We start from the raw sequence: 115343 nt of genomic DNA on the forward strand, positions 1-115343 counted from the left end.
AGTGCCCTTGTCCGGTTTGGCTTCATCGCCCGGCATCTAAACCCAGAGATAAAAGGCGCATTGCCGTTGCGGTGGACCCGATGGCGGTTGGTGATGAGCAACAAGCACTTTCGCGTCGATTGCTGGAACTGTCTCGTTCGATTGCGGACACCTGTGATAGCCGGTTACACATTATTTCCTGTTGGGAATATTATTTGGAGAATTACCTCGACAACCATGTTTGGATCCAAGTGGAAGATTCACAGTTGTCGGAAGATATTTCAAAAGCAAAAACAAAGCACGAACAAGCATTAAAAAGGTTAATTGAGGATTCTGGTATTTCTGGTGAGTTGGTGATTCACCACTTGCATGGCAAACCAGATGATAAAATTCCAGAGTGTGTTAATGACACTGAAATAGATGTTTTGGTTATGGGGACTTTAGCCCGAACTGGTATTTCTGGCTTTGTGATCGGTAATACTGCCGAGAACATTCTCCAATCGATCAATTGCTCCCTAGTCGCCATGAAGCCAGAGGGCTTTGTCTCTCCCATTACGTAATCGAGAGTTCACTTTCGCTGAAAGAGCAACACCAAGGTAGACAGTAGCCCACAGGTTAATAATTATTTACTGGAGGATTGTATGAAGAAACTATGCCCTATTTGTCAAACTGAGATGCTTGAGCGATCTAACATTCACGTGTGCCCAAGAAATGACATAGGTGACTGCTCCTATGACGCTCTTAATGCGCTGAATGAAGAGTCGACTTTCTTCTTTGATCAGACTAACACCCATGGCGACCTGCGTTCTTACGTCTCTCCTGACAGTAAGTAGGTCTATCCATTGCGAAATTTATATTGAAATGGATGATGGTGACTTGAGTGTTCAGCGGTCTGCTTCAAAGCCTTCGCATTTTAGATAATCCGTTCACCTGTTTTGCTCGGATTGCCTTTCTAACACCCAAATCGACAATTGTGGTTGAAGCCTGAGGTATCAGGAGAGGGCGGTCTTTCCGTTGATTCTATGAGTCACCATCCAAGTGTGAACCTAACGAAATGGATGGCGATATTGAATAGCGTAATAGGGGACAAAAACACACAAGGCTCAAAAGATCGTTCGCTGGTTCTTATGATCTTTCCTTTGCTGCCAATGGTCATTTTCGTCTCGCTCATTAGCTGGTATGAGCCAGGAGGCGTAAGTTGGCAAGCGGCTTGGGTTCCGGGTTTAGATGTTAACCTGAGCTTCAAGTTGGATGGCTTGTCTTTCCTATTTGCATGTTTGATCAGCGGTATCGGAGCGCTCATCCAGATTTACGCACTGGCTTACCTGAAGGGGCATTCGTCTCGATTCTCTTTCCACCTGTACTTAACGCTGTTCATGTTAGCCATGCTCGGGGTTGTCACGAGCGACAATATCCTGCTTCTTTTTGTGTTTTGGGAACTCACTACCATCACGTCGTATCTTTTGATCGGCTTTAATCACGAGAAAGACAAATCCCGCAAGAACGCATTGCAATCTCTCATTGTCACTGGCGCTGGTGGCTTAGCGTTATTAGCAGGTCTGATACTGCTGGGTGAAATGGCTGGCAGTTATGAGATAAGTACCATCGTCGCGCAAAGTGCGCTGATTGCACAACATGAATGGTTTTTGCCTTCGTTGATTTTGATCTTACTCGGTGCGTTTACTAAATCGGCGCAGTTTCCATTCCACTTCTGGTTACCTAATGCCATGGCAGCGCCAACGCCAGTGAGTGCCTATCTTCATTCTGCGACTATGGTGAAGGCTGGGGTGTACTTGCTTGCCCGTGTATCACCTATCTATTCACACAGCGAGGTTTGGTTTTACACGCTCGGCATTTTTGGTGGCTTTACCGCGATATGGTGCGCGTTGCTGGCCCTAAAGCAAACCGATTTGAAGCTGATGCTGGCGTACAGCACCAACGTCGCATTAGGTAAATTGGTGCTATTGATAGGCATGGGGACCGAGTTAGCAATGATGGCCGCGCTGCTGTTTATCTTGGCGCACTCGTTCTACAAAGCAGCGCTGTTTATGGTGGTAGGTAATATCGATAAAGCGACAGGAACGCGTGATATTCGAATGCTGCATGGTTTGAAAGCAGTCCTTGTACTCAGTGTTATAGCCGCAATTCTTGCCGTCTTGTCTAAATCAGGTGTACCACCGCTACTCGGGTTCTTGAGTAAAGAGTACATGTACAAATCCGGTCTAGAAGTGAGTGTCATCCTAACTACGATATTCCTTTTGGTTAACGTCACCATGGTGGCATTGGCGTTGGCGCTGATTGTTAAACCTTTCTTCGCGACGTATGAAGGTAATCCCACGCCAGCCAAGAAAGTGGAAGCTAGTAAAGGGTTATGGATGCCAGCAATGCTGCTTGCCATAGCCAGTGTGCTTGCGCCGTTATTTGGCTTAGGGTGGATCAACAACAACGTGGTTATTCCGGGTGTTTTGTCGACCTTGCCGGACTCAGCACCACAAGCAGCCAAGCTGTGGCAGGGCGTGAATCTACCGTTGGCGCTCAGCGCATTAACTTTGTTACTCGGCTTTGTTCTGTATCGAATCTACCCAAGGTTGTTGGTTAGGTGGCAGCGTAATGTTCCTGTGTTGCCAACAGCAGAATCCATTTTCGACAAAATCATGTCTGGCATGATGCGTTTTGCGAAATGGCAAACGCGATTATTGCAGCAAAAGCGCTTAAGCCATTATGTGTTGTTGTTCTTTATCGTGCTGGCTGGATTGCTGTTGAGCAGCCCGTTAGTGGTCCCCCAAGCTCGTTTTGCTGCATTAGCAGACATTAGTTTCTACGAGATCAGCGTTGCACTGCTTCTCATTGGGGCTGCCTTAGTCTGCACCTTTACCACGTCTCGTTTGCTGGCGGTCTCCGCCCTTGGCGTGGCGGGGTTTATGACCACCTTAGTCTTTATGCTTTACAGCGCGCCAGATGTGGCGAAAACCTTATTGTTGGTGGAAACCTTGATGGTTGTATTTGTGGTGCTCTTGATACGCCACATCCCATGTTTATTGACGGTGCCGCAACATTCTGTACGTCGAAGATTACTGCATGGGGCGATAGCGGTTGTGATTGGTATGTCGGTAACGGCGTTGTTAATAAACATTACCGCACAACCTTTAGATTCCACTCTGGCTGATTTCTTCGTAGAGAATAGCGTTCCCGGTGGGCATGGACGCAACATCGTCAACGTGATTTTGGTCGATTTCCGAGCCTTCGATACGTTAGGCGAGGTGATTGTGGTCGTAATGGCGGGTATCGCTGCGGTTAGCTTGTTGAAAACGCACTATCACAAACGCAACCGCATCCGTTCCCTTATCTTTGCGACTACCGCACACATCGTTGCAGCACTGATGTTGGTGTTCTCACTTTACCTTTTATTACGAGGTCACAACGAGCCGGGGGGCGGTTTTATTGGTGCGCTGATCGCTGTGATTGGCTTTGCGCTACTGATGTTTGCGGAATCGCCAAAGTATGTTCGTGACCGCTTGTATTACGCGCCATTTAGCATTGCTCTGTTTGGCATCTTCTTAAGCTTTGTGGCTGGCCTAATGAGCTTTGCTTTCAATTTGCCTTTCCTAACGGGGTTGTGGTGGAAAGACATTTTGCCACTAGGCACACCGCTGATATTCGATGTCGGCATCTACCTCGCCATTATAGGTGGCGTGATGGGCATGTTGCTGCGCGTGAATGAGGAGTTGGAGTGATGGAAATACTATGGAGTCTCGTGGTCGGTGTGTTTGTTGCTGCTGGTGTCTATCTCATGCTTGAACGACACATCTTACGCTTACTATTCGGTTTGATCTTGTTGAGCAGTGCGGTGAACATCGCGATTTTCACTGCCGGACGTTTAACCCCCGGACAACCGCCATTGATTGAGGCAAATTCAGTGTTGCCACCAGAAGGTGCTGCAAACCCGCTTCCTCAAGCATTAATTCTGACTGCCATTGTGATTGGCTTTGGCTTGTTGGTGTTCGCATTAATGCTGTTTTACCGCGCATATTCAGAAGCGGGCTCGGCTGATGTGGATGCAATGCGACGTTCTGAGGAGGATGAATGACGACGATTTGGTTGACGTTACCCGTAGTTGTTTCACTTCTTACCGCAGTCGCCATCTTCTGCGCGAAGCGTAACAAAGCGCTGGTGGATGCGATAAGTGGCACAAGTGCATTGGCAACCTTGGTGATTGCAGCATTGTTGACGCACGATGTCATCAACGGTGGTCCACAAGCAGTGGCGTTTGGTCAATGGGCTGCGCCATTTGGCATTGTTTTTGTGGCGGATTATCTTGCCGTTGCCATGGTGATGGTGACGGCCATTATTGGTGTAGTGAGTGTGTTCTACGCCATGGGCGATCTGCAAGAAAAGGCGTCTTACGGCACGTTTCATGCGCTAATGCATGTCTTGTTGGCCGGCGTGTATGGCGCGTTTCTTACTGGCGACATTTTCAACCTCTACGTGTGGTTCGAGGTGATGTTGATAGCATCTTTTGGTTTGATGATCTTGGACGGATCAAAGCAACAAGTGGATGGAGCAGTGAAGTACGTGCTGCTCAATCTAATATCGACCTTGGTCTTCTTGCTCGCGATTGGCTTGCTCTACGGTGCTGCAGGGACTTTGAACCTCGCAGATTTGCACGCCAAAGCCGCACTGGTTCCGTCAGACACCAAAACCTTGCTCGCGGTACTGTTCCTATTCGCGTTTGCCATTAAAGCGGCGTTATTCCCCGTTTTTGCTTGGCTGCCTGCTTCTTACCATACGTTGCCAAGCGCAGTTGTCGCACTGTTTGCAGCGTTGCTCACCAAGGTTGGGGTGTACGCCTTAATCCGTGTGTTCACCTTGATTTTCCCGCTATCAGAAAGCGGTTGGCAGCCAACTTTGATGTGGGTGGCAGGGCTTACGATGTTAACTGGCGTATTGGGGGCAGCGAGCCAGTACGACATTAAAAAGATTCTCTCTTTCCATATCATCAGCCAGATTGGTTACATGATCATGGGATTGGCGATCTACACGCCGCTTGCCATTGCGGGTGCGATTTTCTACATCGTGCACCACATCATAGTGAAAGCAAATTTATTCCTGATTGGTGGCTTTATCGAGTGTAAATATGGCTCGGGCAATCTGGGGCAATTAGGCGGCGTTTACAAAGCCATGCCTTGGCTCGCTTTCTTGTTTCTCATTCCTGCCTTCTCTTTAGCGGGGTTTCCACCTTTGTCGGGTTTCTGGGGCAAGTTCCTTGTCATCAAATCTAGCTTGCAAACTGAGTTGTATTGGCTTGCTGGAGCCGCGCTGTTAGTGGGCCTGTTAACGGTGTTCTCGATGACCAAGATCTGGAACGAAGTATTTTGGAAAAAGCCCCTACAAACACTCAAAGCTCAGCCAATGAACAAGTACACAAAAGGATTGTATTGCGTGCCAATAGCCACATTGACCACCTTAAGTTTGATTATTGGTTTGGCTGCCGAGCCTTTTTACCAATTTGCAGAACTCGCCGCAGAGCAGCTGATAGAGCCACAAGCTTACGTAAAAGCGGTTCTTGGAGAGAGTGCGTTGGCTGACAGTGCAATATTTGACAGCGAAATAGCTGCACGAGTGGCATTGAATGCATCGGGAGGGAGTCAATGATTTATCTTTTTTTGAATTTGTTTCTCGCTCTAGCATGGATGCTACTAAACGGTAACTACACCAGTATCGATTTCATTATCGGTTTCATTGTTGGCTTTTTCGCTCTACGTCTTAGCCAGCCGTTTGGGTTGAAAACCAGTTACTTCCGTCGTTTCCACGCGTTGATAGGTCTTTTTCTATTCTTCTGTTATGAGATGGTGATTTCGGTGGCTAGAGTTGTTTGGGACGTGGTCACGCCAACCCATTTGAGTGACCCAGACATTGTTTATGTACCGTTAGATGTTGAGTCAGATTTAGAGATCTCGTTGCTCGCCAACATGGTTTCACTGACTCCGGGAAGCTTGAGCTTAGATGTCACGCCAGATAAGCAACACATGGTGGTGCATGCGATGTTTGCCCCCGAACACGAAAAGGTAATTCGAGAAATCAAAGACGGCTTAGAAAAACGGATTTTGGAGGTGACGCGTGGCTGATGGATTACAGGTAGCTAGTTGGTTACAGATGAGCATCACATTCGCTTATATTGGTTTGTTGCTCAGCGTCGTGATGGCATTCATTCGTTTGATTCTTGGTCCAACCTTGGCCGATAGAGTGATAGCGCTTGATCTGATTTCATTCGTAACAGTGGGCTTTATCGCCGTTTATACCTTAGATAGTGGACAACAATCCTTGTTGGATATTGCTATTACACTCGGTTTAGTGGCTTTCCTTGGGACGATTGCGTTTGCAAGGTTGATCTTCAAAAGAAAAGGAGAAGTGTAATGGACATTATCGTAGGGGTTTTACTTTGTCTCGGAACCTTGTTTACGCTCATCGCGAGCCTTGGGATCTTGCGAATGCCCGATCTTTACACGCGAATGCACGCTGCAACCAAAGCCGGCACGGTGGGCTTGGCTTCGCTGTTATTGGCGGTGGCGATTGCGATACCGGATATCACGGTGATTTCACGAGTGATTGGCACAATGCTGTTTATCTTTATCACCGCACCAGTAGCGGCACACTTGCTGGGTAAGGCGACGCAAGAAAGTGGTTATCAAATCTGGAGAAACAACAAATAGCTAAGTAATTTGGAGATGAGCCGCTCTTCTACGACTTATTAGACACTAGTGTGCTAGATCACGCATTGTCTCGACCCGTGACATTTAGAGTCATGTTAAGAGAGGCTGATTATTATCGCTAACATCCTTGGGCTAAATAGCATAATATACACGCCCTTTACCTAGCACTGAGCCACTTATCGCAATGACAGATAAAACACAGCAAGCGACCTTTGCCGATCTCGGCCTGATTCCAACCTTAGTCGAACGACTTGAGGAGTTGGAGTATCTTCAGCCAACCCCAATTCAATCTTACGCCATTCCTCACGTACTTGAGGGCAAGGATTTTGTTGGTGGCGCTAATACCGGTTCTGGCAAAACTGCTGCGTTTTCGTTGCCTATCCTACAAAAGATTCTCGAGCAAGGTGATTCAAACCGCTCTCGCGGTAACTTCGTTTCACACCTTATTCTTGTCCCAACTCGTGAGCTAGCATCACAGGTTGCGTACAACGTGAAATCCTACTCGTACCACCTTCGAGATAAGGTAAAAACGGTGGCTGTATTTGGCGGTGTATCGGTGAATCCTCAAATGTTGTCCCTTCGTGGTGGGAGTGACATCATCGTCGCCACACCAGGTCGATTGCTTGATTTGGTTTCGAGTAATGCCATCAAGTTGGACCAAGTGAAAACGCTTGTTCTCGATGAAGCCGATCGTATGTTGAGCCTTGGGTTTACCGATGAGCTTAACAAGATTCTTGCGCTGCTTCCTGAGAAGAAACAAACACTGTTATTTTCCGCGACTTTCCCTGAAAAGGTGACCACCTTGGCTCAACACTTGTTGAGTGATCCCGTTGAAGTTCAGCTGCAAAGTGCCGAAGCAAGTACCTTGGTACAGCGCGTATTCAGTGTGAATAAAGGTGAGAAAACGGCGGTATTGGCGCATCTAATCAAAAAGCATCAATGGCGACAGACTTTGATTTTCGTGAATGCGAAGAACGCCTGTAATCACTTGGCTCAAAAACTGTCAAAACGTGGTATCACCGCGGAAGTGTTCCACGGCGACAAAGGGCAAGGTGCTCGTACTCGTGTTCTTGATGGCTTTAAGTCGGGTGAGATTCAAGTGCTGATTGCGACAGATATTGCAGCGCGCGGTCTCGACATCGAGAAGTTACCCGTGGTGATTAACTTTGATCTTCCGCGCAGTCCAGCTGACTATATGCATCGCATTGGACGAAGTGGTCGTGCAGGTGAAGTTGGTCTTGGTTTGTCTTTGATTGATTATGATGATTATCATCATTTCAAAGTGATCGAAAAGAAGAATAAGTTTCAGCTTGAGCGCGAGCAGGTTGAAGGGTTTGAGGTTGAAGACGATCAAAGTGAAGCTTACTTCCTGCCTATGAAGCCACGTGCCAAGCCTGAAGGTACAGGCAAAAAGAAGAAGAAAAAGCGCACTGAATAGTTTTAATGTTAGGGAGGTGAGCCGAATTGGTGAGCGCTCCCTAAACAGAAAAAGCGCCTTGCTTGATGTACAAGTAAGGCGCTTTTTTGTATCGCATTATCGACGTGGTGGGCGTCCACGAGGTGAGCGTTTTTTGTATGCTGACGCCGCTTTGGCTTGCGACTTCAAAATGGAGTCTACCGTAAGGTGCATTGGCTCCTTAGGTTCAAGGCCATGAGGAAACGTACGCGCTCTCGGCGGCAAGTTATATTCCTCTGCACTTGCGCGTGGCATGCGTTTAAAACGGTAGAGGTAGAAGTTTTCTAACTTTTCTCGCGCCCAATCGGTTTTCTTCAAATACTTTACGCTGCTTGCAATAGAAGGCTTTGTGTTAAAGCAGTTGAAGCGCATTGCTGTATCTAAAATGTCCCAGCCATAAAAATCCACCAACTCTTGCAACATTGTTTCAAGTTTTAACCCATGCAGTGGGTTGTTTCGTTGCAGTTCGATTCGCTCTTCGTCAGTCATCATTTTTGGCGCCATACTCATTAAAGGGCGGAGTTTAGCAGAGTCTATCGTTCAGAGGTATTGATAGTTGCTACTCAGCCCCCGAAGCGAGTGGTATTTACGCTTTTGGAGGCTATCAAAAACTCATAGCATTACCCTATTATGTCGTGCTTCGTTCAATGAGCTTCACAGGCACCATCATTTTTACCAAGCTGCTGTTTTTGTTGTTGATTTGATCAACGATGATTTTTACGCATTCACGGGCTAAACGGCGGAAGTCTTGTCGGAAAGTCGTCAATTGATAGCTCAACCATTCCGTTTGAGGGATATTATCGAAGCCAATGACTTTGAGATCTTGTGGAATGGTTAACCCGAACTCAATCCTTGCGATATCCATAACAGCCATTGCAAGGTTATCGGTTGCGCAAAAAACAGCTTGAGGGCGATTCTTGTCAGCCAGCATAGTTCGCACTTTATCAAGTGAACTCGCGTAATCGTAGCTTGCTTCGATGATGCGCGGTGTTTTACCTGTTAAATCTTCAAATTCTGTGCAGAAGCCACTTTGGCGTTCGTCGTTGGTAAAGGTTGGTACTTCACCAGTTAGGTAAACTGCGTTTTTTACCCCACTTTCGTGCAGCAATTGTGCGGCTTGTTGTCCTGCTTCGTAGTTGTCACTAATAACATAACTGCTCTTGGTGCCCTCTACGACTCGCGCGTACTGAACAATAGGGATATTGAACTCTTCACACTCTTCGTACAAAGATTTATTAAACGTTGCAGAAGCGGCAATGACGCCATCAACACGATACTGGAAGATATTGGGAATCGAATGATTGTCTTCGTCATCCACTTGCCACGGAATCAATACCGCAGAGTAACCCTGCTTTTGCAACTCGGTAGAAATGAGCTGGAGGGTTTTCATATGAATAGGGTAGTCGGCGTCGGGAAAGACCAAGCCGATAAGTTTCGATTCATTGGTTGTTAAGCTACGTGCAAACGCATTTGGGCGATAATTGAGTGCTTTTGCCGCTTCAAATACCTTGGTCTTTGTCTTTTCAGAGACGCTGCTTCCCGGAACAAATACGCGTGAAACAGTAGATTGAGAGACACCAGCCAACTTGGCGACGTCTTTGGAGGTGACGGTTTGTTTTTCAGCAGACATGTGTGCAGATTCATACGATGTTAAACTGCACATAGATTACCATAAATAGGTACGTATTCATCTACATAAAGAGTAATCTTTCAGTTAAATAAAGGCTGGAAAAGGTTTTGGTTTTGTCATTTGGGTTAACCCAAAAAGAGAGTAGTGGTCAAAAGACGTGCTTCAAGCAAAAAGCCTTACCATAAAGTAAGGCTTGAATGGATGGCGTTTGCGATAAACGCATCAAGCGGCGTTCCCAGAAGTAGTAACGAATACTAGCGACGAATTGATCGTCGCTGTTTACAAACTCACTGCCTTCAAACCAATTGGGAGCAAATCGCTTAAACCGAAAGGGCGATCTAAGCGATATTGAGGCGGGTTAACGGCCCGCCTTTCGGACTTACTATAGTGATGGGTTTAGGATGCTTGATGTGCGCTCGAACACATCTAGACCTTGCTGTTTTAACCAGTATGGTAGGTCGATCAGTACCCAGTTCTCAGACAGCTTGTCACCGTCACGGTAGTAAACGTCAACGACTTGCATGTCTGCACGAACTTCGCCGCCCGTCATACCTAGGAAACCACCGATTGGCGTGTTAGATAGGTTTGGCCAGCCAAAGAAACAAGAGAAGTTACCTTCAGCGAAGCGACACACGTGGCCGTTAAACTTCTTGTCTTTTAGGTTGTTGCGGAACGGCAATTGGTGCTGCTGTTGGTAGCGAGGAATGGTGTAAGACGCGCCGATACCACACGGGCCGTACCAGATCATGTCTTTAGACCAGCTCTTCTCTAGTACTTCTGGTGGGCAGCCCATTGCGCCGCTGTCGTTGAGTGCAGATAGGTCATCAACCATCTTGTTCACAAGTGCCAGTGTTGCTACGCCTTCTTCTGGTGCTGCGTCTTCAAACAGTAGGCCATCATGGTTACGAGGCCCAGGGTAGACGAAATGCTTACCTGTTGACGGCGGCAATGGGTAACAACCCGCTTGATCCATCACACCTAGTAAATCCAGGAATAGGCCAGTCTTAGTGATCTTGCCATTTTCAACACAGTTAAATTCTGCGTAGCGGATGTTCATGATCTTGCCTGTTGGGCGCATGCCTAGGTATTCAGCGTCGAACAGACCCATGAAGTGACCCATGCTCATTACCCAGATTTCACCAGAAGTGACTTCGTTTTCGCCACCGATGAAGATGTCTTGGCGACGCTGCATACGTGTCATTGATTTCATTAGAGGAGACCAGAACACGTCAGCTGCTGCTTGAGCGCCTTCTTGCTCACGGAATGGATAAACACCGCGCCATAGGTAATCTTCAGACGTATGCGCTTTAAGAACTTCAGCTACGTTCTCGTGAGTCGCGTTTTCCATAGCGTCGAAGTAGTTGCGAACAATACGCTTAGCTTCTTGATATTTAGACATAATAAACTCTCTTTAAGTTGCCGAGTCAGCAAGGTTGGAACAGGACTCGAAATTGATTTGTTGTGCCGACTGACTCTTCAGTCGGCTAAATTGGACTAATTAAGCAGTCGCTGATTGCACTTTCTTGTTCTTGTCGAACACGCCGCCTTTCAGTGTTTCTGGTAGAGATAGCCATAGTAGACCTGCAACGATCCAAACGATTGGTGAGCCCCACATTGCGGTTTGCAGGTCGGTACGTTCTTGAATGAAGATAAGTACCATTGGCGCGAACATGCCGATAATACGTCCACCGTGGAATAGCGCGGCACCGAAGCTGCGTAGGTGTGGAGGGAATAGCTCTGAGAAGTAACCACCCCACACCGCAGAAGCAGATAGGCCGAAGTTGTAGATAAGGCCAAGTAGAGCCAGCATGTTCAGGCTGCCGATCATCACGTCACTTGGTGCAACAAAGAAGATTGAAACCATGATACCCGCAAGGATAAAGCCGAATGCGTTGACTTTACGGCCGAATTTATCTGCGATTGCGCCCCATACCCAAGCACCAAATAGCGAACCAAATGCCGAGATAGAGAAGATCAAGCCGATAGTTGCGCCATCGAACTGACGTACTTCCTTCAAGTAAGTGGTTACGAAACCAGAGAAGAATTGGTAACCGTAGAAGTTAAGACCAGCAAGCAATAGACACGTAATCGTGATCATACGGTACGGCTTGCTCAGCATTTCGCCCCAAGAACCGGTTTTAACTTCTTCAGTTGATGACTCACTAGCTTGTTGCTGCTCTTCTTCACCGTAAGCGATCACTTTTTTGTCACTTGGAAGAATGAAGATCATAATTACTGCAGCAGCAAGAGGCGGCACACCACCTACCCACATTAGACTTTGCCATGGTGCATCAACACTTGAAATAAAGGCGGCGTAAGCCCCCATAGCCATAAGTGCAACGGAGAACATTGAAGAGGCGAAAGCGGTTAGTTTGCCGCGAACAGTTGGTTTAAATAGGCCGATCATCATACTTACTGCAACGGTGAAGTAACCACCTAATGAGGTACCCACGATGAATCGCATCGCCGCCCATGTTGCATAGTCAGTGAACATCATGTTGATGATGGTCGCACCACCATTTAATGCTGTGATGACGATAAGTGTGTTCTTTTTACCAAACTTAGTGGCAAACCAAGCGCAGGAAAGGGCACCGATAAGAGCACCTAGCGATTGCCAGGTGTAAAACTGGGCAGTGTCCGACAAGCTAATACCATCATACGCTTCAACTATGTATGGGCGTACGTAGTCAATAATTACAAAGTTATAACAATAGAAAAAGTATCCGACTAGTATCGCTAGATACGCAGCTACTCTTTGAATCATAGGAACTTCGCTCATGTGTCTTTTGGCAGTCATGACCGATAAACCTCTATTTATATTGGATTTTAAATGTATAAAGACTAAATAGTTCGGATCTTTTCTTGATCTAATCTCGTCTCTCTTCGGTAGTAATGATAATTTTATTCCTCGCTAATGATCCGTGATCAAAGTCAATTTTAAAATGAATGCGTACCCATTTTGGTGTTTTTGGTGATCAAGATCCCGCTATCGTGGTGTTGGAGCTGTTTTGAGCATAAATTCATCTATATTGGTGATAATAATCACAGTTACTGCGATGTTTTGGAAATGGAAAGCCAGTTTTCAGTAGTATAAAGCCTGATTTAAGGCGTCCAGAAAAGATCGGAAATCCAAAAATGGTTACGTACTCAAGTTTGATTGTCATTGCTGTATATATAGCAATCACCATATTAATTAGCTACTTAGTGAATAAGCGATACCGCGTGGGTGGAGACTTTTCTACGGGTGGCAAGCAGTTTGGGTGGTTTACCGCAGGGGTCTCAATATTAGCAACTTACATTAGTGCGATGACATTTGTGGGCATGCCAGGTTGGGTGTATAGCTCTGGTATGGAAGCGATGAGTGTCCATCTCAACTATCCGATTGTGATCTTTTTTACCGTTGTCTTCTTTGTTCCGGTTTTCTATAAATTAGGGTTAACGTCAATTTATGAATATCTTGAACATCGATTTGGCGTTTATGCCAGAACCATCAACTCCATTGTCTTTATCGTGGTGCAGTGTATTTCGGCGGGGGTGATCCTCTATGCGGTTGCGCTTATTTTGGTTCATGTATTGCCCATTCGCATTTCCGAAGCCATCATCTATATCAGTATTTTTACAGCCTGCTATACCTATGCGGGTGGTATTTCCACAGTAATTTGGACCGACATGCTGCAGTCTGCGGTTTTAGTTGCTGGTAGCATCGCAATCTTTTTCATCCTATTACTCGATATTAATGCCGCTGAGCATTTGTCGCGTGATCACCTTGATATCATCAACCTAAATTTTGATTTAGGCGTGGATACTACACTCTGGGCTGGGGTGGTTGCGGTGAGTTTTTTACATTTAAGTGTGTATGGAACCAATCAGTTGATCATTCAACGCACGCTAGCAACTAAGTGCGAAAAAACTGCGCAAAAGTCGATGTTGCTGTGTGGTTATGGGGCTTTTTTCATCTATTTGTTTTTTGCCTTGATAGGTGTGTTGTTAAGTGTTTTCTATCAAGACCAATCATTTGAAAACAGCAATGAAGTCATCATTGACTTTGTATTCAATCATACCAACTCTATCGTTGTTGGTTTGATCATCTCAGCGTTGGCCGCCGCCGCGATGTCAACACTTGATTCAACCTATAACTCAATGGCAACGGTTGCGACATTCGACTTGTATAAACGTTTTGTTCGCAAGAATGCCGACGCTAAACACTACGAAAATGTGGCGCGTAAAATGAGTTTGCTAGCAGCAGCGCTAGTGGTCGTTCCTGCATTGCTCGCGGTTTCCAATGAATCGGTACTCAAAACCATCGCCAGCTTAACCTCCATTTTTGTCGGTATTCGATTAGGCTCGTTTGTGTTAGGTCTGTTTTGGCCGAAAGCAAATGAGAAAGGAGTGATTGCAGGCAGTATTGCAAGCGTCATAGTAGTCTTTATCGCAAGGTATTTGGATATTGCTTGGCCTTGGTTTGCACCCATTGGAACGATCGCATTTCTAGTGTTTGGCGCGCTTGTTAGTCGTCGATGGGGCTCGGTGAGCGCTGAACAACAACTCTTTATCAACAATCAAAAACATCTCTTTGCAAAGCCAACGGCGAGCCACTATGGGTTGTTGGCGTTCGCAGCCGCGACCATCGCAGCTTGTGCGGTGCTTCCTGATTGGCTTTATGCTGCACTGTCTTAATGGGTAAGTTTATGCTGTCTATCTTTGATATTTACAAGATCGGTGTGGGGCCTTCGAGTTCTCACACCAACGGACCAATGATTGCGGGATACCATTTCACGCGCTTAATTGAATCTAACTTGGAAAAAGTGACTCGTATTCAAGTGGATCTTTATGGTTCGCTTTCACTCACTGGAGTTGGTCACCATACGGATCGTGCGACGATTCTGGGTTTGTTAGGCAATAAGCCCGATACGATTAAAATTGCTTCGGCCAACCGAGCGATGCGCAAAGCTGTCGATGAAAAGATATTGTCGGTCAATGGTCGCCATGACATCGAGTTCAACTACAAATCGGATATGCTCTTCCGCCAAGAGAACTTACCTCTGCATGAAAATGGTATGACGATTACCGCGTTCGATGCACAAGGTGAACAAATTGGATTTGAAACCTATTACTCGATCGGCGGTGGTTTCATCGCAACGGCGGATGAAATGCAAAATGGCAGTTCGACTGCTCCAGTAGAGGTCGAGTTCCCATTCTCTAGTGCAGACGAAATGCTGGTACAAGCAGAGAAGAACGGTATGAGCTTAGGTGGCATGATCCTGCAAAACGAACTAGCGTTTCAGGATATGGATGCCATTAATCAACGTGCAGAACAGATCTGGCGTGTCATGACTCGCTGTATGGAGCGTGGTTTCGAGACAGAAGGGATTTTGGAAGGTGGCTTGAACGTGACCCGCCGCGCGCCAAACTTGCTGAAGAAGCTTGAAGCAAATGCAGCAATCGAAAACGATCCGATGGAAATCATGGATTGGATTAACCTGTTTGCTTTTGCAGTAAGTGAAGAAAACGCAGCGGGCGGACAAGTGGTAACGTCACCAACCAACGGTGCGGCTGGCGTTATTCCTGCGGTATTGATGTACTACCATCGCTTTATCAAACCGCTTGATACCAAACAGCTCAAAGACTTTCTTGCCGTGTCTGGTGCGATAGGCATCTTGTACAAAACCAATGCGTCAATCTCTGGGGCAGAGGTTGGTTGTCAGGGGGAAGTCGGTGTTTCCTCTTCCATGGCAGCAGCAGGGTTGACCGCACTTCGTGGTGGTAGCAACGAGCAAATTTGTATTGCGGCTGAGATATCCATGGAGCATTCACTAGGGATGACGTGCGATCCTATTGGTGGCTTAGTTCAAGTGCCGTGTATTGAGCGCAATGCCATGGGGGCAATGAAAGCGATCAATGCTTCTCGCATGGCATTAAAGCGTAATAGTAAATGTTTGATCTCGTTGGATAAGGTGATTGAAACCATGTACCGAACGGGCAAAGACATGAACAAGAAGTATCGGGAGACCTCATTGGGAGGGTTAGCGCTTATTCATCTTTCTCCGCCGTGTGAGTAGTCTTTCACTACTTTACGGGATTGGCTCGGTGCGTTTGAGTTGTTTTAAACTAATTGGCTTCACATTTTACTTTAAGCTTATTTGGCTAAATATGATCCTACTATCTACACTAAAGTACTAACAATAAAGAGAAAGCAAATGACGCTTTCGTATCGTGCTAGTAGGAGAAAGTGTTGTGACAATGGAATCCAGCACCGTACTCGTCATTGATGATCAACCGGTAGTAAGACATACACTATCACTGTGCTTAAACAACTTGGGTATCGGCCAAGTCGTGCAAGCGCAAGATGGCCAAGAGGCGAAAAGCAAGTATGTAGACTATGAGTTTGACGTTATTTTTTGCGATCTAGACATGCCGGTCGAAGATGGTTTTGAAGTGCTCCGCTTTTTAGGTGATCAAGAGTATCAAGGTTCAGTCATTATCATCAGCAGTCAAGAGCAAGAGGTGTTAGCATCAACCTCGAATCTTGCGAGATTGTACGATCTCAACATCATAGGCTGCGTTGAAAAACCGATCACTTTCCCTACTGTTCAGTGTCTTTTCAATACTATCCAGAAACGCGCCTCAAAAAAAAGTACTACTAAGAATTTGCCTATGTTGAGCGAAAGTGAACTTCAGGCAGCCCTCCAACATGGTCGCCTGGAAGCCTATTATCAGCCCCAACTTTCTCTTAGTAGTAAAAAAGTGAAAGGTCTAGAGATATTAGCTAGGCTGTTTGATCATAATGGAGCCTTAATTTTTCCTGACCGATTTATTCCCACTGCTGAGCAATCACCTTCGTTGATACTTGCAATGACAAAGCAGATCATTGAATTTGCGTTGCTAGACATATCAAACCAGTTTGAACACCTGTCAAAACTCACATTTGCGTTCAATATCTCCGGTAAAGTATTAGAAGACCGTGATTTCCCCAAGTGGTTGAATCGTGTTGCAAGCAAATATGAAATTCCTCATGAACAGATTGTTTGCGAGTTAACAGAGACCGCAATCAGCACCGACCAGACCACCATAGACGCGCAAATGTTGAGATTACGAATTATGCGATTCAAGCTCTCAATCGATGATTTTGGTACGGGTTACTCTTCGATAGCTAAGTTGCACACCATTCCTTTCAACGAGTTGAAAATAGATAAAAGTTTCGTCGTCGACTGTTTGTCTAACACAAAGTCTGCTGCCATTGTCGAACAGAGTATCAAAATGGCAAAGGCGATGGGTATTGAAGTTGTCGCGGAAGGGGTAGAAACCGAAGACGTTGAAGCGTTTCTAATTGGGTCAGGCTGTGGGGTTGGACAGGGTTACTTGTACGCCAAGCCGATGCCACTCGATTCTGTCATAGAGCTGATTAAACAAGGCTGAAACCATAAAGAGAAAAGCGAATGAAGTTTTCCATCAAATTGCCACTGCTGTTTTTGAGTTTAAGTCTCATCATGCTTGCAGTGGTGACGGTCGTTTCTCTTAAAGCGAGAGATATTCAGCAAGAAAAAATGTTGCTCAACATGGAGCGAGAGGCCACCTTGTTGATCCGGCTGATAGAGCGTAATTTGTTTGAGCGTTACCACGATGTTCAAGCTTTTCGCCTTTCATTGGGAAGAGTCGACGAGGGAAAGCTCAAATTCATCACCTCAAGCCCTAAGTTTGCTTCCAGCCTCAACGATTTTGTCAGCAATTACAAAGTGTATCGACGTATTATGGTTTTCGATCTTGATGGAGAACTGTTGGCATTTAGCACCAAGAACTCGTTTGGTAAAACGCTTTCTAGCTCTCAAGCTTCGGCCGAAAAAGTAGCCAATAGTGATTGGTTCCAAGAAGCCATTTCCGGCGAAACTTTAGTACCTGAACAACCCGAAAGTAGCTACGTTATTGGTCCTAAGCGTTTCCTCATCGACGATAAACCTAACTCTTTTGATATGGTGTTTGCATCGCTGATTTTTGACCATGAAGGCCGTAAAGCGGGCTTGTGGGTCAACGTCGTTGATTTTTCAGCGGTCGAATCGATTGTCGCAGAAACGTACGAGTTGTTGTCCAATCGGGGTTTTGTTAGCTCTGAGCTAACGATCTTAGACAAAGAAGGTCACATCATTGTTGATTATGACCCAGTGGGGCAAAGTAAAGCGCGGTACTCGCGTGATTTTAATGTGCTCAATCAGTTGAACTTGGCGACAAACGGTGTGGAAGGGGCGCGACTTGCGGTAGCGGGTCGAAGCGGGTCAAACATATCTATGCATTTTCGAAAGCAGATTGAGCAAGTGACAGGGTATGCTCATACCAAAGGTGCTTACGATTACCCAGGACTTGGTTGGTCTGCATTGATCCGAGTCTCGGTTGATGAAGCGTTCTTTGATTCCAATTTGTTATTTAAAACGACGTTCTTTTTATCAATGATACTGCTTACTATGATTTTGTTAGTGTCATTCTATTTGGGGAAAAAGATTGCGAGCCCGCTCAATGAGCTGTCGTTGGCAATAAAGAGTCTGGCAAATGGAGAGAAAGACGTTGTTTTGCCAGCGGTAAAGGGTCAAGACGAAATCGCTGTTATGGTCTCTGAGCTTGATAACCTAAAAGATATCGTAATAGAGCGAGCGCAACTGAGCGTAGAGACTGGCGAGCAGCGGTCCATGCTTGATATTCAAAACAAAGCCATCGATTCGACCACATCGGGTATTGTGGTGAGTGACGCAACTCAGCCGGACCTTCCCATCATTTTTGCCAACAAAGCGTTTGAAATGCAAACCGGCTACAGCCGACAAGAAGTGTTAGGGAAAAACTGTCGATTTTTGCAAAACGACGACCGAGACCAAAAAGGGATAGATCAGCTGCGTGACGCGATTGCTAATCAAACCTCCTGCTCGGTAGTTATTAGAAACTATCGTAAAGATGGCACCTTGTTCTATAACAACTTGAAGATTGACCCTGTTTTCAATGAACAAGGGGAGATGACCCACTTTATTGGTATCCAAACCGATGTTACTGAAATGAAGCGTCGTGAGGCAGAAAATACGACCAAGTTGGAGCAAGAGATAGCTCGCCGAACCGAAGAGGTGAGAGAGTCTGAGACTCGCCTTCGTACCGTGTTTGATACGGCATTAGACGGTACGGTTGTGATCGATGACAAAGGAATCATCATTGATGTAAACCGTTCGACAGAACTGATTTTTGGCCGTGATAGGGATGAGTTAATCGGTGAGAATGTTGCCATTTTGATGCCAGCGAAATTTGCCAATAAGCATGATGAGTACATTCAGACTTTCATGAGAACGGGTGACAAAAAGCTCATTGGTCAGCCAAGACAAGTTGAAGGGCTGCATAAATCTGGCCGTGTATTTCCTATTGAAGTCTCCGTTGGCGAAGCGAAAGTAGGCGATACTCAGGTGTTCGTCGGCGTCGTGAAAGATATTACGGTACAGGAAGAAACGAAAGCGAGGGAAACCCTACTTCAGAACGAGTTGTTTGAGAGAGAGCTGGTGTACCGAGCAGCGTTTAGCCAAGCAGCAGTCGGCATATGCCGGGTTGCATTGGATGGCCGCTTTATCGAGGTGAATGACAAAATGTGTCAGATCTTTGGCTACAGCGAGGAAGCGCTGTTATCAATGCACTTTGGGGACGTTACACATCCTGAAGATTTGAATGAAAGCCAGCAGATGGTCGATGATTTAATTGAGGGATTACAACGTTCATTTACGATGGACAAGCGATACCTCAATAAATCGGGTGATACTTTTTGGGCAACGCTATCGGTGTCAGCTGTGACCAACGAAGAGGAGCAGCCCAAGTATTTTGTCGCGGTTGTGGAAGACATTACCAAGCGTAAGAATATAGAAAAAGAGTTACGTTCAGCCAAGACTGCCAGAGATGGGTTACTCCGTGGAATGCGTTTAGCTTCAGATGCGGGAGGAATCTGCAATTGGGCATTGAATGTGGATACTGGTGCTCTTAAGTGGGATGACAGCATGTATACCCTTTATGGTGTTGAGCGCAACAAGCCCCTTCATTATGAAGATTGGGAACGATCACTGCACCCCGATGACTTTTCCTACGCGACAAAAGCCTTTAAGGAATCACTGGAAAGCAAAGAGGTGTTCAACGCAGAGTTTAGAATTATCAATCAAAAGACCAATCAAACTCGATGGGTGAAAGCGGCGGGTGATGTGGTCTTCGACAAGGAGTCCGGAGATAAAATGGTGTTCGGGATTAACTTGGACATTACTGATGAAAAAGATGCGCAAGCGGCTCTAGAGCGAGAGACACTCTCAGCAAAACAAGCCAACGAAGCAAAATCTCGATTCCTTGCCACTATGAGTCATGAAATTCGAACGCCAATGAATGGCGTCATTGGGATGGTTGATTTGCTTAGAGAAACCAACCTGAGTCGAGATCAAGTTAATATGGTCAGCACCATTCGAGACTCATCATTCTCTTTACTCGAGATAATCAATGACATTCTCGACTTTTCGAAGATTGAATCTGGGCAAATGGAACTAGATTTAACGGATGTCAATATACTAAATTTGGTCGAAAAGACGCTCGATGCACTTTGGGTCAATGCTCATCAAAAAGATGTCGGTCTTTACCTAGAGGTGGAAGATAACTTACCCGAGTCACTCCTTCTAGACCCAGTGCGTACGCGTCAAGTTCTACTTAATTTACTCGGCAATGCCATTAAATTTACTGCAAGTCACGAGCAGCAAGGTTATGTGAAAGTGTATGTCGGCTATACGGAGGGAGAGCTGCGAATTGCGGTTGAAGATAACGGTGTCGGCATGACTCAAGATCAACTTGAGCGCCTGTTTAAGCCGTTTACTCAGGCCGATACTTCTACCACTCGCAAGTTTGGAGGTACCGGGTTAGGGCTGAGTATCAGCAAATCCTTTGTCGAGCTGATGGGCGGTGAAATTCGCGTCACAAGTAAGCACCATCACGGTAGTCGGTTTACCTTTACCATCCCAGTTGAAGTGTCGAACTCTGATTGTCAATTTGACCGTTTTGATCTGTCGGAATTTGCTATTGTACTCAATATCGGTGATAGGTATTTGCGCGATTCAACCGAAAAGGTGCTTGCGCAGCTGAGTCCGAAGCAAATCATCAATTCGGTCGCAAACGATGATTTGATGACGTCTTCCAAGATGATTGTTGTTGGAGACGATCTTGCTCATGCAGAGGTGAGCGAGAGATATCGATGCTTGGTTCTAGATGTCAATCCTGCTTCCACAAAAGGGTATGCAGAACCGAATAAGGTTGTCGTCGGCGCGCACCCTTTAAAACCAACCGAACTTATGTATGGCTTAGCGATACTTTCTGGCAACGAAAGCCCCGACTTTGATTGGTCTGCCAGTTTGTATGGTGACGTTGGCTCCCATCAACATGAAGTCAACGAACCTACAGAAGGTATAGTGATATTGTGCGCGGAAGACCAGCCAACAAACCGCTTGGTGCTGAGCCAGCAGTTGACCAAATTAGGCTATCAGTTTGAGATGACGGAAAACGGTCAGCAGGCTTTAGAACGTTGGATTGATGGCGATTTCGCTATGGTGCTGACAGACTGCCATATGCCTGAAATGGATGGCTTCGAGCTGACGTCGGAAATACGTCGGATTGAGTCTGAAATGGGTTTAGATCGTACAACGATTGTAGCGATAACGGCAAATGCACTTGTTGGTGAAGCGGAGCACTGCTTGGAAGCCGGAATGGATGACTATATATCAAAGCCAGTAGAGATAGCTAAACTTAACAAGGTACTCTCACTGCGTCTTAGAGGTCGAGCACTGCGGGATAAGCAGCAAAGCGGCGATGACACGTCGAGCAGTCGCTTTACAGAGTCAAATGCCGATACAGCACTGATTAATTATGACCATCTCGCTAATGTTATTGGCAGCGAGGATATGGAGATGAAACGTGCAGTGTTGTCGATGTTTTGGAACAGTGTTAGTCAAGATGTCATAAAGCTGGAAGAGGCCGTTGAAGCTAATGAGCTCGATGATGTGAGAAGCTTAGCGCACGGGGCGAAAGGCGCGTCGACATCGAGTGGAGCTAAAAAGCTCGGTGACCTGTTCCGAGAAATTGAAAAAGGCTACAACAAGCGAGAAGACGCTCGTGAGCTTCTTGTCGAAGTGAAGGCGATGATGGAAGAGATCGAAGCACAGCTCAGAGCAGACAATATTATTTAATCAACGCATCTGGGCTTATTGAAAAGGATTGGTTGGCGGTAACTTGGAGAGGGAACAGGCATGAGCTTTAAACAAACTAGCATCTATGTCTTTTATGAAGACATCGCCGTTTTGGATATCATTCAATCACTGATCACAAGTATGTTTGATGATGTTACACCGATTAACGTCAAATCTGACCAAAGCAAATTTGTTCAAACGTTGTCAGGAGAGCATACGAGTATCATTTTTATTTACGCGTTTGACTCAGCAGCAGATGCAGAGCAGCTCTCTAATCTTCTTCACGGACATGATGCACTCAATAATCAATCACACATTCCTAGGTTCGAGATATTGTTATGTGATAAATCGAGTCGTTTAGATGCGTATGACTTGTGTGAGAAAAATCAGTTTTACACCTACGAAATTATCAAGCCGATTTACGACACCAACCGTGTTAAGTTGACCTTAAAGCGTTTAGCGGAGCACCTGCAATCGGATGTTGAATTGTTAAAGGTCGCAGAGGACAATGCAGAACTCTTCCAGACACTAAGCCAGAGTATTGATTCTATTGCCCAACTGCGAACTAAGGTGGATGTGCAAGCCGATCAACAAGCTGAAGATCTCAATGAAATTACCAAGCCTCTAGACGAATTACTCGATAACGTACCCGCAGTAGAATGGCAAAAAGCATTTTCTAGCATCATCAGCTCTCTACCCGAACCATTGCAAAAAGCCTCAGCAAGGGACTTTTCGATGTCTACGTTCCGTGAGAACCTCGAGACATACAAAGACAACAGTGTCGGCTCACTGCAAGCATTCTCCTCAATGTTAGAAACCGTTAAACCACATATGAAGTCGGAAAGGCCGATTGTTGTGGTTGCAGACGACCAACCCGTGATGCAAAAAATCATTGCCACTATTCTCGAACCCAGAGGCTTTAAAGTGGAACTGGCGAGTAACGGCGTTGAGGCAATTATGAAAGCTAAGGTTATGATTCCCCAATTGATTTTGTTAGATATTGATATGCCTATCATGGATGGCTTGGCGACACTTCAGGCGATGAAACAGGTCGAAATAACAAAAAATATCCCAGTCATTATGCTCACTAGCCACGCCGATAAAAGTATGATTCAAGCCAGCATAGACAATGGTGCGTCTGATTATGTGGTTAAGCCAACGCGAGCAGACCTATTGCTCAAGAAAATTGCCAAAGTGATCAACCAATCATAATGCGGTGATATACCAATATGGTCAGCGTTTTAAGTTGGCTGTTAGGCAAACTTTACTGCATATTGAAAGCTAGCAGAGATTTTATGCACTTATACGGGGTTAATCAGCACGCCTTGATGTCGATTCGTAGATTTCACAGTAAGGATTTGTGAAGGCGCTAACAGAGTTGATCAAAATACGCGAATTTGGTCTTTTTCTAAATTGGGAAATTACTCATTAATTTGCAATAAATCCCTTATTTATATCTTGGTGTGATACGAAAGAGTGGCCGTTTACGGATAATTAGTCTCGAATGATTAATTATCCAACCCTTGTATTACATGCTAGTGGAAATGGTTTTTGATTCTAGTCACATTTAGCATTTTATATTTAACTTAGTATTTTCTCACTTTCTGATTATAACCAATAACACCTACATAAGTGATTTTAATTGCTTAAAATAATATAAGGATAAACCTTAAATGAGTGACGTGATCATCAAATTATCGAGAAATACAGATAATGCACCTATTAGCGAATATTCAACGCAATCTGTCGCTTTTTCACATTACAATAATATTTCTGCCCAGCTTCCGATTGATGCAGCGACGGGGGAAATCGTCGTTGGTGGCGTGAAAGAGCAGGCTCACCAATGTTTAGTTAATATTAAAGCGATTGTTGAGAGCATTAGTCACGTCATGGAAGATGTGGTCAAAATTAACGTCTTTGTGAAAAACATCGCAGACGTTGAAGCGGTCGATGAGGCGTACCGTAGTTTCTTCCACGAATACTTCCCGACTAGAACGGTGGTCGCTGTTGCTGCGCTACCTGATGCGGATGCGCTGGTTCAGATGGATGCACTCATTTCAAATGGCGAAGGGACTTACCCGCAAGATCCATGTGAATTGATCAAATTGGCAAGAAACACCGAACGTGCGCCAGCTCATGAGCTTTCTACACACACCGTTGCTTTCTCGCACTACAACAACATTTCTGCACAGTTGCCTGTTGACCCTGCGACTGGCGCGCTTGTTGAAGGTGGTGTTAAAGAGCAAGCCGCACAATGCTTGGCGAACGTGAAAGCGATTCTAGAAAGCATCGACGTCCCGTTTGACGATATTGTCAAAGCGACCATCTATCTAACTGACCTAAATGATCTTGATGCTGTGAATGAAGTGTACTCTACGTTCTTCCCAGACTCGGCGATTGCTCGCGCTGTGGCGTATGTACCAGCACGCTCAGTCGTCTCTGTAGAAGCGCTACCATTAGATGCTCGCGTCCAAATTGATGTGGTGATTTCTCATGGTGACGGCACGCCTCCTCAAGAAGTTGAAGATCGTCATGGCATTGTGATTCGCGCCCGTAACACAGATGCGGCACCTCTTAACGAGTTGTACACTCAAACTGTTGCGTTTTCTCACTACAACCATATCGCTGCCCAGTTGCCAATTGATTTGAACACTCAGTCTTTGGTATCGGGTGATGCAAAAGAGCAAGCGAAGCAGTGTCTAACACACATCCAATCTATCGTGGAAAGCATTGGTCATGTGATGGATGACGTCGTCAAAGTCAATATTCAACTTCGTGATATGGCTGATATTGATTTAATTAATGAAGTTTATCCTTCATTCTTTGAAAAAGAGCTGCCAGCACGAACCGTTATTGGCGTGAAAGAAATAGCAATGGACGCAAAAGTTCAAATTGATGCTATTATTTCTAATGCGGAAGGTACACCGCCTTCTAAATAATAGTAGGTTTTATTAAAGTGCATTCTATTTATATAGAGTGCACTTTTTGTTTTGTATTTGTAATTCAATGGTTGCAATTGGTTTCCTATCTGTTTATTTTGTAACGTTAATAAATTAGACGGAAATAAGTGCAGTGAAACCTAGCGAAGTTGGATTGGCGTACGATCAAATTACACATCGATGGCAGAGTGATTCCTTTGATCTCTCCAATGGTATCGACGCTCATAAAAAAGCACTCACTTTTCTTTCTCATACTCGCATTGGGCTGGATGTTGGCTGCGGATGCACAGGTCGCATCATAGAGCTTATGCAAGCGTCAGGGCTTACCCCAGAAGGTCTCGATATTTCCAGCGAAATGATCCGACTCTCTCGGAACAAGTATCCTGCTGTTCAATTTCACCACGCCGACATCTGTCAATTCGAGTTTACAAAGACGTATGATTTTATCTCCGCCTGGGACAGTCTTTGGCACATTCCGTTGTCATCGCAACGCTATGTAATGACAAAACTCGTCAATGCCTTAAATCCAGGCGGTGTCCTTTTGTTTTCTTTTGGCGGTACGCAAGAGGCGGGCGAGCATGACAATAACGTCATGGGGCCAAAGATGTACTATTCAACCCTAGGCACGGACGGCTTTTTGCGTCTATTTATGGAGTTAGGATGTGCCATCCGCCATCTGGAGTTTGATCAGTATCCTGAACAACATACTTTCCTAATCATTCAAAAAGCCGACAAACCTGCTCCTTGACAGTCAGCATTTACGAATCCAGCCGTTTTTGACGCTAAGATTTATGAAAATGATTCAATTTCTGTATAATTTCTATCGCACACACTTAGCCTCTTGGAGCCCCGTTTAAACCCATGTTCAAAAAAGCAACCACTGCGTTACTTTTGATGTCACTGTCGTTACTCACTGTAGTGACACTTGAGACGTTTCTGTTTCGCCCTCAGAAACTCTCTACGACTGAAGCAACGGCACCGGTATTGGCTCCAGAAAAGCAACTGTTAGCGATTGATGCCGAGCACCCATTGCTCGCCATTCATCAGTTGGCGGCTCGTTCACCGGAAGAAGCGCTTGTTCGCCTAGAGCAGTGGCGAGCGGGTTTAACGCGCCCACCAGAGGTCATCGAACAAATCTTTTCACTGTGGGTCCGTCGGCTAGCGGCGAAAAACGAGCCGAGTGTTCTCGATTCGATAGATAGTGAACTGAACAAGATCGCCAAAGTACATCGATTAAGTTGGCTGCTGGCAAAGCTCGATATTGAAAGTGCTTACAAGGATTTTCGTCGAGGCTCCTACCCTGAAGGCATCACAAAAATCATGGATGCCATCAAGTTTGTAGAACATATCCGAGCGGATTTTTTATTGCTGGAAGCGTATAACACCGCAGGTGCATTGTATAACTCCGACAATCAACTCAAGTTATCGCAAAAATACTTCATTAAAGGTGTAGAGGTCGGTAGAAAATACCCTGAGAGTGAGTACAACGTTCGCTTTAATAACAACCTAGGGCTGTTGTACGTCCACTCAGAGCAATGGGAGCGTGCAATCGAATACCTAGTTCGAGCAGAGATATTGGGCGAAACACTTGAGTCTATTGAACCTGAAACAAAGTTTATCGTTCTGATGAACCAATCTTTTGTCTACAACAAATTGGGCAAGGTAAATGAGTCACGCGAGGCGTTTGCAAAAGGAATTCGTTATATTGATGAGCACACTCCCGCTTTATACCGAATTATTCGCTTAAAGTCTGAAACGAGATTGCTACTGTTGGAAGGGCAGCCAGACAAAGCCCTTGGAGTGGCGATTGCGTGTATGAATGCTGAAGCGATTGATAAGTACCCAAGGCAGCTTGGTATTTGCCAAATGGAGCACGCAATGGCGCTGAAAGATCTCGGTAGATTGAACGAAGCTCGCGAGGCCATTGAGACAAGCATTGCGTCGTTTACAGAGATTAACCATAAGCGTTGGTTGATTCGTAGTCATTTGTTGAAGGCGAATATCCTTGAGAAACAGGGCGAGCATGAGCAAGCGCTACAAGTCTATCAAACCTATCATGAGAAAGAGCGCAACCAGATTTTAAGTGAGATTCAGAACTTAGGGACCGCTTTTGAAATTCAAGAGTTAGAGCGTGAACGTGATTTGCTGGATTTGCAAAATGAGCTCAAAGAGTTTGAGCAAGGCTTGACGGAGCAACGGGTTCGGCTTCTCTATATTTGGCTGGGTTTTGCTTTGCTGGTCGCGGTTTGGCTTGTGGCTCGTTGGGTCGCTGAACGCAAACGCAACCAGTATTTGCACGATCTCTCATTCAACGATCCTCTGACCGCAGTCGGAAACCGTCGTTTCTATCAACGCGAGTTAGAGACGCCTGTGGTGCTTGATCCTAAAGCCATCTACCGAGTGACATTGGTCGATATCGATAGGTTCAAACTGATCAACGATAACTTTGGTCATGAAGTGGGTGACGGTGTGCTGAAAGAAGTAGCGGCTCGGATAAAAAGTGAGTTGCAAGACCATGAGGTCATCGTCCGCTGGGGCGGTGAAGAGTTTTTACTTGCGGTCAGTGATGGAGCCGATTACTGCGAACGTGCCCAAAGTCTTATTGCCGCAGTAAACAAAAAACCTATTGTGGTTGGCGATCATCAACTCGAGGTCACAATTTCTATTGGTGCTAGCGAACCCTATACGCTAGAGGGATTGAGAGTTTCGAAACGCGCATTTTCAATTGCAGATGAATGTTTGTATCAAGCGAAGGAACGTGGACGAAATCAGCTCGTCATGCCAGAAGAGTTATGATTCGTACGTAACTGAAACTTGTTTTTCGCTATTAGTATCAGTACCTTATGGTGGTTGTTTGTAATGTTTTAAAGGAATAGCTACCATGCACAAGGATCTGCCGCCGTTGTTCGCACCGCGCCTCAATCAAGGAGATACGATAGGCTTTTTCTCTCCATCATCTCCTGCCACCGTGTTTGCTCCAAAAAGATTCGAACGCGCAAAGGCATTTCTTACCAGTAAAGGGTTTCAGCTTAAAGCGGGCTCTCTAACAGGCGCTAGCGACCACTATCGCTCAGGAAGCATCAAAGAACGCGCAGACGAACTAAACCAACTTATTCGAGACCCAAATGTTCGCTGCATTATGTCTGTGATTGGTGGCTATAACAGCAATGCACTGTTGCCCTATATCGACTACCAAGCACTTAAGCGAGACCCTAAAATCATTATTGGCTATTCCGATGTTACGGCGCTGCTAATGGGCATCTACGCACAAACAGGTTTAATTACCTACTATGGTCCGGCGTTGGTGGCCTCCTTTGGTGAATATCCGCCGTTGGTGGATGAAACGTATCAGTCTTTCGCTGATATCTTAGTTTGCCAGCCTCAAGCCGAAGCTTATCCGCCATATCTCTATCGTATGCCTTCGCATTGGACGGATACGATGATTGATTGGGAGAGCCAAACTCACGCGAAACCAGTGCAAAACAATGAGTGGCAGTTCTTGGGTGAGGGGAGAGTTTCTGGTCGGATTATTGGAGGCAACCTAAATACAATGAGTGGTATCTGGGGAAGCCCATACATGCCAGAGATAAAACAAGGCGACATCTTGCTGCTGGAAGATTGTTTGAAAGGCGCACCTGATGTCGAGCGCTCGTTTAGCCATCTTAAAGCGTGCGGCGTTTTTGATAAAGTTTCCGCGATTATTCTCGGTAAGCATGAGTTGTTTGATGACAAAGGGACAGGTAGGCAGCCACTGGATATTTTACTGGAAGTATTGAATGGTCAAGCGATGCCAATCGTAGCGGGTTTTGATAGCTGCCATACGCACCCTATGCTAGTGACGCCGCTAGGGGCTCAGGTCGCTATTGATTTCGAGCAGTCACTCGTCAGCTTGGACGGTGACTGGATTGCAAACCCAACGCGCTAATTTAAATAAAATATAGACAAAAGGCTCGCACTGCGAGCCTTTTGTTATGCGCCAATTAGTGAGACTTTCGCGGCCCGTGGCGAACCATATCTTGGCCCGTTTTAAAAATCTCTTCTGTAACCCAATGACCTAACAGCAGTTGATGGTTGTCATCGAGGACGGCGACAAAGTGGCGACCTGTTGAATTTTGTGTTGCCAACGCCACACCCGCTACGTTTTGCAGTCCTAAAACGCCACTTTCAACGCTTAGCAAAAAGGTTTCTAGATCTTTAAGGTTATCAATTACTTTGTTGTCATCAATCATGGTCTATGCTCTGAATCTGGCTTTGCGAAGCTTGTAATAATGGCCGCTACTTTAACGACCCTTTGTGATTAATTCTACCTGTTTTCCGCTTATCCGCTCAGACAATAACCGTTCACGCCGCATTATTGCCATTCACGCCATCAATATACCGTTTGTCGCATTGGCCAAAATTACACATCACTTGCCACTATTCTAAGATGGTCAAATCAAGGAATAGGGAATAACTCGATGAAAAAATTCACAATGGCTTTGCTCGCAACCGCTCTTATCAGTGTTAATGCTTTTGCAGCACCTAGCGAAGAGGTGATCGCGCAGTACAACCAAGCGGCAGACGGCGATGAAAATGCAGTCGAGGTCGTCTTCGAGACTTTGCAACGTGCGATTGAAAACCAAGGCGCGGATCCGTTGAGCTTAGTCTACCTAGGCAGTACCGAGACGCTAAAAGGAAGAGATGCGTTTATGCCGTGGAATAAGATGAAGTACACCGAGCAAGGGTTAGCGACTATCTCAAAAGGGCTCGACTTACTGCAAAGCGAAACGGTTCCTCTTCATGAGCAAGCGATCCGTCAAGGGTTACCAGAATCTTTACTTGCCCAAGCTATTGCGGCAGCAACATTTACGTCTCTGCCAGATATGTTTAACCACTTTGAGCGTGGGTACGACATTTACCTCGATTTGCTTGCTGATGAGCAGTTCCAACAACAGCATTACGATGCAACGTCTTGGATTTATTTGTACGCGATTCGTGCTGCACTTCGCGCCGAGCAGCCAGAGCAAGCGCAGCTGTGGCTAAAAGTGATGGAACAAAAAAACAGCCAACATCCTCTTACCCTACAAGCTCAAGCCATTATCGAAAAAGCGGCTTAAGGAGGCGTTATGCTTGAATTTACGGACATTTTTAAGCAGTACCAACTGGGCCAACAGCGTGTTGACGCCCTAAAAGGGGTGAGCGGGCGCATCAATCAAGGTGAAATGGTGGCTCTTTGTGGCCCGTCAGGGTCTGGGAAAAGTACCTTGCTCAATGTGCTCGGATTACTCGAAATGGATTATCAGGGCAAGATTGAATTGGCGGGAAAAGCCTACCCAAGAGACCCAATGGCTGCCGCCCAATATCGGCGTACTCGCTTAGGGTTTGTGTTCCAGCGCTTCAATTTGATTCCTGTTATGTCGGCGTGGGAAAACGTCGCTTACCCACTGATGCTCAACGGCTTGTCTCTCGCGGAGCAGAAGCGAAAATCCCTCGATATTCTCGACAGAGTTGGGTTAGCGGAGTTTGTCGACCATAGGCCGGATAATTTATCTGGTGGCCAGCAGCAGCGTGTGGCTATTGCGAGAGCTCTCGTCCATCAACCAGAAATGGTGATTGCCGATGAGCCAACCGCGAGCTTAGATAGCCAAACCGCAGCGTTGGTGGTGGAAATGATGAAGTCACTCGGTCACGAAATGGGCACCACCTTTGTCGTCGCAACGCATGATGCGCGAATGGCGATGCACTGCGACCGAACCATTGACCTAGTGGATGGTGTAATCAGTTCGGAGGCAATGCAATGGGCAAGTTGATTCCTTTATCTATCCGTGTGGCGTTTTTGAATCTACAGCGCAATCGTCGCAGAAGTGTGCTTTCCATATTAATTATCGCCATCGCTGTCTTTGCCTTAACCGCAGCGGGTGGCTTTGGCTTGTACACCTATGAGTCTTTGAAAGAATCGACCGCGAGAGAGACTGGTCACATCACCATCAGCCAGCCCAACTATTTTGAAATGGACGAGGAAATGCCGCTCGAAAATGGTTTGGCTGACAGCGCTACGATTTCAAAAGCGTTAATTGCCAATAAAGCGATTCGAGGGATTCAGCCACGAATCGAGTTTAATGGTTTGATCTCCAATGGCAGTAAGTCGACCATTTTTGTTGGCTCAGGGGTGAATGACCGTGAATTTGATATGAAGGGACCATTTCTGGATATTCGCCAAGGGAAGACATTATCTAATGTGAATTCGCCGCGCTACGATGAAAGCGAACCTGAAGTGATGCTTGGTGTGGATTTGGCTAAGAACCTGAAAGTGTCGGTTGGCGATTGGGTGACACTGCTGGCCACCACCAGTGACGGTGCGCTCAATGCGTTTGATTTTAAGGTTCGAGGTATTTTCTCAACAGGTGTTCCAGAGTTGGATAAGCGCCAGCTTTACTTACATATCCTCTCTGCACAAGATCTCTTGGCTTCAGACAGAGTGAGCACGCTATCGGTGTTTTTGTTTGATACCCAGAAAACCCAAACCGTGCAGAACTGGGTCGATACCACGCTGAGTAACATCGATTTGGCGCAAGAAATTGAGCTGACCCCTTGGCAAGATAGAGCCTTTTTCTACAGCAAAGTAAAAGATTTGTACGATCGCATCTTTGGCATCATGGGCGCGGTTATGGCGCTGGTGGTTTTTGTTGCCTTGTTTAACACCATGACCATGTCGGTCACGGAGCGTACTCGTGAAATCGGGACGCTGTCAGCGCTGGGCACTTACCCGAGTGAAATCGTCTCAGGTTTTGTGAAAGAAGCAGGTCTTTTGGCGTTGATCGGCTCGGTGGTTGGTGGCTTGTTAAGTGCGCTAGCGGCGCTGTTTCTGATGGTGGTTGATGTTCAAATGCCGCCACCCCCAGGCAGAACGGACGGTTACCCACTCACTATTTATTTCTCTCTTGAGCTTGTCCTCGCATGTACCTTGGGTGTGGCTCTAATTTGTACGGTAGCCGCTTGGTTATCGGCGCGTAAAGGCGTGAACAAACCTATCACGGAGGCTCTTACTTATGTTTAAGCTCATCAATCGATTCAGTGCGGTCAGTTTACTGCTGGTTAGTCAGGCGTTAAGTGCTCAATCTGCGCCTATGGATGTTGGTTCCATGGTGCGCAATGCAGATAGCTTCCGCCAAGGGTATGAGTCAGCCAAAGTGGTTTCAGAGGTGGCGCTATACGAAAACGACACGCTTGATAAAACACGCGAGTACCATGTCTACACGCGTGAAAACCGAGAGTCGTTGGTGGTGTTTAAATCTCAGGTTGAGCAAGGGCAAAAGATGCTCATGCTAGGGGATAACTACTGGTTAGTGATGCCAAAGAGCCGTCGACCCATTCGAATCACGCCCATGCAAAAGCTGTTGGGTGAAGCGTCGGTTGGCGACATCTCTACTCTGACTTGGAGTGAGGATTACCACGCGACGTTTGTCTCGCAAGATCAACTCGATGTGGCTGGCAAGACAGTCTCGACCCATCAGCTGCGTTTACGTTCAACCACTAAGGGCGCCAGTTATCATCGTATTGATCTTTGGCTAGATGCAGGCAACGATTTCCCGGTCAAAGCGGATTTATATTTACGTTCAGGCAAACTTGCCAAACAAGCGTACTTTGAAGGTGGTGATCTCGATGGCGAAAATCGAGTGGTCTCTATGACGCTACTCGACAAGATACAGCCAGCGAAGAAAACCGTCATTACGTACCAGCAAATTACGCCATTATCACTTGAAGATAAATACTATAACCCGGCGTACTTAACTCGCAACGCGGTGACGGAGCTCTAGATGAAAACAGTCGTGATAGGGCTTGTCGCCAGTTTGTCAGTCGCGCCGAGCTATGCTGACGAGGTGAATTTAGAGTGGGATTGGACCTTGAGTGGCAGCTCTACCACTCATCAAGACTCCCTACTACTGGGTGACCGTGAACAAACATCGACTCAGGCGCTCGATGCATTGATTGACGTAGAGCTACGTGCCTATCAATGGACGGGCTTGTTTGCAGCCAAAGGCAGTGACGTGCTTTCCAATTCGGACAGCAGTGAATACAAGGGTGAGTTCATCATTCAAGAGCTGTTCTGGCAAGGTGGGCTGTCACTGATGGAGACGTCTATCGATGTAACTTTGGGGAAAATGCGCCTCGATTGGGGAGTGGGGTATGGTTATCGCCCGTTGGATGTGTTTAAACCCTATCGACGAAACCCTGTGGGCATTCAAGTAGAAGAGGGAACGCTCACGGCGATGGCCTCCTATTTTGACGAGCAAGGGGATTGGAGCCTTGTCTATTCAAACTCTAAGCACACTCAGCAAGCGGGCAGTGAGCTGGAAGAAGAATCTCAGCAGCATGGCATTGGCTTGCGTCGTTACGCGTTTGTGGGTGATAGCGAGTATCAATGGTTAGCCTACTACGATGACGTTCGCCACGGTCTTGTGGGAGGATCGTTTGTTACCGTTCTTGATGCCTCATGGGCGATGCACGCGTCTGCCGTTTATCAGCGTAACTACTTGGGCTATCAGCAAGGTCAGCTTTTGGACGCGGTGAGCTTAGATAAACAGCCGAACGGGTATCAGGCTTTAGTTGGGGCGAACTGGGCGAACGAGGTAGGCAACAATATCATCGTCGAATATTGGTATGATAGCCGCGGCTGGGACAAATCCGATTGGCAGCAAGCATTAGATCGTGTCGACCGTTTAAGTGGTTCCAACCTAACCGCGCCATTAGCACCGTCTTACGCTCAGGGGCTCTACCACGCCAACTTAATGGCTCACAACGTGATGGTCCACTGGAGCTTGGATTCGAGCGCGTGGAGTCAATGGCAATGGTCGCAGGATTACTTGTGGCTGAATAACTTCACCCCAACGGCAGACTTTCTGTACTCGCCGCAAGATGGCGGTTTGATCGCAACGCAATGGCTAGATTATCAAGCGTACGATTCTGGTGATATGTCACTAAATATTGAGACCGCGCTCCGCTTTATGACCGGAGACCGTGACTCGGTATATGCAAACTTGTCCGATAAGCGTATGGTTTTTATCAATATTAAGGGAAGGTTCTAATGAACGAAACATTAAAGCATCATGGCAAAGACAGCATTCGCAGCCTGATCTTAACCTCGCTCTTTTGTATGGTCATTGCTTTTGTCACCCAATCGATTTGGCCGAGCAGTTACATGGAGCACTTGTTGATTAGCATTGGCTACGGGTACAGCGCGGTGGGTACATCTCACCTTGTTGCTCTGTTCATTCCTTCATTGTCATCGCGTCAAGTTACCTTGATTGGCTTGGCTGGAGCGATGACAATAGGCACTGCTAATGCTTACTTTGTACTTCAAAAATATGATGAGTTCGCTCAGATTAGCGATTTAAAGCCCGTTGTTATTTTAGGGTTAGTGTTTACTTGTACCTGCTTTGTGTTTTTCTATGCGCACGAACAACGCTTAATCGCGCAAAAAGAAGCTGAGATTGCCAAGCGCAAACAAAGTGAGCTCGAAAAAGCGATGTTGCTTAGCCAGTTAAAACAGCTTCAAAGCCAGATAGAGCCGCACTTCTTGTTTAACACCTTGGCCAACGTGAGCGTATTGATCGGACAAGATCCGAAACAAGCGCAGTTGATGTTGGAACGTCTGACTGATTTGTTACGTGGCACGCTCAAATCGAGCCGCCAAGAATACTCGTCCTTACAGACCGAATTGGAGATGGTGGACGCATACTTGGCGATACAACAGATTCGCTTGGGTAATCGCTTAAGTTACTCGATTGATAACCCGATTCAGCAAGAAGTGAATTTACCCCCTTTAGTTATTCAGCCTTTGGTAGAAAATGCGATTCAACACGGCATTGAGCCAAAAGTCGATGGCGGAAGCGTGCACATTTCGGTACAACAGAGTGATTGTGACTTAATCATTGAAGTTGCCGATTCTGGCGTGGGAATGAACAGTGGACTAGGGCAAGCGGGTCACGGCGTTGGTCTGCAAAACACCAGACAGCGTTTAAAAGCCTTGTTTGGTGAGCATGCCAACTTATCGCTTTTGGAATCCCAATCTGGGGGCGTCAAAGCCAAAGTGTCGATTCCCCTAAACGCACTGCCAAGCTAATGAGGGTCTGTTGATCTTTCGAGCTGATTTTTGCAGCAGTTTGTGGGAAATTTCTACAAGGCAGAGGCTTTGAAGTGTAGCTAGCCTACATGAAAAGCCGATAACGCAGTAGAAATGAACCACAAACGCTGCCCGAAGGGTTCGGCTGCGCGCCCCGGGCTAAAATCGTTTTATGCTTTGTTAAGGGGGATTTACTTAGAATGACTAGGCTACACACCCCTTGCCGCGCCTAAAACGATTTTGACTAGGCGTCCCCATCCGAACAAAATTTAACCGCGAAAGGTCAACAGACCCTAATAAATGGAGTATCTGCTATGAGCCAAACACCGCTCACTGCCATTATTGCTGACGATGAACCTTTGCTTCGTTTTCATTTGGATAAAGCCTTAGCCGATGTTTGGCCTGAACTAGAAATAAAAGGCTTAGCGGAAAATGGCGAGCAGGCACTTGAGTTAATTGAGGCTCACCAACCGACCATCGCATTTTTGGATATCCGTATGCCGAAATGCGATGGGATGCAGGCGGCGAAACGTTTGATGGAAAATAACAGCGCGACAACGGTTGTGTTTGTTACCGCTTACGATGAGTATGCGGTGCAAGCCTTTGAAAACAATGCTGCGGATTATTTGCTCAAGCCTTTGTCGGAAACGAGGCTGGAGCAGTGTGTCACTCGGCTTAAACAAAAATTTAGTGTTGATGCAACGGCTCAAGCGCCCGATATGCAGGCGCTGTTTCAACAGATGCAGCAACTTGCTGAGCAAAAGACACCTAACTACCTGAGTTGGATTCGAGCCAGCAAAGGGGAGGACATTCACCTTATTTCGGTTTCAGAAGTGCTCTATTTTAAAGCCGAAGATAAGTATGTGTCTTTGTTCCAGCAGGAGCAAAACAAAACCGTCGAGTACGTTTTGCGAACCTCCCTCAAAGAGTTACTGACTCAGTTAGATCCAGACCAGTTCTGGCAGATTCATCGTTCAACCATTGTCAATGTGTCAGCCATTGAGCGAGTTAAAAAGGAATTTACCGGCAAGATGGTAGTGATAGTGGGCGGTGAAAAGCTACCTGTCAGTCGGGCGATGCAAGCCAAGTTTAACACTTGTTGGTAGCACAAAAGGGGATGGAAAAGGCAGGATATAAGCACGCGGCTTATATCCTGTTTTTTTATGTCTATAGTTTGACAGCGATTGACTCGTAAGGGGTCAACGAATAGCGTGCTGGCAATCTGTTTAAGTCTTGATGGTTGCTGATTAGCGTTTCACACTCTTGCTCAACCAAATGGGCAGGTAAATTGAGTTCAACCGTTTGGTTGCTGAAATTGTTAATCACCACGATGTGTTGATGACTGTCTTTTCGCTCATACGCAAACACCTGAGGATCGTTTTCAAGCAGAGGAATGAAGTCACCGTAGACAATCACCGGGTGCGATTTGCGCAGCGCAATGAGCTGTTTGTAGTGGTAGAAAATGGACTCTTTATCTTCAAGCGCATCAGCGACATTGATCTCTGGATAGTTCGGGTTGAGTTCGATCCAAGGCGTACCTGTGGTGAAGCCAGCGTGGTTGTCGCTGTTCCAATGCATCGGCGTGCGGGCGTTATCACGGCCATTCTCATGGATTGCCTGCATCATATGTTCGTGGCTCACACCAGATTCGGTTTTGACTTTGTAGAAGTTGAGTGTCTCAATGTCTTTGTATTGCTCAAGTGATTCAAAGGCGACATTGGTCATACCGATCTCTTCACCTTGATAGATGTACGGCGTTCCTTTCATAAAGTGCAACGTTGTGGCGAGCATTTTCGCCGACTTCACGCGGTACTCCTTCTCGCACCCGTATTTAGACACGACACGCGGCAGATCGTGGTTGTTCCAAAACAGCGAGTTCCAGCCTTCGTTTTTCAACTCAACTTGCCACTTGGTGAGCACCTGCTTGAACTCGACCAAATCCAGCGGCTTAGGTTGCCATTTATCCCCATCTTGCCAAGTAAGCGTAATGTGTTCGAATTGGAACACCATCGAGAGTTCATTGCGCTCAGGGTTGCTGTATAGCTTGGCGATTTCGGGTGTGGCTCCCCATGTTTCGCCCACGGTTAAAAGATCTTTATCGCCGAATGTGGCTTGGTTCATCTGCTTCAATAGCGGATGCAATCTTTCACCGTTGCCAGTGATGCCTTTGTCGACTTCTTTGCCAATCAGGTCAATGACATCCAAACGGAATCCACCAATGCCTTGGTCAATCCACCAGTTCATCATGTCAAAGACTTTGTTATGTACGGCAGGGTTTTCCCAGTTAAGGTCTGGCTGGCGCTTGGAAAACAGATGGAAATAGTACTGCTGATTCTCTTCGTCCCATTGCCATGCGCTACCACCAAAAATGGAGCCAATGTCGCTTGGGGCGCTGCCATCAGGGTTTGCATCACGCCAGATGTAGAAATCACGATAGTCGCTGTCTGGGTTCGCCTTGGCTTCCACAAACCAAGGGTGTTCGTCAGAGGTGTGGTTAACCACCAAATCCATCACGATACGAATCCCGCGCTGCTTGGCTTGATCAAGCAGTGCTCGCATGTCGTCCATGGTACCAAATTCGGGTGCAATGGCTTGGTAATCGGAAATGTCGTAACCATTGTCATCCATCGGGGATTGATACACTGGTGAGAGCCAGACAACGTCGACACCCAACTGCTCTAAATAGTCGAGTTTGCTGATGATGCCTTGTAGATCGCCAATGCCATCTCCGTTGGAGTCACAAAAGCTACGTGGATAAATTTGATAGACGACACTGTTATGCCACCAACGTTGTTCCATTGCTCTATACCTTTTCAATCAAATAGAAACTGATGATGACTATAGCCGACATTTTGCGACAAAAATAATTGAATCTTTGAATCTGGTTATAGAAAAAATCAATATCAAGCGCTAACCTTAGCCCGATAATATGTGTGGTGATATAGAAAATGGATAAGCAATACCGCTATTTTTATGAAGTTGCTCGCCAAGGCAGTATTAAAGCTGCTGCGGACAAGCTGTTTATTAGCCAACCTTCGCTAACTACGGCGATTAAAAAGTTGGAGCAGCAGCTCGGTGCCGACTTATTTATTCGGCGCTCCAAGGGGGTAGAGTTGACCGAATACGGCTGGGTTTACTTTCGCTACGTGCAAGAGGTGCAAGAAAAGCATAATCAGATGATTCACCAACTGGCAGACATGCGAATGCGCAGTGGCGGAAAAGTGAAACTGGGCGTTGGTGAGGCTTGGTGGAACTGTTTTGCGGCAGACGCGATGCAGGTATTCTGTCAGCAATACCCAGCGAGCTCGATGCACATTGAATTTGGTAATGGATTGTCGATGCTGCACCACCTCGTTAACGATGATATCGATCTTTTTGTTGGTCATGAGATCAACGGCATCAATAGCCGCTATAGAGTCAGGTTTATCCCGTTATTTCAAGAGCATGAAGCCTGGTATGTGCGACCTGACCACCCATTGCTCGAAGTCAAAGAGGTTGAAGAGCACGCGCACCACTACCCGTTACTTAAAGTGACACCTGATCACGCTCGTCATGGCGATGTGTTAACGGAAGAGGGGGCAGAGCTCTTTACCGTGGCGGCTCAAGAGACACGGGTGATTTATGAGATGGACTCACTTTCAGCCAGCATCGATATGGTGAAAATGAGCGATGCGATCATGCCGTACACCTCTAAGATTGCCGAAGAGTTAGCTGAACAAGGATTGGTGCAGCTTTGGCTCAACAAAGACCAGTTGGGGCAAGTTGGCATCTACACCAAAGTGGGAACACTGACAGAGCCAACCACGGCTTTGATTGAATTGATCACAAAAAAAGCCGGAGCATAAACTCCGGCAAGGTATTGAACAAAAGGACATTCCGCCCTCAGCGCTGTAACGCGCTGAGTTTGGTTTCAATGAAAAACAGTATTGGTGTACGAATTAGTTAACGATCTGCTTAGCGGCGGTATCGAGTGCTTCTTTTACCGTCTGTTTACCTTGCATTGCGTTGTCGATGGCCGCTCCTTCTGCGAACCAGTAAGCCGTCATTTGCGGAATGTTAGGCATGATCTCGCCATTCTCGGCGTTGGTCATGGTCGCTTTAATGCGGTCATCTTTCTCTAAAATGGCTTGGAAAGACTTCAGTGTCACTGCGCCCAGTGGCTTGTCATCATTCATGGTTTTCAATGCTTCATCGACAAACAGGTAGTTCTCTAAAAACTCTACCGCTAGGTCGCCATTCGGGCTCGCTGCGTTGATGCCTGCGCTCAATACACCGACAAATGGGTTCCCTTTACCACCGTTTAATGTCGGTAGAACGGCAACGCCGTAGTTCACGCCCATCTTGTCTAAGTTACCCCAAGACCAAGGGCCGTTAATGGTCATGGCAGCTTCGCCTTTGCTAAATGCCGCTTCAGAAACCGAGTAATCCATGTCTGGATTAACGACGCCTTGGTTGACCATATCAACAAGGAACTGCAAGCCTTTGACACCCGCGTCGTTGTTTACGCCTGTTTTCGCACCGTTGTAGCCGCCATCGACTTTTTCAAATGCGTATGCGCCGCCCGATGAAATCATTGGCCAAGTGAAGTAGGCGTTTTTCACATCCCACATAATGGCGGTTTTGTTTTGTGCTTGCATCTTCTTGTGGATGTCTACCAACTCTTCCCATGTTTTCGGTGGTTCTGGAAGTAGGTCTTTGTTGTAGATAAGCGATGGTGCTTCAATCGCCATCGGGTAGCCCATCAACTTGCCATTCACGGTGACGGCGTCCCAGCTAAAGTCGACCAGCTTATCTTTGAATTCTTTACTCGGATTGATTTCTTTCAAAAGGCCAGCTTCTGCATAACCCCCGAAGCGATCGTGTGCCCAAAAGATGATGTCTGGGCCCATGCCTTTTGCCGCCACTTTTTCAAAGCGAGCTTCCAGTGATTCTGGATGCTGAACGATCACTTTTACGCCAGTATCTTCTTCGAACTGTTTACCGATTTTGGCTAGGCCTTCGTAGCTTTTGTCACCATTGATCCAGATAGTGATTTCACCTTCGGTCATGGCAGCTACAGGGCTCGCCGCCATAACAGCAAGAGCGACGAGAGAAAGAGGTTTCACGAACTTTTTCATTATTATCAATCCTTGTTTAGGTTTGCAGATAATCTAAACCCAATGCATATAAAACAAAAATAGATAATCGATAGTCAGTTATAGGAAAAATCTATATCAACGAGGGCTTGAGCTCATATATACAACAAAAACGGCGCACTGATTAGGTTGCGCCGTTTATATCAATACCGATTTATGTGAACTCTAACTACCTCGTTGCAAAGCCAACAGATCGCCAGACATGGGCGAAAGGGTAAGGGGGAGTTGACCGTTACAAGCCGATGTTTTTTGCCCTGAGAGCGAAGAGATAAACTCACCGTCGGTTACAGCGGTTTTCCATACGTCTATCGAGAGTCTCTTTGGGGTGTCAGAAAGGTTAAAGGCGTTGATTACCGTGTTGTCGCCAAGCTGGCGGGCAAAAACAAAACTCTCGTTGTCTTGATAGAGCGGAATATAGTCACCTTTTTGCAATGCCGGATTTGATAGACGCAGCGCAATCAGTTGCTTGAAGAAAGCAAGGTAAGAGTTGTTTTCAACGGTGTCCCAAGGCATGCAGCGTCGGTTGTCCGGATCATGGCTGCCCAGCATGCCAAGCTCTGTCCCGTAGTAGAGGCAAGGTGTGCCCACGTAACCAAACAGTAGGTTCGCCGCCAATTTGAAGCGGCGTGGATCGTCTTTCACGAGATCAAGGAATCGAGCGGTGTCGTGGCTATCAAGTTGATTGAGCTGCGACAGTTGGTTGTGCCACGGGATCTTGGCGCGAGCTTCGGCTTGCCAATCAAGGAAATCGCCGACCGAGAGTTGAATCGGATCAAACGAGATATCAAGCTGAGCCAACAGCGCTCGGACGGGGTGGGCGAATCCATAGTAGTTCATGGCGCCGTCTTCTTGATCGCCTTGTAGCCATTGCGTCGCTTCAAAAAAGTGCTCGCCCAAGACATAACAATCGGGGTTTACGTCTTTTGCGGATTGTCGGAAGGCTTTGACATAATGCGCGTTGTTTTTTGCGCCTTCACCTTCACCTAGCATGTGTATTACATCAAATCGCCAACCGTCAATGCAGTAAGGTGGTTTGAGCCAATGCTTGATGACAGCGTCTTCCCCTTGGTAGATATAATCGCGCACTTCGGGATGCTCAAAGTTCAACACGGGTAGAGAGCGTATGCCTTTCCAGCCAATGTAGTTTTGGCTCTCTCCTTCAAAGAAGTAGTAGTGACGGTAAGGAGAGTCAACGCTTTGGTATGCGCCTGTCGTCGGGCTAAGCCCTTGCAAGTTAAACCAAGGATGCTCAGTCGATGTGTGGTTGAACACTGCATCCAGCATGATTTTCATATCTCGCTGGTGGAGTTTTTCACACAAGCTGGCGAAATGTTCGTTGGTGCCAAGATGAGGGTCGACTTGCGTGTAATCTGACGTGTCGTACTTGTGATTGCTTGGCGCCGTAAAGATAGGATTAAGGTACAAGGCGCTGACGCCAAGCGCTTGTAGGTAATCGAGTTTTTGCTCAACACCATACAAGTCACCGCCGTAAAACTCGCATCCACCGTAGCCATTTTCTGTGTCGACAGGCGAGCCCCACGCTTTTGAGGTGACCGACTTATGACCGCCAGAGACAAGGTATTCGCCATCTTTCACGCTGATATCAGGATTGCCATTGCAAAAGCGATCGGGAAATATCTGATAGAAAACCTGCTCACTTACCCATTCTGGTGGTTGATGTTCGGCGTTGAATTTAAAGTGAGTTTCCTTACTCGGGACACGTTGACTCACTCCTTTGCCATCCAGCCAGTATTGATGCTTGTCTGCGACCAGCTTAAACACATAGTGAGTTATGGCTCGGTCACTATTGAGCTCAAATGTTGCTGTCCAGTAGTTGAGATGTTCTGTTTCGCCGCTAAGCGTCATCTCGACGAGGTATTCTTCGTTGTCTGGTTCATGGCGGACAACAATTTTGTTGAATGCCGCGGTTTTTTCGACCGCGAGTCTGACGGTCAGTTTCTGGTCATGTCGACTTACCCAGTCCGAAGATTGTCCATGAAAAATAAAAGGTTGCGTCATGCTGAGCACTCCTCGCTAGGTGAAACGTTAATTTCTAGAAACAGGCTCGCCAAAGGGGGCAACTCAGCCTCGATCGCACCCTGACCACCGGTGACTTTTAAGGTGTATTGAGTGTCACTTAGGCGGTCAATACAGCGGTAGTCTCCATCGCAAAGCTGCCAAGAGCTGATAACCTCGGGTGGCAGTATCAGTGAAAGTGAACGCCCATTTTGGTCACAGAAGTTGGCGGCTAGCACCAGTTTTTGTTCAGCTGAGGAGCGCGCAAAGGCGTACAGTTTGTCTTGCATCGGGGCGAAATTGTCATAGTTGGCCGCGTACAAGTCATGGTAATCGCCACACAGTGCTGGGCTTTGATGAGCAAGATTGAGTAGGGCTTGATAGAAGTGTCGCAGCTCTCGTTCACTTGAGTTCAACTGGCCACCATCAAAGGCGCCATCATTCATCCAACGCTGGTGGTGTGGTACGCCGATGTAATCAAAAATTGAAGTACGAGAGGGTTGGCCAAATCCAGCATGCTCAGCACCAGGTTCGCCCACTTCTTGGCCAAAATAGATCATGGTCGGTGAACTCGACAGGCAAGCGGAAACGAGCATTGCAGGCTTGCCTTTGTCTGCATTTCCGGCAAATTCTGGCGAGGCGACTCTCTGCTCATCATGGTTGTCGAGAAAATGCAGCATATGGTGTTCAATATCGCGCAGCTCATGCTGGATGCGGCCAATCTCTCCCGTGGAGCCATGACCTTGCATGACGGCTTTCAACGAGTCATACAGGTCAACTTTGTCATAAAGGTAATCCATTTTACCGAGTTGAATGTAATCTCGATATAGATCGGGCTGATACACTTCTGCCATCAGAAACGCTTCTGGATTGCGATGTTTAATCCAGGCGTTCATGTAGCTCCAAAACTCCACAGGCACCATCTCTGCCATGTCGTAACGGAATCCATCGACGCCTTTCTCGGTCCAAAATAGCGCGATATCGCGGAATTTTTTCCATGAGTCAGGCACGTCCTTATCTTGCCAGAATGCAAAATGGGCAGCGTGGTCTTTGTGGCGGTAGTCGTCCGGTAGAATGTCGAACTCTTTTGTGCCATCTGGTCGAACGCCATAGTTCACTTTGACTGTTTCATACCAGTCATCGAAATTTGGCTGGGCAAGCCGAGAACCGTTGCCTGTCCACTTGGCCGGGTACTCGGTATAGGGCGTTTCATTACTCGGGTGTGACTCGCCGCCAAGAGGAGGCTCTGTCGCGAGTTGTTCTGGCAACTTAAACGCTTGCTCTGGCAGATAGTAGAAGTTGTTGTCGCGTCGGTAGGAGACAGAGGTATCATCACTCGCGCCAAAATCTTCCACTCCTTCAGGGTTGTTAAGGCCTTGATACACGCGTGCGACATGATTTGGCACGATATCGACAATCACCTTCATGCCAGCACGATGGGTGCGCGCTATCAGATCATAAAACTCTTGATTGCGACGGCTTGGGTCATCCGCCAAGTCTGGGTTGACAGAATAATAGTCTTTAACGGCATAGGGAGATCCAGCACGACCTTTGACTATTGAAGGGTGATCATCGGTGATACCAAACTCGCGATAGTCGTTGATTAGTGCATGGTGCATGACACCTGTGTACCAAATATGCGTGATCCCTAGTTTGCGAATTTCACTTAATGCGCGGTCAGAGAAGTGGCTAAACTTGCCGATCCCATTCTCTTCTATGGTTCCCCACGGCTTATTGTTGGTATTGGTGTTGCCAAAGAGGCGGGTAAAGACTTGGTAGATGTTGGCTTTTTTCATTTGAGATGCATCTTCCTCGTTTCAACGTTATTCGCAGGCTAAAACAAGGCTGCTTTTCTCTACTCATCCCTTTGCATCTATTTGGGGGCGTAGAAAACGAAAGTGTGACTTGAGTAGTAATTATAAGCGCTGTGGTCATGTCTACGTTATCCAGACAAAAAGCGGGCATGCAAAGGCGCGTAATCAAAGAAATGAATAGTGGATTCAAGCTCACAATTTGGATAATTGGATAGATGGGACTTAGCTTGATTTCAGAAAGATAAAGTCAATAAATTCATGTAATTAAATCGATCTGGTTTCTCTGGCTACTACTTTCGTTGGTTTTGACATCAAAGCGTTCTTTTCTAACCTTAATTGGGAACAACGTCAGAAGAAAAGGAGAACATGAATGGCGACATTAAAACAGGACATTCCAAATCGCGTCACGGTCTACCACGATGATCTTGAACAAGAAAATACGCTAAAAAACGCGATGCTTCCTGAAAAACCGAGATACTTTAACGGCGCTCCAACCTACCAAGCGGGCAGTATTGATGAGTTCAAATCTAAGCTCAGTCAAATTGGTTTGTCGATAGACACTTAACCAAACATTATTAAAAAGCTCGCCACACACGTGGCGAGTTTTTTATTCTGCGACGATCTGATTTCTGCCACTTTGTTTGGCTTTGTAGAGCAGTTTGTCTGCGTGGTCTAGAACTTGGGTGAATGCTTTTTCGTTAGGCCAACTGACCAACCCCATACTGACGGTTACAGGGAGAGTGTGGCTAGAACAGAGCTTCTCCGCGAGATCGCATTCAACCCGGACGCGTATTCTCTCAGCGATTTGTGCCGCCTCGCGCAGTGTGGTGTTTGGCAACAGCAGGGCAAACTCTTCTCCGCCAAGTCGGCCAAACATATCCGATTCTCGAGTTTCCTTAGCGACCGCGTCACAAAATGCGACCAGTACATCGTCACCCACAGAGTGGCCACACTGGTCATTAATTTGTTTGAAGTGGTCTAAATCCATCATACAGATGTAACAAGAACTGGCGAGGCGGCGTATCTCTTCGGCTCCGTCAACCAGCGCTCGTCGATTGAGTACGCCTGTGAGTGGGTCTTCACGAGCTAACCGAGTAAGCTGCATTTCTTTTTGTTTTATCTTGGACGCCATATCCGAGAATGCTTGAAACAAATCACCGATCTCATCGTCGCGATTGCTGAACTTTGTATCGGCTTTCCCCATGCGTGATAACGTTGAAATTCGTCTTCGAAGATCAGTAATCGGTGAGGCGATATAGTGAGATAGATAGCTGATGAGCCCAACAAATAACAGCGCAGCTAATACTAAATACACTGAGATTTCACGAATCAGAGTTTGGTTTTGCTTATCAATTTCTTGCTTAGAGACAAAGACGACGAGAGTGACGGAGTGTTTGCCGTTTTTGAGATTGATATTGTCATGAAAGACAAGGTGTTGCTTGATATTGATTCCAATCGGCTGGTTGATCATGATGCCCCCCAGATCTTCTCGAAACACGGGCTCTATAACTTCATTCAGCCCGTTTCGCTTGAGTTGATCTAAGCGCATGTAGTTAGAGCGTGACAGAGAGGCCAGGCTATCATTTCGCACTACGAAAACATCGACATACTCTAAACCACTCTCGGTGAGTGAGCGTTTAATATCGAAAAGTTGGTCTTCGATAAGCGTTCGATCCAGAACAGCCGTGTAATAACCGATAAGTTCCTTATTGCAGTCGATTAAAGGTCTTGAGAAAAAGTAGGTTTCATTGTCGAAAATCAGACCAAGGCGAGACACCACTTCGCTTGAGGCGAGGTTGACGACTTGTTTGGGAAGATTTCGTTTCTCTCGCAATCTGCTCAGTTGATTGCTTAGGTCTCGATTCGCTTGAGAGTTAGCTTCACCATGTTCTTGCAGTTCGTTGAGTTTCTTCAAAGTACTTTGTTCTAGCGCGATATTCCTTGGGTAATTAACTTGCCACTCTTCAAAGGCGCCATTGAGCAACTCAATGGTTTCCGCAGGTAATACTCGAGCATTTCTAAGATCTTGCCTCAAGATGTAACGATTACTCTTATTGGAAGAAAGATGAAAGTTTTGCACCCTTCCTGATAGGTCTGAAATCATCAGCGCCGAAAAACCGCGACTAAAGCTAAGCGCATTGGAAGAGACCTCTGCCCAAGATATTGATGGTTCTTGGCAAAGTGACATTGCTGAACTTAGGCGATCAAACTCGGTGAACCTACCCTCAATATAGTGGCTGATCTCATTGGCACCCAACAGCGCGGAAAGCTGACTAGAGCGGAATATATGATCGATGGTTAACGCTTCTCGCGATTGATAATACGCGTAACCAAAACCGAGTATGCTCGCCGCCAGCGGGAGAAGAATGAAAAAGACTTTGGTCCGCAGTTTATTCATTAGCACTGTTACTTCGCTGATCGCCGGGTCGGATGGTGCCAAGGTTTTTAATCACGGATAGAGAGCCATCACGAAACTGCGCCAGATACATAGGGAGATCGACGTGGTGGTCTTCTCTCACTCTAAGCTCCGAATCACCAAGGTACAGGGTGGTATTAGGCAAAGCATCGATCAGCTTTTCTTTGTCGACTTCTCCTACCTCTTCGAGTGAGGCAGCAATCAGATAGATCAGATCGTAATGCGCTTTACTGGAATAGGTCACCACCGACTCTTGGCCAAAGTGTTTTTGATAGTTGGTAACAAAAGATTGAGCGGCGGTTGCCTGTAAGCTACTGAAAAAGTGCAATGCAGTGAGCACGCCGTCGAGCGCAGAGGAGGGAAGGTTAGTTAGGTAGGTTTCGTCTGCAGCAAAGGCAACGACCTCTATCTCGCGTTCAAAATCGAATGATGCCATTTGATTTAGGAAGTTGAAGCCGTCTTGACCGGGCAAAATCAGCATGAGGTTGTTTGCTTGTGATTGCTTAATTCGCTCAAAAACTGGCGTGTAGTCTCCGACACCAAAGGCCGTGAACTCGGTATTTGATACCTTGCCGTTGTGCCTTTCTACCGATTCAACAATGCGTTCTGACATACGGTGCGGCCATATGTAGTCGTAGCCGAAAATGTAAAAGTTGTCGCCGACATTGTTAACTAGGTAAGGAACAATTGGCTCAATGTAGTGTTCAGGAATGGTACTGTAGCAAATGAGGTAACGGCTAAAATGGCGTCCTTCATAATCAATCCCGTAAAAAAGAGGGGTTTGGAACTCTTCTGCGACTTCAGTCATGGCGTAGCGTGAAGCACTACTAACTGGGCCGAGTAGTGAGAATACTTGGTACTGTTGAATCAGCTCTCGGCTGAGCTTAACGCTTTTCGCTGGGTTGGTTTGGTTGTCGCGGACAATCAGCTCAAGTGGACGTCCTAAAACGCCCCCATTGGCATTGATTTCATCAACCGCAAGTTGCGCACCCTTTAAGGCTTGTTCACCATAGATTGCAAAGGTGCCAGTTAGCGGCAATACAGCCCCGAGTTTGATGCTGCTTTTCTCAGGAGAGCAGCTGGTGTTGAGCAGTGCAAGCAGAGATAAAAGAAAGCTTTGAATCTTCATAATATTGGTTATTTCTTATAGTTTTTAACGCCATAGTTATAGTCTAGGCTAAGACATCGAGAAGGTAATAGATGGAGAGAGAAAACGGGTGTAACCCCTTTAGTTTGTTTGAGCCAACACTCTGTCTTCTCTCGCCTCTAACATTGCTGAGACTTAGCCGCGCACATACAAAGTGATCGATCTAGTGGCAAAAGAACGTTGGCTTATTGTTGGTTGCCTGCCTTATGCCAGTCGACTAATTGGCGGGGTCATAAGTGTCGATAAAATCGAGTATTTCAATTTTGGTGAGTGCGTGTAAGCTCGACACTTGAATTACGATCTCTGCCATTAAGTCATCTTCACAATAGAAATAGGCAACAGGTGCATTAAGCACTTCAGAAATACGCTTTATGGTGGCGTAATCTGGAGCATGTTTTCCTGTTTCGTATTGACTGATTCGTGCACTTGCGCCTGCCGGCTCCATCCCTAGTTTATTTCCCAGCTCTTCCTGGGTTATTCCTTGTTGTTTTCTAATAGATCTTAGCCGTCTAGGTAATGGGCTAGTCATTCAGTTGGCACCTCCATATTAGTAGCATGGTTATATTAACCTTATAGCATTAGATAAATTACTAAGGAATTTTTAGATCTGATGTCTTTGGTGGATTATTTTGATTGTAAAGGAGCGGGGCAACTATATGTAATAGATCTAGCTTAGATTTAATTATATAGCCAAACTTTTTACTGTTAGTTTTATCATGTTGAGATCAAAGTATTTGAAAATTAATGCTTTAGTACTAGGTTAATTCTACGAATGACGTCGACAATAGACATTGTCAATATTGGAATGGTTATTTCGTTTAGATATATAAGACTGGTCTTCGCTATTTTTTAAATATAAATTGTTTTTGTTGGCTATTAAGAGTTGGATGGAAATGGTTGGTGGTTAAATATTGATCAAATAGTTTGACTTATTTTATTCTACAAACTTTCTATTTGATCCTCACAAAGCGTGATAATACTTCCAGTAAATTTCCGACGTTCTGGAACTCGTTGGCTGATCGATATATGGCGAATTAAGCTGAGGACGCGGTAGATCTCTATTTCTCTCTCTGCGTCACTGTGTCCGCAAAGTAGAAGATAGCGTGTTACAAACTGGTTGATATTGTGCTGAGCAAAGAGAGGATCGTCATACACGCGCAGGCATTGTTCTTGTATATGGGCGATGAAGTTTCCTAGATCTAGGTATGGAGAGCCCAGACACATTAGGTCGAAATCAAGCAAGTGCAGTTTGTGTCCATCCCACAGCACTTGGTCATGGTAGAAATCTCGATGAATAGGTTTCAACTCGGATGCTGAAAGCTGTTCACTCAGGGTGATGCTTTGCTGGATCAGTGCACGCAGTCGATATTCTAGGCTCGGCTGCTGCTCTGCTACTTTGTGCAAACCGTCATGTAAGATCGTCAGCTCTTTAGCTGTCGTGTGTTCTTTTTTAAGAGTTAACTTGGTATTGTGAAGTTTGTATAGCGCAAGCGCCAATTGGTGAGCAAGTGCTGGTTCGACGTTTTCACAAAATGGTTTAAACACGTTGTCCCCTGAGACTTTCTTTTGAAACCACATGTTCAGTTCTCGCATCACAAATAGTGGCTCGGGGACATTAATATTATCTGAGGCTTTGTTTCCGAACTCTCCTTGGAACAGAGTGGATTGAGTTTTCCAGCTGTGTTTGTCTAATCCTTTGGCTCGAATTTTCCCGATAATCACCTCCGGACTGTCAGCGGAGGTCGAGTATTCGACGATCGCTCGTTTATCGTCTTTGAATCTCACCAAGGTTGCGTGTTCAATTGATAAGGGCGTTGTCGTTTGAGCATTGATTTGATGCTCTACGATGCGTGTGTCCAGACAGCGCGCCACCAAATGGCGGAACGAGTCTTGGGTATCTAGAGATTGCGTTAAGTAAGCAAAGGTCGCTGTGAGTAATCGTTGGCATGCGAACTGCCAATCAGCGAGCCCAAATCTTAGCGGATGATAGATGAGTTGGAATACGCCAATTGCAACAAACAGATCGATTTGGCGTCGATCTGCGTTTCGTTTTTGCAAATACCCATCAAGAAAGATATGTGCGATTTTGGCGTAATTGTTTTTTGAGATTAAACCTATCTCCGACTTATAACGTAAATGAGAGAGAAAGTTACCCAAGTCGAATGCACTAAACCAAGTTGTGAGATTATCAAAGTCGATAAACTCGACTCGTTCTGATGTGACGAGCACCTGATCGGCGTAAAAATCGCCGTGAATAAAACACTTCTCGTCTTCAATTGATGTGACTTGTTGAGCGAGTTGATCGGCAAGCCATAAGGTGAGTGAACTCTGTTGCGGAAGTATTTGGGTGATAGACTGGGCATGGTTTTGAATCAGGCTGGCAAAGTGGCGGGTATCCACAGCCCGTATTTTTTTCGATACCGTTCGATGATGAAATTCCGCTAGACGCGCTCCACACAGATAATAATGTTTAAGCTGGTCCGTGGTCATGGGATCTTCTTGATTGAGCGGCGAGCCTTCAACCCATTCATAAATGAGCATGCAGTGTTTGTCGCTTTTACCTACGATGTTGCCAAACGGACTGTTTTGACGCTTTAAATAACTCACACTTAGCGTTTTGTATCGCTCAGGAGTATAGAGTTTGACCACCAAAGGCGTTCCATCCTGCAAGGTCAATTTGGCGACAAAGCGTCTTTCTGGTTTGTACTGCAATGGCGTGAGCAGCGTATTGCCTGCATCGGTAGCGTTGAAAAAAGCGCGTTGCAGTAAATCACGGCGCCTTGTGACATCGACAAGTCGCTCTAGCGTGGGCAAGCGTGTGTCATAAGGATATCGATTGAAGACAAGGTTACCCGTTTCGATGACATGGCTATGCGTTTCGGCAAAAAGGCTGCCAGATTGGGCTTTTTGCTGCGCTTTATTGACCTTAACTTTGTCCGAATACGCTTTTAGATAAAACAGAAAGTGTCTTTCGTTGTGTTTTATCTGGTAGAGGCATAGGCAACTGCTGCTTGGTTTGTATCTGAGGTATTCGCGTCTGAGCTCGGTCACGTTGGACCAACCTAGTACCTTTTTGACTAGGGCGATCACTTGTTCTTCAACGAAAAGAGTGTCGATGCCCGGAATTTGGTTGTCTTTTGGTGATAGCTGCAAAGGCACCGTTAACTGTCTTCCAATCAGTAGGGTATGGAAAATCGGTGTGTTGGCTTAACCATCTCACATGGTAAATACATACATTTCTCCTTAATCTCGGTTTCTTTACTTAATGCCTCCGTGTTTGAACTCATCGGCGTAGGCTTTGTCTTCTCGCATGATATGTTGAACCAACCAGTTTTTAAGAAACTGCATTAACTCATCGCCGACTTCTTCTCCTTTCTCAACGCGACGTTGGAACTCAAGCACTTCTTTGACCAACTTTTTGTGCTTCTCTTTATGCTGCTGGTTTTGGCTGTATTCAACTTGGTCGAATAGGGTTTCTTCATAGGTGAAATGATTGGCGGTGTAGTCAATAAGCCCTTGAACAACGCGTTTGATCGAGGCCAAACCGTAGTTGTTATGGAGGAGGTGATGGAGTTCATTGACCAAATGTAACAGTGTTTGATGCTGGCGATTGATCTCTTCGATGCCGATATCCAGATTGTCGCTCCAGTCCATCAACCGATCCCGACGTCCATCTTCTTGCTCAACCTGATGAGGATTAATCGCAAAGCGGTGCAACAGCGAATCAATTTCGCCTGACAGGTTGCGCACTGTGATACTGGCGATCAAGGTTTCTTGGGTTGATTTGACGTTGTTTTCCGATTCAGACGCTATCAGATCCAGACACTGACTGAGTTCATTGGTTTGCGCTGTCTGCTGCTCAGAAGAGGCGGCAATTTGTTTTCCTAAGGATTGGATTTCCTCAATTTGCTCATTCAGAGCTTTGAAGGTATTTTCCGCGGTTGAGGCAATTTTGAGTGAATGAAGCATGCTGGACTTGTTCTCTTGCATGGTTTGCATGACATCATCGGTTTTGTTTTGCAGATTGGTGATCTTAGTGCGTATCTCTTCTGTTGCTTCTTGGGTGCGCATTGCGAGATTACGAACCTCGTCGGCCACGACTGCAAATCCTCGTCCTTGTTCTCCCGCCCGAGCACTCTCTATCGCGGCATTAAGGGCGAGAAGGTTGGTTTGTTCGGCGATGCCGCTGATGGTCTCCATGACTTGACTGATTTGCGCTGTTTCTGCCATCAAGGATTCAAAATGTGTGTTCGAGTTGTCGATGTGTTGATTGGCACTGTCCAAGGCGTTTTCGAGATCTATCATGTCGCGCGTGCCTTGATCCGCTTGTCGTTTTGCTTGGTTGGCGACCGTTGCGGTCGTCTCGCAGTGATCGGACACTTGATGGGTGATGTCGGACAGTTCACGAATGATGACTTCCGCTTTATCGACGTCTTGTTTTTGTCCAATCGCGCCTGATTTGGACTCCTGAGAGTCCTTTTGCACAGTGTCCGCCACGTCTAGTAGGTGCTTAGTCGATTTGCCTAGAGCATGAATTGTCCGCGAAATATCAGAACCGATTCGATTGATGGTGTGGTAAATCGGTGGAGTCACGCCCGGCTGGTGGGCAATTCTTTGGGTTAAGTCCCCTTCGGAAAGGTGCGTCGCGGCGGATTTCACCTGAAGCAGAATCTGGGTAATTGAGCTTAAAATAATGGCCAAGCAGAGACAGTAAATAAGAACAAGAAGGAGCGCCAACCACGCGCTGGTGGCCGCGAGATATAGCGTCACAGGTAATGCCAGCACGAGACAGAAAACAACGATTTGCAGCGCCGATAAATGGGTGAGTTTGTCGATCAAGCGGTGGTACATGTTTACCTCTCTATCGGTTAAATGGCGTTCATAGACAAGTCCGTAGACAGTTGATAGCACTGCTCTAGATGAGCCTCTAAGCAATGATAGACATCTTTATCGAGCTCATTGCGCTTAACCATCGGGTACATGATTTCGACGATCTCTTCTTTTGATAGTCGGCTACGGTAGGGGCGGTCTTGTGACAGTGCCTGAAACACATCCACGATCGCGATAATACGTGAGGGGAGGTCGAGCCCGTCTCCTTGCTTATTGTTGGGGTAACCGCTGCCATCAATGCGCTCATGGTGGTTGGTCGCCCACTCACCAATTTTTGAACCGGGGAACACCATTTTTAGAGCGATTTCTGTGTCTATGGTGTGCCTGCGGATACGAGTGTACTCTTCCTTGGTTAAGCTCCCTTGCTTATGAAGGATTTCGTCTGGCGTTCGCAGTTTTCCAATATCGTGGACAAGGCCGGCAACGTACAACTGTTCGGTCGTTTTGGCAGGCAGCTTCAACCTTGTGGCGAGAAACTTACACAGTTCAGCCACTTTGATTGAATGTTGGTAGGTGAAGGGGCTTTTTGCGTCCACAATACCGGCGATAAAGGTGCCGAGCTCGACAAGGTTGTCAATGGTTAAATCTTGCTGGAGCCAATCAAGATGAGTGAAACTCAAAGGAATGGCTTCAATGTTTTCTGGCTCCATTGAGAACCAAAAACCGTCTCTGTTGGTCAGTTCGGACATGGCTTCAATGTAATCCGGACGAAAGAGCGTCCCTTTATATTGGCGCAGTTGTTCGGCGATACTGCGTTTTTTGAGAGTAATGAGATCGCTATGCTCGTTATCGAGGTGTCGGGCACGAAGTACGTCGAGGCGGTCGGCAATAAAGATAAGTGCTGCAATATCTTTTTCGAAAGGCGATAAGTGAATGCCTTCCAAGATATCCCAAGCTGTATGGTGGTGGCGGACAATATTCGAAAACTGAGCAAGGATGTTACATTTTCTCAGTGCATGGTAGCCGTGAATGCAGTGGATGCTGGGATCGTCGGGTTTGAATTTACTCACCAGCTTGGTGTGCTCTTCCGTTTGAGAGACGCCACAGTCGTGAATCAGACCCGCTAGAAAGCAAAATTCTTGCTTCTTAACGTCCCAGTTAAGAAGTTTGGCGCATTCATAGCTGATATACCCAACTCGATGATTGTGGTGAATGTCATCAACGCCCACATAATCGAGCGCCCGCGCCACCCAGATGAGAGCGTGTTTTAAGTCTACTGAAAAGCTCTCATTGTTGATATTTCCAATGGCTTCCATATTCGCCTTCCTGACTATTTTTGTATTCTTACTTTAGTTTAGGAAACTCTCAATGATTCGGCGGTAATTTTTGGCCTAAGGCTAAAGCGCACTGTCGAGTTTTCAACAGCTTGGCGAAAATGTAGGGTACGTCGAAAGTGCGATCCCTGATCTAGGCGTAGTGGTATACCTAAAGTAAACTTGAGGAATAAATGGATTATTAAGGAGTTCGGATATGGATATGAGTGTTGGCGAGGTGGCGAAACGGGCGGGAGTTAAGGTCTCTACGTTGCACTTTTACGAGCAGAAAGGGCTAATCACTAGTTGGCGAAACCAAGGTAACCAACGAAGATATCACCGCAGTGTCCTTCGCCGTGTCGCGGTGATCAAAGCGGCTCAAGAGGTTGGGCTGACTTTAGAGGAAATAGCTCAATCACTTGCCTATTTACCAAAGCATCAAGCCCCAAGCAAAGAGCAATGGGAAGAGATGGCGTCTGAGTGGAAGGCGATGTTAGAACACCGAATTCTCCAGTTGAAAGCCCTGCAGGATGATCTCGGTAGTTGTATTGGTTGCGGCTGCTTATCGATGAAATCTTGTGCGATATACAATCCACAAGACATTCGCGCAGAAGCGTATCAAGGAAAAACCATGCTGACTAACCCAGAAGAGTGGTCATAGCGAGAGTGCAAACGTCAGCAGTATTGGCAAGGTTAAAATACTGAAAAAATTGCCAAACAAGACCATAGAGGCCACATTGACAGGCTCGATACTAAAACGCTCAGCAAACAGATAGTTCATCACTGCGGGTGGGAGCATGGAGAACAGCACCATCATCTGCAACTCCAACTTTGGCAGCGGGACAAACGTATAGATGGTGGCAAACGCGATGCCACCCGTTATCAGCGATTGTAAGGTACAGAGCAAGCCAACCTTTAAGCCACTTAATCTCATATTGCACATTTGCGCGCCGAGTGAAAGTAGCATAACAGGAACCGCTGCCTGTCCGAGCAGAGCCGTTGCCTCATAGAGGGGAGCCCACACACCCATCCCTAGCAAGTTGATCGTGAGCGCCAATGCCGCGGCGAGAAAAATAGGCATTCTTATGATCTGCTTAAATGGATTGCCTTCGCTGAGTAAGGCGAGCCCAAGGCTAATATGGATACATGCTGATACCACAAACAGCAAAACCGCAGGGGCAAGTGCCGTATCACCAAAGGTATAAGTAAATAGAGGGATCGCTAGATTACCGCTGTTTCTGAACATATGCGGCGGTGCCCATGCTTTAAAGTTCAGTCCTGACACTCTGCACCAAAACAGCATGATAACGCCGGGTAACAGTACCGCGATGAGTGATGCCGAAAGTAGAGGAAGCTGCTGGGTATCTAGTGGCATCGACACGAGGGATGAAAACACTAACGCCGGCGTAAAGGTATCCATGTTGATTCGATTAATGGGGCGAAAGTCGGGTTTAAGCCAACGGCCGACGGAAAAGCCCACTGCAATCAAAGCAAACACGGGGAATAGGATACCAATAACTTGTTGCAGCATAGGGGTTAAGCTCCGCTTGTACGCGACATCGGCGTGTCTCTTTTTATCATTGGGTGACTAGTGTTCTCGGTATTTGTGCAGCAAATCGATCGGGATATGGCAGTAGTCATTGGGGAAACGAGACAGCCTATCTTGGTGTTCATCGTCACTTTTGACGTAGTTTGTCAGTGGTTTTATCTCTACCACAATACGATCGCTGTCTTCTCGCTGCTCAATATGGCGCTTCGCCGCCGACAAATGTGCGGGATCGTCACTGTAAATGCCAGTTCGATATTTTTCTCCGACGTCGTTGCCTTGTTGATTGAGACTGTATGGATCGATGATCTCAAATAAATAGTCAACCAGCTCGACAACACTCACTTGGGTGGGATCGAATTCAACCCGAACACATTCAGCGTATCCGTCATAGGGGCCATTAGTTGTTGAGCTTGTCCCGTTCGCTCTTCCTGCTTGGGTCGATATTACGCCCGGTAGATGCCTTAAAAATTCTTGAACACCCCAAAGGCAGCCACCTGCGAGATAGATTGTTTGCATTGTGTTTTTATCGTTATTAAACAGTGAATCAATTAGAGCAAAATCTTGATAATAGGCAAGCCTGTAACTCTTATTTGTTTGTTGATGTCGATAAATTCTTCGGGTGGCGTGTGATCGTTTTAACACTTTTTAAAGATGCAGAAAATAAATGAGTGATATGCGCATATCAAAAAACAAAAAAAGAGGGCTTGGCGTGCGTATTTGGTGCCTTAAATTGGCGATTTGAGCGATTTTTATTGTTATGTTTTTCATGCACTTATGAAGCTGGCTTAAACGGTGAGGAAGATGCTAGGTTGTCGACTCTTAAACGGAGGGAATATGATCCAACACAAACAGACATACATAAACCAAGACTTTTCAAAACAAGAGCTTCACTCAGCCGTATTTGAAGCGTGTAAGTTTTACAACTGCAGTTTTGAGTATGCCGACTTAAGAGAGGCTCAATTTGTTGACTGCCGTTTTATTGAGTCAGGTGCGATTGAAGGGTGCAGCTTTAACCATGCCAATCTAAAGGACGCCAGTTTTAAAGGGTGTCAGTTGGCGATGAGCCAATTTGTCTCAGCGGAATGTTTTGGTATCGAAATGCGAGACTGCGATTTGAAAGGTGCCAACTTTGTTCGGGCGAATTTCACCAACCGAATCAGCCACAAAGCCTATTTTTGCTCGGCTTACATAACACGATGCAATCTTTCATACACAAATTTTGAGCGTGCAGTGCTGGAAAAGTGCGAACTATTTGAGAATCGTTGGAATGGCGCGCACCTATTTGGTGTTAACTTCAAAGGCGCCGATCTATCTAGTGGTGAGTTCAGCTCTGAGCAGTGGGAAAGCGCCAACTTTGAGGAGTGCAACTTAGCCCACGTCGACCTTGAAGGCGTCGATGTCCGGAGAGTGTCGTTGTTCGGCGCGAAGATCTGCGATTGGCAGCAAGAGCAACTTCTGTCCCAACTTGGGATTATTCTTCTTTGATGAGTCAAAATTACTTGTATCAAATTCTATAACCATGTCGTTAATTTCCAACCTTTTGTGACGGAATACACGTTTAAAGCAATTGTGTAGCAAGAATTCTTCATTACGATGTGATTTTTGATGTGCAACTCAAATCATAGGCTAATGTAATAAAAGTTTCGGTTGCATAAAAAATAAGTATGGAGAACATGCTGCTTTTACAACGCAAGAGCTTTTGGCTAGGTTCAGTGTGTCTATTTTTAATAGGAGCGACAGGGTACTTTCTTCTTTCAAAGCAGAAAGGAGAAATGTCGACGGTTCGGGTTGGAGTCTCCTTGACTCCGACAGCGTCTCCTTTTCTTATTGCTGAAAGGCTCAAACTGTTCGAAAAACATTCTCTCGACGTTAGCCTCTTTCCTTGCGTTTCTGGCAGTGCGTGCACACAGCTGATGCTAGACCACAACGTAGATTATGCCACCGCCTCAGAATCGGTAGTGATGTTTCAAAGTCACGAGCACAATGAACTTGCTTTGTTGGTGTCGTTTGTTGAGTCAGACAATGATCTCAAGTTGCTCACTTTGGGGCCAAACAACATCCGTAATGTTGCTCAACTTAAAGGTAAGCGAGTCGGCCTTATAAAGGGAACCGCAAGCGAGTTTTACTTTGATTCCATTCTGCTGGCTAATGATCTAAAAGGGTTGGATGTGGAGAAAGTCTACTTAGACGCCAATGATCTCGTTCCTGCTTTGCTTTCTTACCGAGTTGAAGCGATTTCTGCTTGGGAGCCAATGGGGTATCAAGCCAACCTTCACTCTGCTGCTGAAGTCATTAATCTAGGTACTCGCGGGGTGTATCAACTCTCGTTCAATCTTCTTTCTACTACGCCTTACCTTGAGTTTGTTGGAGACGAACCAACTCGGTTACTTAGCGCACTAAATGAGGCGATTCAATGGATAAATATCAATCCAGAGCAAGCACGTATTTTAGTCGCGGAGCGGCTTAACATTCCGGTTAATCAAGTGGAATGGTCTTGGCAAGATTACGTGTTTCGGCTCTCGTTGGGTAATTCGTTATTGTCTAACTTACAGTTTCAAGCCCGCTGGGCGGACGAAGCGGGACTTGTCGCGGGTCCGAACCCAGATTTTCGTGACGTTTTCTATTCTCGTCCTTACCAACAGGCTACTTTGCAGAGATATTAGCGATGATCAGTTCACTGTTTAAAAAACTGTTTCTGCTGTCGACAACCACCATGTTGTTGACGCTGCTGATTGTGGCGTCGTTTGCCAAGATTAACAGCGAACAAAATCAGACCAAATCTGAGCTTGATACCATCATTGACCTTCAACTAAGAGTTGACCTACTTCGCAGCCAGTTATGGGTATTTCTGCAGTTTGGCGATCAATCCAGTCTTAAGCAGGTAGAGTATGCCCAAGCTGAGCTTGCCACGCAGCTCACAGCTTATGGCGAACAGGGCGCTCGATTCGACAATTTGCAAAGGATGAACCAAAGCTTACAAGCCTTATTGACCCAAGAGAAGCAACTCTATGACCGAGACGTGGCAAGCGAGGAAGGGATCAACGCGTTTGGTTTACTACATTCGCGTTACAACATGATTGTACAGAATATGACCGAAGAGTTGGCGCATGTTCACCAAGTGGTGGTCGACCGAAGCGCGAGCAACCTTTCTAATGTCATGAAATCCGCCGCGGCATGGTTGATCGTCTGTTCACTGCTGGTCAGTTTTATTGCCTGGCTTATTTTGCTGCGTTTCAAATCCGATGCCGAGTCGGTCAAAGAAGCCATTGTTGCGTTGGCCAAAGGCAATCTTGAAGCAAAAGTGGACACCGCTTCCATGGACTCTGAATTTAAAGGCATCGCGTTTTTCTTCAACCAAATGACTATCTCGCTGCGTGAATCAACGGTGACCAAACATGAGTTAGAAGAAGAGGTGAAACGCCAAACCATGCAGTTGGAGAAAAAACACGAGCAATTGATTTTCCTTTCAGAGCATGATCCGCTAACGGGTTTATACAATCGCCGAGCATTCGATAAATCACTCGAAAATGCGATCGTGAAAGCCAATCGAACCAAGTGCAAATTGGCGATTCTATTTATTGATCTTGATGATTTTAAGGTGGTCAACGACACATACGGGCATGATGCGGGAGACGCCATTTTAGTCAACGTGGCAAACCGATTGAGTAACGCGATTCGTCAGTCAGATTTTGTAGGGCGACTAGGGGGCGATGAGTTTGTGATTTGTCTCGATCTGCTGAACAATTTTGACATTCTACCGCAAAAGGTCGAGCAAATTATGCAAGCCATCTGTGAGCCGATTGGTTTCAATGGGCGAGAACTGTCGATCAGCGCCAGTATTGGCGTGAGCCACTTCCCTGACAGTACGAGAAACAAAGAAGTACTGCTTAGCATGGCAGACGAAGCCATGTATCGTTCCAAGCACGTAAAAGGACCTTGCTGTTACGATGGCGAAACCATGCAGTGTCAATCCTCCACAAGTGATGTTGTGGAGCTCGCTCAGGTTAGAAAACACCCCAGTTGATTCAACCGCTAAGTATCCTGACAGCCTATGTGTAAATAAAATTTAACATCTTTTATAAATGCTTTATGGCCTTAGTCACTCGACTTTAGTTCCAATAATAGACATCTTATCCCTGTTTTGGCTTATGTCTGCTTTTTAAGCCAGTTATACAGGGATAGTACATTATGGATAATGAACACAGTTTACGAGAAAATTTACTTGCACTCACTTTAGGCAGTGCATTGGTGTCACTTGGAGTCATCTTTTTTAGCCAAGTAGGACTGCTTACTGGTGGAACCGCAGGTTTAGCAATATTTTTGACGAAAGTGACCGACTTTAGCTTCGGGCAAGTTTTCTTTGCCTTGAACCTACCTTTCTATTTATTGTCCGTGATGCGGATGGGATGGCGTTTTACGATTAACACCTTTATTGCGGTTTCCATCGTTTCTGTAGCCGTGGACCATTTGCACAACGTGATTGAAATTGCGCGAATCGACCCCTTGTACGCAGCCTTGATTGGTGGCGGTCTAATCGGCATTGGTATGTTAGTCATCTTCCGCCACAAAATGAGCTTAGGTGGATTTAACATCCTTGCGCTTTTCCTTCAAGAGCGTTTCGGCATTCGCGCTGGCAAGGTTCAAATGGCGCTAGACTGTTCGATTGTAGTGATGTCGCTGTTCATTGTTGATGTGTCTCTGATTGCTCTGTCTATACTAGGTGCTGTTGCCACCAACCTCATCTTAGCGATGAATCACAAGCCTGGCCGATATCAGCCTCAACCGAGCAACGCCTAAAGAATAACAAAACGGCTTAGCATGATGCTAAGCCGTTTTGTTAATGAGTGCGTCCAAAGAGTGAATCTGTGGAATTGCGTCTGACACCTTCCTGTTTTCTCGGTTTAGATAGATGGCTTGGCACCCCGCGGCTAATGCGGGAACAATATCTTTCTCGAGCGTATCACCGACCATGACAAGCTGATTGCAGCGCACATTAAGTTTTTCAGCAATGCGTGAGTAATAAGCAGAATCATTTTTATCAATACCCAGATTGGCTTTGCAGAAATAACCACTGATGTACTGATCCAGCTCTACGCGTTGAAATGCCTGCTGTATTTCTGATTCGTTTGAGTCTTGAGCATTGGTGGCAACATAGATGGCGTGGGAAGCGCAAAGGTGCTTTAGCGTTTCTTTTGCCCCCGGCATTGCTAAGATGGTTGGCCAATGTAACATCTTGCCGTGTTGGGTTGGGTCATCGAACATCAAGGTGTTGCCCCAATCGAATAGGTAGATTACATCCAAGTTTTTCATTGTGATTCCTTTGCTGTACTTAAGCGTTAAGTATATGAATACAAAATCTTATCCTAACGACAAAATACCCGATTAGTACATGAGGCGCAGTTCATATTAAATACGCACCTAGATTTTCATCGTCTTTCTTTAAGGTGTTTAATATGTTTTCTATTGATGATGTAGTAGTGGCTACACAAGGTATCGATCTAGGCCAAATGGTCGTTGTTGGTATTAGCAGTGGCGGCGCGTACATTCGCGTTAGCGTTGACGGCATGACTCTGACTTACCCAGTGAAAAGCCTAAAAAAAGCTTAATCGATTCCTAATCTCTTTGGAAATCCAAGCATTCTAGAAGGAGCCTCTTGCAGGCTCCTTTTTCATTTCAGCTGTTTGTACTCTTCATCTCTTCTTTCCTGCTGCGCTCTCACCAATATGCCGAACTCGATACTGGTGAAAAATACCTAAACTGCTTTATATTCGCCATGCCTATAGTTTAAATGAGATATTTCATACTATAAGTGGTTGATTATTATCAATTCATCTAGTGGCATGTACTTTGCTGTATAGCTGGAAGTTCTGAGCGGCTAAATCAATATTAATGAGTTCTATAAATACTCTCATTCTTATGGATAGTTTTGATTCTATTGATGTCGAAGCATGAGTCTGAACGTATAAAAATTATAATTCTCATTCTTAGCGCACGCTCAGTGTCAGAGAATGCCAAGCACCATACCTAGATAAGGAATAGTCATGATATCTAAGTCGTTACGTTGGTTACTGCCATGTGTCATTTTAGCCGGGGCATACGGAGGCTACAGTGCGATTGCGTCAACCGAACCAGAGCCTGATTCGGCTAAACCAAACAAGAGCTTGCCAGTTGTTACCGTTTCACCGATTCGTTCAAGCAACTATAACGTTGTTATCTCAAGCCACGGAGAGCTACAACCTGTCGAGGTAACCCAACTTTCTGCACAGGTTTCCGGTGAAGTGATCAGTTGGCACCGTAATTTTGTTGTCGGTGGCGTCGTTAAACGTGGTGAAGTGTTGTTTGAGATCGAAAGCGACAATTACCAAGCGGCGGTTCTTCAAGCCCAAGCGCAATTGGCGAGTGCTCAGGCAATGCTGATCGAAGAAAAAGCAAAGGCTGAAGTCGCTAAGCGCCAAGCCAAAAATCTCCCTCAAAAGCAGGTCACAGATCTCTACCTACGCAAACCTCAGGTGTTGAGTGCGACCGCACAAGTTAAATCAGCACAAGCGGCATTGAAACGCGCCAAGCGAGACCTAGACAACTGTAAAGTGGTCGCCCCTTACGACGCCCTGGTCGTTGCTCGAGATATTGGTGTCGGTCAGTTCATTACCGCAGGGGCGCATGTCGCGACACTTAATAACGTTGAAGCGGGAGAGATCCACATTCCGATTGCTGGGTTTGATAGCGCGTTCTTGCCTGAAAGCTATGCAGGTCTCCCAGCCAAAGTGTTGTTACGAGGATTAAACACGGTTGAACGTGAAGGCGCGATTGAGCGCGATCTTGGCGTGGTAGACACGAGTACCCGAATGATTAATGTCGTCGTAAGAGTGGAAGACCCTTATGGGATCGCCTCAGACAAGACGCCAGTCAAATTCGGTTCTTATGTCGAGGTTCAGTTTGTTGGCAAAGAGCTGGAGCAAATCTATCGCTTGCCACAAGAGTTGGTCAACAATCAGCAGGTTTGGGTAGTCAACGAGAACAACGAGCTAGAGCCAAGAATGGTCAACGTAGTGAGAGCAGAAAAAGAGTTTATGTTGATTGCGGGAGGTCTCTCAGATGATGACCAAATCGTGCTGACCGTTCCGGAGTATCCGCAAAAAGGTCTGCTTGTTGATGTTAACGTGTCAGATGAAGCGATTATTTTCTAGGAGCGCCACATGGAAGAGACTAAGCAAAAGGGCTTAATTGCTTATTTCGCCAACAATTCGGTGGCGGCGAACTTATTGATGGTGTTCATTCTGATTGTAGGAACCGCGAGCTTTTTCTTCATTCAGAGGCAGATGTTCCCCAATATTGAAGTGAACTACATCAATGTGAGCGCGCAGTATCCAGGTGCGTCGCCGCAAGAAATCGAAGAGAGCATCTTAATCAAGGTCGAAGAGTCGCTTAAAGATGTCACAGGCATCAAGAAAGCGATCTCAACCGCGAGTCGTGGTTATGGTTCAATTGAACTTGAAATCGATGTGGATGAGGAGATCGAAGACGTTCTCGATAAAGTGAAGCAAAAAGTCGACTCTATCGCCAACTTTCCTGCAGGAATGGAGCCGGTACAGGTCTACCAATTTGAGTTTCGACAAGACGTGATTGAAATGGCGATTGTTGGTAATCGCTCGCTGCTTGAACTAAAACCGATTGCCAAGCAAATTGAAGATGAATTGCTGCAACTCAATAATGTCGCTTTGGTGGAGTTGGGCGCGCCTGAATATGAGATCGCAATCGAGATCGAACCACGCATCCTGCAAAAATACAGCCTAACGTTGAATGATGTCAGCAAGGCGATTCAACGCTATTCGGCTAACTATTCTGCGGGTGAAGTGCGTACGAACGCCGGGATGATCTCCGTGCGTATTGAAAACCAATACTACAGCGGCGAAGAGTTTCGCCAAATCCCAGTCAAAATAGGCGCCAATGGGGGCAAGGTTTTACTTCAAGATATTGCCACCATCAAAGATGGGTTTACCGAAGACGATCGATACTTTAAGTATTCCGGTGAAAATGCCATTTACCTCTCAGTGAAAGCGACCAAAGATCAAAATATGGTGGCAGTAGCGGAGTCGGTGAAGAGTTACATCGAAGAGAAAAACAAAGCGTTGCCATCGGATTTGACCATCAAAACCTTGGTCGACATGACGTACTACCTGAATGCGCGTCTCGACATGATGCTGAAGAATTTACTTCAAGGCGCGGTGTTGGTCGCGTTGATGTTGAGTATATTCTTACGCTTCAAACTGGCGATGTGGGTGATGGTAGGCTTACCGGTTTGTTTCTTGGGTGCGGTTATGTTGATGCCAGCGATTGGTGTTAGTATCAACATTGTGTCCCTGTTTGCTTTCATCATGGTGCTCGGTATCGTGGTTGATGACGCCATTGTCATCGGTGAGAGTGCATACACCGAAATTGAGAAAAACGGCGGCGGAGTCGACAATGTCGTTCGTGGTGTAAGACGTGTCGCAACCCCTGCGACATTCGGCGTGCTTACCACGATTGCGGTGTTTGCCCCGTTCTTGATGTCTAAAGGGATTGAGCGTGCCTTCTTCTTCGGCATTGCCTCAATTGTGATCTTGTGTCTGTTATTCAGCTTGATCGAATCAAAACTGATTTTGCCGTCTCACTTGGCGCACTCAAAGTTCAAGCCGATTAAGAAGGGGAGTTGGCGCGATCGATTCAATACTCGCTTCTTCAGCTTTGTTAATGGTCCGTACAAGCGATTTGTCACGCTATGCACGCACTGGCGTTGGAGTGTGTTTAGTGGCTTTGTCGCTTTGTTGGTCATCAGTATTGCAATGGTGATGGCGAACTATGTGCGTATCGTGCCTTCGCCTAAAGTGCCTCATGATTTTCCCAGCATTAAGCTGGTAATGAATGACAATGTGTCGAGTGAGCAAACTATCTCAGCGTTAAAACAGATTGAGAGCACGGTGCTTTCAATTGACGACGTGATCGCCGAAGAAACAGGTCAGAAGATGATCAAAGATATCTTGACCTTCAATGAAGGGCGTAAACAAGGGCGCTTGGTGATTCCGTTAGTGGATGAAGAGTTAAGACCGTTTAACACCTTTGAGCTCGCCAGACGTTGGCGTGAGCAAATGCCTGCAATTGCCGGTCTAAAGACTTTGACGATCTCTGACAATGTTAACGATGATGGCAAAGGGGATGAGTTTGGATTCTTGCTGTTTGGCTCTGACATCGACACATTGAACGAAGCAGGGCGAGAGCTGATCGTAACGCTTAAGCAGCAAGAAGGCTTGTTTGATATTTCCTCTTCTATTGATGCCGGAAGCCAAGAGGTATTGCTGTCTCTTGCACCAGTGGCGTACGACTTAGGCTTGGATTTGTTTGACATCGCCAGTCAGGTCGGCGGAAGCTTCTACGGAGGTGAAGCGCAACGAGTTCTTCGTGATGGTGAAGAGATCAAAGTGATGGTTCGTTATCCTAAGCTGACTCGCGAAGCGTTCTCGTCATTGCGTTACGCCATTATTACAACTCCGGAAGGCAAAAAAGTCATGCTTGGGGATGTCGTCGAAATCACTCAGAAACCGGGCGTAAGTACCATTCGCCGTGAAGGAGGCTTCCGAAGCGTCTATGTATACGGCTCAATTGATGAGGAATTGGTCGAACCCGGTGCGGTGATGGAGCAAGTCAACGGAGAAATCATTCCTCAGATCCTTGCTAAATACCCGGGCGTGAAGAGTGAGCTTGGCGGCACCATTGAAGAGCAGCAAGCTCAACAAGATGAGCAGAAAATCTTCTTTGTCGCAGGCATGATTATTGTTTATATGCTGTTGGCCATTCCACTCAAGAGCTACACCCAGCCACTGATCATTATGTCGGTGATCCCATTTAGTCTCACTGGCGCAATATGGGGACACTACTGGTTTGGTCTTGACTTGAGCATGATGTCCACCTTTGGCTTGATTGCGGCGGCGGGGGTAGTGGTTAACGACTCGTTGGTGATGACCGATTATGTCAATAAGGTGAGAAGCGAAGGCGTGGCGATCAAGCAAGCTGTGATTGAAGCTGGATGTGCTCGCTTTAGAGCGATTACACTCACGTCCATTACCACTTTTGTTGGGGTATTGCCGATCATGTTTGAATCCAGCTTGCAGGCCAAGTTCGTGATTCCTATGGCAGTGGCACTGGGCTTTGCCGTTCTGTTTGCTACCTTGCTTACCCTGATACTGGTGCCTTGTCTCTACTTGATGCTGGAAGACATTAAAAATGTTTTTCGTCGCATCAAACGGTTGTTCAGCCGTAAGCAACCAGCACTAACCAACTAATATCAAAGGCGGAGTTTTTCTCCGCCTTTCTTGTTTGAAATCGACTATTTCCCCGCTTCGACCATTTCGATAATCTTATGTGCTTTTTCAAAATGATCGAGTTTGTGGGTTTGAATCCACCAAGTAGCTGCTTCCATTAGTAACTCTGGGTCATCATTCTTGTTAGCAAAAAATGCATAGAATGAGACGCCGACATTATCGCCTTTCTGCGCGATTTTCTTGTTGCAGACTGCAATGACCTTTTCCCTAAGTGATGTTCGCATGAGGTTTCCTAGCTGGTGAGTGTGGTTAGAGATTAACAGATTGACTGTCTAATTTTTTGAAAAACAAGAAAAAAGCGGCAAAATCGCCGCTTTCATCTTTTCGGTAGGGTAGTTAAATCTCCTCATGTTTATGAACGAGGCCGAAGTCAGCCAAAATCGCATAGGCTGCTGGGATCATAAACAGGACGAGGAGTGTCGAGGCGAAGATACCAAAGACAATGGAAATCACCAGAGGCTGAATCACCTGAGCCTGTAAACTTGTCTCTGTTAGCAAAGGTAATAGCCCCGCCGCTGTTGTCATCGAGGTTAAAAATACCGCTCTAAACCGTTCTCTGCTGGCTTTAACCACAGAGTCATGAACGCTGTCCCCTTCATCAACGTGATGCCTTATATATTGCACCAATAATATGGAGTCGTTGACCACGATACCAGCCAGAGACACAAATCCCATCATGCTTGGCATACTCAGCGAGTGGCCAAGAAGGATATGGCCCCAGACCACGCCAATAAAGGCAAGAGGAATGGCCAGCATCACAACAAAAGGTTCAAGATAGCTGCGGAATTGGTAGCTAAGAATGGCAAATACGCCGAACAGTCCCAATGCGAAGCCTTTACCCATGGATGCGCCCGTTTCCGCGGTGTCTTTTGCCTCACCTTCAAAGTCGAAACGTAACCCAGGATACTTCTTAAGTAGCTTAGGGGCTTCTTCTTGCTGGAATTGGCGAATGATAGCGGTCGAGTTGGCTTTTGTATTGTCGGTATCGCCAAACACGCTGATGGTACGTAGGCCATCGATACGTTGAATACGCACATAGTTACGCTGAAAATCGAGCGTTGCAATCGACGCCAGAGGAATTTGGCTACCATCTGGCATTATGATTGGGAAGTTTGCCAACTGTTGTAAGTCACCAGCTTGTACTTTATCCAAACGAACTTCGATGGAAATGTTCTCAACGCCAACTTGGATTTCATCCGCGGTTTGGCCAAAGAAGGCGGCTCTGAGCTGGCTCGCGATGAGCTGACCATTGACACCATAGGTCTCTGCGCCCGGTCTTAATTTGACTAAGACTTCTTCTTTGCCCATGCGCATGTCATCGAGCACGCCATGAACACCATCAAACTCGTTCAAATATTGCTGGATATCAATCGAGGCTGCTTTCAATGCTTCAAGATCGTCATGCTTGGCTCGAATCTCAATGGCGCGACCACCGGGGCCCATTGTGGGTTGCTTAAACACCAAAGAAATCGGCTGCGCTAGCTCTCCGACATCTGCTCGCCATGCGGAGATAAACTCGTCGATAAGGGTGTTTCTACTTTCCGCACCCAGCAGGTCTAGCCTAACCGTTGCGATGTGAGGTCCAGATTCATTGGCATCGGCATTGGCGTTGAACTGGCTTGTGATGTGCTCAACCAAAGGCGTGCCGTTTTCTTTTTCTATACTCCACTGTTTGCCGAGCTTCTCGGCCGATGCAACGATTTTTTCTACCACGTATTCGGTTTGCGAGAGCGAAGAGCCTGGAGGCAAAATGATGCGCGCCTCAGCGATGTCGCCGTCGAGTTCCGGGAACGGCTGAAACTTGAGTATTCCGCCGACTATCGTTGCCACCGAAATCAGTAACAGGGTAATCACGCCACCAATAAAGGCGTAGCGATACTCGACCACTTTATCCACCGCGGACACCAGTTTGGTATTACGAAAATTCTCAAAGCCATCGAGCAGTTTCTTCTTGAATTTAGCGGGTGATTTTTCTCGCTTCTCTTTGTGAAGTGAATGAGAAAGGTGGTTTGGCAGAATCAAAAAGGCTTCCACAAGGCTGAGAGTGAGGACCAAAATGAGAACTTGAGGCACCGCCTTGAGCACCGCGCCCATTTCCCCTTGTAAAAAGAGTAAGCTGCCGAAGATGCATACCGTCGTTAAGAACGATGAAATAACGCCCGGGAGTACTTTTTTAACGCCTTTGATAACCGCATTGTCTATCTCTTCTCCTCTGTCTAGGTGGGCAGCGATCGATTCGGCAATCACAATGGCGTCATCCATCATGATACCAATCGCCATGAGCAACCCGACTAAAGACATGATGTTAATCGACAGTCCTAGTTGCGCCATTAGGAACAAGCCACCTAAAAAGGCAACTGGCAATCCTGCTGCCACCCAAAAAGAGTAGCGTAGGCTAAAGAAAAGCCACATGGTCGCAAACACCAAGACAATACCCTGCCAGCCGTTGCTGACCATCATGGTGAGACGATCCCAAAGGACAGAGGATAGGTCATTGGTCAGTTCTAACGTGACACCATCGGGAGCGATGGCCTGTTGGTCGAGAACAAACTGGGAGACTCGCTCTTTGATTCGCAGCGCGTCATCTTCTTTATTTTTACTGATTTTCAGCAGGGCGGACGGATGACCATCAAACAGCACCTTTTGTTCATCAAGCTCAAAGCGGTCTGTAATGGTGGCAATGTCTTTGAGGCGAATGAGAGAGCCATTTGGGCCCGAACCAACAACAATGGTTTCTAGCGCTTCAGGTGTTATACGACGTTCATCAAATCGAATTAGAAAGTGCTTATCGGGCGTTTCAATATTACCGCTGGGTAATTTGACATTTTGACGCCCAATTTGCTCAGCAATATCACCGACGCTTAACCCGAGCTGACGAATTGCCTGAGTGTCGAGTTCGACTCGATATTGATGGTCAGAAAAGCCTGCTACATCGACCAAGGAGACATCGTAATCGAGCTTTAACGTTCGCTTAAGCTGCTCTGCGTACGCTTTGAGTTCTGGCCAAGTAGTGTCTGCGGTAATCGCCACATCAACAACAGGTTCGTTCCAATCTAACTCTTGAACGACGGGCGACTCAATTTCTTGAGGGAAGTCGTTGATTGCGTTAATTTGCGTTTGGACATCGACGAGCATCCTGCTGATATCGGCTTTTTCATTGAGCTTCAGTATTAATCGAGCTGAGCCCTCGACCGCTTCACATTGGGTCTCTTCAATATTGGCTAGCCCATCAACGGCGTCTTCCATACGCACACAGATGCTCTCTTCCACTTCTAGCGGGGAGGCTCCCGGGTAGACCACTCCCGCCATGATGTACGGAGGATCAAACTCGGGGAAGGTTTCGCGTTTGATATTGGACAATGAGGTAATACCAAGGAGCAGCAAAGTCAGCATCAGCAAGTTGGCTGCCGTTGGGTGTTTGGCAAAGAAGCGAATCATACACTTGGCTCCTCTGCGGTGGCTTCTTTCAGTTGCATTCCTTCAATTGCAGGAAGCAAATCATTCAGAATCAATTTTTCGCCTTGTTCGAAATCGCCATCAATGATCACTTGGTTATCGCGGCGATACAGCACTTCCACCGGGCGGATATCCAGCTGATTAAGATCATTCAATAGATAGACTTTGTTGCCATGCAGTGCGCGTTCAGGGATCACCCAGTTTGGGTTGGCTTGTCCTTCGATATAGGCACGCACAAACATGCCGTTAACCAGTGGTGGAGCAGAGGCTGGGTTGAGAGCGCGGTAGTCTTGAGTGATCTCTAAAATCACGCCCGCAGTCGCCTGATTTGGGTCGACGGTTTCACTGATACGCGAGACTTTCGCAGGCCAAGTGGCGGTAACGTTGCCGCTATTTAGCTCAATACGCGCATTGATGAAGGAGGTATCAGGTTTGGGAATGCCCGACGTGTCACGTTCGAACTCGCCAAGGCTGGACGCGAGCGTATGCATGTCGTGAATGGACAATTGCGCCTCCACCTCCATGGTGTTGATGCCATGGGCGACAATCATCGTTTGCTGTTGATTGACCACTTGGTCTTGCTCGATGTCTACTTCTGCAATACGCAGGTCGTAGGGTAAAGTGATGATGGTTTTTTCTAGCGAGCGCTGCGCCTCTTCGACTTTAGAACCGTTCACTTTCACCAAAGCTTGAGCCACTCTTTTCTCATCGGGCATGAGACCAATTTGATTTTCAATATCCAGCACGATCTTACGTTGCGACAACGCACTTTGGGTTTGCTGGTCAACATCAGATTGAGAAGTCAGCCCTTTTTTGCGCAGGTTTTGCTTACGCTCCAACTCTTTATTAGCAATCGCGAGGCGGTTTTTCTCAATTTTTAGCGTTTGCTTTAGGTTGGCTTCTTCTTGGCTTAGCTTAGCTAAAGAGGTTTGGGCAGATTTGAGATCAGCTTGAGCTTGAACCAGTTTGAGCTCGTAGTCGAGCGGGTCGATACGAATGACTTCAGTACCGGCTTGGAGTACTTGACCTTTTTGTAGCATCGGATTTCTGTATACGACTCTTCCCGACACTTCGGCGATCGCTTTCCATTCCACTTTAGGCTCAACTTTTCCAAAGCCAATCGCGAGTGGGGCGCTAGCACGCAGCTCAAGTGGTATGGTTTCAACGATTCGTGCGCGGTCGCCAGCGGGTTTGACTGGCAATTGAGGTTTCATTTTTATCGCTGTGACCAGTGCGATAACTCCCACAGCAAGGGCGGGAAAGAACAGAAGTTTCTTATTGATTTTCATCGGCGATACCTTGCGTATTGAGAAATCCAAATTTCATCATTTCAATATTGTGTTCGAGTAATTTGTCGAGGAATTCTTGATTGAGTTCGATCCCGTGAATGGCAAGCATCGCGGGAGGAGCGATAAACGGAAAGACCATCAAGCTAATGTAAGAGACTTTGCACAGCTTCGGATCCGCGCCGGGTTTGAGAATCCCACCTCCAGTCATTTTCTCAAACATCAGGTGCTGCATGGGCTGCGTGACATCCATGAACACTTTTTCAAGCAATTTCCTTTGCGTCTCAGATGGTGACATGTTCATGACTTGCATCACCAAGCGAGGAAACTGTGGCACTTTGATCATTTCACGGTAATAGGTACGCATAATATCCAAGAAATTGGCTTGGGAACCGTTGGCGAGTAACTTGGCCATTTGTTCTTGCATCGGCGCCATCGTCTCGCGAAGCATTGCCTCGAACAATCCTTCTTTACTGCCAAAGTAGTAGCGAATCATGGCGACATTGACGCCAGCACGCTGGGCGATCAAGCGCGTTGACACTTTTTCGTAAGGCATCACGGTAAACAGCTCTCGAGATTGAGTGATCAAGCTTTCTCGTGCTTGCGTCTTCTCGCTTGGCCTGCCGACTTTTCGATGAACGGGGGGCATGTGATTCGCTCTCATAATTAAACAGATGATTAATTATAGGGGGTTGCACGCGAGTTAACAGGTGATTAATTCAACACTATTTAATCAATTGATTAATTTATGCCAATAGTTGAAGAGGAAGTCGCGCTCATCAGAAAAAAAGCCCGCATAGCAAAGACTATGCGGGCAAAAGGTAACAATTAGTCAATTGTTTAGTTGGAAATGTTTGGTTTTACATCCATATACTCGCCGTTAAAAAAGATTAAGCGCTTGAGCGTGATTTTAAAACGGTGTAACCAATGAGAGATAAAGTAACACTTTTGTTATTATGCGTTAAACATCAAATGTGCAAAGATAATTTCCAAAAATGAAAAGAATAAAGGCGCATGGGGAGTGATATCGATCGCGACATGTTGCGTGGTATAGTGGCCGGATAACCATAATCGAGGAGTATAAATGCCGATATTTCGATCTTTTTTTAAACGCAGAATCTTACGTAAGATGATTGCAAAGATGTCACCTGAATTGATCAAAGGCTATGGTTCAAGAGAATTTTACTCTTGCGGACAGGTTATTCAGACTTCGAAACGAGTGAATGCCTCTAAACGTTACCTGCACTACAATGTTGCGCTTTTCTGCAATGAGCTTGACGAGCAAGCAAGTGAGAAACTCGACTTGAGTCAGGCTGAGCTTGACAAGCTACGTGTTGAACTGGCGAACAAGATTTTCTCAGGAGAAGAGTATACGGCAATGGACATACTCAAACTTGTTGCCCCATCCCAATGGAAAGGTGGGGCAATGGAAGACGACTTCTCCAATCGTTATGGAATGAACAGTCGATACTGACTTTGGCTAAGTATGGGCTACTATCGCAGTAGCCCTTGTGATTTAGCCATTTTATTTGCGAGTGTTGGAGCAGCCCAAAGACTCGGTAACAGAATAAATGATACGGGAACTGCGGTAATCACGATAAACGATTGCAAAGCTGAGATTCCGCCAGAACCGACCGAAATCAACGCGATCGCGACGATCCCCATCATCACACCCCAAAAGCAGCGCATCAAGCCGTTTGGTTCCGTTGAGCCAGAAATCACAACAGAGATGGTGTAAGTCATCGAATCACCTGTTGTCACAATAAAGGTGGTGGTGAGTACCAAAAATAGCAGGGAAATCCCTGTAGCAAATGGCAGTTGCTCGGTAATCGCTAACAAGGCTGCAGGCAAGTTAAACCCTTCAAATGCTTGTGAAATTAGCCCAGGCGATTCGAGCTCAAACGCTAAGCCACTTCCCCCAACAACACTGAACCAAAAACATGTGATCAGTGGGGCGGCGATGCTAATGGACAAAATCATTTGGCGCAGAGTGCGGCCTCGTGAAATCCGAGCAATGAAAATGGCCATCATTGGGCCGTAACCGATGAACCATCCCCAGAAGAAGACCGTCCACCAACTCAGCCATTCGCTGTCATTTCGATACAGTGCCATTGGGAAAAAGTTGTCCACCATGCGTCCAATACCCTGTACATAGCCATCGATGATGAAACCAGTAGGGCCAAAGACCAAGAGGTATCCAACCAGAAGCACTGCCAAAATGACGTTGTAACGGCTGACAATTTGAATACCTTTGCTAAGTCCGCTCAGTGCCGATAGCGTATACGCTAGAATGGCAAAGAGTATCACGATGCTTTGAGTGGCAAAGGTATCGGGAACGTCGAAAAGCGAATTGAGCGCGTAGCTAATTTGCAGACCAAGAAACCCGATAGGTCCGATGGTTCCCGCTGCCACAGCGACAATACAACAGGCATCCGCAATATGGCCAAGGACACCATGAATGCGATCACCGAAAACGGGATAGAGTAAAGTTCTTGGCTTTAGTGGCAAACCTTTCTCGTAGTGCAGGTGCATTAGCACAATGGACGACAAGCCGCCAAGTATTGCCCAAGCCAAAAAGCCCCAATGCATAAACGACTGAGCCAGAGCGTTGATAGCCATATTCTGTGGCGAGGTGCCATGTGAAAACAGAGGTGGCTGAGAAACGTAGTGGGCGATAGGCTCTGCAGCCGCCCAAAATACGCCGCCCCCTGCGAGCAGTGTGCACAGCACAATCGCAAGCCACTTGCTGTTGGCGATTTCAGGGGCAGATAGAGCGCCTAGTCGAACGTCCCCTAAACGGCTCAATGCCATGAATAAGCCAATCAGAAAGTTCGCAAGCAGCAGTACTTGCCAGAACGCACCAAAGTATCGAGTTGACAGAGAGAAACCTTGGTTTACGAGCCCTGTCAGACTTTCTGCATCAAACAGTGCTAACAAGACAAAGGCAGTGAGGAACGTACCACTTAACCAAAATACTGGGTTATGCAGTTCGAGTTTGTAGAAGAACGCGTTGTGTTGAGTGTGCGAGCGGTTAGCAGCGGCACTGGTGGCGTTGATACTGTCACCATCCATTGGCTGCGTTAAATTAGACATCAATAAGTTCGCTATTTGTTGGTCAGTCGTTATGATTGACCTATGCATGTATCCCCATATGAAATAAACAATAACTGTGAGGTGCGTCAAAAAGCGTGTGATACTAACATGTTTATTAATAGATTCGCAGCGAATTACCAACAAGTGGTGAATGATTCATCTATTGAGCGCCGCTTGCGTAATTCTTCGCCAGCAAATCGGCAGATAGTGGTCTCTCAATAAAGTAGCCTTGCAATAAATCGCAGCCATATTCTATTAGCCTGACTTTTTGCGCTTGTGTTTCGACGCCCTCGGCGACGACTCGCATGTCCGAAGAGCGAGCAATCGCCAAGATCGCTTTGACTAATGAGTTACTTTGTTCAGAGTTGAGCATCTTGTCTATAAACACTCGGTCGATCTTCAATTCATCAAGTGGCAAGTTGCTCAAATAACTGAGAGAAGAATAACCGGTACCAAAATCATCGAGTGAAATGGTAAAGCCCAGCTCTTTAAGTTGATTGATGATTGGTGTCACCTTGGGCAGATCGTTAATGAGTACGTTTTCGGTAATCTCTAAAGTGATGCGATTAGGTGGCATCGCGTGTTTTGCACTCGCCGAGAGCAGTTGAGTGACGAAGGATTCATTGACTAGCTGCATGGGTGAAATATTGACAGAGAGTGCCAAGTCACTGTCGGGGAATATTTTATTGATCTCTTCGCATGAACGTTCAAGGACAAATTCGCCAAGCTCGCTGATCAGGCCGATTTCCTCCGCCAGAGTGATAAATTCGAGAGGGGAAACATGGCCAAGCTGAGGGTTGTGCCAACGCAAAAGGCTCTCGACACCGTAAATCTTGCCCGTCTTGGCGTTGATTTGCGGTTGGTAAACAACAGAAAGCTCACCGCGTTCAATGGCACCGCGAAGTTCACGCTCTAACAGGAAGTCATACTGAACTTGCTGATTGATGGTGCTGTCGAAAAACAACACATCGCCTTTTTGTCTCGCTTTAGATTTGTACAAAACAATGTCTGCTTTTGAGATCAAATCTTCTGGTTCATCACCATCGGTTGGGAACATGGAGACACCGATCGAGCAACTTGCGTATAAGACTTTGTTATCGATAACAAACTGTTGCTTGAACACGTCTTTGATTAACTCGACTTTCTTCTCTGTTTCTGCCAAGTTATTGAGCTCAGGAAAACAGAAAATAAACTCATCTCCGCCGAATCGAGCGACAAACTCATCGGGTTGTAAAAAGGCTTCAAACTTCTTACCAATTTCACTCAATAAACGGTCGCCTGCCGAGTGGCCATATAGGTCGTTTACTTTTTTGAAATCGTCCAAGTCGACGAACATCACTGCAAGCTGTTGACATTGGCTTCTCGATCGCTCGATGCCAGCATTAATGTGTTCGTGCAGCAGAGAGCGATTAGGCAAACCGGTCAACTCATCGTGCAGTGCCATGTGTTCCAGTTTGTCTTTGGTTTGCTGAAGTTGGCTAAAGTCACTGTTGATCTTGCTTTGAAATCGTTCGAACCGAGAAGCGATCAGTTTACTCATCATAAGCGAGAACAGGGCCACAATAAGCGTCGTAATCACGCCGATAGTGATCATCTGAGCGACGGCTTTTTGCTGTTCTTCTTCCGTTTGTTGCTGTCTTTCTAGGATAAAACGTTGACTATTTTCATCGTAAATCCCAGAGCCGATGCGCCACTCCCATTTAGGCTCTTTCAGGATGTAACTGCTTTTGGCGAAGTCAGAGACACCGGGTGGGGCGTAAATGGCTTGGTGATGGACAAACTGCTGGTCTGATTGAAGAATGTCTCGCACCCCTTCGATGTTAACTTCATTGCCAAGCGTGAGCGCGTTTTTGCCAATCAATTCGGGATCAATGTGCGATAAAATGGTGCCGTCCGCGTCTAGCACGAAAACATAGCCAAACTCACCAAATCTTAGGTTTTTAATCCATGCTAAGACGGTTTGTTTAATGTCGTCTTCTACGTCAACAACATAGTCTCCAGTACCAATGAACCAATCGTAGGGCTCGAAATACTTACCGAAGCCGATTTTCTCAAACTCTTTGTTTTTGTTGTCAGGTTTGACGAACCACCAACGATAGAAGGCTTCGCCATTTGCTTTCACTTGTTCACCCATTTCTCGAACAATATAGCTGCCACGAACGTCCTTAAAGTCCCAAAGAGAGGTGCCTTCCACGCGCGGAAGCAACGGGTGCATCACGTTGAGCCCTTCGGTTTTGTAGATAAAAAAGTAGCCGCGCCCATTGTTGAAGCGGATGTCGCGAAGGGCATCGGTAATGATTTTGGTTACTTCGGCTTCTGGCAGGTGCTTGTTGCTTTCGTAGAGTCGCGTTGCGATGTTGTGCGCTTCATAGATACGCGACTGAATGGTGTCTTCAAGTTGTTGCTCTGTTTGCTCACGGGCAAACTTTACTTGTTGAGCAACGTATTCGACTTGTTTGGTTAAAAGTTGGTTTTCGCGTTGCTGGTACTCTTCTTTGAGTGCAAGAAGTTTTTCTTGGGAGCCCATCAGCACGTCAGTTACAGCAAGCACAACCCAAAGCAACGTGAATGCACCGACGATGCTAGCAGGAGCATAAGTGATTAACTTAAGTAGTTTTTTATCGGTAATCTCAGCCATGAAGTAGAGGCGGTCCTTGCTGCGTAATTGTTATAAAGAATAACAAATATATTTCAAATTATTTCAATCATATCGGGCTCGCCAAATTCTGCAATGTTAAAAATCACAATTAAGTGGTTATACAGAGTGCATAACCCGAAAGTTTGTTCATACTTGAGTGAGTTCTTAGCAACTTAGGAGTGATTCAACTGAGGTGGATGATATGGATAGGCGTGTTTGCTCCCTCTTTAGTTTGGGTCACGCTGACGTTTTATGAGGTGACTTGGTGGGCGGAAAATGTTGTCACGTTTCCTAGCCTGTTTTTTATCACCTATCTTTTTGTTGCCTGTGTGCTTTTATTTTGCCAACGATGGGTGTGGTCGCTCATTAGTTGCTGTTTCGCTACCATTTTTTGGCTGCTTAGCCCGGTGAGTGTGCAGAAAGTATCCCATGAATGCGCTAATTCGATTGCAGTGGCGCAGTACAACTTGCTCTATGACAACGAAAATCTGAATGAAGTGCTCAGTTATCTTCACAATCACGCATTTGATTTGGTTGTTTTGCAAGAAGTCTCGCCGCCTGTTGGGGAAAAAATCCAATTGCTGGACGATATTTATCCTTATATGTATGGGGGACAAGAGGGCGTTGGTTATCCTTCTGGGCAGATGATACTCAGCCAAACGGAACTCAGTGGTTTGTCTGTGTATTGGACGTCCGATCGACAGGCCATTATTCAAGGAATATGGCGACCAAACAAACAGCAAGCCTTTCAGTTGATGACGGCTCATCCACCTTCACCGAGGTCGTTAGAGCTGTGGCAACGGCGCAATGGGTTAATGAGTGAAGTGGGTTCTTTGTTGTCCAGTCATTCCAATGATGAGGTTTTGATTGTCGGTGATTTTAATCTGTCGGCGATTAGTTTGCGATTCGCGCGTCTTTTTCCCAGTTTTCAGACCGCACCAGTGGCAAGTTGGCCTAATCGAGTAAAACAGTGGTATGTGCCAGCAAGCTTTATGATAGCGATTGATCACTTATGGCTAAAATCGACGGGTGAAGGGCGGAGAATTTGCCAGCGAGAGAGCAAGCAAAGTCCAAGCGGATCGGATCATCGCTTGATTGTCACTGAAATCGGGTATTAGAGACGCAAACCGCCACTCAAGGAGTGGCGGTTTGGTTAAGCAGCGCAGATTAGCTGTGATTGCTTTCTCTGTGTTTGTACTGGTAGTCGACATCGACAACGGCTTTATACTCAATCTTGCCGTCAATCGTTCCAAACTCTTTCACCGCGACGTTCATATCGTTGACGATGATACTCTGGTAAATCGCGTCATTTGGCCCAGTCACGAGTTTATTTTCTAGTTCATTTTGTGACATCTGTTTGAACTCCTCCACGAGGCCAAAACCCGCTTGATACGCTTGCTCTTTTGATGCGTAACTATCTGTTGTAAACGTGCGCTCTGACTGTACCGTTGACGTTGCTGCAAATACCGATGTGCTCAAAACCAGTGATGCTAATAGAATGATTTTTTTCATACGGGTTTCTCCTCTTGGCTAACCGTTGAGAACCATACTATCTTCAGTTACGTAAGAGGTCAGTCAAGGTATGTAAAGATAATCCTAGGTTTCGTAAAGGATTTGTTGATTATGATTACATGCCGATTGCTCGATCCTGACATTGGTGTTTTTCTTTCGTTTCTTGTCAGAGAGACGACATAGTGACATCAGAGTATGGGATATTTGATACTGATATTGGGCGTTAACGATGCTCTGCAACCATAAAAAACAAGGATGAATGATGAGAGCTGGGTTGGTAACACTGATGTGTTGTTTGCTGTTGGTAGGGTGTGGAACCAAGTTTGTCTACAACAACATGGACTGGCTGTTGATCGAGTACTTGGAAGACTATGTCGACCTAAACAGTGACCAAGAGTCGCTGATTGAGCAGAGGGTAGCGCTACTGAGTGAGTGGCACCGGAGCGAAGAAATACCTAACTATGTTGAGCATCTGGACGAGCTGATGACGCTTGACCTTAAAAATCTGACCGCCGCTCAGTTAAACGCGCAGGAGGAGAAGCTGCGTGCGCATACCGATCGCATCGTCAAACGGGTTGCGCCTGATCTTGCCCAGTTGATACATAAACTGTCTGACGAGCAAGTGGATGAGTTAATGGACAACATTCGGGTCAGGCACAGCAAATACAAAGCGAAATACAGCCAACTTAACGAGGAAGAAGTTCGCCAAGTGTACGCTGAGAGAATCGCAGAAAGTATGGAAAACTGGCTAGGCAGATTAACAAAGGATCAAGAGCGCTTGGTTGAGCAGTGGTCAAACGATTTGCAGATTACGACTTCGGATTGGAGCGACCACCAAACCAACTTACGAATCAGAATCAGCCAACTGCTGAACCAGCGGTCAGATTTGAACGCGACAGAGCGAGAAATGAACACCTTACTTGTTGACTCTGAGAGTCTGTATTCCCCTATGCTACGGAGCAAAATTGAACACAATCGTGATGTTGCGACTCGCTATATTGTCGAAATCGCCACTCAAGCCTCGGATAAACAAATCGAACACTACCGAAAAGAATTGCGCGACTGGAAGGAGATAGCTTTGGCGATACAGTGAGTTTGAGCTCAGTGTGGTCGATAGGTTGTTTACCGCCAAGGGTGGGTGCAGTACATTAAATCATCAACAACCAGTTTCGCAACAATACTATGGAATGGATTCTGTTATTTATCGCGGGCGTGTTGGGGGGCGTTCTAAATAGCGTGGCAGGCGGAGGCAGTTTTATTACCTTTCCGACGCTGCTTTTCGTTGGCGTCCCTCCCATTTCCGCAAACGCAACCAATACCTTTGCTGTGTGTGCCGGCTACATCAGCGGCGCTTATGGCTTTAAACAAGAAATCTCACAGACTAAGCAGATTGGTTCGATCATACTTTGGAGTCTGGTCGGCGGAGGGCTAGGCGCTTATTTTCTGCTGACGATTGATGAGAGCGCATTCCTCGAGTCGATTCCTTGGCTACTGCTGTTCGCCACGGCTCTTTTTCTTTGTGGGCAACATATCAATCAGTTTTTCGTCCGTTTCGCCAGTCGTTCGACGATTTCGCCGATTTGGGCCAAATTGTCGCTGGCCATTTGTCTTGTGCTTGTTTGCGCTTACGGTGGCTTTTTCAATGCAGGGCTGGGTGTTGTTATTCTCAGCTACCTAGTACTCGCCGGATACAGCAACATCAATCAGATGAATGGCATCAAATTGCTTGTTTCATCGTGTGTCTCGATTATCGCAATTGTGCTTTTTGTTGCGAATGGAGCGGTCGATTGGCAGCGAGGGTTTGTCGTGATGCTTGGCACACTAGCAGGGGGATATGCGGCGGCTCGGGTATCAAGAAACATCGCGCAGCACCACATCAAAAATTTTGTCGCACTGTCTAGCATTGGCATGACGTGTTACTTTTTCTGGGCGACGTACGCATAGGCGATCATGTGTTAGTCATCACATTGCGATAGTTTTTGAGGTTCTTTTAGAGTTATTTTTGTTCAATTGTCAGATACTTAATGCGAGAAAAAGCGGTTTAATCATCTCGCAAGATGGGAGGATGTATGAACAGAAAGCTCGGTCGTGTTATGTCCAACAGCCGAATGGTTAGCTTCGTTGCATTTTTGGCTGCTGTGTTTGCATGGGTGCTCAAAATGCCTGCACTGTTGACGGTCTCTATTGTTGCTTTGTTCTTTAGCGCTGCGCTCTATCTCTACGATAAGTACAAAAGCAACGAGTCTTCTTCAGGTTCTTCCAAGCAAAAAAAGAGCGCTTGATGCGCTCTTATCACTCGTTTCGCTCGACGTTAGAAGAACCCTAAAGGATTGACATCGTAACTGATCAGCAAGTTTTTGGTGTTTTGGTAGTGATCCAGCATCATCTTGTGGGTTTCACGCCCGATGCCTGATTTTTTGTATCCGCCGAACGCCGCGTGAGCTGGGTAGGCGTGGTAACAGTTGATCCAGATTCGGCCAGCTTCAATGTTGCGCCCCATTCGGTAGGCGAGGTTTTGGTCACGTGTCCACACACCAGCGCCCAAGCCATATTCAGTGTCGTTAGCTATCGCCAGTGCTTCTGCTTCGTCTTTAAAAGTCGTCACAGCAATGACCGGACCAAAGATCTCTTCTTGGAACACGCGCATTTTGTTGTGACCTTGAAGCAGCGTTGGTTGAATGTAGTAGCCTGACGCTAAATCATCCTGTTGCTTGGCAATATCGCCACCAAACACCACTTTCGCCCCTTCTTGTCGTCCAATTTCCAAGTAGCTCAGAATCTTGTCAAACTGCTCTTGAGAGGCTTGTGCCCCCACTTGTGTATCGGTATCTAGTGGATTGCCTTGTTGGATCGACTTCGCTCGTTCGGCAACTTTAGCGACAAACTTGTCGTAGATAGATTCATGAACCAGAACGCGCGACGGACAGGTACACACCTCGCCTTGGTTAAAGAAGGCGAGCAGAGTTCCCTCAATACACTTGTCTAGGTACTCGTCTTCGTGATCAAACACATCAGGGAAGTAGATGTTCGGTGATTTACCCCCTAGCTCCACAGTTGATGGGATCAAGTTTTCAGCGGCACATTTTAGGATATGGTTACCGACCTCCGTTGAGCCAGTAAATGCGAGCTTGGCAATGCGGTTGCTGGTGGCCAATGCTTGTCCTGCTTCGCTACCAAAGCCGTTAACTACGTTGACAACGCCCGCAGGGATGAGGTCGCCGATTTTTTCCATTAACAACAAGATTGATGTCGGGGTTTGCTCCGCTGGTTTAAGGACGACACAACAGCCTGCAGCCAATGCAGGCGCCAGTTTCCAAGCCGCCATGAGCATTGGAAAGTTCCATGGAATGATCTGACCAACTACGCCGATCGGCTCTGGGAAGTGGTAACTTGCGGTGTTTACGTCCAGTTCTGCTGCGCTACCTTCTTGGGCGCGAATACAGCCTGCAAAATAACGAAAATGGTCAACAACGAGTGGCAGATCTGCCGCAAGCGTTTCGCGAACAGGTTTTCCGTTTTCCCAAGTTTCAGCCACTGCGAGCTCCTCGAGGTTTGCTTCAATTCGGTCGGCTATTTTGAGGAGGATATTGGCTCTTTCAGTGACACTGGTTTGCGCCCAAGTCGCGCGGACATTGTGAGCGGCATCCAGTGCCAATTCGATGTCCTCTTCAGTTGAGCGTGCTACTTTACAGTAAGGCTGACCGTTGATCGGAGAGGTGTTGTCAAAGTATTCACCACGGGTTGGCTTAACCCATTCTCCACCGATGAAGTTGTCATAGTGAGTTTTGAAGGTAACAACAGAGTCCGGACTGCCAGGTTGTGCGTAAATCATAAAATATCCTTATACATTTCTCGTTTGGATTAATGAGCACTCGTTGTTGCTCATTTATTGTTTCTCATCAGATAACGCAAATCACAGACCAGATGTTAAAAACTTGTTGTAAAAAGTTTGTCGCGCTAGAGTTGTCAGGGCGTAGAGAGTGTTGTTTTAAACGCAGATGTGGCGAACAGGTGTTAACAAAATGTTCACCTGTTCCAAAATGGAACACTTTAATTGTTCACAAATGGAACAGCTATGGATATACAAACGCGTCAGTTAGAGTCTTGGCTTGCTTCTTCTTGGGAGCGAAGCTCAAATGCAGGATTGAAACAGGTTAAAAAGCCGGACGACATCAATGTAACGGGTGCACTCTTAAAAGAGCGTATGCACAAGTCAAGTTCGGTAATAGAAGCGGTGGAGCAGTGCGCTTTGCCACTTTTTAATCAGGTTCTTGCGAGAACAGACAGTCGTTTGATTTTGACCGACGCAGAAGGGGTGATCTTAGCGAGTTGGGGACAAGAGCGGTTTCGAGAGCGTTTGATGTCGATTGCGCTAGAGTCAGGTACTTGCTGGCAAGAGAGACTTAAAGGCACGAATGCGATAGGGACGGCGCTTTACGAGAAAAAAGCCGTCTCCATTATTGGCGAGCAACACTTTATTAAACAGCATCGCTTTATTAGCTGCTCGGCCAGTCCGTTGTTTGATTATCAAGGAGAGTTGGTCGGGATACTCGATATCACAAGTGAGCAAAGCAAGCACGATGTGACGACCCAACTGTTGGTACAAAACATGGTCCAACTGGTCGAGAACCAATTACTCACAAGTGCGCCCGGCGGGGTAACGCAGATCAATTTGGCGCAAAATGAATCGGTTCTAAACAGTGGTTGGCAAGGCATCGTAATTGCCGATGAATATGGCCAGATCGTGGCGCACAATCAAGTGGCTAGCCAGCTTATGCCTGATTTTCCGTTACTTGGTGAGTCGTTTGAAACTGTTGTAAAACAGCCCGACCACAACGCCGATCTTGTGTTTGAAAAGCGTTCATTGAACAAACAGCGCAGCCGAAAATCTCCCTTGTCCGCTTCTTGCGAGCTTCATTATGGGGATCACTACGTGGAGCAAGCGTGGCAGCAGGCACTTAAAGTGATAGGCAAAGACATTAGCCTTTTGATTCTTGGAGAAACTGGGGTCGGTAAAGGGGAGTTCGTTAAAGTGCTGCATAAACAGAGCACCAGACGCAGCCAGCCTTTGGTTACCGTCAACTGTGGTGCGCTGCCCAAGGAGTTAGTAGAGTCTGAGTTGTTTGGTCATGCTGCGGGGGCTTTTACGGGGGCGAGTAAGCAAGGTTATTTAGGTCGTATTAGACAAGCGGATAAAGGCATTCTTTTTCTCGATGAGATTGGAGAAATGCCGCTAGATGCACAATGTCGATTGTTGTCGGTACTCCAAGATAAAGTTGTTATGCCTGTTGGTTCACCGCAGTCTCATCAAGTTGATATTCAGGTGATTGCTGCAACGCATCAAGATCTCCCCAAACTGGTTGCAGAAGGGCGATTTCGTGAGGATTTGTACTATCGACTTAATGGTTTGATGGTGAAGTTGCCAGCTTTAAATGATCGCCAAGACAAAGCGGCGGTGATTGAGGCGATTCATGCGAAACATCGCGAAAATCGGCAAACCATCTCAAGCAGCCTTATGCAGTTGCTGACCAACTACCATTGGCCGGGCAATTTTAGAGAGTTAGATAACTTAATCAAAGTCTCGTCGGTGATCGCTAGCGATGAGCCAGAACTGCGTTTGGAGCATATTCCATCCCACTTGTCGCAGTTGCTACAGCGCCAACCAATCAAAGAAGCGAGCAGAGAGGGTGGCGATTTGCAGTCTACGCTCAATACAACGCTAATCGAAACCTATCAAGCGCACAACGGGAATGTCAGTAAAGTGTCGCGGATACTTGGTGTGAGCCGAAACACGGTGTATCGCAAGTTAAAGGCGCTGGGTTTAATTTCCGGTTGAGCCTAGTTTGTTGAACAAATAAAAAGAGGAGCATTTCTGCTCCTCTTTGTTTTGAAACCTAGCCGATTACAAGCCGCCTTGCTGCTGCGCTTGTTTTACTAAAGCCTGACGTTGAGCTTCCTTATCTGTTACCACTTTGTTGTCCTTTGAAGTGTTGTGTTCCTCAGCCTGTGGAACGAATACAAAGTACTTATTAATAGTCATCTTAAGAACCTCAATTAAATGTTTTTAACCATCCAGGTTAGAGTAGCCACCGATAGCCGGCACAAACGTGCGCGGTTCCTTGTATAGGTTTCAAAAAATAGAGGATGCTAACTCAGTTAACATCCTCCATGAATCGTTAATTATAGTATGAGTCTTAGGGTTGAATAAACACTAAACTCATCCTTTTGCTTAAACGTCGTAAGTTGTCGACGCTGTATCGCCGCCTGTACCAGTCCAGTTAGTGTGGAAGAATTCACCACGTGGACGGTCAGTACGCTCGTAAGTGTGAGCACCGAAGTAGTCACGTTGAGCTTGAAGCAGGTTAGCTGGTAGACGAGCCGTTGTGTAACCGTCTAGGAAAGATAGCGCAGAAATCGTACACGGCATTGGGATGCCAGACTCTAGAGATTTCGCTGCGACTTTACGCCATGCTGCTAGGCTGCCTTGTAGGATGTTTTTGAAGTACTCATCAGAACCTAGGAATGCGATGTCTGGGTTCGCTTCGTACGCATCACGGATGTTGCCTAGGAACGCAGAACGGATGATACAACCACCACGCCACATAAGTGCAACGTTACCGTAGTTTAGATCCCAACCATTCTCGTTTGATGCTTCGCGCATTAACATGAAGCCTTGAGCGTAAGAGATGATCTTAGACGCTAGTAGAGCCTGACGAAGTGCATCAACCCACTCTTGCTTGTCGCCTTCAACTGGCGTGATTGTCTTACCGAATAGAGATTCAGCTTCAACACGTTGGTCTTTAAGAGCAGATAGGCAGCGAGAGAATACTGACTCAGAGATAAGCGTTAGTGGAATACCTAGATCTAGTGCGTTGATACCTGTCCATTTACCAGTACCTTTTTGGCCTGCAGTGTCTAGGATCTTTTCTACTAGCGGCTCGCCGTCTTCATCTTTGTAGCCAAGGATGTCAGCTGTGATTTCAACAAGGTAGCTGTCTAGCTCAGTCTTGTTCCAGTCAGCGAATACTGCTTGCATCTCGTCTGCAGACATACCAAGACCGTCTTTCATGAACTGGTATGCTTCAGTGATAAGCTGCATGTCGCCGTATTCAATGCCGTTGTGTACCATCTTAACGAAGTGACCCGCACCGTCGTTACCAACCCAATCACAGCAAGGCTCACCAGCGTCAGTTTTTGCTGAGATACTTTGGAAGATAGGCTTAACCGCTTCCCAAGCTTCTGGAGCGCCACCAGGCATGATTGAAGGACCGAAACGTGCGCCTTCTTCACCACCAGATACACCAGTACCGATGAAGTGAATGCCTTTCTCACGGCAGTGCGCTACGCGGCGGTTTGTGTCTGGGTAGTTAGTGTTACCACCGTCGATGATGATGTCGCCTTCGTCTAGAAGCGGAATTAGGTTGTCAATGAACGCGTCGACAACGTCGCCTGCGCGAACCATGAGCATCACTTTACGAGGCGTTTCTAGCTTCTCAACGAGTTCTTCTAGTGAGTATGCGCCAACGATGTTGGTGCCTTTTGCTGGACCTTCTAGGAACTCATCTACTTTCGCAGCAGTACGGTTGTGAGCCACGACTTTAAAGCCATGGTCGTTCATGTTTAGGATAAGGTTTTGACCCATAACTGCTAGGCCAATTACACCGATATCACCTTTCATTGTTTCTCTCCAATTTTCCTATTTGGACGCTCGCATTACGCGATTTTTGCTGCTGCGTCAGAATCTAAGTACCACTCCGTTTCTCCAGTCTTAGACTGAATCTTCGCTGCTGGGTATGGCAGTTCGTTTGCTGGAGTAGTATGAATTTCGTTTACGATGTCAACTTTACCTGCACCAAGTACTAGGTAGCTGATTCGTTTAGCGGCTTCCAAAACTCTTGCTGTTTTAGAAACACGGATTTGGCCCGACTCAGGGTGAGAAGCCAGTACCGATAAGTTCTCATCTTGGTAGTCTGTTTGACCTGGGAATAGCGACGCGGTATGTCCGTCTGCACCAACGCCAAGCAAGATCCAATCGAAAACAGGCGTGCCATTTTCAGTTGGAATCACTTCCGCCATTTCTTTTGCAAAACGCTCTGCTTCCGCTTTTGGCTCATCTTCACCACGGATGCGGTGGATGTTCTCAGCAGGTAGATTTACTTGAGAGAAGAGAAGCGCATTTGCTTCACCGTAGTTACTTTCCGCGTCATCAGGCGCTACGCATCGCTCATCACCCCACCAGAAGTGTAGGTTTTGCCACTGAATTGAAGTTGCGTACGCCTCGGTTGCCAATAGCTTAAACAGCATTTTTGGTGTACTACCGCCAGAGAGCGAGATATGAACTGGGCGATCGAGTTCGCTGTACGCTTTCATATCGTTCGCTAGGCTTTCAACAACCTGCTCGGCTGTTTGGAAGATCTTATGGTTGATCATAATTCACAGTAATCCGTATCGGTTAGGTTTTTACACGGGAAGCGCCAAGCGCGGCCATCTCGTTGAAGCAGGTCATCCGCTTCTTTTGGTCCCCATGTACCACAAGCGTAGCCAAAGAGCGCTTGAGGATCTTGTTTGAAATCTAGAATAGGTTGCACGTATTTCCAACATGCTTCAACCGCATCACTACGTGCAAATAAGGTTGCATCGCCGTTTAACGCATCAAGAAGTAGGCGCTCATAAGCTGTCAGCATTTGGGTTTCTTGCAGGTCAGCATAGTGGAAGTTCATTTTCACTTCCTTCGCTTTAAAGCCTGCGCCCGGCTCTTTCAGGCCAAAGCTCATTTGGATGCCTTCGTCTGGCTGAATACGAATAATCAGCTTGTTCTCAGGAGCATTTTGACCAAACACTGGATGTGGCGTTTGTTTGAAGTGAATAACGACTTCAGTCACACGAGTTGGGAGACGTTTGCCTGTACGCACGTAAAATGGCACGCCGTTCCAACGCCAGTTGTTGATGTGCGCTTTCAAACCAATGTAGGTCTCAGTTCGAGAGTCGTCAGCCACACCGTTTTCTTCACGGTAACCCAGTAAATGCTGGCCACGCACATCAGAAGCAGTGTATTGACCTAATACTAGGTCGTTGCGTAGGTCTTCTTCTTCAAGCGGTTTTAGGCATTGAAGAACTTTGACCACTTCGTCGCGCATAGAGTCTGCGTTGATCTGCGCAGGGGGTTCCATACCAACCATAGCCAAAACCTGTAGTAGGTGGTTTTGGAACATGTCGCGCACCGCACCAGAGCCATCGTAGTAGCCGCCTCGCTCTTCTACGCCTAAGAATTCTGCACCTGTGATTTCCACGTAATCAATGAAGTTTCGGTTCCAAAGCGGCTCAAACATCGCATTTGAGAAGCGGAAAACCAACAGGTTTTGTACCGTTTCTTTACCTAGGTAATGGTCGATACGGTAGATTTGATGCTCTTGGAAATGCTCGTGAATTTCCTTATCGAGCTTTTGCGCCGATTCCAAATCGTAGCCGAATGGCTTTTCAATGATCAAACGCTTCCAACCATCTTGCTCGCCGTTTAAGCCATGCGCTGCGAGGCTTGCAGGAATAACACTGTAAAGGCTAGGAGGTGTAGCAAGGTAGAAAAGGGTATTGCGCTGCTCAAAACCATATTGGTCAGACAGTTGATCAAGACGGGTAACCAGTTTGCTGTAGTCTGCGGTATCGGAGGTATTGATCGCTTGGTAGTGCAAATGATTGATGAATGCGTCAAGCGTAACAGGCTCAGTTTTTTCCATTTCCTGAAGTGATTTCTTCAGCTTGTCGCGGTAAGAGTCATCACTGTACTCTGTGCGGCTGACACCAAGAATAGCGAAGTTTTCTGGAAGCTGCTTACTCGCGTAAAGGTGGTATAACGCGGGGATCAACTTACGATACGTCAAATCACCCGAAGCACCAAAAATAACGATGCTGCTGTTTTCTGGTATTACCATCATCTTTCCCTTAAAAACGAGGTAGTTATTCTGTGACCATTGAGGGCCGCTTACATGCAGCCAAACCTAACAGTGGTAATAAGTTTTTGATAATTGGTCTTACCTATTGCTCTGATAGGTAAAACCGACAGTGCATCTTGGCACGACCTGTTGAGCAAGGTAATGCCTATGCAAAGCGAGTTCACTCTCGATTCGGCAGCGTATTGTCTACGACTATTTGATATACATCAACCTTTGAGAAGGCAATCGATTAAATTATGACTGGTTTTTTTGTAATGCATTGATTTTAAGGGTGAAGTTATTTGTTGGTTACTTATTCCTATTTAGAGTTAAAACTCTATCAAAGGGCAAGTAGCATGGTGTCAAAATCTATCTTTTAGATGCGCTTTGACTCTGTATATATGGGCGCTCCTGTCAAAGTCCGTGATTTGATCCTCGTGAAGGAAGAGTGATGCGTACTCTTGGTCGAGCGATTGCTCCAAGAACAGCAAGTAGAGTTTCGGGTCGATATGTCCAGACGTTGCCATATCGGTCATGATGTTGATTGACTCAGTGAGTGTTTTTGCCTTCTTGTAAGGTCTGTCACTTGAGGTCAAGGCTTCAAAAACATCAGCGATCGCCATGACTCGTGCAGGAATAGAAAGCTGGTGCTCCGCTAGTCCTTTCGGGTAGCCTTTACCGTCGATCCTTTCATGGTGGCCACAAGCGATTTCGGATACTTGTTTCAGATGTTCAGGATAGGGCAAGCGATTGAGCATCGTGATGGTTTGGATTATATGGTCATTGATAATGAATCGCTCTTCGTCATTCAATGTGCCACGTTTGATGGATAGATTGTACAGCTCGCCCCGGTTGTATTTGAGCTCTCCAGGTTGCAAAACAAAAGCTTCTTGCCAAACATCTTTAGGGTTCACGTTATCTGGCCACGGGACATGATGAACAGGTTTGTCGAACAGCAACGGCTCCATTACCGGTAAAGTTTGCGGTTTCCCGGCGCGTTGTTTTTCAATCCAAGAGACGCCGAGCCGATCATCCAATGTGCGCTTCCATTGATACTGGCTAATCTGCTCTAGCCTTTGAATCGAGTCATCGTCCATACTTTCGCCGCCGATATTACACTGAGCGACAAACGCGAAGTCTTCATCTAATTGTTGGTGGGTGGCGTTGAGATCCGCGATCCGTTGTTCCTCATTGCCTTGGTCATTTGCTCTTGCTTGCCAATAGTCGATTTCTGCTTGCGCTTTTAGCAATTCAAAACGCATTCGGACTTCATGAATGCGATCGTAGATGGTTTCTAGTTTGGTCGCTTTGTCGATTACGTATTCAGGTGTGGTTACTTTGCCACAGTCATGAAGCCAAGCAGCCAAATGTAGCGCTTCCCATTCGCTGTCATTCATCGAGAAGTTTGAAAAGTACTGTTTGTCGGCACATGCCGCTTGAGTGAGCATTTTGGACAGCTTAGGCACACGTTGACAGTGGCTGCCAGTGTAGGGGGATTTGGTGTCTATGGCCGAGGCAATAAGCTCAACAAAGGCATTGAGCATCTCTTTTTGTTCGCGGATTTTATCGATGTTTTCTTTTGCGAGTTGAGCAAAGCTGAGGAGCTCACGTAAAAAAGCGTGCTTATCGCTTTGCTCTTGAGTGATGGCTCGTTCATATCCAAGTAACAGGATACCGACCAGCTCATTGTTTCGGTTGATCAACGGGAACAAATAAAAGTCGGAGTTGTAGAGGTTGTTTTTGTACTTGGCGACCGTGTTGTCTGCACGGTTAAAGTGAAGCACGTCGCCTTTTGATAAATCCTTGAGTATCCAAGCGGTCGATTTTAGAAATGCGTTGATGTCGATTTTAAACGGGATAATCGCGTGGTTGGCTGCGACATCAAATGGGCTATCTGAAGACTCTTTGGTATAGAGCACAATGGTTTCGGCTCGGGTAACCAAGTAGCTTTGATGGGTAATGGTTTTTGCCAATACAGAGAAATCTTGGTTGCTTGCGGTTTCACGCAGTAGGCGGAGAAGATCGTGCAACGTGTGTTCCATCAGTTCGATAGATGTGGTCAAGTTGGCTACTTCTTTGATCACACTCTTTGAGTATCGTGTTTTCTTGAAATCAAAACGGGCAATGCTGTCAGTCTGATACATCAAATTTTGTAACGGGGTTGCAAGCCTTTGTGCCACAAACCAAACAACGACGAAACTCATCGCCATCAGTGAGAACGCAACGGTAATCTGTTTGTCTCGTAGCGACAATAAGTTAGAGAGCAAATCATCTTGAGGCGTCGCTTCAGCTAAAAGGATGCGAGTGTGTCGATTCAAATTGACGGGCGTGAGAGTGATGGACCAATCGATACCCTCCGCGGTGGCTTTTTCATACAGTATTTGACTAGAGACACGATCGAGTATGCCAGCGAAAAGGCTCTTCTCTAACATTTCCCTTGCGACTTGGTCATCGCCGCCGAGCTCAACGCCACTTTTGTGCTGAGCCAGAACACGAAACTGGTTATCAAAAAGAATCAGCTTGCTTGACTTCGAATAACCGAGTTGGGCGATTTGTTCAGAGAGAGAGTCCAGTGTGAAATCTGCACCGACGACAGAGTTGCCATCGGGACTGCGCCTGGAAAACGTCATCCCATTGGTTTTTAAAAAGTAGAAAAAGTAGGGCTCGGTCAGGCGAATATTGCCATCTTGCTTAGCGTTTTGAAACCACGGTCTACTGCGAGGATCGAACTGGTTGTCGTTGGTTTTCCTTGTCTCAATCGTGGCGTAATTCTCATCGAGAAAGAAGAACACATTGGTTCCGTCAACGGCGGTTTGGTTGATCATAAATGTCGCGTCATCCGGAGCTTTAAATCGGTCGCGGTCTTGATTTGAGCGTAAAGATCGAAAGAGTGTTAGGTGGCCTTGTTCATTGGCGGAATATAAGGCGACCAAGCCAGGGCTGCGTTGAAAAATGAGGTTAATGGAGGTTAGGAGTCGGCGCTCTTTTTCTGGTTTGACGTTTTCTTCAACAATAGTACTGAATGCCATGAAATCGAGTGTCGTCAGAATGGGACCCGTTTTTAGCTGAAACGTGGATTCAAGCTGTCGACTGTTTTCCTCACTCAGAGCTTTGGCGCTGCCAGCTAACAGTTCTTGGGCATGGCGGTAGCTAATCGCAATCAGTACCGATCCTACTAATGTGGTGAGGATCAAAAATAAGCTCGTTATGTGAATGCTGAGTGAGTATTTGCGTTTTCTCATGGTTCACCTTTAGTGATTAACTTACTAAGTATTAGCCGAAAGTGATGGGAGTGCATAAAATCACTACGATATTCGTCCATAAAGGAGGAATGGGAGAAACTGAAGTAAAACCTTGTTACCATGAAGCTTCTTTGATTCAAGGGCGTGAATACAGGATGAAACTACAAATCGATACTCATACTCATACCTATGCAAGTGGTCATGCATACAGCACACTCGTAGAGAATGCGAAGGCGGCGAAAGCAAAAGGCTTAACCCTGTTTTGTACCACGGACCACGCGGAGTCCATGCCGGGTGCACCACACTATTGGTTTTTTACCAATCAACGTGTTCTGCCCAGATTTATAGAGGGTGTTGGTGTTATCCGAGGTGTAGAATCGAATATTCTAAATTCAAATGGTGATGTGGATATCCATCCCACGACTGATCGTCATCTTGATTGGGCGATCGCCAGTTTCCATGAAGCAGTGTTTAAACCGGATAGCAAGTCAGCGCATACTGAAGCTTTGATCAATGTGATTCAAGGTGGCCGTGTTGACGCTCTTGGCCATTTAGGCAATCCCAATTACGACTTTGATTTTGAGGCGGTGTTAACCTGTGCCAAAGCCCACAATGTGGCTATCGAAATCAACAACACGACTTTGCGCGGAAACAGCCGTGTGGGCAGCGTCGAGCGGTGCTATGACATCGCCACATTAGGCAAAGAGATCGGCGTCTTTTTTACCACAGGCAGTGATGCCCATTTCTGCCAAGACATTGGCAACCTTGATCTGGTTTCAGACTTGCTTGAAAAAGTCGCGGTGCCGAAGGAGCAAGTGATTACCCATAGCGCGCGTCAGTTTTTAGACTTTTTAGCACGTCGCGGTCGAGCTCCAATTGAGGAGTTTGAGCATTTATAAGTCGAAACAAAATTCGTTACACAGAGACTTTGCTTTTCAGTACACTGCAACTCCCTAAATAGCTAATAAGAAAAACGAGATGAGAAAGTTATTACCAGCCCTAGCTCTGATGTTGTCTGCGAATGTTTATGCGTCAGACTTTGATCTGAAAGCAACAATGAAGCAGATGAAAGTGGAATTTAAACAGGCTGCAGAAGCAACCGAGATCGTGCGTATGCAAGCCGCCGTCGACAATCTCTCTGATTTGGTCGAGCAATCAAAACGTGGTGATTACCCACCAGAAAAATTTGATCTCTACTTTGAGGGCTTCACAAAGTTATCTCAAGCGCTTGACGCAGTTGACGCGAAACTAGAACAGGGTGATCTGGACGCGGCGAAGCAAGAACTCCGACAGGTTGATGCTTTGCGTGAGGAATACCACGACAAACGTAACCCAAGTATTTGGAGCAAGCTGTTCGGTTAAACCGTCATCTACAGTTGACTGCTTTGAGTGGGCACGTCTCTTTATTGAAAATCTTATGACAGTGAACGAGTTTTAATCGCTCAATTCGGGCTTTTATTGCTCGTTCGTTATATAGTGACCCTCTAATTGCTGAGGGCCGTCATGAGACACATCGCCAAGTTCCAGAAAATCATGTTAGCGGCAAGTGCTCTAAGTTGGGTACTGGTCACTCTGATGCCTGTGATCAACGCGCACGGCTCTTCGGCGGGCGTATGGGCGACCCTCTGTACCATTAACGGTTTCGTTCTTGTTCAAGTTGAAGAGGGCAGTTCGACCACTCAGCACAGCAAACCTTGTCCATTTAGTCACTTTTCGACCTTCCATCAGGATTCGCTTCCAACACCACTCTACTTAACCAACCATCGCTTGGCTAAGGTTCATGCGTATGCTTATTTGGCTCTAAGCTTGCGTTATGAGTTAGCCGTCCCGAGAGCGCCTCCGCACACCGCTAATTCTTAACGTTACTCTGTTCCACTGTTATTCCCGTTATCAAACAGGCGGCCTCTCAACTCTTCTGTCACGTAGTCGATGAAGGCTCGCAATCTAGCAGGCATATATTTGGTTTGCGCATATTGCATCGCAACTCCGCCGTGATAGTTGCTTTTTATCGTCCAATCTTCCAATACTTGTATCACTTCGCCTCGTTTGAGCGCATCTGCAATCACGAAGTCGTGAAAAATCCCGATTCCTAGATCGTTCTTAACACCAGTTAAACGCATTTGCGAGTGGTTGACGGCGTATCGCCCTTTCACTGCGATGGAATGGTATTCGTCGTCTTTGAAAAAGTCCCAGATATGATCGCGATCGTTTTCCGCTAGATACAAACAATCATGATGGGAGAGTTCGGTTGGGTGCATGGGGGTAGTGCGCTGAGTAAGGTATTCTGGGCTCGCGCAAAGAACCAGATTGGTACTGCCAATTTCTTTGAGTACCAGATTTTCATCCGGTTTGTCGGTGAGTTTAAATGCGACGTCGATGTTGTGGCGAATAATGTCGATTTCACCATCGGCAGCGCGCAGTTTGAGTTGGATGTCAGGGTACTTTTTGAGGAAGGGCACAACAAAAGGCTGTAGGACAGAGTTGAGGAAGGCTTCCGGAGCGGCAACGGTCAGCGCGCCACGCATTTCAGTGTGATCGGAGGTCGACAGTTCCACGGCTTGCTTTGCTGCATTCACCATGATGATCGCTTGGTCATACACTTGTTGCCCAGATTGCGTGATGATCAATTTACGCGTTGTTCTCTCAAAAAGTTTCACCGACAGTGAGTGTTCTAGCCTTGTGACCATTTTACTCAACGCGGATGGCGTGACATCGAGCTTCTTTGCAGCTGCGGTAAAACTGCCTTCTTCAACGATTAAAATGAAGCTTGCTAAATCAGGGAGAAGGGCAATGAGCTTGGTGTTATTCATATATCTTCACATATTAAAATGTTTATAAATAAGGATTTTTTGAGAGAATGATCGGGTTTTACTCTGCCTGCGTAAGGTATTTTACTTGCCATTGACCTATGGAGGTAATCCAATGCAGCAGGCATATTATTTACTCGATCTTTGGGCAATGCTTGAAAACATTCTACTGGCTGCCCTGGTTGTCTTTTTCCTTTTCGGCGTCACAATTGCTTTAGACCGCCGCTAGTACACCTCATTTGTGCCTCAAATTCAACAATCACACTTGACCGAGAGGTGAAGTGTGATGATTGTTATTGATCACTTGGAAGAATACCAGTTTGGATGATTCTGTATCCAAACGACATCATGTCAGTACGTTCTCAGTTTTGTTTTTACTGCCTAAATGTGCAGTATCAATTAAATGTTTGGTGTATGCATTTAATTTAGACGCAATTTACTATAGCCAATGACAATGCATAAATTTCAGAAGTTACTATCAAGAAATACGAGTAGTTAAATATAAATTTAAGTGCAGGTTAGGGGGTGTTTATAAAATTAACACGACTGACGTGTTGGTTAATTATATAACGATGGCTTTGCGTTTATCGGTGTTATTTATTTAATTTGCATAAAGCTGCTTATTATATCAGCGCCATTGATGATTGTTGGAACTAACCTCACTTAATAGCCGTTGTAAATATAAACTATAGAACTATTCAGTGATAATCTGCGCTTAGCAAGTGAGTGATAATTAATAATAAAATGATATGGCTAAACTTCCGACAAGGATTAAAACATGAGCGACAAGGAATCTAATCAAACCAATCGTAGCCGCCGTAGTTTTTTGAAAGGTGCAACGGGTGCCGTTGTGGCTGGCGTCAGTGCTTCGGCTTTTTCTGGTGTAGTTCAAGCGCAGCAACCCCGAATTGATTGGAATCAACAGCGTCAACGAAACAGTCGACGTTTTTGGCGAAAAGTGAAAAAGCAGTTCGTTTTGGATAGACGAACAACCTACATGAACATTGGCACCACAGGCTCCATGCCGAAACATGTGCTTGAAGGTTATGAAGATAACAATAAGCTGGTGGCGAAATATCCTTGGGATATGAAGAACAAATTTGGCTCTTGGCCTTATGTCGCTGAGATGGTCGCTGATGTCGCCCCAGGGTTTGGCGCCAACCCAGATGAAATTATTCTCAGCAGAAACACCACTGATGGTCTCTGCTCTATTATTAATGGTCTCCATTTTCAACCGGGTGACGTCATCCTCACCACCCACCATGAACACATTGCGGCAATGTCGCCATTAAACGTTGTTAAGCACCGATTTGGTGTGGAAGTGGTCGAGATCCAGCTTCCAGTTTTTACTGGTACAGAAGAGGTGACACAACAAGATTATATTGAAGCGTTTCGAGAAGCGATTGAAGCGCACCAGAACGTTCGCTTAATCGTGTTTTCACATATCACATACAAAACCGGAACGGCTCTACCAGCAAAAGAGATCTGCTCCCTAGCTAAACAACATCAAATTCCTACGCTGGTTGACGGCGCTCATACCGTGGGTATGTTTGACTTAGACTTTCATGATATGGATTGTGATTTCTATGCTGGCTCTGGACACAAATGGCAATGTGGCCCAGGTGCAACGGGAATCTTGTATGTACGTGACAACGGCAACCGCCTCAATGAGTATTGGAGTGATCGAGACAATCCATTGTGGTTGATTAACTCTTCACTATCCCATGCTGACCACTTAGGTAAGCAGTTGCAAATGCAATACATTGGCAATGACAACTACCCAGCAAAGCAAGCGCTTGTTGAGAGTTGCAAGATGTGGGATGAGATCGGCCGTGATCGAATCGAAGCGCGCATTCTTGAGCTTAGCCAGCAATGTAAAACCCAACTGAGTTATGCGCTGCCTGATGCCAAAATGTACTCACCCAACGTAGAAGGGCTAATGAGTGGTCTAACCACCTTTAACCCACTCAGTGATGTGACAGACAAAGAGCGCTTAACCCTGTTCCGTGACCGATTACGTGAAGAGTATGGCTACATTATTCGCACAACGAGCTTCAAGGTGCATAAAGACGATGCGCACCAGACCCACGCTTTGCGAATTTCGACTCATCTATTCCACGATGAAAGAGACGTTGATGGATTGGTTGAAGCGATCGTCGACCTATATTACTCATTCTAATAAAGATAAATGAAAGCGCCCGATGTAGGGCGCTTTGTCAAAGAGAGGAAATCTCACCATGTCAGTGAAACGCTGGACACGAAAGATAACGGCGCTTGTTGTGGGCTTAACTTCTCTGCTACCACAATCTGCATTAGCCAGTGATCTGGAGAGAATTAAGGAGAGCGGAGTTCTGCGCCATATTGGTGTTCCGTACGCAAACTTTGTTTCTTATATTGACCAAGGAGAGGTTCAAACGCTAACGGGGCTGGATGTTGAGATCATTAAAGGGTTCGCACGCTCTTTAAACGTTCGCTATGAATACGTTCCAGGCAAGTGGAACAACGTTGTGGGTAAGTTGACTGGCCAGCAAGTGGAGTATAAAAACGCTAGATTGGTCGTTGGTGATGACATGCCCATCGAAGGTGACTTAATCGCTAATGGTGTGACCATTCTTGATTGGCGAAAAGAAGTTCTAGATTTCTCGGATGACTACTTTCCTTCCGCAGTCTGGTTGGTTGCTCGCAGCGATTCCACATTGAAACCTATTAAGCCCACGGGCTCAATCCAACAAGATATCGCGATGGTCAAATCGCTTATCTCTGGTAGAGACGTGATGGCGATGGAGCACTCATGCTTAGATCCAAATCTCTATAACTTATACGACATTGGTGCCAATGTGATTTTGCCTAGCGTTCAGCGACGTTTGAATGAAATGGTTCCAGCTATCATGAAAAACGACGCGGAGAGCACCTTGCTTGATGTTGCCGATACATTGATTGCACTGGAGAAATGGCCTGGAGAAATCAAAGTGATCGGTCCTATCTCTGAGCATCAGCGCATGGCGGTGGCATTTCGTAAAAACTCTCCAGAATTAAAAGCGGCTTTCAATCAATATTTACAATCAATTAAACAAGATGGTACGTACCAAGCATTGGTCGAAAAATACTACCCGTCGATTTACTACTTTTACAATGATTACTTCTTAGAAGACAGTAAGAAAAGTATATGAAGCAGTCTGCAAGAAAAATATCAAGCCAGAAGATCATTTCCGTTTGCGCAATATTAGTGTCGCTTTATTTGGCGATGATTATTACGGTCACCAGTTTGGGTCAAGATAAACTTAAAGCGGCCCAATATAGAGAACTTGACCTTAAAGTTAAAAGTTATGCGAGTACATTGGACAATTTGTTTACGCTAGCGAGTGAAGATATTGACCATTTATCGACCGATAGAACGGTACAAACGTTTTTCGCCAATCTCGCATCGGGTATGTCCATGGAGTATGGCCTCGGCGCCAGCTTGATTAATCTGAAACGCAAGCTCGTGGAGAAGTCGAGCAGTAAAGCGGTCAACAATCAAATAATTTACCGACAGATAACCTTGACCGCACTCGATGGCTCTACCATCGCCAGTACTGAAAAAAGCGCGCGCACCTTGATCGATACTTCCCGTTTTATAGACGTAGAGTCAAGGTCTGATGGGGTGACTGCGTTTCAAAGTGCGTCCGGCGTTGTCATTCAAGTTGTCAAACCCGTTATGTTTTCTGGTAAAGCGGTCGGTTATCTGATCGCGGATATCAACAAAGCGGTGGTCATTGCACAGTTAACCAATCAAGAACATGAAGACAGCTATAGCCGACTGGTTCTGCAAATAAACGACGCAGAGATGAAAGTCTGGGATTCTATCAGCCGGACTCTAGATATTGACGCCACATCCACCAAGGAACTGAATGTAGCACTCGCGGAGAAGATCTACTTTGAAGTGCCCGTCGACCACCACCATTTTAAGTTAATGGCATGGTTTGAATCCTTGAGCGAGCGCGACCTATATACCTCACAAGCCTTTATTACCGGGCTAAGTGTGCTAGCCATAATGATCGTGGTCGGCCTACTTTACGCGTTTAATCTCAATAACACGCGTGTAGGGCTTAAAATAAAGCTAGAAGAAGAGAAAAAGCGCAAAGAGTTTTTGTCTGAGCAAAATCAGCGTTTGGCGAGTGAAGTCGAACGCCGAAAAGCGTCGGAAGAAGAACTCGCATTTCAAGCGAAACATGACTCGCTAACAGGTCTGCCAAATCGCGTTTATGGCTCAGAGCGCTTGGCTTTGGAACTGTCACGCGCCGAGCGAGTGGGTTCAAACGTATTGGTCATGTTCATCGACCTCGACCACTTCAAACAAATCAATGACTCCATGGGGCACTTTGTTGGAGACGAAGTGTTGAAACTGGCGGCAGAACGCTTACAAAATGCAGTACGTAAGACCGATTTGCTCGCGCGTATTGGCGGCGATGAGTTCCTCTTGGTTATCCCTGATTTACAAGATGCTGACAGCGCAAAACGTTTTGCAACAACTGTCCTGTCTGTGTTCAATGAACCGTTCGTTTGGCAAAACCATGAGTTCTTCCTTTCGGCAAGTGTCGGAATGTCGATGTATCCTCAGGATGGAGGCAATGTGGAACAGCTTCTTGCCTGCGCCGACATGGCAATGTACCGCGTGAAGCAAGATGGTCGCAATGCATTCTGCTTCTATGATCACAACATGAATCAAGACTTACAGCGCTTCTTAGAATTAGAAAGCCGCCTTCGTCATGCAATATCTCATAATCTTCTTGAGCTTTACTATCAGCCAATCATTGAACTTGATAGCGGTAAGATTGTTGGTGCCGAAGCCTTGATGCGTTGGAACGACGATAAGTTCGGTTTTGTTAACCCTGAAGAATTTATCGCGATAGCTGAGAAGAACGGTTTGATTCATCAGCTAGGGGATTTTGCGATTCGCCAAGCGTGCCAACAGGCGGCTCACTGGCAATCTGTTGCACCTCTGTTTGTGTCGGTAAACTTTTCAAGTGTGCAGTTTAGATACTGTGAGCGCCTCTTTGACCAGATCAAACAGCACCTCGAAGAGTCGACACTGCCTGCTGAAATGTTCGATGTGGAAGTTACGGAAAGCTTGCTCTTCAATCACAGTGGCGACCTGATGGAAATGTTACACAACCTACGATCACTTGGCGCGAAACTCACCATTGATGATTTTGGTACCGGTTATTCCGCATTAAGTTACTTGCAGAAGTTCCCGTTTGATCGCCTTAAGATCGACCGCAGCTTCTTGCAGAACATGTTTGAAAATGAGTCCGACCGTGAACTTGTGAACGTGATTATTGCGATGGCGAAAGCGCTCAATCTTAAGATCGTCGCAGAGGGCATAGAAGAACAACGTCATGTGGATTACCTGAAAAACCTAAATTGTGAGTTCGGACAAGGTTTCCACTATAGCCGACCATTGCCTGCTAAGGACTTTGAAGCACTTTTAGCGAAGCCGACTTGGCTATAACTCCTTTCATTACAACCTCATAGAAAAGCATTAACTGGATTCGTGCCTCGGATTCATTAATGCTTTTCCACCTTGAGGGATAATCGTTTTTCCTTCCTTGAATTACACTACACTTAATTGATAAGTAAGTGCCTGTGATGCCCGTCACGTAAAGGCTCAACCTAATTCTAATCGAGTGAATACTCGACACTATAAACAGGAAGGAATTGCGAATGTCTTCTGCATTTTACCAACAGATTCAGCAGCAAATTGAAGAAGTGAAGGCGGAAGGCCTTTACAAAGCAGAGCGTATCATCACGTCTCAACAGCAAGCGGCTGTTAAAATCTCTACTGGTGAAGAAGTACTCAACTTCTGTGCGAATAACTACCTTGGTCTTGCTAACCACCCTGCACTTATCGAAGCGGGTAAAGCAGGCATGGACGAGCACGGTTTTGGTATGGCTTCAGTACGTTTCATCTGTGGTACTCAAGACATCCACAAAGAGCTTGAGCAGAAGCTTTCTAAGTTCCTAGGTAAAGAAGACACGATTCTTTACACATCATGTTTCGACGCAAACGCGGGCCTATTTGAAACGATTCTAGGCAAAGAAGACGCAATCATCTCTGACGCACTAAACCACGCGTCAATCATCGATGGTGTTCGTCTATGTAAAGCGATGCGTTTCCGCTACTCAAACAACAACATGGAAGAGCTAGAGCAACAACTGATCGCTGCGAAAGAAGCAGGCGCTCGCCACATTCTTATCGTAACGGACGGCGTGTTCTCAATGGACGGCGTAGTAGCAAACCTTCCAGCTATCTGCGACCTAGCAGAGAAGTACGGCGCATTGACGATGGTTGATGACTCTCACGCTGTTGGCTTTATGGGTAAAACAGGTGCAGGTACGCACGAGCACCACAACGTGGTTGACCGTATCGACATCATCACTGGTACGCTAGGTAAAGCAATGGGCGGCGCTTCAGGCGGTTACACGTCTGGTAAAGCGGAAGTGATTGACTGGCTACGTCAGCGTTCTCGTCCATACCTATTCTCTAACTCTGTTGCACCAGCAATCGTAAGCGCTTCTATCCGCGTTCTAGACCTACTAGAAGAGAGCGGCGACCTACGTGACCGCCTATGGGAAAACGCAGCACACTTCCGTACTCGCATGGAAGACGCTGGTTTCACAATGGGTGGTGCTGATCACGCAATCATTCCAATCATGCTTGGCGACGCAAAAGTAGCGGCTGAATTCGCAGAGCGCGCTCTAGAGAAAGGCATTTACGTAATCGGCTTCTCATTCCCCGTTGTACCAAAAGGTCAAGCGCGTATCCGTACTCAAATGTCTGCAGCGCATTCTCGTGAGCAACTAGACCGAGCAATCGATGCCTTCATCGCAGTTGGTAAAGACATGGGCATCATCTAAGTCTGACTCAAGTCGAATCTAGATAACCACTATTTTTGATTCTCGCCCAATTGCTGGGCGAGATGAATTAGGTAACAATATGAAAATCAAAGCTCTTTCTAAGCTAAAGCCTGAAGAAGGCATCTGGATGACTGAGGTTGAAAAACCGCAAGTTGGCCACAACGACATTCTGATTAAAATTAAGAAAACCGCGATCTGTGGTACAGACGTACACATCTACAACTGGGATGAATGGTCACAAAAGACCATCCCAGTGCCTATGGTTGTCGGTCACGAGTACGTGGGCGAAGTGGTTGAAATTGGTCAGGAAGTGCGTGGCTTTGAAATCGGTGACCGCGTATCTGGCGAAGGTCACATCACCTGTGGTCACTGTCGTAACTGTCGTGGCGGCCGTACTCACTTATGTCGTAACACGATTGGTGTGGGGGTTAACCGCGAAGGTGCATTCGCAGAATACCTAGTGATCCCAGCATTCAACGCGTTCAAAATTCCTGAAGGCATCTCTGACGATCTTGCGTCTATCTTTGACCCGTTTGGTAACGCAGTACACACAGCGCTTTCTTTCGATCTAGTAGGCGAAGACGTGCTGATCACGGGTGCTGGTCCAATCGGCATCATGGCAGCGGCAGTCGCGAAACACGTTGGTGCTCGCCACGTTGTTATTACAGATGTAAACGAATATCGCTTAGACCTTGCTCGTAAGATGGGCGTAACGCGCGCAGTAAACGTTGCTGAAGAGAAGTTAGAAGATGTTATGGCTGAGCTGGGCATGACAGAAGGCTTTGATGTGGGTCTTGAAATGTCAGGTGTTCAAGCGGCGTTTAGCTCTATGCTTGCAACAATGAACCACGGTGGTCGCATTGCGCTGTTAGGTATTCCACCATCAGATATGGGTATCGACTGGAACCAAGTTATCTTCAAAGGCCTGGTGATCAAAGGTATCTACGGCCGCGAAATGTTCGAGACGTGGTACAAGATGGCTTCATTGATTCAATCAGGTCTAGATCTAACGCCAATCATCACTCACCACTACAAGATTGATGACTTCCAAAAAGGCTTCGACGCTATGCGTAGCGGGCTTTCTGGCAAAGTTATCCTTGATTGGGAGTAGGGTGCGACTAGGGCAATAAAGGCTCATCCACTTAATGGCTATTAGAAAAGTGGATGCCCAAAACAGTATTATTTGTACATGGATCATCCGAAGAAAACGAATGACGCCTCGATTGAATTCGAGGCGTCACTTTTTACAATAAGAGCAATTGGAACCCTAAGCATGACCAAGGTTACGGGGCCCTGATTATCCCAATTTTTGGCCTTCAGCTGCCACATAACTGACCCAAAACAAATCGGTGATTGGCTCTGTGCTGGCAACGTCATACACTAGGCAAATATTTTGACCATCATTGAGGTACTTATGCGCATATACTCTTTGGCCGCTCTATTGATAGGGGCCTTTCCTATGCTAGCCAACGCGGAGCCGAGTTATAATTGTGACAACGTCAGCCATGTAGCAGAGCACGCCATTTGCGGTAGTCAAGAACTCTCTAGCCTGGATCGATTGATCGCCAAACAGTATCGTCAATCGCTTAGCGACGCCGCTTTAGAGAAAGACAAACAGACTCTACGCCAAGTTCAGAGAGCGTGGGTAACGCAGAGAAACGAGTGTGAGTACAGTTTTGACTGCCTTAAGGAACGAAGCCTAGAGCGACTAGCAACCTTAAAAGCGATAGAGTCGTTTGCCTTTTCTTGGGGTGGCGTCCTTCGTGAATCACCGACATTAGAGTCAGAGCAAGTGGGCTCAACCTATGAGAGGCAGGCGATCGTTATCTTGCAAGAAGAAGCCGCTTATTGGAACGGCTACCCTTGGTTTAAGGTGCTGGTATCTGGAAAAACGGCCTATCAGTGGGGAGGCATTATCTGCGATGCCTCTCGACCAAACACAACTTACTGCGAAGAGTAACCAGAAATGAGTGGTGCTGGGTAGCGCAATCTGTGTAATTCGAGGTTTAAGCCTTGAAGACAATGTGGATAAGAAAGAGTTCGTGATACTACTTTTGAGCCTCTACTCGTATATAGCCCTCAACCCCATTCTCGGTCGATGGGTGACACGATATTAAAACTGCATACCATGGAGATGAGTACCGTCAAGACATCCGTAAGGCTACTTACACAACGAATGTTATCGAATCTATGAACACTATCTTGTCGATAGGTGGCAAAGAAGCGTAAGTTGCCTCTTAAAGGTGTACCGGTGAGAAAGGTTGCCTATTCGGCGATTTAGGGTGTCTTTTAAATCCACCAAAACGCAGCAATATGCAGTTAGCATCTGACACCCAAAGGCTAAGGCTTAGATGTAAAATTTTCCGCGGGAGTAGAGTACGGCGTCGCCACCTATGGTCGCTTTTTCAGGTGAAACATGGCAGTAAAGTGTGCCGCCTCGCTTTGATGCCTGGTAGGCGATCATGTGATCCTTACCAAGCTTTTCGGACCAATACGGTGCCAATCCGGAGTGAATTGAGCCAGTCACAGGGTCTTCATCGCCGCCATTGGCAGGCCAAAAGTATCGAGAGACAAAGTCATAATCTTTGGAGGGCGCCGTAGCAACAACGTCGTAAGGGGCTAGCTGCGTCAGGAAGTCGCTTTTGGTCTTTAAATCCAACACATCTTGTTCGTTGTCGTAAAACACAAAGTAGGCTTGTGGGTTTTTCATAACGTGTAGAGGCGGGATAGAGAGCCCTTCTAGAAGTGCTACAGGAGCCTCAGTGGTGCTCGGCATTTGATGTGGGAAGTCCATCAGAATACGGCCAGATCGATCCTTTTCGACTTCGATTGGTCCAACAAAGCGTGTTTCAAAGACAATTCGCTCGCCAGCATTGAAGAAATGAAACAAGGTAAACGCGGAGGCGAGCGTCGCATGACCGCAAAACTCGATCTCGCAAATAGGAGAAAACCAACGGATCTCATGGTGGTCGATGGCGATTTGTTTAATAAAGGCGGTTTCAGACAGATTGTTCTCTTGGGCGATTTTGAGCATCATATCGTCACTCAGCCAATCGGTGAGTGGGACAACAGCCGCGGGATTACCTTTAAATCTTTCTTGAGTGAAGGTATCACACACAAATAGTTCGAATTCCATAGATCTTCCTTACTGGCGTATCAAAACTTTCTATTTGATTAATAATAACTTTTGTTACATAGCAAGGGTGAAATAACTGGAGAGTTGCGAGATAGATCTTCTCAAATCATACTCTGCGTACAAACTCTCCAGTTAGGTTTGGGAGTGATATAGAACTATTGTGGCACGCTGGCCTCATCCACTAGGTAAAGAATTGACTGGTAAGGGATGCCACTATGATGCGATAGACCAATTTCACAGGTTCGGCTGTTACTAAAACCACGATGACAGTTCTCAGGCACTTGTTCTTTGAGTGGATGAACCGCCGCCGCATTGAGCTCTGGCGTAGTGAAACCCTTGTCTCCAGCCCATCCACAACAAGCAATGTGCTCAGGTACCACGACGTGGCTGGCGCAGCGCTGAGCTAGGGTCAACATGCTGTTTTCCAATCCCATTTTCCTAGAGCTACAGGTGACATGCAGCATCACGGTCTCATTAATCGGCTTGATCTCCAAATGAGGCAACAGATACTTAGAAACAAAGCCTGTAGGCTCGAGTATTTCCAGCGGTTTAGTAAAATTATCGATGCTGCGTTTAGCGCAAGGACTGGTGTCCATAAGAACAGGATATTCGCCTTCGTAGCTTGCTTCCCAGAGAGCTTGCTCTAACTGAGCCGCTTTTTGCGTGGCGATATCTGTCATGCCTTTGCTGTCATAGGGCATTCCACAGCACTGGTCATGAATACCTTCAGGGATAATAATTTCAAATCCAGCCTTCTTAATGAGTGACATTGTCACTTCAGTTAAGTTACGCTGATCAGAAGCATTGGTTTGTTGCCCCATAGTGCGAGAAGCACAAGACGGGACGTACACCACTTTTTTGTCGGACTTAACCAGCAGTTCCAAAGACTTTTCTAGATTATGGCTGTTTGATTGAGGTGTCTCAGGGAGCCAAATCGGGGTCTTGTTCTTGGTGAGGCTCCGCACGCCATTGGTCAACTTAGAGACACCATTTTCACCTATCACTTTCACCGCAATTTGGTTGGCTTTGAGAGAGGCGCGAGTGAGTGTTGTGGTGGTTGAGAAGTGATCCGCAGTCCACTTGGCAATTGGCGTAAACTTTTTGTACTTCGCGGTGCGCAGTTGTTTGACCAAATCTCCCGTGTTGATACCCACCGGACAGCGGTCAGCACAAAGCCCAGTTGCCGCGCAAGTATCGAGACCTTGGTATTCGAAGACTTTTTCCAGTTCACTTACGGTAACGGTTTCTCCTGCTGCTTTTCTGCGTTGTAGCTCTCGATAAAGCACGATACGTTGCCTTGGTGATAAGGTAAGCGTGCGGGAAGGGCAAACCGGTTCACAGAAACCACATTCAATACAGCGATCAACAATGTCATCAGCCGCCGGCATCGGTTTTAAATTCTCAATATGTGAATGCGGGTTGTCATTGATGATTACCCCTGGGTTGAGTAATCCTTCAGGGTCGAACAGCTTTTTAATTTGCTGCATCAGTACGTAGCCATCTTTGCCCCATTCAAGCTCGACATAAGGGGCCATGTTACGTCCTGTGCCATGTTCCGCTTTTAATGAGCCTTGATATTTGACAGCGACAAGGTCAGCGACATCGTCCATGAATCCACCATAGCGATCAATTTCCTCTTGTGAGTCAAATCCTTGGGTGAAGACGAAATGCAAGTTGCCTTCAAGTGCATGACCAAAAATGATGGCTTCGCTGTATTGATACTTATCGAACAGTGCCTGCAGATCTCGAACGCCATTGGCGAGATTCTCTACTGGAAACGCGACATCTTCAATGATGACGGTGGTGCCGACTTCACGAACAGCGCCGACGGCTGGGAACATGCCTTTGCGAATTCCCCACAGCGTCGCGACGGTCTTGGCATCCGTGGTAAAGGGAACCGACTCAATGATCGAGTACTCACTGAGTGAGCCTAAAATAGCTTCACACTGGCTATCTAAGTCTGCTTGAGAGCTGGCATGCGTTTCAACCAAGAGTGCCGCGGCTTCTATATCCAAATTTGGCATAAATTCAGGCATGCCGGGTTTGTCTGCGACTGAACGCAATGCTCGACCATCCATCAGCTCGACGGCTGCGACTGGCGTTTTCGCCAATGTGGCAACGGCTCGGCTTGCTTCTTCGATATCGGCGAACACCAGTAATGCTGAGGCTTTAAACTCGTGCTCGATGACCGTGTTGTAGGTGATCTCGGCGATAAACCCTAACGTGCCTTCAGAGCCGATAAGCAGATGTTCCAACACTTCGATGGGGTCAGAATAGTCGACCAGTGCGTTGAGTGCGTAGCCCGTGGTGTTTTTCAATCGATATTTGTGTCGAATACGCTCAGTGAGCTCTGCATTGCTTTGCGTTTGCGCTACAAGATTTGAAAGCCCTTGGTAAATGTCAGGGCGGGTCACTTTAAAGGCATCGATACTGGCTTTGCTTGAGGTGTCGAGCAAGGTGCCATCGGCGAAAACCACTTTGACACTGTCTACCGTTCGATAGGAGTTTTGCGCGGTTCCACAACACATCCCACTGGCATTGTTGGCTGCAATGCCACCAATCTTACAGGTGTTTATAGACGCAGGATCGGGGCCGATTTTGCGCTTAAAAGGCGCCAAGTATTTGTTTGCATCGGCGCCAATAACCCCCGGCTGAAGAATGATTTTATTGCCATCGTCAACAATATCGTGTCCACGCCAATCATCGGTGAGAGTGATTAGGACGGAATCAGAGACCGCTTGACCAGACAAACTTGTCCCAGCTGCACGGAAGGTAAAGTGGACGCCAAGTTCTCGGCAACTTTGTATCGCGTAGATGACTTCGCTGAGATCTTTAAGGCGTAAAACGATTTGCGGCACCAAGCGATAAAAACTCGCATCGGTGCCGTAAGCTAAACGCTTTGCTTCTTGGGTAACAATGCGTTCGGGGTCAATTTGTAGAGCAAGCAAGGCTTCAAGCTGCTCGTAAGTGGCTTTCGAAATTGTGTTGGCCATCATTGCTTCCTTGTGCTGATGTCACGGGTAGGGCGTCTTTCTGATTATTGTGAGGTTGTTCTCTCTTCCCGTGGGTTAAAGGTGTCACATCTTGTTCTCAAAAGTCGTGACACCCATTAAATTAATCGATTAGATGCTGACCAGTGAATCTCGGTTCAGATCCTGAATGGTTTTTGCGCCTGTCAGTGTCATCGCAACGCGCATCTCTTTTTCATACAGATCTAAGAGATTTTCAACGCCAGCTTGACCTTGCGCAGCAAGCGCGTAGATGTAAGACCGACCAAGCATGGCACAATCGGCACCCAGTGCGAGCATACGGACGACATCTAACCCAGTGCGAATACCGGAATCGACGAAGATTTTCATATCTCCCTTCACTGCGTCTGCAATAGCAGGAAGAGCTTTGGCAGAAGACATAACGCCGTCGAGCTGGCGACCACCGTGGTTTGACACAACAATGCCGTCCGCGCCAAACTTCACGGCGTCTTTTGCATCTTCAACGTCCAGGATGCCTTTGATCACCATTGGTCCATCCCAAAAGTCACGAATCCATTCAAGGTCTTTCCAGCTAATTGAAGGGTCGAAGTTTTCACCCAACCAACCAATGTAGTCTTCGAGTTTGGTCGGTTCTCCACGGTAAGTTGAAATGTTGCCCAGATCGTGCGGTTTGCCAAACAAACCAACATCAAACGCCCATTGCGGGTGGCGCATCGCTTGGAACACACGTCGTGCTGCGGCATTCGGACCGCTCATACCAGAATGCATGTCGCGGTAACGGGCGCCCGGAACAGGCATATCAACCGTGAATACCAAGGTTGTCACGCCTGCGGCTTTTGCTCGTTCCAAAACGTTCTTCATAAAGCCGCGATCTTTCAGCACATAGAGCTGAAACCACATAGGGCGCTCAATCGCTGGTGCGACTTCTTCAATGGGGCAAACTGACACCGTCGACATGGTAAACGGGATGCCTTTTTTCTCGGCGGCTTTTGCGGCTTGTACTTCGCCACGACGCGCATACATTCCGGTTAGACCGACTGGCGATAGGGCGATAGGAAGCGCCATCTTTTCACCGAAGATTTCGATATCGAGGCTAAGCTCAGACATGTCGTTCAACACACGCTGTTTAAGCGCAATATCTGCAAGATCTTCTGTGTTGCGTCTCAGAGTATGCTCACCATAAGAGCCGCCATCAATGTAATGGAAAAGAAAAGGTGGGAGCTTTGATTTCGCCGCTTTGCGGTAATCAGTAGAGGCAGAGATAATCATAATTCAATCCTACAAATGGTGTATTTGGGCCTTTCTTTGAAGGCTAGAGTCAAACTGTTTAGGGTGGCGTTAATACTCGCTTGGAGTGACACTAGTGCCGTTCTTGTCAGGGGATGAGTATTAACGCCGTGGATTTATTTAGCCAGTGCGTCCGTAATGTTTAGGCCATAAATGGCAATTAAACCAATGACGCCAGTCAGGACTAAGTAATAGAACGTTGGGATAACCGTTTTGCGTAGCGTTGCACCTTCGCGGCCCAGTAGCCCCACCGTTGCTGATGCGGCAACCACGTTGTGAATCGCGATCATGTTACCCGCTGCTGCGCCAACCGCTTGAAGTGCTACTACAACCGCACTAGAGATAGAGAGTGTCTGCGCAACTTCAAATTGGAACTGGCTAAACATCATGTTAGACACCGTGTTTGAGCCTGCAATGAAAGCGCCTAGTGCACCGACGGTCGCGCTCAACGCTGGGAAGGCTTCACCTACGAGGCCAGCGGCAAAGTTGGCGGTTGTAACTGGCATACTGGCTAAGTCAGCGCCATTGACGCCAGAGTTGATGAAGATGCGCACCATAGGAATAGTGAAGACCAAAACAAAGCCTGCACCAATCAAGGTTTTGCTCGATTCGCCAAACGCTTTTGCAAGCGGAGCAGCGCTACGTGCTTGAAGCAATACAGCGATAAGCGCGACGAAGACTAGGATGCCACCTGGCAGGTAAAGGGGTTGAATGGCAGTGCTGATACCGGTTTCGCCCAAAATATTGCTAAACGATAGGCTTACGCTGGTTAGCATCGCTTTGAAATCGGCGCTGACGCGGCTCGCTACCAGTACCACAGCCAATAGCACGTATGGGAACCACGCCATCACCATGCTCATCGGCTTGCTCTTGCTGTCTTCTAGATCAATCTTCAGTGAGCCCAACCATTCTGCTGGCCACTTGTCTTCTTTCTCAAAGTCCCACGTTGTTTTAGGTACCAAGAAGCCACGTTTTGCCGCAGATACGACGATAGAAAGTCCAACCAAACCGCCAATCAGTGACGGGAACTCCGCACCTAGGAAAACACCCGTTAGTGCGTATGGAATGGTAAAGGCTAAGCCCGCAAAAATAGCAAACGGTAGAATGTCTAGACCTTCTGTCCAGCTCTTGTTTTTGCCGAAGAAGCGCGTCAGCATCATTGCCATTAGTACTGGAATTAGCGTACCTACGGTCGCGTGAATCATCGCAACGCTAGAGGTTATTTGTTGTAAGTAGGCGTCCCAAGTGGAGCCATTCGCGAGTAACGCTTCAGAGATATTGTGCGTATCAAGACCTTTGTTTACCCCAACGATGATAGGGGTGCCTACTGCGCCAAAGGAAACAGGCGTAGATTGAATCATCATACCCATTAAAACCGCGGCAAGAGCAGGGAATCCGATCGCGACTAACAGTGGCGCCGCAATCGCTGCTGGCGTACCAAAACCTGATGCGCCCTCAATAAACGAGCCAAAGCACCAAGCGATGATGATGGCCTGAACACGGCGGTCAGGTGAGATGTTAGTAAACCCGTTGCGAATGGTGGTAATTGCGCCGGTGTGTTTAAGCGTATTGAGTAGGAAGATGGCGCCAAACACAATCCATAAGACCGCGACAGTGATGCCTAGCCCTTGAAAAACAGACGCTAAAACGCGTGTGGTCGACATGTCCCACCCAAATAGGGCAATGATAACGGTTAATCCAAATGCGACAGGCATCGCGCGTTTGGCTGGCCAATTAAGGCCGACAAGTAATATGGCAGCCACCACGATTGGTGAGAAGGCCACTAGGGCAAGTAAAGTTTCACTCATTGGTACATCCTCGTACAGGCATAATCCCTTCACGTTTTGCTAGGGATGACTTGTTAAATCCGGGCTCTAAAGAGTCTCTTAGATTTTATATTTGTGATAATTGTGTTAATTCGAGGTGAATTTACCCCTTTATTTTTTATTGATATAGGGAAATAATGAAAATAATTAATTCCAAAAATGACATAATCAATGCGCGCAGATGACTTAATTCTGTTTTCTCAAGTCGTGGAAATGGGCAGCTTTAGTAAGGTGGCTGAAACAAATAACCTTACAAATTCGGTAGTTAGCAAACGAATAGCACGTTTGGAAGAAGAGTTGGGCGTTCAGTTATTATATCGCACAACGCGTAAATTGACGCTGACCGAGGCGGGCAAAGCGCTGACGCATGGGGCTAAAAATGTGAAGCAAGCCACTTTGGAGGCTATGGATGCGGTTTCAGGTTTTGGTGAAAACATCAGCGGTCACATCAAGATGTCGGTGCCGACCATTTCAGGTGATTTGATTTTAGCCGATGCGGTCGCCGAATTTTGCAACACTCACCCTGGCCTGAGCGTTGATATGTCATTAGATAACCGTTTCGTCGACTTAGTTGAGGGTGGGTATGATCTGGTGATTCGCACAGGGTATTTGGAAGACTCAAGCCTGATCGCTCGACATATTCTCGACTCGCAATGGGTAGTGTGCGCGTCGCCTGCGTATGTGGCACGAAACAGTAAGCCAGTGAAACCTGAAGATTTAACTCAGCATAACTGTTTGCAATACGCTTACCAAACCACAGGGGCGAGTGAATGGGAGTTTAAAGGAAAAGAGGGCAATTACATTGTTCGCGTATCGGGTTCGTTTTCAACAGACAACGCCACCGCACTGAGGAAAGCTGCTTTGGGTGGCCATGGCATTGCTTATGTACCGCGATGCTTGGTGTATCACGACATTCGCAATGGCCAACTGGTGGATCTGTTTCCAGAGCAAGTAGGAAAACGATTAGGCATTTACGCCGTCTATCCGTTTACCCGTCAACCCCCCAATAAAGTGAAACTGCTGATTGAACATATCCGCGCACGCTATTTAGCTATTTCACATTACTTTTAATCAGCCCTGAAAGAAAAACGCCGATGCATCCATGCATCGGCGATAAGTCGGCGGCCAAACCGAACTGATAGAGTAAGCTTAGGCGGCTTCTTCGGATTCGTCCAAGTCAAATGACGCCGCTATCAGCTTTTTGGTGTAATCGTTTTTCGGATTGTGGAAGATTTCATCCGCAGTTCCCTGTTCCATAACCTCACCTTTTTGCATCACGAGCACGCGATCAGAAAGCGCTTTGACCACACTCAAGTCATGGCTGATAAACAAGAAACCGATATTGTGCTTCTTCTGAATGTCTTTGAGTAGGTCAATCACCGTTAACTGAACAGAGCGGTCCAATGCAGACGTTGGCTCATCAAGCAGAATGAAAGAAGGCTCCAAAATCAGCGCGCGTGCAATCGCAATACGCTGGCGTTGGCCCCCGGAAAACTCGTGAGGGTAGCGGTTGATGGAGTGAGGATCCAAACGTACTTCTTCCAGCGCTTTACGGGCACGTTGCATGCGCTCTGACTTCGTCATGGTCGGCTGGTGGACGGTTAGCCCTTCAGTGATGATTTCACCAATGGTCATACGAGGAGAAAGTGAGCCGTATGGGTCTTGGAACACCATCTGCACATCTTTCTTTAACTCAAAACGTTGCTTTTCGCTCAATTGACCGACATCTTGCCCTTTAAAGTGGATTGTCCCGCTACTTGGTAGTAAGCCAATTAAGGCGCGGCCTAATGTGGATTTACCTGAACCAGACTCACCGACAATACCTAAGGTTTCACCCTGCTTAAGTTCGAGAGAAATGCCTTTTACCGCTTCGAAGTACTGGTTTTTTCTCTGAATAAAGTGCGACTTAATTAAGAACTTGACGCGAATATCGTCGGCTTTTAGTAGAGCCGGTGCGTTGTCTTCAATTGGGTCTTTGCCGCCACGAGGGATCGAATTGATCAGCATTTTGGTGTAGTCGTGCTGTGGATTGGCAAATAGCGCTTGGCATTCACCTTCTTCGACTACATCACCTTTACACATCACCACCACACGATCCGCAAGGTGTTTTACGACACCGAGGTCGTGAGTGATAAACAAGATCGCCATGCCGAGTTTGCTTTGAATCTCTTTAATCAAATTAAGCACTTCTGCCTGAACCGTCACATCGAGAGCGGTGGTCGGCTCGTCGGCGATCAAGATGTCTGGTTCGTTGATCAACGCCATCGCAATCATGATGCGTTGCAGCTGACCGCCAGAAAACTCATGAGGGTATTTGGTGTAGGCTTGCTCGATATTTGGCAGGTGAACTAAGTCAAATAGCTCAAGAACCTTCGCCTTTGCTTGAGAGCGGGAGACAGGGCGATGGCACATAATCGCTTCGGCTACTTGGATACCGACGCGCATGTATGGATTTAGCGAGGTCATTGGCTCTTGGAAAATCATACCGATACGATCGCCACGAATGGATTGCATCGCGACTTCCGATTTATCAAGCAGCTCTTCACCTTCAAACACGATGCTTGATTGTGAATGAACAATCGAATTGTTCGGCAATAATTGCATCAGTGCATTGGATGAAACGGATTTACCGCTGCCGGATTCCCCAACAATGGCCAGTGTTTCACCTTTAAACAGTTCAAAGTTCACATCCTTAACCGCATCAACGATGCCATCGTTGGTGGTAAAGCTAACTGAAAGGTTCTTCACCTTTAGTATTGGCGTCTGTGACATGTGTATTCCTTTATAGTTTTAATTTATGACGCGAGAGCTCTCCGAAGCGCCATGAAAAGATTTCAACGCGGCGAAGTGATGGTGTGCTTTTTGTACTTGTTCATACTCAAGCATCCACTGCGCATTGCGTTGCGCGGTGCAAAATGCCCCCATGTGACGAAGAAGCTCATCGCTATTTTTTTCCAAAATATGGTGAGTAGCTTTCACCAAATCGGATGTTTCAATGGACATAAATTGAAGGAGCGCGTAGCTCTGGTTCAACAGGTCAAACGCACGTTGATGCTGGCCCATTTTGTTGAGAATCTCTGACTGGGACACTGCCGCGTCTCGTAAACCAGTGAGCAAACAACTGAACTGACAGGGCTTGGTCTCTTCGCAGTCCATTGCAGATTGAATATGGTGGGGCAAATGAGAAAGCACTTGATCGTACAGATAATGGGCTTCAGGCCAGTGGCCTTGTTCCAGTAATTGTTCCGCTTTTAGGTAATGCGTCCAACATTGTTGTAGATCCATGTGTGTTTACTCCACCAAATTCTTGATGGAGCATATTTAAATGCAATTCATTTACGATTGCAAATAATTATCATTTGATCGCAATGTTGGCTTATGATTGATGGTTATTTGACCGAACAGATTCAATTTCTGCCTAAGTCACTAAATTATAACTAAATATGTCCTAAACTAAGGCAATAGAGACCCAATAAGAACAACAACAAGGAACGAGGATATGGCGATTCAGCGACTAGAAGCGAGCCAGCTATACCATGCCGCAGAGTTAGAAACCCTGCCAAGCAAATCAACCAAAGAGTTGGCACCCATCGATGAAATTGTAGGTCAAGAACGTGCTCAGAAAGCGGTAGAGTTTGCTATGTCCATTAAGGAAAAGGGCTACAACATCTACGCGATCGGCCAAAATGGTCTTGGCAAACGTACGATGATCTTACGTTATTTAAACCGACACCAACATGATGCGAACGAGCTGTTCGACTGGTGTTACGTGGCGAACTTTGAAGATATTCGAACCCCGAAAGTCTTGAAATTACCTTGCGGCGTGGGTAGCAAGTTAAAGCAAGACATTGAAAAGTTAGTTTCGAAGCTGCTCAACGCGATGCCACTCGCGTTCGACAATGAACTCTACTACAGCCGAGCTGACCGTCTAAAAAACCAGTTGGCGACTAAACAAGAGGCGGAGCTCACGCAAATCACCAAAGAGGCAAAAGCCAAAGGCATCAGTCTGACCATCACCAGCCAAGGTGACTACCAGTTTGTTGCGATGAATGGCGAAGAACTGCACAGCGAAGAATCGTTTGATGCATTAAGCAAAAAAGAGCAAGAGCACTTTGGTGCCGCGATTGACGACCTTGAAGTGCAACTGCGCAACATGGTTCGCCAGTTGACGGAATGGGAAGAAGCCTACAGCGAGAAAATCAAAAAGTTGAATGATGACGTAACACTAGACGTGATCACTCATTTCATTAAGCAGCTCAAAAAAGATTACTCTGGCTATCCAGAAATCAAAACTTACCTGACCGAACTGCAGCAAGATATCGTAGATAACGCCGATATTTTTCTTGAGCAAAGCGCGGAGCAAGGTGAAGTGGCGACCGCTTCTTTGGATAAGAAATTACCGCGCCGATACAAGGTTAACGTCCTTGTAAGCCGTAAAGACAGCGATTTTCCTATTGTTGTAGAAGAGAACCCGAACTATCACTCATTGTTTGGTTACGTAGAAACGGCAACCTTTAAAGGCACCGTGTTTACGGATTTCTCACTGATTCGTCCAGGTAGCTTGCACAAGGCCAATGGCGGTGTGTTACTGATGGATGCTCAGAAGGTACTTGAGCAACCTTACGTTTGGGATGGCTTAAAGCGAGCGTTGCGTGCGCGTCAGTTAAGTTTTTCTTCACTGGAGAAAGAGGTGACGCTAACGGGGGCGGTTTCACTGGATCCTGAACCGATCCCATTGGATGTGAAAATCATCTTGTTTGGTGACTATCGTACTTACCAACTTCTGCAGCACTATGATCCAGAGTTCAGCGAGCTATTTCGGGTGACGGCAGACTTTGAGGATGAAATGCCTCGCTGCCCTGAGGCAGAGCTTCAGTATGCGCGCTTTATTTCAAGTGTCGTCAACGACAACAACATGCTGCATTGTGACAAGAAAGCCATTGCGCGTATCATTGAGCACAGTTCTCGCCTTGCGGGTGATCAGACGAAGCTCTCTTTGCATTCTGCCAACATCGCTAACTTACTGCGTGAATCAAACTACGTCGCTCGGCAAGCCAACTCAAATATGATTCGCTCAAATCACGTCGAAGAAGCATTGTCCAATCAAGAACTGCGAGTCAGCCGTTTAAAAGATACCGTGATGGAAGGGTTCATTAACGGGACAACGCTTTTGCAAACAGAGGGGCAAGCGGTCGGTCAAGTCAATGCGTTGTCGGTGCTCAGTACCAGCGAATACATGTTTGGTGCACCAAACCGAATTACCGCGACGACCTGTTATGGCGACGGTGATGTGATAGACATTGAACGCAGCGTCGATCTGGGTGGCAGTATTCACTCGAAAGGGGTGATGATTTTAAGTGCCTACTTGTCATCGGTGTTTGGTAAAACGGCCAAAGTGCCGCTCAATACCACCATTACGTTTGAGCAGTCTTACGGTGGCGTCGATGGTGATAGCGCGAGCATGGCGGAGTTTTGCGCAGTGGTATCAGCATTCTCCAAACAACCGAATCGCCAAGACATTGCAATTACTGGCTCGATGAACCAGTTTGGCGAGTCTCAACCGATTGGTGGGGTGAATGAGAAGATCGAGGGCTTCTTTGATGTCTGTGGCATTAAAGGTCGCAGCAATGAA

At 46.5% G+C, this 115343-nt stretch carries 90 protein-coding genes (2 of these 90 cut by a window edge); 52 read left to right on the forward strand and 38 right to left on the reverse strand.

Going from position 1 to position 115343, the window contains the following annotated elements:
• The 9 genes from U9J37_RS19740 to U9J37_RS19780 all read left to right on the forward strand — a co-directional run.
• Positions 1 to 539 carry the 3' portion of a universal stress protein gene (locus U9J37_RS19740; RefSeq protein ID WP_005474689.1) on the forward strand. 397 nt of this gene lie to the left of the window's left edge, so the window shows 539 of its 936 coding nt (coding positions 398–936); its start codon lies beyond the left edge, outside the window; it ends in the stop codon at positions 537 to 539.
• Between the two features lie 81 nt (positions 540 to 620).
• Entirely contained in the window at positions 621 to 812 is a 192-nt protein-coding gene (locus U9J37_RS19745) for a hypothetical protein (RefSeq protein WP_083794680.1), read from the forward strand.
• Positions 813 to 1106: 294 nt separating this feature from the next.
• On the forward strand, positions 1107 to 3713 hold the full coding sequence (mbhE, locus tag U9J37_RS19750; RefSeq protein ID WP_043887235.1) for a hydrogen gas-evolving membrane-bound hydrogenase subunit E: 2607 nt from the start codon (positions 1107 to 1109) through the stop codon (positions 3711 to 3713).
• Entirely contained in the window at positions 3713 to 4066 is a 354-nt protein-coding gene (locus tag U9J37_RS19755) for a Na+/H+ antiporter subunit C (protein ID WP_043887227.1), read from the forward strand. Before mbhE ends, U9J37_RS19755 begins: the two co-directional genes overlap by 1 nt.
• Positions 4063 to 5631 (forward strand): proton-conducting transporter transmembrane domain-containing protein, encoded by a 1569-nt coding sequence (locus U9J37_RS19760; RefSeq protein ID WP_005474627.1) that lies wholly within the window; start codon positions 4063 to 4065, stop codon positions 5629 to 5631. The genes U9J37_RS19755 and U9J37_RS19760 overlap by 4 nt, the downstream gene beginning before the upstream one ends.
• On the forward strand, positions 5628 to 6104 hold the full coding sequence (locus U9J37_RS19765; protein WP_043887228.1) for a Na+/H+ antiporter subunit E: 477 nt from the start codon (positions 5628 to 5630) through the stop codon (positions 6102 to 6104). The genes U9J37_RS19760 and U9J37_RS19765 overlap by 4 nt, the downstream gene beginning before the upstream one ends.
• 28 nt (positions 6105 to 6132) lie before the next feature.
• Positions 6133 to 6393 carry a cation:proton antiporter gene (locus U9J37_RS19770; RefSeq protein ID WP_005474632.1) on the forward strand — a complete coding sequence of 87 codons (261 nt, stop codon included), beginning with the start codon at positions 6133 to 6135 and terminating at the stop codon, positions 6391 to 6393.
• Positions 6393 to 6689: a monovalent cation/H(+) antiporter subunit G gene (mnhG, locus tag U9J37_RS19775; protein ID WP_043887229.1), complete on the forward strand. Its 297-nt coding sequence runs from the start codon at positions 6393 to 6395 to the stop codon at positions 6687 to 6689. Before U9J37_RS19770 ends, mnhG begins: the two co-directional genes overlap by 1 nt.
• 184 nt (positions 6690 to 6873) lie before the next feature.
• Positions 6874 to 8127 (forward strand): DEAD/DEAH box helicase, encoded by a 1254-nt coding sequence (locus U9J37_RS19780; protein ID WP_005474687.1) that lies wholly within the window; start codon positions 6874 to 6876, stop codon positions 8125 to 8127.
• Positions 8128 to 8223: 96 nt separating this feature from the next.
• On the opposite strand, the gene U9J37_RS19785 is transcribed toward U9J37_RS19780, so the two are convergent.
• The 4 genes from U9J37_RS19785 to U9J37_RS19800 all read right to left on the reverse strand — a co-directional run bounded on the left by U9J37_RS19785 (position 8224) and on the right by U9J37_RS19800 (position 12572).
• Positions 8224 to 8637 (reverse strand): VF530 family protein, encoded by a 414-nt coding sequence (locus tag U9J37_RS19785; RefSeq protein ID WP_043887237.1) that lies wholly within the window; start codon positions 8635 to 8637, stop codon positions 8224 to 8226.
• Positions 8638 to 8773: 136 nt separating this feature from the next.
• Positions 8774 to 9775 carry a LacI family DNA-binding transcriptional regulator gene (locus U9J37_RS19790; RefSeq protein WP_005474603.1) on the reverse strand — a complete coding sequence of 334 codons (1002 nt, stop codon included), beginning with the start codon at positions 9773 to 9775 and terminating at the stop codon, positions 8774 to 8776.
• 382 nt (positions 9776 to 10157) lie between these two features.
• Positions 10158 to 11174 (reverse strand): nuclear transport factor 2 family protein, encoded by a 1017-nt coding sequence (locus U9J37_RS19795; protein ID WP_005474666.1) that lies wholly within the window; start codon positions 11172 to 11174, stop codon positions 10158 to 10160.
• A 99-nt stretch (positions 11175 to 11273) separates the two neighbouring features.
• On the reverse strand, positions 11274 to 12572 hold the full coding sequence (locus tag U9J37_RS19800; RefSeq protein WP_043887230.1) for an MFS transporter: 1299 nt from the start codon (positions 12570 to 12572) through the stop codon (positions 11274 to 11276).
• A 338-nt stretch (positions 12573 to 12910) separates the two neighbouring features.
• Here U9J37_RS19800 and U9J37_RS19805 point away from each other — a divergent pair, with 338 nt between their 5' ends.
• The 9 genes from U9J37_RS19805 to U9J37_RS19845 all read left to right on the forward strand — a co-directional run bounded on the left by U9J37_RS19805 (position 12911) and on the right by U9J37_RS19845 (position 28860).
• The gene (locus U9J37_RS19805) at positions 12911 to 14452 is read left to right on the forward strand and encodes a sodium:solute symporter family protein (protein WP_043887231.1); all 1542 of its coding nucleotides are present in this window, start codon (positions 12911 to 12913) and stop codon (positions 14450 to 14452) included.
• Positions 14453 to 14463: 11 nt separating this feature from the next.
• The gene (locus U9J37_RS19810; protein ID WP_043887239.1) at positions 14464 to 15834 is read left to right on the forward strand and encodes an L-serine ammonia-lyase; all 1371 of its coding nucleotides are present in this window, start codon (positions 14464 to 14466) and stop codon (positions 15832 to 15834) included.
• A 181-nt stretch (positions 15835 to 16015) separates the two neighbouring features.
• Complete coding sequence (locus U9J37_RS19815; RefSeq protein ID WP_005474657.1) at positions 16016 to 17191, forward strand: EAL domain-containing response regulator; 1176 nt, start codon at positions 16016 to 16018, stop codon at positions 17189 to 17191.
• A 20-nt stretch (positions 17192 to 17211) separates the two neighbouring features.
• Positions 17212 to 21996, forward strand: a complete 4785-nt coding sequence (locus tag U9J37_RS19820) for a PAS domain S-box protein (protein WP_005474670.1) — start codon at positions 17212 to 17214, stop codon at positions 21994 to 21996.
• A 60-nt stretch (positions 21997 to 22056) separates the two neighbouring features.
• Positions 22057 to 23208, forward strand: a complete 1152-nt coding sequence (locus U9J37_RS19825) for a response regulator (RefSeq protein WP_005474637.1) — start codon at positions 22057 to 22059, stop codon at positions 23206 to 23208.
• 461 nt (positions 23209 to 23669) lie between these two features.
• Positions 23670 to 24935 carry a RidA family protein gene (locus tag U9J37_RS19830; protein WP_005474600.1) on the forward strand — a complete coding sequence of 422 codons (1266 nt, stop codon included), beginning with the start codon at positions 23670 to 23672 and terminating at the stop codon, positions 24933 to 24935.
• 133 nt (positions 24936 to 25068) lie between these two features.
• Positions 25069 to 25683: a class I SAM-dependent methyltransferase gene (locus U9J37_RS19835; RefSeq protein WP_005474599.1), complete on the forward strand. Its 615-nt coding sequence runs from the start codon at positions 25069 to 25071 to the stop codon at positions 25681 to 25683.
• Between the two features lie 113 nt (positions 25684 to 25796).
• Positions 25797 to 27731: a tetratricopeptide repeat-containing diguanylate cyclase gene (locus U9J37_RS19840; protein ID WP_005474609.1), complete on the forward strand. Its 1935-nt coding sequence runs from the start codon at positions 25797 to 25799 to the stop codon at positions 27729 to 27731.
• A gap of 85 nt (positions 27732 to 27816) precedes the next feature.
• Positions 27817 to 28860, forward strand: a complete 1044-nt coding sequence (locus U9J37_RS19845; protein ID WP_005474676.1) for a S66 family peptidase — start codon at positions 27817 to 27819, stop codon at positions 28858 to 28860.
• Between the two features lie 55 nt (positions 28861 to 28915).
• Here the strand turns inward: U9J37_RS19845 and U9J37_RS19850 are convergent, their stop codons facing one another.
• Positions 28916 to 29164, reverse strand: coding sequence for a hypothetical protein (locus U9J37_RS19850; RefSeq protein ID WP_005474639.1), 249 nt, complete (start codon positions 29162 to 29164; stop codon positions 28916 to 28918).
• 228 nt (positions 29165 to 29392) lie between these two features.
• On the opposite strand from U9J37_RS19850, the gene U9J37_RS19855 reads away from it, so the two are divergent.
• The 7 genes from U9J37_RS19855 to U9J37_RS19885 all read left to right on the forward strand — a co-directional run bounded on the left by U9J37_RS19855 (position 29393) and on the right by U9J37_RS19885 (position 36143).
• Positions 29393 to 30031, forward strand: coding sequence for a hypothetical protein (locus tag U9J37_RS19855; protein WP_043887232.1), 639 nt, complete (start codon positions 29393 to 29395; stop codon positions 30029 to 30031).
• A gap of 9 nt (positions 30032 to 30040) precedes the next feature.
• The gene (locus U9J37_RS19860) at positions 30041 to 30724 is read left to right on the forward strand and encodes an ABC transporter ATP-binding protein (protein ID WP_005474605.1); all 684 of its coding nucleotides are present in this window, start codon (positions 30041 to 30043) and stop codon (positions 30722 to 30724) included.
• Positions 30712 to 31971 carry an ABC transporter permease gene (locus U9J37_RS19865; protein ID WP_005474685.1) on the forward strand — a complete coding sequence of 420 codons (1260 nt, stop codon included), beginning with the start codon at positions 30712 to 30714 and terminating at the stop codon, positions 31969 to 31971. The genes U9J37_RS19860 and U9J37_RS19865 overlap by 13 nt, the downstream gene beginning before the upstream one ends.
• Positions 31964 to 32731, forward strand: coding sequence for an outer membrane lipoprotein-sorting protein (locus U9J37_RS19870; RefSeq protein WP_039624677.1), 768 nt, complete (start codon positions 31964 to 31966; stop codon positions 32729 to 32731). The genes U9J37_RS19865 and U9J37_RS19870 overlap by 8 nt, the downstream gene beginning before the upstream one ends.
• Positions 32732 to 34000, forward strand: coding sequence for a hypothetical protein (locus U9J37_RS19875; RefSeq protein WP_005474658.1), 1269 nt, complete (start codon positions 32732 to 32734; stop codon positions 33998 to 34000).
• A complete protein-coding gene (locus U9J37_RS19880) occupies positions 34000 to 35037 on the forward strand; it encodes a sensor histidine kinase (protein WP_005474618.1) in 1038 nt (345 codons plus the stop codon). Before U9J37_RS19875 ends, U9J37_RS19880 begins: the two co-directional genes overlap by 1 nt.
• A 314-nt stretch (positions 35038 to 35351) precedes the next feature.
• Entirely contained in the window at positions 35352 to 36143 is a 792-nt protein-coding gene (locus tag U9J37_RS19885) for a LytR/AlgR family response regulator transcription factor (protein ID WP_005474597.1), read from the forward strand.
• Positions 36144 to 36204: 61 nt separating this feature from the next.
• Here U9J37_RS19885 and U9J37_RS19890 read toward each other — a convergent pair whose 3' ends face one another.
• Complete coding sequence (locus tag U9J37_RS19890; RefSeq protein ID WP_005474678.1) at positions 36205 to 37836, reverse strand: glycoside hydrolase family 13 protein; 1632 nt, start codon at positions 37834 to 37836, stop codon at positions 36205 to 36207.
• A gap of 149 nt (positions 37837 to 37985) precedes the next feature.
• Between U9J37_RS19890 and U9J37_RS19895 the strand changes: the two genes are divergently transcribed.
• Complete coding sequence (locus U9J37_RS19895) at positions 37986 to 38882, forward strand: LysR family transcriptional regulator (protein ID WP_005474694.1); 897 nt, start codon at positions 37986 to 37988, stop codon at positions 38880 to 38882.
• A 93-nt stretch (positions 38883 to 38975) separates the two neighbouring features.
• On the opposite strand, the gene malE is transcribed toward U9J37_RS19895, so the two are convergent.
• The 3 genes from malE to U9J37_RS19910 form a co-directional block, all read right to left on the reverse strand.
• On the reverse strand, positions 38976 to 40154 hold the full coding sequence (gene malE, locus U9J37_RS19900; protein WP_005474625.1) for a maltose/maltodextrin ABC transporter substrate-binding protein MalE: 1179 nt from the start codon (positions 40152 to 40154) through the stop codon (positions 38976 to 38978).
• 183 nt (positions 40155 to 40337) lie between these two features.
• Complete coding sequence (malZ, locus tag U9J37_RS19905; RefSeq protein ID WP_005474601.1) at positions 40338 to 42191, reverse strand: maltodextrin glucosidase; 1854 nt, start codon at positions 42189 to 42191, stop codon at positions 40338 to 40340.
• Entirely contained in the window at positions 42188 to 43984 is a 1797-nt protein-coding gene (locus U9J37_RS19910; protein WP_005474671.1) for an alpha-amylase family glycosyl hydrolase, read from the reverse strand. Before U9J37_RS19910 ends, malZ begins: the two co-directional genes overlap by 4 nt.
• A gap of 388 nt (positions 43985 to 44372) precedes the next feature.
• Here U9J37_RS19910 and U9J37_RS19915 point away from each other — a divergent pair, with 388 nt between their 5' ends.
• Positions 44373 to 44567, forward strand: a complete 195-nt coding sequence (locus U9J37_RS19915) for a hypothetical protein (protein ID WP_005474617.1) — start codon at positions 44373 to 44375, stop codon at positions 44565 to 44567.
• Between the two features lie 42 nt (positions 44568 to 44609).
• Here U9J37_RS19915 and U9J37_RS19920 read toward each other — a convergent pair whose 3' ends face one another.
• The 6 genes from U9J37_RS19920 to U9J37_RS19945 all read right to left on the reverse strand — a co-directional run bounded on the left by U9J37_RS19920 (position 44610) and on the right by U9J37_RS19945 (position 53711).
• Positions 44610 to 46400 (reverse strand): GGDEF domain-containing protein, encoded by a 1791-nt coding sequence (locus tag U9J37_RS19920; protein ID WP_005474641.1) that lies wholly within the window; start codon positions 46398 to 46400, stop codon positions 44610 to 44612.
• The gene (locus U9J37_RS19925; RefSeq protein WP_005474630.1) at positions 46393 to 47547 is read right to left on the reverse strand and encodes a substrate-binding protein; all 1155 of its coding nucleotides are present in this window, start codon (positions 47545 to 47547) and stop codon (positions 46393 to 46395) included. The genes U9J37_RS19920 and U9J37_RS19925 overlap by 8 nt, the downstream gene beginning before the upstream one ends.
• Positions 47548 to 47782: 235 nt before the next feature.
• Positions 47783 to 48094 (reverse strand): helix-turn-helix domain-containing protein, encoded by a 312-nt coding sequence (locus U9J37_RS19930; RefSeq protein ID WP_322414061.1) that lies wholly within the window; start codon positions 48092 to 48094, stop codon positions 47783 to 47785.
• A 410-nt stretch (positions 48095 to 48504) separates the two neighbouring features.
• Positions 48505 to 50724, reverse strand: coding sequence for a phosphotransferase (locus U9J37_RS19935; protein WP_322414062.1), 2220 nt, complete (start codon positions 50722 to 50724; stop codon positions 48505 to 48507).
• 99 nt (positions 50725 to 50823) lie between these two features.
• Positions 50824 to 52416 carry a bacteriohemerythrin gene (locus tag U9J37_RS19940; RefSeq protein ID WP_005476104.1) on the reverse strand — a complete coding sequence of 531 codons (1593 nt, stop codon included), beginning with the start codon at positions 52414 to 52416 and terminating at the stop codon, positions 50824 to 50826.
• Between the two features lie 17 nt (positions 52417 to 52433).
• The gene (locus tag U9J37_RS19945) at positions 52434 to 53711 is read right to left on the reverse strand and encodes an HD domain-containing phosphohydrolase (protein ID WP_005476073.1); all 1278 of its coding nucleotides are present in this window, start codon (positions 53709 to 53711) and stop codon (positions 52434 to 52436) included.
• 214 nt (positions 53712 to 53925) lie between these two features.
• Here U9J37_RS19945 and soxR point away from each other — a divergent pair, with 214 nt between their 5' ends.
• Positions 53926 to 54369, forward strand: a complete 444-nt coding sequence (gene soxR, locus U9J37_RS19950; protein ID WP_043887434.1) for a redox-sensitive transcriptional activator SoxR — start codon at positions 53926 to 53928, stop codon at positions 54367 to 54369.
• On the opposite strand, the gene U9J37_RS19955 is transcribed toward soxR, so the two are convergent.
• Together U9J37_RS19955 and U9J37_RS19960 are read right to left on the reverse strand one after the other, a co-directional pair.
• Positions 54364 to 55239 carry an AEC family transporter gene (locus U9J37_RS19955; RefSeq protein WP_005476117.1) on the reverse strand — a complete coding sequence of 292 codons (876 nt, stop codon included), beginning with the start codon at positions 55237 to 55239 and terminating at the stop codon, positions 54364 to 54366. The two genes, soxR and U9J37_RS19955, sit on opposite strands and share 6 nt — an antisense overlap.
• Before the next feature lie 57 nt (positions 55240 to 55296).
• The gene (locus tag U9J37_RS19960) at positions 55297 to 55773 is read right to left on the reverse strand and encodes a peptide-methionine (S)-S-oxide reductase (protein ID WP_043887436.1); all 477 of its coding nucleotides are present in this window, start codon (positions 55771 to 55773) and stop codon (positions 55297 to 55299) included.
• Positions 55774 to 56091: 318 nt separating this feature from the next.
• Between U9J37_RS19960 and U9J37_RS19965 the strand changes: the two genes are divergently transcribed.
• The 4 genes from U9J37_RS19965 (at position 56092) to U9J37_RS19980 (ending at position 60054) form a co-directional block, all read left to right on the forward strand.
• Complete coding sequence (locus tag U9J37_RS19965) at positions 56092 to 56742, forward strand: Qnr family pentapeptide repeat protein (RefSeq protein ID WP_005476113.1); 651 nt, start codon at positions 56092 to 56094, stop codon at positions 56740 to 56742.
• Positions 56743 to 56921: 179 nt separating this feature from the next.
• Positions 56922 to 57920, forward strand: coding sequence for an ABC transporter substrate-binding protein (locus tag U9J37_RS19970; protein WP_416200458.1), 999 nt, complete (start codon positions 56922 to 56924; stop codon positions 57918 to 57920).
• A 2-nt stretch (positions 57921 to 57922) separates the two neighbouring features.
• The gene (locus U9J37_RS19975; RefSeq protein WP_005476116.1) at positions 57923 to 59281 is read left to right on the forward strand and encodes a GGDEF domain-containing protein; all 1359 of its coding nucleotides are present in this window, start codon (positions 57923 to 57925) and stop codon (positions 59279 to 59281) included.
• A 164-nt stretch (positions 59282 to 59445) separates the two neighbouring features.
• On the forward strand, positions 59446 to 60054 hold the full coding sequence (locus U9J37_RS19980; protein WP_005476081.1) for a YitT family protein: 609 nt from the start codon (positions 59446 to 59448) through the stop codon (positions 60052 to 60054).
• A 27-nt stretch (positions 60055 to 60081) separates the two neighbouring features.
• On the opposite strand, the gene U9J37_RS19985 is transcribed toward U9J37_RS19980, so the two are convergent.
• Positions 60082 to 60567, reverse strand: coding sequence for an HAD family hydrolase (locus U9J37_RS19985; protein WP_005476089.1), 486 nt, complete (start codon positions 60565 to 60567; stop codon positions 60082 to 60084).
• Positions 60568 to 60710: 143 nt separating this feature from the next.
• Between U9J37_RS19985 and U9J37_RS19990 the strand changes: the two genes are divergently transcribed.
• The 3 genes from U9J37_RS19990 to U9J37_RS20000 all read left to right on the forward strand — a co-directional run bounded on the left by U9J37_RS19990 (position 60711) and on the right by U9J37_RS20000 (position 65573).
• Positions 60711 to 60863: a hypothetical protein gene (locus U9J37_RS19990; RefSeq protein ID WP_005476051.1), complete on the forward strand. Its 153-nt coding sequence runs from the start codon at positions 60711 to 60713 to the stop codon at positions 60861 to 60863.
• Positions 60864 to 61298: 435 nt separating this feature from the next.
• The gene (locus U9J37_RS19995) at positions 61299 to 62444 is read left to right on the forward strand and encodes an efflux RND transporter periplasmic adaptor subunit (protein WP_005476065.1); all 1146 of its coding nucleotides are present in this window, start codon (positions 61299 to 61301) and stop codon (positions 62442 to 62444) included.
• A gap of 9 nt (positions 62445 to 62453) precedes the next feature.
• Complete coding sequence (locus U9J37_RS20000; protein ID WP_005476111.1) at positions 62454 to 65573, forward strand: efflux RND transporter permease subunit; 3120 nt, start codon at positions 62454 to 62456, stop codon at positions 65571 to 65573.
• 44 nt (positions 65574 to 65617) lie between these two features.
• Here the strand turns inward: U9J37_RS20000 and U9J37_RS20005 are convergent, their stop codons facing one another.
• The 4 genes from U9J37_RS20005 to U9J37_RS20020 all read right to left on the reverse strand — a co-directional run bounded on the left by U9J37_RS20005 (position 65618) and on the right by U9J37_RS20020 (position 71003).
• Positions 65618 to 65836: a DUF6500 family protein gene (locus tag U9J37_RS20005; protein ID WP_005476085.1), complete on the reverse strand. Its 219-nt coding sequence runs from the start codon at positions 65834 to 65836 to the stop codon at positions 65618 to 65620.
• Between the two features lie 112 nt (positions 65837 to 65948).
• Positions 65949 to 69050, reverse strand: a complete 3102-nt coding sequence (locus U9J37_RS20010) for an efflux RND transporter permease subunit (protein WP_005476119.1) — start codon at positions 69048 to 69050, stop codon at positions 65949 to 65951.
• Entirely contained in the window at positions 69047 to 70357 is a 1311-nt protein-coding gene (locus tag U9J37_RS20015) for an efflux RND transporter periplasmic adaptor subunit (RefSeq protein ID WP_005476088.1), read from the reverse strand. Before U9J37_RS20015 ends, U9J37_RS20010 begins: the two co-directional genes overlap by 4 nt.
• Complete coding sequence (locus U9J37_RS20020) at positions 70344 to 71003, reverse strand: TetR/AcrR family transcriptional regulator (RefSeq protein ID WP_005476050.1); 660 nt, start codon at positions 71001 to 71003, stop codon at positions 70344 to 70346. Before U9J37_RS20020 ends, U9J37_RS20015 begins: the two co-directional genes overlap by 14 nt.
• Before the next feature lie 435 nt (positions 71004 to 71438).
• On the opposite strand from U9J37_RS20020, the gene U9J37_RS20025 reads away from it, so the two are divergent.
• On the forward strand, positions 71439 to 71828 hold the full coding sequence (locus tag U9J37_RS20025; RefSeq protein WP_038136390.1) for a DUF6559 family protein: 390 nt from the start codon (positions 71439 to 71441) through the stop codon (positions 71826 to 71828).
• A 20-nt stretch (positions 71829 to 71848) separates the two neighbouring features.
• On the opposite strand, the gene U9J37_RS20030 is transcribed toward U9J37_RS20025, so the two are convergent.
• Both U9J37_RS20030 and U9J37_RS20035 read right to left on the reverse strand, forming a co-directional pair.
• Entirely contained in the window at positions 71849 to 73447 is a 1599-nt protein-coding gene (locus tag U9J37_RS20030) for a BCCT family transporter (protein WP_157607893.1), read from the reverse strand.
• A 160-nt stretch (positions 73448 to 73607) separates the two neighbouring features.
• Entirely contained in the window at positions 73608 to 76085 is a 2478-nt protein-coding gene (locus U9J37_RS20035) for a bifunctional diguanylate cyclase/phosphodiesterase (protein WP_005476087.1), read from the reverse strand.
• Positions 76086 to 76498: 413 nt separating this feature from the next.
• Here U9J37_RS20035 and U9J37_RS20040 point away from each other — a divergent pair, with 413 nt between their 5' ends.
• Complete coding sequence (locus U9J37_RS20040; protein ID WP_322414064.1) at positions 76499 to 77203, forward strand: endonuclease/exonuclease/phosphatase family protein; 705 nt, start codon at positions 76499 to 76501, stop codon at positions 77201 to 77203.
• 49 nt (positions 77204 to 77252) lie between these two features.
• On the opposite strand, the gene U9J37_RS20045 is transcribed toward U9J37_RS20040, so the two are convergent.
• A complete protein-coding gene (locus U9J37_RS20045) occupies positions 77253 to 77597 on the reverse strand; it encodes a DUF3316 domain-containing protein (RefSeq protein ID WP_038136396.1) in 345 nt (114 codons plus the stop codon).
• A 286-nt stretch (positions 77598 to 77883) separates the two neighbouring features.
• On the opposite strand from U9J37_RS20045, the gene U9J37_RS20050 reads away from it, so the two are divergent.
• From U9J37_RS20050 to U9J37_RS20060, 3 genes are all read left to right on the forward strand, one after another.
• Positions 77884 to 78690 carry a DUF6279 family lipoprotein gene (locus U9J37_RS20050; protein ID WP_322414065.1) on the forward strand — a complete coding sequence of 269 codons (807 nt, stop codon included), beginning with the start codon at positions 77884 to 77886 and terminating at the stop codon, positions 78688 to 78690.
• Between the two features lie 89 nt (positions 78691 to 78779).
• Complete coding sequence (locus tag U9J37_RS20055; RefSeq protein ID WP_005473599.1) at positions 78780 to 79541, forward strand: sulfite exporter TauE/SafE family protein; 762 nt, start codon at positions 78780 to 78782, stop codon at positions 79539 to 79541.
• Positions 79542 to 79666: 125 nt separating this feature from the next.
• Positions 79667 to 79879 carry a hypothetical protein gene (locus U9J37_RS20060; protein ID WP_038136403.1) on the forward strand — a complete coding sequence of 71 codons (213 nt, stop codon included), beginning with the start codon at positions 79667 to 79669 and terminating at the stop codon, positions 79877 to 79879.
• 29 nt (positions 79880 to 79908) lie between these two features.
• On the opposite strand, the gene U9J37_RS20065 is transcribed toward U9J37_RS20060, so the two are convergent.
• Entirely contained in the window at positions 79909 to 81429 is a 1521-nt protein-coding gene (locus tag U9J37_RS20065; RefSeq protein ID WP_005473641.1) for an acetaldehyde dehydrogenase ExaC, read from the reverse strand.
• A 243-nt stretch (positions 81430 to 81672) separates the two neighbouring features.
• Between U9J37_RS20065 and U9J37_RS20070 the strand changes: the two genes are divergently transcribed.
• The gene (locus tag U9J37_RS20070) at positions 81673 to 83433 is read left to right on the forward strand and encodes a sigma-54-dependent Fis family transcriptional regulator (RefSeq protein WP_005473673.1); all 1761 of its coding nucleotides are present in this window, start codon (positions 81673 to 81675) and stop codon (positions 83431 to 83433) included.
• A gap of 66 nt (positions 83434 to 83499) precedes the next feature.
• Here the strand turns inward: U9J37_RS20070 and U9J37_RS20075 are convergent, their stop codons facing one another.
• From U9J37_RS20075 to U9J37_RS20095, 5 genes are all read right to left on the reverse strand, one after another.
• Complete coding sequence (locus U9J37_RS20075) at positions 83500 to 83637, reverse strand: hypothetical protein (RefSeq protein ID WP_005473628.1); 138 nt, start codon at positions 83635 to 83637, stop codon at positions 83500 to 83502.
• A gap of 189 nt (positions 83638 to 83826) precedes the next feature.
• Positions 83827 to 85275: a decarboxylating NADP(+)-dependent phosphogluconate dehydrogenase gene (gene gnd / locus U9J37_RS20080; RefSeq protein ID WP_005473621.1), complete on the reverse strand. Its 1449-nt coding sequence runs from the start codon at positions 85273 to 85275 to the stop codon at positions 83827 to 83829.
• Between the two features lie 35 nt (positions 85276 to 85310).
• Positions 85311 to 86027: a 6-phosphogluconolactonase gene (gene pgl, locus U9J37_RS20085; RefSeq protein ID WP_005473603.1), complete on the reverse strand. Its 717-nt coding sequence runs from the start codon at positions 86025 to 86027 to the stop codon at positions 85311 to 85313.
• Positions 86024 to 87526 carry a glucose-6-phosphate dehydrogenase gene (gene zwf, locus U9J37_RS20090; protein ID WP_043887146.1) on the reverse strand — a complete coding sequence of 501 codons (1503 nt, stop codon included), beginning with the start codon at positions 87524 to 87526 and terminating at the stop codon, positions 86024 to 86026. The genes pgl and zwf overlap by 4 nt, the downstream gene beginning before the upstream one ends.
• A 362-nt stretch (positions 87527 to 87888) precedes the next feature.
• Positions 87889 to 90768 (reverse strand): HD domain-containing phosphohydrolase, encoded by a 2880-nt coding sequence (locus U9J37_RS20095; protein WP_005473655.1) that lies wholly within the window; start codon positions 90766 to 90768, stop codon positions 87889 to 87891.
• Positions 90769 to 90923: 155 nt separating this feature from the next.
• Here U9J37_RS20095 and U9J37_RS20100 point away from each other — a divergent pair, with 155 nt between their 5' ends.
• The 3 genes from U9J37_RS20100 (at position 90924) to U9J37_RS20110 (ending at position 92628) form a co-directional block, all read left to right on the forward strand.
• Positions 90924 to 91667, forward strand: a complete 744-nt coding sequence (locus tag U9J37_RS20100; RefSeq protein ID WP_043887151.1) for a phosphatase — start codon at positions 90924 to 90926, stop codon at positions 91665 to 91667.
• 79 nt (positions 91668 to 91746) lie between these two features.
• Positions 91747 to 92130, forward strand: coding sequence for a cytochrome b562 (locus U9J37_RS20105; RefSeq protein WP_038136418.1), 384 nt, complete (start codon positions 91747 to 91749; stop codon positions 92128 to 92130).
• 141 nt (positions 92131 to 92271) lie between these two features.
• A complete protein-coding gene (locus U9J37_RS20110) occupies positions 92272 to 92628 on the forward strand; it encodes a hypothetical protein (RefSeq protein ID WP_005473658.1) in 357 nt (118 codons plus the stop codon).
• Positions 92629 to 92630: 2 nt separating this feature from the next.
• Here the strand turns inward: U9J37_RS20110 and U9J37_RS20115 are convergent, their stop codons facing one another.
• Positions 92631 to 93578, reverse strand: a complete 948-nt coding sequence (locus U9J37_RS20115) for a LysR family transcriptional regulator (RefSeq protein WP_005473649.1) — start codon at positions 93576 to 93578, stop codon at positions 92631 to 92633.
• A 775-nt stretch (positions 93579 to 94353) separates the two neighbouring features.
• Between U9J37_RS20115 and U9J37_RS20120 the strand changes: the two genes are divergently transcribed.
• From U9J37_RS20120 to U9J37_RS20145, 6 genes are all read left to right on the forward strand, one after another.
• Positions 94354 to 95754, forward strand: a complete 1401-nt coding sequence (locus tag U9J37_RS20120; protein ID WP_005473633.1) for an aminotransferase class V-fold PLP-dependent enzyme — start codon at positions 94354 to 94356, stop codon at positions 95752 to 95754.
• A gap of 58 nt (positions 95755 to 95812) precedes the next feature.
• Positions 95813 to 96745, forward strand: coding sequence for a transporter substrate-binding domain-containing protein (locus U9J37_RS20125; protein WP_005473688.1), 933 nt, complete (start codon positions 95813 to 95815; stop codon positions 96743 to 96745).
• Complete coding sequence (locus U9J37_RS20130; protein ID WP_005473639.1) at positions 96742 to 99066, forward strand: putative bifunctional diguanylate cyclase/phosphodiesterase; 2325 nt, start codon at positions 96742 to 96744, stop codon at positions 99064 to 99066. The genes U9J37_RS20125 and U9J37_RS20130 overlap by 4 nt, the downstream gene beginning before the upstream one ends.
• Before the next feature lie 212 nt (positions 99067 to 99278).
• Positions 99279 to 100472: a glycine C-acetyltransferase gene (locus U9J37_RS20135; RefSeq protein WP_005473712.1), complete on the forward strand. Its 1194-nt coding sequence runs from the start codon at positions 99279 to 99281 to the stop codon at positions 100470 to 100472.
• A 79-nt stretch (positions 100473 to 100551) separates the two neighbouring features.
• Complete coding sequence (gene tdh, locus U9J37_RS20140; RefSeq protein ID WP_005473627.1) at positions 100552 to 101583, forward strand: L-threonine 3-dehydrogenase; 1032 nt, start codon at positions 100552 to 100554, stop codon at positions 101581 to 101583.
• A gap of 348 nt (positions 101584 to 101931) precedes the next feature.
• Positions 101932 to 102432 (forward strand): lysozyme inhibitor LprI family protein, encoded by a 501-nt coding sequence (locus tag U9J37_RS20145; RefSeq protein ID WP_005473604.1) that lies wholly within the window; start codon positions 101932 to 101934, stop codon positions 102430 to 102432.
• 387 nt (positions 102433 to 102819) lie between these two features.
• On the opposite strand, the gene U9J37_RS20150 is transcribed toward U9J37_RS20145, so the two are convergent.
• The 4 genes from U9J37_RS20150 to U9J37_RS20165 form a co-directional block, all read right to left on the reverse strand.
• On the reverse strand, positions 102820 to 103608 hold the full coding sequence (locus U9J37_RS20150) for a PhzF family phenazine biosynthesis protein (RefSeq protein WP_005473597.1): 789 nt from the start codon (positions 103606 to 103608) through the stop codon (positions 102820 to 102822).
• A gap of 155 nt (positions 103609 to 103763) precedes the next feature.
• Complete coding sequence (locus U9J37_RS20155; RefSeq protein WP_005473693.1) at positions 103764 to 106601, reverse strand: FAD-binding and (Fe-S)-binding domain-containing protein; 2838 nt, start codon at positions 106599 to 106601, stop codon at positions 103764 to 103766.
• 129 nt (positions 106602 to 106730) lie between these two features.
• The gene (gene lldD / locus U9J37_RS20160; RefSeq protein ID WP_322414069.1) at positions 106731 to 107867 is read right to left on the reverse strand and encodes an FMN-dependent L-lactate dehydrogenase LldD; all 1137 of its coding nucleotides are present in this window, start codon (positions 107865 to 107867) and stop codon (positions 106731 to 106733) included.
• Positions 107868 to 108001: 134 nt separating this feature from the next.
• Positions 108002 to 109693, reverse strand: a complete 1692-nt coding sequence (locus tag U9J37_RS20165; protein ID WP_005473674.1) for an L-lactate permease — start codon at positions 109691 to 109693, stop codon at positions 108002 to 108004.
• A gap of 189 nt (positions 109694 to 109882) precedes the next feature.
• Here U9J37_RS20165 and U9J37_RS20170 point away from each other — a divergent pair, with 189 nt between their 5' ends.
• The gene (locus tag U9J37_RS20170) at positions 109883 to 110782 is read left to right on the forward strand and encodes a LysR family transcriptional regulator (protein ID WP_005473630.1); all 900 of its coding nucleotides are present in this window, start codon (positions 109883 to 109885) and stop codon (positions 110780 to 110782) included.
• Between the two features lie 78 nt (positions 110783 to 110860).
• Here the strand turns inward: U9J37_RS20170 and U9J37_RS20175 are convergent, their stop codons facing one another.
• Together U9J37_RS20175 and U9J37_RS20180 are read right to left on the reverse strand one after the other, a co-directional pair.
• Positions 110861 to 112483, reverse strand: a complete 1623-nt coding sequence (locus tag U9J37_RS20175) for an ABC transporter ATP-binding protein (protein WP_005473652.1) — start codon at positions 112481 to 112483, stop codon at positions 110861 to 110863.
• An 18-nt stretch (positions 112484 to 112501) separates the two neighbouring features.
• Positions 112502 to 112996, reverse strand: coding sequence for a hypothetical protein (locus U9J37_RS20180; RefSeq protein WP_005473676.1), 495 nt, complete (start codon positions 112994 to 112996; stop codon positions 112502 to 112504).
• A 214-nt stretch (positions 112997 to 113210) separates the two neighbouring features.
• Here U9J37_RS20180 and U9J37_RS20185 point away from each other — a divergent pair, with 214 nt between their 5' ends.
• Positions 113211 to 115343 carry the 5' portion of a Lon protease family protein gene (locus U9J37_RS20185; RefSeq protein WP_005473686.1) on the forward strand. It continues 228 nt past the right edge of the window, so only the first 2133 of its 2361 coding nucleotides appear in the window; the start codon lies at positions 113211 to 113213; its stop codon lies off the right edge, out of view.

The sequence above is a fragment of the Vibrio sp. 16 genome (assembly GCF_963681195.1).
GTDB classification, from domain to species: Bacteria; Pseudomonadota; Gammaproteobacteria; order Enterobacterales; family Vibrionaceae; genus Vibrio; species Vibrio sinaloensis_D.

Bases quoted from the DNA above. Each gene is read 5' to 3' on its own strand.
- U9J37_RS19795 (WP_005474666.1), bottom strand. From the start codon at position 11,174: ATGTCTAAATATCAAGAAGCTAAGCGTATTGTTCGCAACTACTTCGAC.
- U9J37_RS20015 (WP_005476088.1), bottom strand. From the start codon at position 70,357: ATGAAAATCAATAAGAAACTTCTGTTCTTTCCCGCCCTTGCTGTGGGA.
- U9J37_RS19745 (WP_083794680.1), top strand. From the start codon at position 621: ATGAAGAAACTATGCCCTATTTGTCAAACTGAGATGCTTGAGCGATCT.
- malE (WP_005474625.1), bottom strand. From the start codon at position 40,154: ATGAAAAAGTTCGTGAAACCTCTTTCTCTCGTCGCTCTTGCTGTTATG.
- U9J37_RS19780 (WP_005474687.1), top strand. From the start codon at position 6,874: ATGACAGATAAAACACAGCAAGCGACCTTTGCCGATCTCGGCCTGATT.
- U9J37_RS19790 (WP_005474603.1), bottom strand. From the start codon at position 9,775: ATGTCTGCTGAAAAACAAACCGTCACCTCCAAAGACGTCGCCAAGTTG.
- gnd (WP_005473621.1), bottom strand. From the start codon at position 85,275: ATGAAAGGTGATATCGGTGTAATTGGCCTAGCAGTTATGGGTCAAAAC.
- U9J37_RS19820 (WP_005474670.1), top strand. From the start codon at position 17,212: ATGAAGTTTTCCATCAAATTGCCACTGCTGTTTTTGAGTTTAAGTCTC.
- U9J37_RS20150 (WP_005473597.1), bottom strand. From the start codon at position 103,608: ATGGAATTCGAACTATTTGTGTGTGATACCTTCACTCAAGAAAGATTT.
- U9J37_RS20100 (WP_043887151.1), top strand. From the start codon at position 90,924: ATGAAACTACAAATCGATACTCATACTCATACCTATGCAAGTGGTCAT.
- U9J37_RS19755 (WP_043887227.1), top strand. From the start codon at position 3,713: ATGGAAATACTATGGAGTCTCGTGGTCGGTGTGTTTGTTGCTGCTGGT.
- pgl (WP_005473603.1), bottom strand. From the start codon at position 86,027: ATGATCAACCATAAGATCTTCCAAACAGCCGAGCAGGTTGTTGAAAGC.
- U9J37_RS19785 (WP_043887237.1), bottom strand. From the start codon at position 8,637: ATGATGACTGACGAAGAGCGAATCGAACTGCAACGAAACAACCCACTG.
- U9J37_RS19870 (WP_039624677.1), top strand. From the start codon at position 31,964: ATGTTTAAGCTCATCAATCGATTCAGTGCGGTCAGTTTACTGCTGGTT.
- malZ (WP_005474601.1), bottom strand. From the start codon at position 42,191: ATGACGCAACCTTTTATTTTTCATGGACAATCTTCGGACTGGGTAAGT.
- U9J37_RS20050 (WP_322414065.1), top strand. From the start codon at position 77,884: ATGTGTTGTTTGCTGTTGGTAGGGTGTGGAACCAAGTTTGTCTACAAC.
- U9J37_RS20155 (WP_005473693.1), bottom strand. From the start codon at position 106,601: ATGGCCAACACAATTTCGAAAGCCACTTACGAGCAGCTTGAAGCCTTG.
- zwf (WP_043887146.1), bottom strand. From the start codon at position 87,526: ATGGTAATACCAGAAAACAGCAGCATCGTTATTTTTGGTGCTTCGGGT.
- U9J37_RS19975 (WP_005476116.1), top strand. From the start codon at position 57,923: ATGATCAGTTCACTGTTTAAAAAACTGTTTCTGCTGTCGACAACCACC.
- U9J37_RS19885 (WP_005474597.1), top strand. From the start codon at position 35,352: ATGAGCCAAACACCGCTCACTGCCATTATTGCTGACGATGAACCTTTG.
- U9J37_RS20060 (WP_038136403.1), top strand. From the start codon at position 79,667: ATGAACAGAAAGCTCGGTCGTGTTATGTCCAACAGCCGAATGGTTAGC.
- U9J37_RS19930 (WP_322414061.1), bottom strand. From the start codon at position 48,094: ATGACTAGCCCATTACCTAGACGGCTAAGATCTATTAGAAAACAACAA.
- U9J37_RS20095 (WP_005473655.1), bottom strand. From the start codon at position 90,768: ATGAGAAAACGCAAATACTCACTCAGCATTCACATAACGAGCTTATTT.
- U9J37_RS19760 (WP_005474627.1), top strand. From the start codon at position 4,063: ATGACGACGATTTGGTTGACGTTACCCGTAGTTGTTTCACTTCTTACC.
- U9J37_RS20045 (WP_038136396.1), bottom strand. From the start codon at position 77,597: ATGAAAAAAATCATTCTATTAGCATCACTGGTTTTGAGCACATCGGTA.
- U9J37_RS19955 (WP_005476117.1), bottom strand. From the start codon at position 55,239: ATGCTGCAACAAGTTATTGGTATCCTATTCCCCGTGTTTGCTTTGATT.
- U9J37_RS20010 (WP_005476119.1), bottom strand. From the start codon at position 69,050: ATGATTCGCTTCTTTGCCAAACACCCAACGGCAGCCAACTTGCTGATG.
- U9J37_RS19915 (WP_005474617.1), top strand. From the start codon at position 44,373: ATGGCGACATTAAAACAGGACATTCCAAATCGCGTCACGGTCTACCAC.
- U9J37_RS20165 (WP_005473674.1), bottom strand. From the start codon at position 109,693: ATGAGTGAAACTTTACTTGCCCTAGTGGCCTTCTCACCAATCGTGGTG.
- lldD (WP_322414069.1), bottom strand. From the start codon at position 107,867: ATGATTATCTCTGCCTCTACTGATTACCGCAAAGCGGCGAAATCAAAG.
- U9J37_RS19990 (WP_005476051.1), top strand. From the start codon at position 60,711: ATGTTTTCTATTGATGATGTAGTAGTGGCTACACAAGGTATCGATCTA.
- tdh (WP_005473627.1), top strand. From the start codon at position 100,552: ATGAAAATCAAAGCTCTTTCTAAGCTAAAGCCTGAAGAAGGCATCTGG.
- U9J37_RS19800 (WP_043887230.1), bottom strand. From the start codon at position 12,572: ATGACTGCCAAAAGACACATGAGCGAAGTTCCTATGATTCAAAGAGTA.
- U9J37_RS19970 (WP_416200458.1), top strand. From the start codon at position 56,922: ATGGAGAACATGCTGCTTTTACAACGCAAGAGCTTTTGGCTAGGTTCA.
- U9J37_RS19910 (WP_005474671.1), bottom strand. From the start codon at position 43,984: ATGAAAAAAGCCAACATCTACCAAGTCTTTACCCGCCTCTTTGGCAAC.
- U9J37_RS19960 (WP_043887436.1), bottom strand. From the start codon at position 55,773: ATGCAAACAATCTATCTCGCAGGTGGCTGCCTTTGGGGTGTTCAAGAA.
- U9J37_RS20135 (WP_005473712.1), top strand. From the start codon at position 99,279: ATGTCTTCTGCATTTTACCAACAGATTCAGCAGCAAATTGAAGAAGTG.
- U9J37_RS19875 (WP_005474658.1), top strand. From the start codon at position 32,732: ATGAAAACAGTCGTGATAGGGCTTGTCGCCAGTTTGTCAGTCGCGCCG.
- U9J37_RS20005 (WP_005476085.1), bottom strand. From the start codon at position 65,836: ATGCGAACATCACTTAGGGAAAAGGTCATTGCAGTCTGCAACAAGAAA.
- U9J37_RS20120 (WP_005473633.1), top strand. From the start codon at position 94,354: ATGAGCGACAAGGAATCTAATCAAACCAATCGTAGCCGCCGTAGTTTT.
- U9J37_RS19830 (WP_005474600.1), top strand. From the start codon at position 23,670: ATGAGTGACGTGATCATCAAATTATCGAGAAATACAGATAATGCACCT.
- U9J37_RS20175 (WP_005473652.1), bottom strand. From the start codon at position 112,483: ATGTCACAGACGCCAATACTAAAGGTGAAGAACCTTTCAGTTAGCTTT.
- U9J37_RS19825 (WP_005474637.1), top strand. From the start codon at position 22,057: ATGAGCTTTAAACAAACTAGCATCTATGTCTTTTATGAAGACATCGCC.
- U9J37_RS19895 (WP_005474694.1), top strand. From the start codon at position 37,986: ATGGATAAGCAATACCGCTATTTTTATGAAGTTGCTCGCCAAGGCAGT.
- U9J37_RS19925 (WP_005474630.1), bottom strand. From the start codon at position 47,547: ATGAAGATTCAAAGCTTTCTTTTATCTCTGCTTGCACTGCTCAACACC.
- U9J37_RS20125 (WP_005473688.1), top strand. From the start codon at position 95,813: ATGTCAGTGAAACGCTGGACACGAAAGATAACGGCGCTTGTTGTGGGC.
- U9J37_RS19985 (WP_005476089.1), bottom strand. From the start codon at position 60,567: ATGAAAAACTTGGATGTAATCTACCTATTCGATTGGGGCAACACCTTG.
- U9J37_RS19995 (WP_005476065.1), top strand. From the start codon at position 61,299: ATGATATCTAAGTCGTTACGTTGGTTACTGCCATGTGTCATTTTAGCC.
- U9J37_RS20180 (WP_005473676.1), bottom strand. From the start codon at position 112,996: ATGGATCTACAACAATGTTGGACGCATTACCTAAAAGCGGAACAATTA.
- U9J37_RS19860 (WP_005474605.1), top strand. From the start codon at position 30,041: ATGCTTGAATTTACGGACATTTTTAAGCAGTACCAACTGGGCCAACAG.
- U9J37_RS20075 (WP_005473628.1), bottom strand. From the start codon at position 83,637: ATGACTATTAATAAGTACTTTGTATTCGTTCCACAGGCTGAGGAACAC.
- U9J37_RS19855 (WP_043887232.1), top strand. From the start codon at position 29,393: ATGAAAAAATTCACAATGGCTTTGCTCGCAACCGCTCTTATCAGTGTT.
- U9J37_RS20130 (WP_005473639.1), top strand. From the start codon at position 96,742: ATGAAGCAGTCTGCAAGAAAAATATCAAGCCAGAAGATCATTTCCGTT.
- U9J37_RS19980 (WP_005476081.1), top strand. From the start codon at position 59,446: ATGGATAATGAACACAGTTTACGAGAAAATTTACTTGCACTCACTTTA.
- U9J37_RS20035 (WP_005476087.1), bottom strand. From the start codon at position 76,085: ATGGCTGAGATTACCGATAAAAAACTACTTAAGTTAATCACTTATGCT.
- U9J37_RS19850 (WP_005474639.1), bottom strand. From the start codon at position 29,164: ATGATTGATGACAACAAAGTAATTGATAACCTTAAAGATCTAGAAACC.
- U9J37_RS20105 (WP_038136418.1), top strand. From the start codon at position 91,747: ATGAGAAAGTTATTACCAGCCCTAGCTCTGATGTTGTCTGCGAATGTT.
- mbhE (WP_043887235.1), top strand. From the start codon at position 1,107: ATGATCTTTCCTTTGCTGCCAATGGTCATTTTCGTCTCGCTCATTAGC.
- U9J37_RS20030 (WP_157607893.1), bottom strand. From the start codon at position 73,447: ATGTCTAATTTAACGCAGCCAATGGATGGTGACAGTATCAACGCCACC.
- U9J37_RS20020 (WP_005476050.1), bottom strand. From the start codon at position 71,003: ATGCCCCCCGTTCATCGAAAAGTCGGCAGGCCAAGCGAGAAGACGCAA.
- soxR (WP_043887434.1), top strand. From the start codon at position 53,926: ATGGATATGAGTGTTGGCGAGGTGGCGAAACGGGCGGGAGTTAAGGTC.
- U9J37_RS19880 (WP_005474618.1), top strand. From the start codon at position 34,000: ATGAACGAAACATTAAAGCATCATGGCAAAGACAGCATTCGCAGCCTG.
- U9J37_RS19890 (WP_005474678.1), bottom strand. From the start codon at position 37,836: ATGGAACAACGTTGGTGGCATAACAGTGTCGTCTATCAAATTTATCCA.
- U9J37_RS20070 (WP_005473673.1), top strand. From the start codon at position 81,673: ATGGATATACAAACGCGTCAGTTAGAGTCTTGGCTTGCTTCTTCTTGG.
- U9J37_RS20055 (WP_005473599.1), top strand. From the start codon at position 78,780: ATGGAATGGATTCTGTTATTTATCGCGGGCGTGTTGGGGGGCGTTCTA.
- U9J37_RS19940 (WP_005476104.1), bottom strand. From the start codon at position 52,416: ATGTACCACCGCTTGATCGACAAACTCACCCATTTATCGGCGCTGCAA.
- U9J37_RS19945 (WP_005476073.1), bottom strand. From the start codon at position 53,711: ATGGAAGCCATTGGAAATATCAACAATGAGAGCTTTTCAGTAGACTTA.
- U9J37_RS20110 (WP_005473658.1), top strand. From the start codon at position 92,272: ATGAGACACATCGCCAAGTTCCAGAAAATCATGTTAGCGGCAAGTGCT.
- U9J37_RS20000 (WP_005476111.1), top strand. From the start codon at position 62,454: ATGGAAGAGACTAAGCAAAAGGGCTTAATTGCTTATTTCGCCAACAAT.
- U9J37_RS19770 (WP_005474632.1), top strand. From the start codon at position 6,133: ATGAGCATCACATTCGCTTATATTGGTTTGTTGCTCAGCGTCGTGATG.
- U9J37_RS20145 (WP_005473604.1), top strand. From the start codon at position 101,932: ATGCTAGCCAACGCGGAGCCGAGTTATAATTGTGACAACGTCAGCCAT.
- U9J37_RS20115 (WP_005473649.1), bottom strand. From the start codon at position 93,578: ATGAATAACACCAAGCTCATTGCCCTTCTCCCTGATTTAGCAAGCTTC.
- U9J37_RS19810 (WP_043887239.1), top strand. From the start codon at position 14,464: ATGCTGTCTATCTTTGATATTTACAAGATCGGTGTGGGGCCTTCGAGT.
- U9J37_RS19805 (WP_043887231.1), top strand. From the start codon at position 12,911: ATGGTTACGTACTCAAGTTTGATTGTCATTGCTGTATATATAGCAATC.
- U9J37_RS19920 (WP_005474641.1), bottom strand. From the start codon at position 46,400: ATGAATAAACTGCGGACCAAAGTCTTTTTCATTCTTCTCCCGCTGGCG.
- U9J37_RS19840 (WP_005474609.1), top strand. From the start codon at position 25,797: ATGTTCAAAAAAGCAACCACTGCGTTACTTTTGATGTCACTGTCGTTA.
- U9J37_RS20025 (WP_038136390.1), top strand. From the start codon at position 71,439: ATGCCGATATTTCGATCTTTTTTTAAACGCAGAATCTTACGTAAGATG.
- U9J37_RS19765 (WP_043887228.1), top strand. From the start codon at position 5,628: ATGATTTATCTTTTTTTGAATTTGTTTCTCGCTCTAGCATGGATGCTA.
- U9J37_RS19815 (WP_005474657.1), top strand. From the start codon at position 16,016: ATGGAATCCAGCACCGTACTCGTCATTGATGATCAACCGGTAGTAAGA.
- U9J37_RS20065 (WP_005473641.1), bottom strand. From the start codon at position 81,429: ATGATTTACGCACAACCTGGCAGTCCGGACTCTGTTGTTACCTTCAAA.
- U9J37_RS19845 (WP_005474676.1), top strand. From the start codon at position 27,817: ATGCACAAGGATCTGCCGCCGTTGTTCGCACCGCGCCTCAATCAAGGA.
- U9J37_RS19865 (WP_005474685.1), top strand. From the start codon at position 30,712: ATGGGCAAGTTGATTCCTTTATCTATCCGTGTGGCGTTTTTGAATCTA.
- U9J37_RS20170 (WP_005473630.1), top strand. From the start codon at position 109,883: ATGCGCGCAGATGACTTAATTCTGTTTTCTCAAGTCGTGGAAATGGGC.
- mnhG (WP_043887229.1), top strand. From the start codon at position 6,393: ATGGACATTATCGTAGGGGTTTTACTTTGTCTCGGAACCTTGTTTACG.
- U9J37_RS19965 (WP_005476113.1), top strand. From the start codon at position 56,092: ATGATCCAACACAAACAGACATACATAAACCAAGACTTTTCAAAACAA.